The sequence below is a fragment of the Chryseobacterium sp. JV558 genome, assembly GCF_033712365.1.
In the GTDB taxonomy this organism is placed as follows: domain Bacteria; phylum Bacteroidota; class Bacteroidia; order Flavobacteriales; family Weeksellaceae; genus Chryseobacterium.
Map to the genome: position 1 here is coordinate 1 of NZ_WJHU01000001.1, position 115,343 is coordinate 115,343.

A 115,343-nucleotide genomic window follows, 5' to 3' on the forward strand; every position below is an offset into this window, starting at 1 on the left:
CCGCATTCAATTACTACAAAGACCTTCAGGAGAAAGGTTACTATAACAGAATCATTTCCGGTAATATCCAGCAGAGAATTGAGGTAGACAGTGTCGTTGCCAACTTTGATAGTTACCCTTATGACGTAAAGACTTACGCAAGACAGTTCATTATCAGATCCAGTAACCTTACCATCAGAAATTTAATCACCAACTGTTCATTGGTTAATTCTGTACGGTCTGACAGCAATCCGCAGGGATTTACCGTTGAAAAATTTAACGTGCTTGAAAATAGAGATGTCGAAACTATTGAACGCTAATAATACCGATATGAAAAAACTAAGAGATAAAATCGACAATTATGTTTTAAAGGGTGAGAAAAATTGGAAAGCTCTTCCTGTAGAGCGACAAAAATTCCTGACCAAGGTTTTCTTTGGCAGTTATGTTTTGCTGACAATTATTGTCATTATCAGTGTCTTCATTTCTACAAGTCAAAGAAGTAATACAATGTCTATCAATCATATTGATGGTATTTCTAAGAAATCTATTGAAAAAGATTCTGGACAGAATGATACAGTGGAATCACTCATTAAAAAATAGAATATGAAAGATTCAGAGAAAATTAAAGTGACAGAAAATGATCTCTCACAAAATTCCAACGTAGTGAGTGACCATCCCAAAGCTCAATGGGAGAGACTGAAAAAGCCTATCATCTATCTTTTGATGGCTGCCGTATGTGCAATTTGCTTATATCTTATTTTTAAACCAAAATCTAATAATACCATTGCTGAAGAGGCAGGATTTAATGCGGACATTCCGCAAGCAAAAGATGGACATCTGCAGTCGGACAAACAAAAGGCTTACGAACAGCAGCTTTTGGAACAAAAAAATGAAGAGAAAAGAAATGCGGTAATGGACTTATCAGACTATTGGAATGACCAGAACACTCTACATTCTACTAGTAATCCTTCCGCTTCAATGTCTAATACGAGTACTCTTCAGCAATCCGATCAGAATGCCGTGAACAGTTACCGCAATGCACAGCAGACTTTGGGTTCATTCTATAGCAAGGACGATTCTGAAGTCAATAACCTGAGGAAAGAAATTTCAAGACTAAAGAATGAAGCGATGCAAAACAATTCTGTTCCCGTAGGCCTTGGTATGAATGACCAGTTAGAACTGATGGAAAAATCATATCAGATGGCTGCTAAATATCTTCCAACAGCTCCAAAGCAGAAAGAGTCTGAATCAAAAGAAGATGTTGAAAAGCCTGTTGAGAAGAACATTACACTGACATCGGTAAAACCGGGGCATTCCAGTGTTGTTTCCTCGCTATACAGAGAGCCGTCTGACAGTGCTTTTATTACAGGTTTGAATAAGAACAGGTTTTATAACGCTCAAAATGAAAAAACGATTTTAGGCCAATCTAAAAATGCAATTAGAGGTATGGTCTATGAGACTAAGAGATTGGTTAATGAAAGTACATTATCTATAAGGCTTTCAGAAGCGATGCAGCTCGGAAGTATTGAAATTCCTCCAGGCACTATGCTGGTTGCAGCAGTTAAATTTCAGGCTGGAAGACTTCAGTTAAAAATCTCTTCCATCCAATCTCAAGGTAATGTCTATCCTGTGGAAATCAATATTCATGATAATGATGGACAATTGGGATTATACGTTCCGTATTCACCGGAGCGGAATGCAATAGGTGATATTGTTGCCAACATGAGCCAGACTTCAGGCACCAATATTATGATGACCCAATCGGCAGGACAACAGGTTGCAGCTGATCTGAGCAGGGGAGTAGTGCAAGGATTGTCGGGTTATTTTCAAAAAAGAGTGAGACAATTAAAAATCACTGTAAAAGCTGGCCATCAGGTTTTACTCGTGCCCAAAAATAACTAATAAAAAAATTAAAGAATGAATACGCAAAAGAGCCATTATATTCTCATAATACTATTGCTTCTATTGGCAAGCAAGGTATTGGGTCAGGATTCCGTGATGACTTATGTTTCATTGGAACAGGCTAAGCTGGAACCTTTCAGGTTGCAGGTTACTTACAGTAAAACGACCCATCTGGTATTTCCTTCATCTATACGGTATGTTGATCTTGGAAGCGATCTGTTGGTTGCCAATAAGGCAGAGCCTATCGGCAATGTTCTCAGAGTCAAATCTGCAGTCAGAGATTTTGAAGAGGAAACCAATTTTTCGGTTATTACTGAAGATGGAAAATTTTACAGTTTCGATGTTTTTTACAGTGCATCTCCTGATATCCTCAGTTACGATCTTGTAAAGATGGAGAGAAACACTGAAAATTCAACCGATGTACTTTTTGAAGATCTCAAAGGAAGCTCTTCATCTTTCACAGAATTGATTATGGAAAACCTGTATCGTAAGAGCAAAAAAGAAATAAAGCATATTGCAGCAAAGAGCTTCGGTATTCAGTTTTCTGTTCGTGCATTACATGTCAATGACAATAAATTCTACTTTACCCTGCAAGTTGATAACAAAAGCAATATAGAGTATGATATTGAATTAATCAATTTTAAAATTGTAGATAAGAAGAATTTAAAGAGAACTGTTATTCAGGATAAGCTGTTACAACCAACCAGGATTTATTCGCCGGTGATGACCTCAAAACATAATTCGAGTGTAACAGTTGTTTATTTACTGGAGCAGTTTACCCTGTTAAAGGATCAGGTGTTAGAAATTGAAGTTCTGGAAAGAAATGGAGGGCGGCATCAAAAAGTTCAACTTGAGAATAAGGAGCTGATCAATGCAAGACTGATCAATAGTTTAAATTTTAAAACCAATTGAGATGAACAAATTATTGATAGCAATACTTTTCATAAGTACAATGAATGTAAAATCATTTGCCCAGCAGATGATTCCCGGACAAACCGGTGTTGAAATTTCCTATTCAGTATTTCCAAAATCTCCTAAAAAGCAAAATTATATAGTAAGTATGGGGTTTGTTTCTTACGTAAAGAATGGGAATTACTTTTTTGGTCTGGCAGAATATAGCAGGAAAAATTATAAATACACCAACTATGCTATTCCGATAGATACATTTCTGCTGGGCGGTGGCTACAGCTTTTATGTATGGGGAGATTTCATGAGAAATGTCAATCTTAATCTAGGAATTGGAGCACTGGTTGGTTATGAGCAGGTTAATGGAGGTAATGAATTAATTTACGATGGCTCAATGCTTAGCTCTGCAGATCAACTTATTTATGGTGTGGGTGGTAAGTTGTTGCTTGAAAGCTATCTGACGGAACATTGGGTATTTCTTGTGAACGGGCAGCTGCGCTTTTTAAAAAATAGTCAAATGGCACAGTTTCACCCTCTGTTGGGTTTTGGAATAAGATATAATTTTTAAAAATAATATAAAATGAAAAATATAATTAGTAATAAAATTAAAACACTATTCAAGTTTTCTTTAATACTGTACATTATCGGATTACTTGTTCAATCTTGCCAGAAAGATGATTTAGAAATTCAGCAGAATTTTTCTTTTGAAGTGTCTGTTATGCCGGTTCCTAAGGACATAGCTAAAGATGATTATGTTGAGATACGTATTACAATACTTCCTGAAGGTAATTTTTCTGACACGAAATATTATCTGAGGTATTTTCAGTTTGAAGGAACAGGAAAGCTGCAGTATTATAATACAAAGCCCTATTTTCCTAATGATAGCTATCCTCTTTATGAGAAAGAGTTCAGATTGTATTATACTTCAACCTCGGAAGTTTCACAATCATTTACGGTATGGATCTCTGATAGTTTTGGAAATGAGAAGAAAATTGAATTTCAGTTTAACAACAAAAAAATAGAATAACAAATCAAGTGTCTTTAGCTGATAAATTTTTGATAAAAGGGGAGAATTAGAATTATGTTTTAATGCTTGCGAAAAGATGGTTGACCATTGAAGGGCAATCACCTTTTCGCGACGTCACAAGAATCCAGGCCGATTATTGGCTCTGGATTCTTTATTTTTCAAAAGGTTAAGATTCTTATAATATACCTTCATCTGCGAAAGAGAAGGAGTCCATAGAGGTTATTATACAATGATCCAATAAATTAATATTTAATAGTTGTCCTGCTTCCTTTATTTTCTGTGTAATGTTTATGTCCTCACGGGAAGGTGCCAGGTTACCGGAAGGGTGGTTATGAGCTATAATAAATGACACGGCATTGCATAATAAAGCTCCCTGCATAATAATTCTTATATCAACCAGAGAAGAGGTAATCCCGGATTCTGATATTTTTTGTATTCCTAAAACCTTATTGGCCTGATTCATATACATTGAATAAAATGACTCTCTGTAATCGATCTGATCTGCATCAAAATGTTCCCGGAAAATATCTGTAGCATCCTGTGAGTTCAGTACTTTTTTTTCGGTATTTCCTTTTCTTGTATAGATTAATTTGATCTCATTCACTATATTATATTTCATAGTTATTGCTCTGAGCACGGCAGAGCCTTGTATTTCCCGTACTTAAGTTAAACAGCATTTATTTAAAATATGATTGAACTGCTCCGTACCTGTTTTATTAGGTCAAAAGCTTTTCAATCTTCTCTCCTTCCTTTTCTCTCCAAGCCTTGTCAGGCTTTAATCAATGTTTTTCAAAAGAAAACCGGAAAAAAGAAAGCAGATATGAAGTGTTGACAATGAAAAAAGTCAAAAGGAAACGGAATAATTGGAGGGTACCTTTAGGGAGGAAACCATTTATGCCGTAGTCTTTTGAGGGCACAAGCGATGGCTGGCAACAATACCTTAGCTGCCTTTTTACCGATTTTTTATGAAAAAAAATAAAAATTATGCTATCCATTCCTGTAAAGAACAATTATGAAAACTGTTGATAATCTGAGTTAGGATATGATTTCGTACTGTCGGACACCTTATTTAAATATATTATTAGATTATAAAACTTGCCTTTATCGGCAAAAATCCATAAATTTTCTTTCGTTTAATTATCAATTTTTGCCGATAAAGGCATTGTAAAATATTTAAGAAGACTATTTTTCGTGTTGCTACTAGAATCCATTTTAATTATTTGCTCCAATCCTTTTTTAAATAACAGTGATCAAGCAAATTAATATTTGTTCTTGCATATCTTACAAAAATTAGATGTTTTTGATGGAAAAAAGCTATGGTTAATTAACTTCAACAGAACGCCATCATATCCATTCTGAAGACATTTCAAGACCTCCCAGGATTGATGATCCATATTAATGATGATTTATAATCATTAAGCCAATCATCATGAAAAAACATAAAGAACATAGTAAGGGATCATATTCGGGCGTCAAAAAATATATTCCATCTATTGAATTAAAGAGAATTCCTCCTGATAAAGCCTTGTCAGCTCTGAGAAAGTCGGGTTATGATGTAAACGAGGAACAATCAGAAGAAATAATGGAGTTTTTATATATTGTTGTAAAACTTACCCTTAAAGAATTTTTTACATCTGACTGATTATTTGTATTTTAGTGACATATTAGAATGATGAATTTCTACGGTGACTTTTTTTTCAGTGTTACCACCTAAAATTTTTTTTAATGAAATCATCAACACTATGAATATAGCAGATCTATACATCCGAGTCTCCACTGATGAACAGGCTGAAAAAGGCTATTCCCAGAGAGATCAGAACGAGAGACTACGTAAATATTGTGAAAACAACAATATATTAATCAACAAGGTCATTTACGAAGATCATTCAGCCAAGAGCTTTGAACGCCCTGAATGGAAAAAATATCTGATTGAAATCAAAAAGAGAAGTCATAAAAGCAGTCTTGTTCTGTTTACGAAATGGGACCGGTTTAGCCGTAATACAGGAGATGCTTATCAAATGATCAGCCTTCTCCAGAAAAACCACATCATTCCTCAAGCCATTGAACAACCGTTGGATATGTCAGTTCCTGAAAATAAGTTGATGTTGGCAATTTATTTATCAACCCCTGAAGTTGAAAATGATAGAAGAGCCTTGAATACATTCCATGGAATGAGAAGAGCAAAAAAGGAGGGGCGATTGATGGGAATAGCTCCTTACGGATATGTTAACAGAAGTCACGAAGATGGTAAAAAGTATATTGCCATAAAAGAACCGGAGGCTTCAAATATTATATGGGCATTTAATGAGATTTCGAAAGGGCATATTCCTGCTGACCATGTGAGATTGCAAATGAATAAAAGAGAGGGTGTTTCTATGTCGAGAAGCGCATTTGCCAAAGCCATGAGAAATCCGGTGTATTGCGGTAAGATTTATATAGAAGATTATAAGCAGGAAGAAGCTTATTATATTGATGGAAAACACGAAGCGTTAATTAGCGAAAGACTGTTTTATCAAGCGCAGCAGATCATGGACAAAAAAAGAAGAGTAGAAGGTCCGGGAGGACGTGTATTTGGAAATGACCGTTTTCCGCTTCGAGGTCTTTTGATCTGTCCGAGATGTGGAAAGAATCTTACTGCAAGTGGTGCCAAAGGTAAATCTAAAACCTATTATTACTATCACTGCCATTATAAGTGCGGGTTTAGATTTAACTCCGAAAGATTAAATGAACTGTTTGAAAATGAAATTTCAAAATTGGAATATAATCCAATGATCAAAGACCTGATGAAAGAGATCCTTTTAGACAATTATAAGCAGTTCACTTACGATATAGATGTGAAAAGAAAATCTATTTCAAAAGAGATCAGTTTGCTCAATGAAAAAATTTTTAATGCGAGGGATAAATATCTCGCCGATAAGTTAGATGAAGATGATTATAAAGAGATAAAAATGCTCACAAAAACCCAAATCGAACAGCTAGAATTGGAACTTCAGCACATTGTCTCAGAAAGTAAAGAACTTGACATCAAGACAAAAATAGAAAACGCTCTAGATTCAATGGAAAACCTTTCAAACCTTTACCAGCAGGGTGATCTGCTTACAAAAAGAACGATAGGGTGTTTAATATTTCCTCAAAAAGTCGAATTTGACGGAAAAAGTTTTCAAACACCTAAAATGAATATTGTTGCTCAATGTATCTACCAGTATAACAGTGGATTAGGAAATAAAAAAAACCGACATAAGAGAGTGAAAACTTCTAATGTCGGTCTAGTGACCTCGACAGGATTCAAACCTGTAACCTTCTGAGCCGTAATCAGATGCGCTATTCAGTTGCGCCACGAGGCCTTGTGTTACCTTATCGTTTAAAGGTTTGCAAATATAGCACTTTTTTCCGTTCTTTGAAAGATGAAACAAAGAATTTTACTTTTATTGACGGTTTTTGCGCTAACAGCTTGTAAAAGAGAATCAAAAATTTCGTCCTCAGATTGGACCAATATCTCTGCCCGTACTCAGTTTAAGGAACATGATGGTACCTTGGAGCTAAAATCAGGGAATTTTACATATAATTTTAAACAAAATCAAACTCCATTTAAGAAAATCATTTTGTTGAATGCGAGTATGGCAGGATATATTTCAGAGCTTGGAGCAGAAAATTTAATCATAGGAGTTTCCAGTCCGGAATATATTTATTCAGAAAAAATCCAGAATCTACTTAAAGAAGGGAAAATCCAGAACGTAGGAAGCGAGCAGAAATATGATGTGGAAAAGATTATCTCCATGAAACCGGATGCTATTTTTACTAACCATATTGCCAGTTTTGACAATACTTACGAACTGTTGAAAAATAATGGCATTCAAGTGGTATTTCTGGATGAATACATGGAGCAGAAGCCTTTGGAAAAAACGGCTTATATCAAACTTTTTGGAGAATTTTTAGGAAAAGAAAAAGAAGCGGAAACAAAATATCAGGAAGTTGAAAAAAATTATAATGATCTGAAACAGCTTGCATCAAAGGCTAAAGAAAAACCTGTGGTACTTGCGAATGAAATGTATGGGGATGTCTGGTATCTTCCAGGTGGAAATACCTCTGTTGCCCATTATATTTCGGATGCCAATGCCAATTATATCATGAAGGACAATAAGGATGAGAAAGCATTGACAATGAGTTTTGAAGAAGTATATGCTAAAGCAGGAGGCGTTCAGTATTGGGTGAATGCAGGAAGTCATGTTTCAAAAAAAGAAATGCTGAGTATGAATCCTTTCTATGGGAAACTGGATGTATTCAATAAAGGGAAAATTTATACCATAGCAGGAAAAGAAAAACTGAAAGCCAATGATTTCTTTGAAAGTGGTGTGGTAAGAGCAGATTTGATCCTTAAAGATTATATTAAGATCTTTCATCCTGAACTTTTACCGGATTATCAGCTTACTTACATGAAAGAATTGCAGTAACTCGTACTATTTCCTTATTTTTGCCTTTCCTTTTTATAAAATTATGTGGAAAAAAATTAAACAGCTTATCTTCATCATTCTTGTTCTGAATGTAGTTTTTATTATCTGGGGCAGATTCTTTAATCCGCCCATTACCCTTACCCAGATAGGAGGTCTTTTTGAATACGGAAAACTGCACAGGGATTATATTTCCTATGACGAAATGGGAAACAATGTGAAAAAAGCCGTAATAGCTTCAGAAGATCAAAAATTCTTTGATCATGATGGTTTCGATTATACAGCGATCGAAAAAGCGATGAAATATAATGAGAAAGGTAAAAAAGTAAGAGGAGGAAGTACCATTTCCCAACAGACCGCAAAAAATGTTTTTCTTTGGCAGGGAAGAAGCTGGGTGAGAAAAGGGCTGGAAGCTGTGTATACTTTTATCATCGAAAAAGTGTGGAGTAAAGATATTATCCTTGAAAGATACCTGAATTCTATTGAAATGGGGCAAGGCGTATTTGGAGTAGAAGCGGCAGCGCAGTATTATTTTGGAAAGTCATCTAAAGATCTAAGTGCTTCAGATGCAGCCTGGATTGCCGCGGTATTACCCAATCCAAAAAAATATGACCCTAAAAGCCCATCTCCCTATTTAAGAAAGAAACATAATTGGATCATGAGACAGATGAGGAATGTGAGTTTGAAATAGTATCTTTGTACTAATGAAATTCTTTAATTCCAGCACAAACTTTGAGTCAGTTCTTAAAAAATATTTTTCTTTTAAGAATGAAACCCTTTCTTTAGAACCCTTTGCAGAGTTTTTAGAGAGTATCAAAGAAGCAGACTTTACAGATGTGCTCAATTTTTTCAGAAGCAATCCTAATTTTGCTGAGAACTTTAAACATTACATTCACAATATTTTTAAAGGGAGACCTTTCAATCTTTCACTGACAGAAGCTAATATTCTTTCAGAAAATGCCTTCTTTCCTGAGCTTAAAAAAAGAATCCTGAATAAGGTTTTACCACCCGTTGAAAATGAAAAGACGGTATGGTATATGATCGACAATGTGAGTCTCAGACCAAAGAAGGATTTGAAATATCTGCATAATCTCCCTGAAAATGAGATTGATGAATTTTTAAACATGCTGGGAGCTTCAGATTTTATTCTGAAACCCAATGTGAAAAAAGAACTCATTTTCTCTATGAATATTCTTTCCTGGAGGGTTACGGGGATGGCTATGGAGGTAGAAGTGGTGAGAATGGCTCCACAGTACAGAAATTTGGACAATCCGTTTCTTGCCCTTCAGAATGAGCTGGAAACATTAGCTGAAGACCTGATAAAAGATCCTCAGTTACAGCTGCATTCCAAAGACAGCAGATATAAGCAGATTAAAATCTATGCAGAACAATGCTTGGAATTTGTGAATATTGCTTTTAAAAATTCTGCCAAATATGGTATTTCCGGAAAGATTAACCAATCCCTGCTTAAGATCCGTCAGCAGACTGACCGAATTTATGATATCGTACAATTGTTGGTCATTGATACTGATGAAGATGTCCTGATAAAATCTAAGCAGTTGATCTTTAATATTCTGAGCTATAAATCTCATAAAAATAATATTTCTGATCTCATTAACGATAGTACAAGGCTGATTTCTCACCTTATTACCAATCATACCGCAGAAGCGGGGGCTCATTATATCACTTCTACCCGGAAGGAATATATGACAATGTTTTACAAGGCGAGTGGCGGAGGGATTATTGTAGGAGCCCTTTGTGTTCTGAAAATGCTGTACGGATATATCCCGGGAAGTGATTTTTCACACGCTTTTCTATACTCAATGAACTATGCAATGGGATTTGTGATGATCTATCTGATGGGCTTTACCCTTGCTACAAAACAGCCGGCTATGACTGCTGCTACCATGACGAAAGTATTGTCTGAAGAAGGAAATGCCCAAAGAAATAATACTGAGTTTGCCCATTTGGTATCCAAATTATTCCGAAGTCAGTTCATTGCCTTTGTAGGAAATGTATTGCTTGCCTTTCCGATAGCGCTTGCTATTATTTACGGGCTGGATGTATTTTTCTCACAAAATCTGGCGGTAGACAGATCGGATAAATTATTAAAAGATCTTGATCCTTTTAAATCAAAAGCAATTCTGCATGCAAGTATTGCTGGGTTTTATCTTTTTATTTCAGGGATTATTTCAGGAAATATCGGAAACAATTCCGTGTTTTACCAGATTCCGGAAAGAATTGCCAAAAACCTTTCAATCAGAAGCTTTTTCGGAAAGAAATTTGCAAAAGGACTTTCAAAATATTACGCTAAAAACTGGCCTGGGATTGTTTCCAACTTCTGGTTCGGTGTATTTCTTGGGGCGACAGCTCCGGTAGGGATGTTTTTTGGCCTCGATTTAGATATCAGACACATCACCTTTGCAGCTGGTAACTTTGCATTAGGGCTATATGGAAAAGATTTTTCAGTAGATTCCTATACCTTCTGGATGTCTTTTGTAACAGTTTTCCTGATCGGTTTCTTCAACTTCCTGGTAAGTTTCAGCTTATCCATGTTCCTGGCATTCCGATCCAGAAAGATGAATTTCGGACAGGTAAGTGAGATCTATAAAGAAATTTTCAGATACTTTATGAAGCATCCACTGAAATTCTTCCTACCATTAAGCTCCAGGCTGGATAAAAAGGCAGATGATCTTATGAGCAGTACCATTTCTAATAAATCTGAAGAACATTAATTAAAATAAAAAATGCTACCCGAGGGTAGCATTTTTATATAGGTACGCATTTTCTGCCTTTATAATATCTGAAGGTCATGAAATTTATCTTCTCCAAATTTATCCTGAAACTTTTTGAGATAAAAGCTTTTACGCATTTTAAAATCATGTTTCAGTAAGGGGGAATCAATTTTAATAATAATACATTGGTTTTCTATATTGACACTTCTTATTTCCTTGAAAAGACTTTCGTCAAGATACTCTTCAAGGAAGTCTTTAATATCAAAAGCTACAAGTTTATGTTCAAAACCATAAATTCTGGCAAAAGATTTTACCAGTTCAGAGGATTGATATTCACGTTTTTTCTTCTTCATTGTCGTGGTGCGGGGTTGGATGCGTGATTCGGGTTTTAGAGTTCCGTGATTTGGGAATGATAAGTTAAGATAAAAAATACTATAGAAAGAGAATCAAATTCAAATGTTTCTTTTTTTGATTCAAAATTCGGAGTTTACCTATCTTAAGTGGTTAAACTTCAAAAATTATACTTTCTTCATTGATTTTCTTAACCACGCTTTCAGTACGTTCTCGATGAGTATCTGTAATGAATATCTGTCCAAAGCTTTCTTTGTTGACCAGTTCAATCAGCTGCGAAACTCTAGTGTCATCAAGCTTATCAAAAATATCATCAAGCAGAAGAATAGGCGTCTTTTTGGTAAGTTCTTTTACAAGACTCATCTGAGCCAGTTTTAGAGAAATAAGAAATGACTTTTGCTGACCCTGAGATCCTATTTTCTTGATTAAAACATAGTCCATTTCAAAAAGAAGATCATCTTTATGAATTCCTTTTGAAGTATAAGTAAGCATACGGTCTCTTTCAATACTCTCTTTTAAAAGGTTTTCAAAAGAATTTTCCAGCAGATGAGATTCATAAATAACAGATACCGTTTCTTTTCCGCCGGAAATAATCTCATAGAAATTCTGAACAATAGGGTTGAGCTGTTCTACAAATTCTTTTCTTTTATTAAAAATTTTAGTTCCGGATCGGGTAATCGGGTCATCATAGATTTCCAGCGAATCTTTATCCCATGTTCTGTTCTTGGCAAAATATTTCAGTAAAGCATTTCGTTGTTGAATCGTCTTCTGATACTGAATCAGATCAAAAAGATATTCAGAATCCGTCTGGCAGATCATAGCATCCAAAAATTTACGTCTGCTTTCCCCGGAGTCTGAAATAAGATTAGAATCATAAGGGGAAATCATAACACTTGGAAGATAACCAATATGATCTGCAAGTCTGTCGTAGCTTTTATCATTTTTCTTGATCACTTTTTTAGCTTCCTTCGGCTGGGTAACTCTGATGATATCTTCACTGTCCTCATTCTGAACTTCAGCATCAATGGTAAAAAAATCTTCCTCTATTTTAATATTGTTAAGATCAGTATTCCCTAAAAAACTTTTCCCTACGGATAAATAATGCAGAGCATCCAGAATATTGGTCTTTCCCACACCGTTATTGCCCACAAAACAGTTGATTTGCGGGGAGAATTCAAATTTTTTCTCAGAGTGGTTTTTGAAATTGTAGAGGGAAAGCTTTTTGATAATCATTCGTCAAAAATACTCCATTATTAGTAAAAATAAAAAGGGAAGTGCAGAACAAGTTTCCACCCCGAATGAAAAATAGGTGTCATCTCTTTTATTTTCAGAGAAATAAATAAAAATATAAGTTATAATGCTTGCCATAAAAAAAGCCAGAGCATATTGTAAATCGAGATAAAATATTCCGATGAAATTGCTGATGAAAACAAGTGTATAGGCAATATATTTGGTATTTTGTACCCCTATCAGCATAGGAAAGGTCTTTACGGTATCACTGTTCATATCCCGGATATCAAAAGGAAGCACAAGCGCAGTGATAAAGAAAAAGCTGATCAGAAAAATGGGAATACTGAATTCCGGAAGGGTGAGCCAGCAGTTGACCAAGGCCCAAACTAATCCAACATAGAAAACTTTTAGCAGGGGGATTTTCCGGATATAAACATCAAGAAAAAAGCTGTTATAAAGCAATCCCAATACTACAATAATGAACCATTTTAAAAGCCTTATTTCATTATGATTGTGGATGATTAAAAAGGCACATACAATTCCGGCTATTGCATTTACAATGACTATTTTAAAAAAATATTTTGTGTATTGATATTTAGTATACAGATAACCACTGAAATAAGTGATGAAAATAAACAGAACCGTAGGTAAACGGAATGTGTTTTGCTCTTTCATGAAAAATACTGCAAAAAGAGTTCCCATAAGAGAGACATAAAGCTGGCTGTCTATGACAGTTTTTTTCAGTATTTTTAAAATGTTCATTTATCAAAATTAATATATATGAAAAGATTTTCCAAGATTTTTATGCTTTTGCTTCTAATGCTAAGCTTTTCAACGGTATCCGCACAGAAATATTACGATACCCAATGGAAAAAAATTGCTGACAACAGTACCAAAGGAGCTTATAAATCTAATCTTCCCATTATTTTAGACATACAAAAACAAGCCATGAAAGAAAATAATGCCTTCGAACTGATCCGTTCTCTGAAAGCGGAGTTCAGTATTGTAAACCAAACGGTGGACGATGACCAGAACGATTCCGCTTCTCAATTTTTTAAAAAACTTAAAGATGCAGAAGGCAAACTGAGTGGGGAAGGAAAATTGGTATACAAAGTTTTACTGAATGGCTTTTTTATGGATCATTACAGCCAGAACTCATGGAAAATAAACGGAAGAACCAATATCAACTCTCAGGATGTTGCACAGATTGAAACCTGGAGTAAGCTTGATTTTAAAAACTATTTGACAAAAAGTTACCAGGAACTTGATCAGGAAAAACCTGAAATGAAAAAGATTTCCCTGGAAAAGTATAAAAATATATTTTCCGGAGCGAGTGATATCGCCTATTTTCCAACATTGGCTGATTGGTATGCAGTGAAGAAAGTAGAATTTTTATCTGAAAACAATATTTTTACAAAAAATGAACTGACAGCAAATCGTACTGCAATTAATGCCATTTATGATGAATTAATTGCTCAGAATACCGGAAATGCTAAGCTGTATTTCATGAAAGAAAAGATTACAGAGAACTGTAACTTCAATCACTGTAAAGATAAACTTCAACAGCTTCAGAATTTGTTGAAATCTGATGTAGAAGGAGATTATAAAGTGATGATCATGGGAGATATCATGGATGAACTGACTGGCCAGAAGAAATCTAAAGAAGCTATTGCAGTAGCCGTCCAGGCTAAAAGTGAATATCCGAAATCTCTATTCATTGAGAATATCAAAAGTAAAGAAGCGCAGATTATAAATCCATATCTGACTTTAAAATATGAAGCTCAGACTCAGAATAACCTTCCGATTCATTTTGTTGCCCAATATCAGAACGTGTCAGAATTTACCCTGAATATTTATGAAGTAAAAGATGATTTTACTTCACTGCTTCAATATGTTCAGAACTCTTATTCTAATACTTTCGGAAAACTAAAAAAGAATCTGGTAAGAAAAGAAATATTTCAGCTTCCTGACCCTAAGGATTATCAGAACCATAGCACTTCAGTGGAAGTGAAACCGCTTCCTTCAGGAGTATATGTAGCAGAATTTACGGTTGCAGGAGCTGACATGAAAGATTCAGACTCCAGACAGAATTTTTACTTTCTGGTGTCCGGAAACAGAATTATTTATCAGTCTAAAACAGACAGAAAGCCCCTTTCTGATGAGTTGAAGCTGGTGAACAGTGAAAACGGTAAACCTGTGACGAATGAAGGACTTAGATTTTATGAATTTGTTTCCAATAAAACTTTAAATAAAATTGAAGGAACAACCAATGGAAACGGAGTATTTAAATTTCCTGCTACAGAAAGCAAAGATTATTACAGAACCTTTCTGATTCAACAGCCTAAGACGAACGATTTCCAGATTATGCAGGTCTATGGAAACAGAGGATCTGCTGAAGATTATAATCCTAACAAACAAACCCGTTCAACAGCTCAGATTTTCATTGACAGAGGAATTTACCGTCCCGGACAGACTGTTTATTTTAAGGTTATTAATACGAATCTCAATAAAGAAGTTGAATCTGTTCTTTCAGGATTAAAACAAAAAATAACTTTACTGAATGCCAATAGTGAGGAGGTTTCTTCTCAGGAATTGACCACCAATGAGTTTGGTTCCTATCATGGCAGCTTTATCCTTCCGAAAGGAAAACTGAACGGTAATTTTTACCTGAGAATAGACGGAGAAAGCCAGGGATATAAAAATTTCAGAGTAGAAGAATACAAAAGACCAAAGTTTGAAGTAACGTTCGATCCTGTAAAAGATGAATACAAATACGGACAAACCATAGAACTGAAAGGAAAAGCAGTAATGTTTTCCGGTGTTGCACTGAACAATACCACAGTAAACTATGAAATTAAGAAACAGAATATCAGATGGAGATATTTCAGCTGGTATCCACAGGACAATGATAATGAAAATTCAATGCTTGGCGAAGCAAAGACCAATGACAAAGGGGAGTTTACCATTCGCCTGGAGCTTAAAAAAGATGAAAAACTGGAAGGAATACAAATTGATAACTATGCCATCAACGCATCTGTTACAGACATCAACGGGGAAACGCAGACCGCGAATACCCAATTGAAAGTAGCTTCAGTTTCTCATTACATTCAGGCAGAAAATATCAGCAACACGTTTGCAGATGAAAATGTAAAAGTAAAGGTAGAAACCAAAAATTATAATGAACAGAATCTTAAAAAGGCCTATCAGGTTAAGTTATCAAAACTGACCGCTCCTGATAGAGTTTTCAGAGATAATTTCAAATCTGATGTACAGAACCTTCCGAAATATTCGAAAGAAGAGTTCATTAGCAAGTTTCCACATGATCTGTTTGATAAAAACGATGAAATCAAAAATTGGAAAACGGAAAAAATATTGGTTGAAAGACAGCAGCAGCCGTCCTCTGACAATTCTCAGCTCGCGACCAATCTTGATTTAGGAAAACTGGAAGCTGGTGATTATCAGCTGGAACTTTTCAATATCGAAGGGAAAGACACGATAAAAAGTGCCCAGTATTTCAGTGTTTGGGATAAAACTTCTTTAAAACCTTCTCAAAAAACTTTTCTGACGATTATTGCTCCTAAAGAAGAATTATCAAGAGGCGAAAAAGCTAAAGTATATGTTTTCTCAGCAATTCCTGATGCATTGGTTAATGTTTTTGTGCAGGATGGATCTGGAAAAACGGTTTCAGAAGTTCATCAGATCAAAAAAGGGATATTGGAATATACCACTGAAATTCCTAAAGATAAAAGTGTATCAGATCTGAACCTTCAGTTTCAGCTGGTAGCATTCAATGATGTGAATACAGAATCTGTTTCTTTAAAAATAAAAGACACAGAAAAACCTTTAAAAATTGAAACGGTAACTTTCAGAGATAAACTGGAACCGAATTCTAAGGAAAAATGGACGGTAAAAGTAACCGGAAATGATAATGAAAAGATCAATGCTGAGGTATTGGCCAATATGTATGATATGTCTCTGGATCAGTTTGCTGCAAATAGCTTTAGTTGGAGAAAATTGTACACACCATTTGTGATCGTTACTTCTTATGGCATTAACAATTACCTGCAACAGCAAAACTACCAGAAGAAACTGAGATATTTTGAAGACAGAAATGTGCAGGTTCCACAGTTCAACTGGTTTGATGGTGACTTTAACTATTATTCGATTTCAAGAGAAACAGTTGTTGGAATTAGTAATCAGGAAGGAGTGAAATCTCCTGCTTATGCACCACCGCCATCACCCATTGCAGGAGCGAAATTTAAAACAGCAAGAGCTTCCGTTGCAGAAGATAAAATTGAGGTTATGCAGAATGTTGTTCCTGAGCCTTTAAAAGCTCCAAAAATGGATGCAGCAAATGAGGAAGTTTTGGATAAAGTAGCTGTACGTAAAAATCTGAACGAAACTGCATTCTTCTATCCGGATCTGAAAACTGATGCTGCAGGAAATGTAAACTTCGAATTCACTTCTCCGGAAGCGTTGACAAAATGGAAACTGATGTTCCTTGCCCACACCAAAGATGCAAGAGCGGCTACATTGGAAAAAGAAGTGGTAACGCAGAAAGAATTCTCTGTGACTCCAAACTATCCGAGATTCCTGAGAGAAGGGGATGAACTTAATCTGCAGTCAAAACTTTCAAACCTTACTGATAAAAAACTGAATGGTTCTGCCGAGCTACAAATTCTGGATGCCTTTACCAATGAGAATATTTCTTCAAAATTTGGAATGAGTTCAGGAGTACAAAACTTCAGTTTAAATGAAAACGGAAACAGTGCATTAGCATGGAAATTGAAAGTTCCGGACAATGTTTCCTCTGTTATTTTCAAAGTGGTTGCTAAGGCTGGTCAATATTCTGACGGTGAGCAGCAGGCTGTAGCTGTATTGCCTAACAGAATGTTAGTGACGGATGCCATTCCAGTATTTGTGAAAGAAGGAGAAACTAAAACATTTGTATTGGATAATCTTAAAAACAATACATCCACAACAGCTTCTAATGTTTCCAACACGTTAGAATTGACAACCAATCCGATCTGGGAGATCATGTTTGCCCTTCCAAGTTTGAAAAATGATCAGAATAACTCAGCAGATGTAATCTTCAATAAATGGTTTGCGGATGTGCTGGCTTCAGAAATATTCAAAGCTAATCCGAAAATGAAAACGGTTTTTGAAGAATATCAGAACAAAGGATTATTACATTCAAATCTTGAAAAAAATCAGGAGCTGAAACAACTGTTGCTGGAAGAAACACCTTGGGTACTGGAAAGTAAAAATGAAGCGGAACAGATGCAGAAACTGGCATTATTATTCGATGTCAATACGATGAAAAATTCGATTAATCAAGATTGGGATGATTTCAAAAAACTGCAAAACCCTGATGGTGGATTCTCATGGTATCCCGGTTATCCAAGTTCTTACGGTACTTCATTGTACATCCTTAAAAACTTAGGAAAAATCAATTCATGGTTAAAAGATAATGTGAAAGATTACCAAAGTGCTGACCAGAATGCTATTACAGCTAAATTGATTCAGTATGTAGATAATGAGGTGAATAAATATTTTGATGCGAAAAAAGGCAATGTATGGAACAACTGGACGATGGATTATCTTGATACCAGAAACTATTGGGAAAAGCAATATCCTTTAAAAGGAAAAGGGGCTGCTTTGAAAACATTAGTAAAACAAAAAGCAAAAACAGCGAAGATCACAGATTTCACATTCTTCGGACTTCACCGTGCAGCCTTATTAATGAATGATTATGGTCTGAAAGAGGTGTCTGATAAATTGATGACCTATCTTAAAGAAACGTCTACAGATACAAAAACACAAGGGGTTTACTGGAAGCAAAACCTGAATGACTGGGGATGGTTTGGTTCTAAAGTCGTTAATCATGCCGGAGCATTAGAAGCGTTCAATAAGTTGAAGTCTAATGACCAAAATTTTATTGAGGATATGAAAATCTGGCTGGTAACACAGAAAGAAGTCAACTCTTGGGGAAGTTCAAGAGGAACTGCAGAAGTGATCTTTACTATTTTAAATTCAGGGAAATCATGGACTGGAGCAGAAAGTGATAAAGCTACCATCGTTTGGGGCGGAAAAGAACTCGTTCCTCAGACTCAGGCTACAGGATATGTGAAGTCGGCAGTAACAACAGATGCTGTAGATAAAAACTTAGCAACAGTAACCGTTACAAAACCTGGTCCCGGAATTGTTCAGGGAGGATTGTTCTGGCAGTATTACGAAGATCTCGATAAAATCAAATCTTCTGAAAACTATATTTCTGTGACGAAAGAACTGTACAAAAAAGTAAAAACCGTAAACGGAGAAGAACTTCAGAAAATCTCTTCTGAAACGCCGTTGAAAGTAGGAGATAAAGTAACGGTAAGAATGATTCTGAACACAGACAGAGCCATGGAATTTATCCATATTAAAGATATGCGTGCTGCTGGATTTGAACCTACAGATGTATTGTCCGGATATCAATGGAAAAATAATCTTGGATATTATCAGTCAACCAAAGATGCTTCTACCAACTTCTATATTCAGTACATGCCAAAAGGAAAATATGTTTTTGAATATGACGTTGTTGCCAATGCATCAGGAAAATTCTCCAACGGAATTACAACGATGCAGAATTACTACGCACCACAGATGAATGTGCATACAAAAGGAAGTAATGTAACAATTTCAGAATAATTTATAAAAACTGCAGTAGAACTTACTGCAGTTTTTTGTTGACAGATTTCAAATAAAAATAGAATTAAATCGAAAAATCAAACAATTGTTTAATCTTGGAATGGTTTTTGAAATTAGGTTAGTATAAATTAAAAAATTATAAAGATGAAATTTTCTAAAACTTTAATTACAGGATTGGTATTGATGGCTGGAGTAAATGCTTTCGCACAAAAGAAAGCAGAAAAGTTTGAAAAACTAGAGATTGAAATGTTCCCAAAAGCTAAAGAAGGATATAAACAAGTCTATATTCAGCTTCCCGTAGCAAAAAACGAAAACGATTTAAAAGTTGAGCTTTTTGTAGGTGCTGAAAAAATGTTAGATTGTAACAACTATTTCCTGATGGGTGAAATGAAAACTCAGGATCTTCAGGGATGGGGATACAACTATTATGAAGTAGAGTCTAAAGGAGAAACTGCCGGAACCCTGATGGGCTGCATGGATAAAAAAACTACTAAAAAGTTTGTTACCCTAAAACCTGAAACAGTAAGATACAACAGTAAACTTCCATTGGTATTCTATGTACCAAAAGACATCGAAGTACGTTACAGAATTTTACGTCCGGATGCTGCCATGAAAAAAGCAGTTCAAAAGTAAATCAGCTTATTATAATTATACAAAAAACTCCTCACAGCAATGTGGGGAGTTTTCGTTTTTCTTTGGAATACCCATAATTACAGGAAAATACAACGTCATGTTTGTCATTCCGTAGGAATCCAGACTTCAAAATTCAGAATCACCTTATTATTAATTCTGTTTCCATTACCCTTAAGTTTTGTTTAAAACCAATTTATATTGAATGATTTCAAGTAGATGTTTCCTCATTATTTTCGCTGAGTAAAACGCCCCTGCGAACGAAAAAACAATTCATAATGCTTTTGTGAACATCGCGTTTATAGGTTTTGGCTGAAGCCAATTGAAATTTTGTTTTTATTAAATGGGCTAAAGCCCGTCTCCATTGAATAGGTCACTTCACGTAAATGATGTTCCATCCAATATATTTGATAAGTAGAACACTCTTGCGAACTTAGCGTTGTAATATAATTTCTTTTAAGCTAATTTCTTTTGATTATTATTTCTCGTAGATTTCTGATTATTATTCAGCAAGTCTATCCACCCACTTTGTCATTCCGTAGGAATCTAGCTTACAATATTCATAATCAGAATAAAAAGTTAAGGGTGGTTTTTAGATTGAACATCTTTTTATTCCTTTGTTATCCGATAAAAAACATAACAAAAATGAAGCACGAAAGTAGAGTTAAGTTTTTTTTTAAGTTTTTAATTAACATTTAAACGCTTTGCCCAAAACTTTATTTTGTAGAGCTTTAAACTTAAACATATTTTAAACATACTTTAAATTCACCGTATTGTAGAATTATCTTAAAGGATTTTACTTTTTTTTGCATTATATTTGTTGTAAACATAAACCATGAAAAACAATTTATTGATTTTTACGTTTAGTTTTTTTGCGTTCCCCGCTTTTGGCTGGGCACAGTCTGCGCCGGATTTTAAAGAACTTCTGGATAGTGCTATGGTTCGGGACTCGAATCTCAAAATGCAGGTTACCCAAAACAAACTTACCGATCTTGACGAACACAAACTGAAAGACATCTTTCTTCCTACCCTGGAATTGAGTGGTAAAGTCGGGTATCTCAACGGAACAGCAAGACTGACGTCACCGGAACTCAATCTCGCTCCCTTTATCAATATTCCGGAAGGAGCGTTTAATAATAATTTCAATGTATCAGGATTTTCAGGTATTGCCAAGGCAGATGCCAAAATGCTTCTGTATTCAGGAGGGAAGGTGAAGTACATGAAGAAGGTTGTTGAAGAAAAGAAGAAATCTGAAGATATTCTGCTGGAGAAAACAAAAGATGAGGTGATTGCCAGTATTTCCAGAGCATATGATCAGCTAGCCCTGATTCATCAGTCTAAAAAAGTGCTTGATGAAAGCAAAAAAAGACTTGATATCAACAGGAAAACGGCAGATAAAGCGCTCGGTTACGGTTTGATTACTCCTTATGATCATAAGAAAATAGAACTGGCTCAGGCCACCTTAGATGCCAAAATGGTAGAATATGAAGGAAAAAAAGAACTGCTTCTCACCCAGCTTTATATTTTAACAGGAATCAGGAGAGACAGACTCAGAATGATTGATCCGATATTGTCTCCGGTAGAATTGCTTGCCGCAGAAAGAGGAATAGAGCAAAGAGCTGAAATCCGTGCACTGGAACATGGGATTAGTGCTGCAGATTATAAAATAAAAGCGGAAAGGACATGGATGATTCCTAAAGTACAATTGATGGCTTCCGCCTATTATATCGGCTTGTATGGAAACAGAATCAAATCTTCAGAAAATGTAATCCCAGCCGTTCCAATACTTGGATACGAGGGCAAAAAACTAGACTGGAGACCCAATAATATTAACATATTTCCCTTGATTACAGCGGGTGTAGGATTTAAATGGGAAATTTTTGACGGAAAAGAAGGAAAGCACGCTGAAGAAACAGCCAAAGTCGGAAAAGAAGTATTACAGAACCAGAAAGAAGACGCATTGAAAAAACTGACTTTGAATCTGGCTAATAATCAGACCAATTATGATATCGCTTCCGCCCAGATCACCTTAAAAGCCAAAGAAAAAGAATTGGCGAAAAGCGCACTCGTACAGGCCGAAAAAGAATTCAGATATGGAATGAGCAAATCTTCACAGCTTATTGATGCAGAAAATGATCTTGAAGCTTCTGAACTGGAATATCAGAATGCCATTTTCAACCAGAGAAGAGCGGGAATAGAACTGATGAGGTCTACCCAGGAACTGGATATCACCAAATTTTATTTAATCCCTTAAAAATTTAAATGATGCATAAAAATATATCTATACTCTTCGCTGCTCTGTTTTTCTTGGGGAGCTGTGACAAAAAAAATGAAAAAATCAAAGAACCCGAAGGAAAAACTAAAAAGGATGTGATCTCTTTTGCTCCTAAAGTAACCGGAAGGATTGTAAAAATATATGTTTCCGAAGGACAGACTGTGAAAAAAGGTGATACTCTGGCGCAGCTTGACGTACCGGAGGTTTCTGCTAAAATAGCACAGGCCCAGGGTGCGGTAAGTGCGGCCACAGCTCAGGAACAAATGGCTAAAAATGGAGCTACAGCCGATCAGCTGAGGCAGCTTCAGGCCAAATATAAAGGTTTAAAAGAACAATATGAATTTGCCCAGAAATCTTACAAAAGAGCAAACAATATGTTCCGCGATAGTTTAATGTCCCCGCAGGTTAATGACGAAATCTACGCAAAATTGCAAGGTGCAAAAGCTCAATATGATGCTGTAGTCGCAGAATTGGATGATGTAAACAGAGGAACCCGCTTCGAAAAAATAGAAATGGCTGCAGGACAGGCATCACAGGCTAAAGGTGCTTTACAGGAAGCTAATGTAGCGTATTCCGAAAGATATATCATTGCCACCAATGATATGGAAATAGAAACGATCAGCCTAAACACTGGTGAACTGGCAACAGCTGGTTTTGCATTGTTCAACGGATATATTCCGGAAAGTACGTATTTCAGATTTACCATCCCGGAAAGTGCTATTTCAAAATATAAAAAAGGGCAGGATGTTTCTATGCAGATCGTTTACAATAAAGAAAATCTTACTGGAAATATTGTATACATCAAACAGTTGACAAAGTATGCGGATATTACAACGGCTTATCCGGATTATCAGCTGCAGGATGCGATCTATGAGATCAAAGTAAAACCTAAAGATATGAACAAAGCCAAAAGTATTTTAGTCAATGCCAATGTCATTCTGAAATAAACTGAAACAGAGTCTGAACGTGTAAGTTTCATGTTCCTCTTCAAAATATAAAAATATACAGATGAAAGAATTTTTCCGTCTTTTAAAACGTGAGTTCAAACTTTTTATCGGCAATTCTACCTTAAGGACGGTGTTCTTTTTGGCACCGGTCTTCTATGCCACCTTGCTGGGGTTTGTCTACAAAAGCGGAAAAGTTGAAAATACTCCTGTATTGGTCGTAGACAGGGACAATACTCCTTTGTCTAACCAATTGACGGAAATGCTGGATGATAATAAAAGCATCAAAATTATCAGATACCTGCAGGAACCTCTGAGCATCAAAGATGAGGTAATCAGGCATGAAGCAGCAGCTGTAGTGATTATTCCCTCAAGATTTGAAGGAGATATGCTTCAGAAAAAATATCCTGAACTGAATGTTTATATCAATACGGGAAACGTCTTAACGGCTAATTTTGCCTCTAAAGCCCTTCAGCTGACTATAGGAACCTTCTCTGCCGGAGCTTCCATCAAAGCCCTTCAGAAAGCAGGAATGCCTGCTGCAAAGGCAGCTACGCAATATGAACCTTTCAAAGCCAATTATATAACCCTTTTCAATACTACCGGAAACTATCTTATCTTTATGTGGCCGGCAATGCTGGCGGTAGTACTGCAGCAGGTAATCCTGCTGGCGATGGCCGTAAGTTTTGCTGCTGAATTTGAAAGAGGATCTTTTGTGAAAGAATATCTGAAAATGAAAAAATGGGCCTTCCCAACTATGCTGATAAAAGTGATTCCTATCTGGGTATTTTCTATTCTCATTGTAGGTATTTATTACTTTATGCACATGATTTTCCACGTTCCGATGCCGGAAGGAATACTCAACTTTATTCTTTTGACAGCAGTTTTTGTAGGGTCAGCTTCATTTTTGGGAGTATTCATTAGTATCCTGATTCCTGATGCGCTGAAGGCTACACAAATCCTTATGGTTATTGCTTCACCGGCTTTCATCATCAGTGGTTTTACATGGCCTTTGAATGCAATGCCTGCTTTCGTTCAGTTTATTGCCAATATTATTCCGTTAACTCCTTTTTTACAGGCTTTCAAAATCTTATTAATTCAAAAAGGTTCGGTAGAACTTACATTCCCTTATCTGAAACATTTAAGTATTCTTTTGGTTGTGTATGCTGTTATAGGCTGGATTGCTTTAAAGATCAAACTTTGGTTTATTTTCAAAAAAGCTGCGCCACAGGAAATAGCAATTGAGAATACTTCTCTGGAGGAGAGCGAGTAGTTTTTGGTTTGTTTAGTTGCTTGTTAATTTGTTTGCTAGTTGCTAGTTGCTAGTTGCTAGTTGCTAGTTGGCTGGATGCTTATTGATGATATATTGGGTTGTTGATTTCAGCATTTGTGGTAAACAATTCAAAATAGTATTGAAGAAATAATCCGTATTACCTAAACTCTACCTATCATAACTCCACAACTAGCAATTCGTAACCCGCAACTCATAACACCAAAACCCTGCAATTCGAATTCCGCAATTATCTCCCCTCAATTTTTTCAACGGACTATAAAATCAAACAAAAAAACTGATATATTTGTCCATAGTAAAATAGAAATTATATGGAAAATGTATTTGATGCAAAAGATGCTCAAAACTATATTGATAGAATAAATAAATTGGTGGAAGACACCCATGGTTTGTGGGGAAAAATGACGGTAGATCAAATGCTGGCACACTGCTCTATAACTTATGAAATGATTTATGAGCCGGAAAAACATAAAAAACCGGGATCTATTGCAAAATTTATATTAAAAACCTTCGTGAAACCTAAAGTTGTAGGAGAGAAAGCATATCCGAGAGATTCCCCTACGGCTCCACAGTTTTTGATTACCACCAGAAAGAATTTTTACGAAGAAAAAACAAGACTGATTGGTTTTATTCAGAAGACACAGCAATTGGGGGCAGAGGCTTTTGATGGGAAAGAATCTTTTTCTTTCGGAAAATTAAAAGCTCAGGAATGGAACAATATGTTTGCTAAACATCTGAACCACCATCTCTCACAATTTGGCGTTTAAAAATCACTGCATGAAAAAACTTTTATTACTCTTCATCCTGGCGGCCAATTTTGTATTGGGGCAGATGCCGGATATATCAAATACCTGGCTGAACAATAGTAAACCTTATCTGGGAACTATCGGAAACAAAGGACAGGAACTGAAACTGAAGATCAATATTTCTGAACAGAATAAAAAAAATGATCAGGAGTATTTTGTTTCAGGATATTCCCTTGTGGATACCAACTACGTAAAATTTGAAGGTAAGATTACCATTTCAAAATATAAAGACTCAAAAAAGCAGGGAACGGTGTTTGGAGAATATGAACTGGCAGAAGAGAATAAAGGAAAACATTCAGGACTTTTTAAGGGAAGATTTGTCTATAATTTCAAATGGGATAAGAAAACAGAAAAAATTGACGGACAATATATTGAGCTTATAGGAGACTGGAAAAGTTATGATGGAACGATAGCGTTTAAAACCCATTTAAAAAACCAATAACCATGCTGAGAAGGATATTAGCCGTGTTGGTGGGACTTATTGTGGGTTCTGTCTGCATTACAGTTGTAGAAAAAATAGGACATTATGTGTATCCTCCTCCTGCAGAAGCTGCTGCCGGAGATATGGAGGCGTTGAAGATGTATATTAATGAAGCTCCGTTTATGGCTCTGTTTTTTATCATTATTGCTTATGCTTTAGCAGCGGTTGCCTCCGGATTTACAGCCTCAAAAATTTCAAATAACGGAAAATCTACAGCAGCTATAATCTGTGGAATCATTTTTTTACTCATAACCATTTATATGATGGTGTCTTTGCCTACTCCAATCTGGTTCTGGATTTTAGGAATCCTTGTTTGGGGTCTGGTTTTCGTAGGACATAAACTTGCTTTAAAAACAAAAAAAATATGAAATTAGGAGCATTTTCAATCAGCTTAAGTGTAAAAGACCTTCAGAAATCCAGGGACTTTTATGAGAAACTGGGCTTTACAACGATGGCAGGAACTGCAGAGAGTAACTATCTGATCATGAAAAACGGTTCTACACTCATAGGCCTTTTCCAGGCTATGTTTGATGGGAATATGCTTACTTTCAATCCGGGATGGGACGAAAATGCACAGAATCTTGAATCTTTTGAAGATGTGCGCGAAATCCAGAAAAGATTAAAAGAAAGTGGAGTCGAAATCGGAAAAGAAGCTGATGAAACAACCTCAGGACCTGAACACATCTATCTGAAAGATCCGGATGGGAATATGATTCTAATAGATCAGCACAGATAACCATCTGGAAAACGTACAAAACTACTTAAAACAAACTTAACTAATAAAAAAACAACTATGGCATCAGTAAACGTTTATTTAACATTCAACGGAAATTGCAGAGAAGCATTCGATTTCTATAAGTCGGTTTTCGGGGGAGAATATCCTTATATCGGAACATTCGGAGAAATGCCTCCAATGGAAGGGAAAGAAACTCCGGAGGAAGATAAAAACAAAATTATGCACGTTACCCTTCCTATTTCTAAGGAAACTATGTTGATGGGAAGTGATACAGGAGGAGAGTGGTCTTCCAATTTCAAGGCAGGAAACAATTTCTCTATTTCTGTAAACGCAGAATCCAAAGACGAGGCAGATAAATTATTTGGTGGTCTTTCTGCGGGCGGACAAGTGACAATGCCAATGGCAGATACTTTCTGGGGTGCTTATTTTGGAATGTTTACCGATAAGTTCGGGATCAACTGGATGGTAAACTATGATGATCCTGCTAAAATGCAGCAGCATCCATAAGATTAATATTTTGTATTTAAAATATAGTTAGAACTTACCGGTAATCACATTGCCGGTTTTTTATTTGCTCTATATTTGCATCCCAAAATTTTTTAAATTTGATAAAAAAGGATCTTCAGAATAATAAAATGATGGAAGACTTTACATTTAACACAAAAATATAAAACGATGAAATTTACAATTGAAAACATTAAAACCGAACATCAGAAAGTGAAAAGCGGAGCGGATTTTCCGGCTTATATCCAGGCTGTAAAAAAGTTAGGAGTTTCTCATTATACAACATACGTTTCTGATGGAAATACAGAATATTTTGACCAGGAAAATCAATCTGTCCAGACAGGAAGTAAGTATAATTCCCTTACAGTTTCGGAAAATCTAACCCTTGAAAATTTTAAACTGAGACTCAAACTTCACCAGCAGGGAGGTACAGATTATATGACTTTCTGTAATGACTGTGCAGAAAATGGAGTTAAAGGCTGGAAGATGGATCTCCACGCGATGACCTGTACTTATTTTGACCAAAATGAAGCTGATGTACTGACAGAAAAGGTTCCGGGATAATCTTTTAAAGAAAATCTGATGAAAATTATAGTATCCGGTTTTCTTTCAATCATGTTGTAAAATAGTATTTGCTATTATTGATTTAAAATATTAATTTTGTTAAAAACGATAGATAATAGTAATTAACAGGCATGAGAAAGGTTTTTACGAAGTTGGCATTCACAGTATTAAGTTTGGGGTCCATATTGACATTTGCTCAAAAAAGTGATCTGGGAGCATGGTATATGTATTTTGGAAATAACAAAATCAGTAAGAAACTGAACTGGCATAATGAGATTCAGTACCGTAATTTTGATGCGGTGGGAGATCTGGAGCAGTTGTTGGTCCGTACAGGGATTGGTTACGATCTTACAGAAAACAATAACAATGTTTTATTGGGATATGGTTTCATTCTGAGCCAGCCTTATGTAAACGGTGAGAAAAAAGAAAATATAGAACACCGAATTTTCCAGCAGTATATTACCAAACAAAAGTTCGGACGTTTTTACCTTCAGCATCGTTACCGTTTGGAAGAACGTTTTCTGGAAGATGATTTCAGGATGAGGTTCCGGTACATGTTGGGAGTTAATATTCCGATTACTCAAAAAGAAATGCTGCCGAAAACTCTTTATGCATCAGTATACAATGAGATTTTCCTGCACTTCAACAGTCCGGTTTTCGACAGAAACAGAGTCTATGGAGCTTTAGGATATGTCATCAATAAAAATATGAGGATTGAAGCAGGTTACATGAACCAGATTCAGGAAAACAGAAACCGCGGACAGATTCAGATTGGTTTTTACAATAATATTCCTTTTACCAAAAACTGATCGTAACCACTGCTGAATGCCTGATGAAGACCATTATTTGAAAAATAAAAAATAATAAACACAAAAATAAACACCTATGCATTCAGGAAAAAGATTTGGAGCCCGCGAGTTCATTATCTGGACCAGACGGAGTATTTATGCTCTGATCGTATTATCAGCTATTCCCACAGTTCTGTACTTTTTGGGTTGGACATTCCTTTCTGTTCCATGGCAGCCGATTGCCATTATGGGAACAGCAGTTGCTTTTATTGTTGGTTTTAAAAACAATGCCAGCTATAGCAGACTCTGGGAAGCAAGACAGATTTATGGAGCGATCATTAATGACAGCCGTAGTTTTGGATATATTCTGAGAGACGCATTGCTATCCAAAGATTCGGGTAAAGTAAAAGAGATGTTTTTTCGTCATTACGCATGGTTAACTGCATTGAGATTTCAGCTTCGTGAGCCAAGAGCATGGGAAAATATGGGGACAGTCCAGTTTGATGAATATGCCGGAAAATATGACATTCCGGAAAGACTTTCCAAGCTTGATGAGGAGTTGAAAAAATACTTGTCCGAACCCGAACTTCAGTATATTTTAAGCAAAAAGAACAGGGCAACACAATTGATGGCCAGCCAAAGTAAAGCACTGTCTGAAGCCTATGAAAAAGGAGAGTTGAATGATTTTCAATGGACACAGATCAATCAGCAACTGGTAAAGTTTACCGATAGTCAGGGAAAAGCTGAAAGAATTAAAAACTTTCCCTACCCGAGAAATTTTTCTTCCATTACCACTTATCTTTTGCTATTATTTATTGTCTTTGTGCCTTTCGGATTACTGAAAGAATTTGATAAATTAGGAGAAGGAACCATCGTTGAAGGATGGGCAATATGGTTTAATATTCCGTTTTCTTTACTGGTAACATGGTGCTTTCATACCTTAGACAGTGTAGGAGAAGCTTCCGTAAATCCATTTGAAGGAAGTCCTAACGATGTTCCAATCACTCAGATCAGCCGTACCATAGAAATCGATATGAGAGATATGCTGGATGAGTCTGATCTTCCGCCAGCGATCACACCGAAGAACAACATTGTACTCTAACTGAAATTAAAGATTACGATATTTTCTGTAAAAGCAGGAAGTTTTAATCAAAAAATAACACTTAAAAAACTTACTTAACATGATTCACAGCTATGTTATAATATCCATTGCAGTACTGCTGTCTGTGATGATATTGGTAATGATCGGCCAGAAATTAAAAGTTGCTTACCCCATTTTTCTTGTCATTGCAGGATTGCTGATAAGCTTTGTGCCGGGAATGCCGCGTATAGAAATAGAACCTGATCTTGTTTTCCTTATTTTCCTGCCGCCTATTTTGTTTGAAGCCGCATGGTTTACCTCATGGCAGGACTTTCATAAATGGAGAAAACAGATTTTTTCAATGGCTTTTGGTTTGGTGTTTTTAACATCCATCGTTGTAGCCTATCTTTCGTCTTCAATTATTCCAGGGCTTACAGTAGCAATGGGATTCTTACTGGGAGGTGTAAACTCTCCACCGGATGCGGTAGCAGCCACTTCAGTGCTGAAACATATGAAAATACCTAAAAAAATCACCAGTATTCTGGAAGGAGAGAGTCTCATCAACGATGCATCCAGTTTAATTGTATTTAAATTTGCCCTTGCAGCGGTTATTTCAGGGCAGTTTATCTGGAGAGATGCCGTTCAGGATTTCTTCACGATGGCGGTTGGTGGAATTGCTATGGGAGTAGCGGTAGGCTTTTTATTTGGGGCATTGCTTAGGATTATTCCTACCAATTCTAATATTGATACCATTATTACCCTTATTGTGCCATACATTATGTATGTGGGAGCAGAGCACTTCCATTTTTCAGGAGTGCTGGCAGTAGTGGCCGGAGGATTGCTGATGTCTTACAATTCACATTGTTACTTGAGTCACACCTCTAGAATACAGTCCGGGAACGTGTGGAGTGTATTGATATTCCTGATGAATACCATCATTTTTATCCTGATTGGCCTTGAACTTCCCATTGTAGTGGAGGGAATGAAAGAATACACCATTTCTGAGGGTATTTTCTATAGTGTAGTGATTGGTGGAGCGATCATCGGGACAAGAATCTTGTATAGCTATGCATTGATGTATTTCCCAAGAGTTTGTTCCAAAGAATTAAGATTAAAAGTTCCGAAACCAGATTGGAAGGAACCTTTCATTATCAGTTTTGCGGCCATGAGAGGAGTGGTTTCACTGGCTGCCGCATTGTCTATTCCTGCCTTTTTGCCAAACGGAGAGGCATTTCCGCATCGGAACATTATTTTATTCGTAACTTTCGTTATTATATTGATTACGCTGGTAGGACAAGGATTATTGCTGAGCCCAATCCTTAAATTATTGAATATTCAGGATTCCGGAAGTGAATTGCCGGAGGAAAAACAGGAAGTGATTTTGATGCGTAAGCTTAAAGAAACAGCATTGCACAAACTGGATAATGATTTTTCTGAACTGGCAGTGACAAACAGCTTAGTGCGTCATCAAAAACATAAGCTGGAAAACGAAATGATGCTGATGGCAGACAAAGCTCAATGTATGGCTTCTACGGGAGATTATGTATCGGCAGTCAATGAAAATAAAGATGTCTTGCGACAGATCATTCAGGCACAAAGAAATGAGCTGCACAGAATGAAAAGAGAAAAGATATTTGATGATCACGTGATGAGAGCTATTGAAATGCAGCTGGATTTTGATGAGGCGAAGATCACTGGTTTTTCACATGCGTAACTCAATAAAAATAAACCACAAAAGTCACAAAGGGTTTAAATCAGAATAAGCTTGAATTATAGAAAGGTCACAAAATGAAAGATCTAAGATTTTTCAAAACTTAAGTGTACTTTTCATTATTTAAAATTTAACTTTAAACAAATCCAGGTTAAAACTTTTGTGACTTTTGTGGTTAAATATTACAGACAAAATGTTTAAATTTAAACATATTAAACCCATAATATGAGCACACCCATCACTGTTCAATACACAATAAATGCTCCGGCTGAAAAGGTCTGGCAAGCATTAACCGATAAAAATGAAATGAAATCCTGGTATTTTGATATCCAGGATTTTGAATTAGAAATAGGTAAGCAATTCAATTTCTACGAACCTGGAGGGGAAAATAAATATCATCATCAGGGAGAGGTTTTAGAAATAATACCCAATCGGAAACTGAAATATACATGGTCATATCCTGATTTTTCAACACTTAAGACCGTTGTAACCTGGGAATTGCTTCCGGAAGACGGACAGACTCTGGTAAAGCTGACTCATGAGGAAATTGAAAACTTCAAGGATTTAGGAGAAGGTTTTTCAAGAAAAAACTTTACAGCAGGCTGGAATACGATTTTGGGACAGAGCTTAAAAAAATATTTAGAAAAGTAGACAATGATTACACTGCAACACTTTACGATTCAAGATGCACCGCTGCTGATATCAAAGATAGAAGATGAAAGAATACTTCTTCAGTTTGCCGGACCCGCATATCGTTTTCCACTCACAGCAGAACAATTGGAAACTGATTTATCCGATGAAAACAGAACGTTGTTTAAAATAATAGATCAGATCGGAAATATAATCGGGCATGCTCAGATTTTTGTAAAGGAAAAAACTTTTCTGCTGGGAAGAATTCTGATCTGGGATGAAAACAACAGAGGAAAAGGCTATGGGAAAAAGGTGATGCAGGAACTTCTGAAGTATGGATTCAGTCATTTTGATAAGGAAACTGCAGAACTGAATGTGTACGACTGGAATACCGGAGCTATTGAATGTTACCGGAAAGTAGGCTTTGCTTTTGATCCTGACGTTAAGAGCGAAGCGAAGATTGATACAGAAACCTGGATTTCCCTTAATATGAAAATCCATAGAAATACTTTTGAACTGCAGGAATCATGACACAGTTTAGTTCGCTTCGTCCTATTCTCTGGACAGAAAATCTTGATGAGACCATAGGGTTTTATATGCGTGTTCTCGGTTTTACCCTGATGGATAGGAATGATGATTGGCAATGGGCTTCCCTTCGTAAAGATGAAATATACATCATGCTTTCACAGTCCAATCAGCATGAAAATAATACTTCAATCGGGTTTTCCGGCTCATTTTATTTCAATGTAAATAAGGTGGATGAGCTTTGGGAAGACCTTAAAACAAAGGCCAAAGTCTGCTACGAGGTTGAATCTTTTGAGTGGGGAATGAGGGAGTTTGCAATCTATGACAACAATGGTTATATCCTGCAATTTGGTGAACCCATAGATAATATTGGCAATACGGAATAAAATTTGCTATTTTTGGGGAAATATTTAGAAATTCAATGAAAAAAAATATAATAGTAGGTTTCGCAGCGATTTTATTACTTGCATCTTGTAACAAGGATAAAGAAATTCTTGATACACTGAATACTTATAATAATTCAATGGAGGCGAAAGGGTACCATTTCGGAGATAAGCTTGAGCTTCCGAAAGAGGTAACGGAAAATGCAGAAAGCGTAACCATTAGCTTTGGAGATAAAGAAACAACAGATTTAACCGTTGATCCTAAATTTTTCACATTAGGTGATAATGCGGTTACCTTCAACGTCAAAACAAAAGGAGGAGAAGTGTTGAATCAGGATGCAACCATCAATGTATTTGCAAAAAATCCTGAAAAAAATATTCCTTACCAGATTGTAGCAGAATATCCTCACGATCCTAAAAACTTTGTACAGGGTTTCCAGGTGGAAGGAAATACCATTTATGAAAGTGATGGTCAGAACGGAGCTTCCCAGATTTTAAAATATACATTGGGAACTACCACTCCGCTTGCTTCTACCAAACAGGCTCAGGAAGATTTTTCTGAAGGAAGTACCATTGTAGGAGATAAAGTATATCAGCTGACGTGGCAGAGCAAAAAAGGATATATCTATGATAAAAGCTCTTTAAAACTGCTTTCAGAATTTGCTTATCCAAATGTATTGGGTGAAGGCTGGGGACTGACGTATGACGGGAAAAACCTGATTGCTTCTGACGGAAGTAAGCTTCTATATTTTCTGGATGTAAATAACCCTTCAAAACTGATAAAATATATCGCTGTGGCCGGTAGTGCTCAGGCTTATGATCAGTTGAACGAGCTGGAATACCACAACGGATTTATCTATGCCAATGTATGGCAGAAACCGATTATTTTGAAAATTAATCCGGCTAATGGTGAAGTAGTGGGAACTTTTGATTTCACAGAAATCGCAAAACAGAACACGAAAGGAAGTGATGACGTATTGAACGGAATTGCTTTCAAAGGCGAGAATATGTTGGTAACAGGGAAGAACTGGCCGAAGATTTATGAAGTTGTAATTAAATAACAAAAGTTTAATAACAATTTCTATCGGAATAAAATAAAGTATGTAAATTGGTAGCGTTCCATGAGGAGCGCTATCTTTAGTAAAAAAGAATTTTGAGATTACTATATCTGATATTGACTTTTGCTTTCTGCACATTTTCTGCGCAGAATATTCTCCCTTTAGATACTTTAAAATTGAAGGAAGCTAAGGATATGCTTGCCGATGACTACGGAAATCTGTATATCTATAAAAACAAAGATTTTAGTTTTACCAAATACGATTCCTTAGGGAAACAGATTGGAAAAATGATGCTTACCGTTCCTTACAAGGTGCAGAACGTGCAAAATCCTTTGAATGTACCTTTGTTTTCTGAAAATGCACAGGAAATGAAGTTTGTGGATCAGAATATGAATGAAATTCAAAGGCTTGATTTTAAGCAGAAGTTTGGTTTCATCAGAATGGCTTATGCCGAAGATCTGCAGCAGCTGTGGCTTTTGGATGACAGTACAAAACGATTGATACAGTATAATTTCAGAAATGATACCACAATCAATTCATACCCGTTTGATATCAGTTTTGAAGATATGATGGATATGCTGGTCTACGAAAATAAGGTCTATATTTTAACACAAAAACATATCAGGATTTACAGCCTGAAATTTGAAAAAATTTTTGAAGCCCCTTTAGAAAATGGAAAACGCTTTAGAAGAGAGAATGATGCAATTCTGGTTGTTGCCAATAATTTCATTTCACAATACGTTCCTGAAAAAGGGATGGTGACGGTTTTTGAAGATCTGGAGGCGCAGATTGTGGATAAAAACATCCTTTCTTATTTTGAAATCAAGGGGAACAAACTCTATCTTTACAGCCTTGAAAAAGTAAAGAAAGCCAAACAGCAGAAACAGCTTGAAGCTCAGCCGGAATCTCTACAGCAATCTACAGAAAAACCCGTAGAAAAGACTGAAGAAAGACCCAATGAGAATACAGAAGAGAAACCTTCAGACAATACACTGCAGAAATTGCTTGAAGACACTTCTAAAGTTCAGACTGAAGGGATAGAAAAGCTTATCAGTTAATCAGTAAATACAAGGAAAAAGAATATGCATATTGCAGTTACAGGAAACATTGGAGCAGGAAAAACAACTTTGACGACGATGCTTTCCAAGCATTACGGATGGGATGCACAATTTGAAGACGTAGATCATAATCCTTATTTGGAGGATTTTTATTCAGATATGAGTAAGTGGAGTTTCGCACTGCAGGTCTATTTCCTGGGAAGCAGATTCCGTCAGGTAAAGGAGATCAGAGAAAGTGGTAAGAACATTATTCAGGATCGTACCATTTACGAAGATGCTCATATTTTTGCAGAAAACTTAAATGATATGAATCTTCTTTCGGACAGAGATTTTAATAATTACTCATCGGTTTTCGATCTGATGAAGTCTTTTGTATCGGCTCCGGACTTGCTGATCTATCTGAAATCAGATGTTCCTAATCTGGTTAAAAAAATCTATAAAAGAGGTCGTGAATATGAAGCTTCAATCAGTATTGAATACCTTTCTAAACTGAATCAGAAATATGAAAAATGGATCTCCAACTATACAGAAGGAAAACTTCTGATTGTAGAAGTGGATGATCTTGATTTTGTTGAAAAACCGGAAGATTTCGGATTTATTCTGGAGAAAATTGAGGCTGAACTTAATGGATTGTTTTAACATACTTTTATTAGAATATTAAGACATACTCAGTGAGATTCTTCCTAAATTTGGTAAAGAGAATTTAATTTTTTTGAATAATTATATCATGGTAGTTAAAGTTTTACATAACGGGAACTGTTCAAAGTCAAATGCTGTATTGGAGTATCTTGATGAAAACGGAGTATCTTTTGAGATCATTAATATCATTGAAGATCCACTAAGTATTCTCGAAATCAGAACTGTGTTGAAAAAGCTTAATCAAAGTGTTTTTCATATCATCCGTAAAACAGATAAACTATATATTGAGAATTATGCAGATAAAAATTATTCAGAAGAAGAATGGTTGAAGATTCTCTCGGAAAACCCGTCTCTGATACAAAGACCAATTCTGGTAAAAGGTTCAGTCGCGATGCTGGGAAGGCCTATTGAAAATGTAAAGTTCTTTATTGAAAAATAAATAAAAAATCCGTTCTGTAAATAGAGCGGATTTTTGTTTTATTGGGTTTTCGTTTTCTCAGTCCCGTTGATCGCATTATATAAAGCTTCCAGTTCTTTTGGCGGATGCCCGGAATCAAAACTTGAAGAAGTATACTCTTTTCCGTTGGAGGTAATAATAATGGACGCAGCCATGGCACGGTCAGAATGTCTTCCTGTAGTAGGGGATTTCAGCTCTGATATCTTAGCTAGGTCAATAGTTTCAGCCAATTGGGAAACTGCTTTCCATTCAGCAGAAGATACTTTAGTATTTACGATGTCTTCGTTGGTATTTGTTGTTTTTGATGAAGGAGTAAAAACAATGCTTCTACTGAACCCTCTTGTTCTTTCTGCTAACTGAATCTGTTCAATCTTTTGCTGCTGCACTGTAGTGGTGATATTCGTTGTGGTATTTTCACTGTTATTTTTGTGAACACAGCTTGTTGCAGATGTGATTACAAGAATATTAAATAGGATCAATTGGATGTTCATAGTGTTTTTTTGTTTTTGAATAATAAAAAAACCGCTTCATTACTATGAAACGGTTTCTGTTTTTTACAATAGAATAACGCCTTCTATTTTTGCTACTTCTTTATAAATGTTCACAACCTGATTGGCATCCAAAACAAATGCATTGATGTTGCAGGCAGTGTATTTTCCATTTTTACTTTCTCTGTTTCCCAGTGTAAACTTGATGCCGTCAAAAACTCTATATATTTCAGTAAGCTTTGACTGGTCTGTAGGAATAATAAATTTAAATAAATAATCTTCCGGAAAATCATGCTGATCTTCCAGTTTATCCTTCAAAGACTTGTAAAAATCTTCAGGGCTTGCGTGTTGATTTCCTTGTAATATATCCATCTGCAATTATTAATATAATATAAATATAACGAAATTTCTCCTATTTTCCAAATGGTCCCAGGAGAGATTTGGAGTTCTGATGCTCGTAATCTTCAATGATATTGAATAGCCCGTTCACCAGTTGTTCAGAAGCCAGCTGGCTCAGTCCACCTGAATTGACCGTGTTTTTATTTCCTCCTAAAAGGCTGCCCAGAAAATTACTTCCTGACAACGCAGAGTTGATGGTTTTTACAATCCCGTATTCATTCAGTTTCTCATCCACTTTGGGAGCAATTGCAGCAATAAGCTGTTGGGATGTTTTTTCTTTCAGAACCTGTGTTGCAGTAGTTCCCTGCATAATTCTCGTTACATCCTGAGCATTCAGGCTGTTTACAGCACCTTCCAGAATAGGTTTTGAAGTATTTACCGTATAAGCTGCTGCCTGTGCAATAAAATCTCTTTCTTTAGCAACCAATGACGGAGCTATCTTTTCCAGCGTAGAATTGATGTCTCTCAGCTCTTTGGGAAGTGCTTTGTCTACCATATTATTCTGCAGAAAGGCTTCCTTGTTTCCGTAGATGCCCATTCCTTTATCAATACCATTAAGCAGAATTCTTTTAATAATAGAAAGCCCCATATCCGATGTGGCCAGGGTGGTACATGATTGTACACTGGTGGTAATAACAGCACCGGTTCCTATGATAAGAGCGGCTGCAATGATATATTTTTTCATTGATTTTTCTAATTTATTTCTAAATGCTTTTTTGTCAAAAACTGCACCAAAGGTAATTACTATTCTCTATTTAACAAAATATTAAATTCACAGCCTGATTTGGTGATTTTTTGTGTTAAAAATGTTAATTTATAATTAATAAAATGTTAGGTAATTGATAATAATTTTAAATAGAAAATTATAAAATTTAAATCTTTATCAGTTTTTGTACAATAAAACGTCATAATTTTTAAATGTTTAAGATAGTTTAACATTGTTCGATATTTTTTATATTTTTGGCTAATGTCTTTTTTTGAGATTTTAAATAACTCCACTATTTAGAGACAGGTACAAATTTGAATTTATTTGAATAAAATTGAAACTATATGAAACAAAGTAATTTAAAGTATTCATGTCTCATTGCCGTGTTGTATTTCGGAATGAACGTGAATGCACAGGTTACGCAGGATTCTGCTAAAGTCCAGAAGATTGATGAAGTCGTGATGATTGGATATGGTAGCCGTAAAAAAGTAGATAATACTACTTCTATCAGTTCTATCAGTGCGGAGGAAGTAACCAGAACCAAAGTATTGAATGCATCACAAGCTATTCAGGGAAAAGCAGCTGGAGTACAGGTAATTGCTTCCGATGCACCCGGATCTACTCCTACAGTAATGATCAGAGGACTTGGAACCGTACTAGGAGGAAGAACTCCTTTGTATGTAGTTGATGGAATGTTTACTGATAACATTAATAATATCAACTCTAATGATATCCTGACATATGATGTATTAAAAGATGCAGCAGCGTTGGCCATCTATGGTAACAGAGCTGCTAACGGGGTAATCATTATTACTACAAAATCAGGTAGAGGGAAGTTAAGCGTTTCCTATGATGGATTGGTTGGATTTAGAAGCCCTTTAAAAACCATCAAAATGGCTAACGGATCTGAATTTGCAAATTATAATAATGCTGGTAAAGCAAGCAATTATTTGAATCCTAATCAGCCATACAATACTGATTGGTTTAAAGAAATTACAAGAACAGGTGTTTACAATCAGCATAACCTATCAATTTCCGGATCTTCAGAAGTTGCAAAATACTTTTTAAGTTTGAGCAATTATGATGAACAGTCTATTCTTAAAGGAACTAATTATAACAGAACTACAGTAAGAACTAATAACGAGTTCAGAATTACCAAAGGAATAAGATTAGCCCAGACTTTAAGCGCAACATTTACTAATGATACTCCAAAATCCTATGGCGCTTTTACAAATGCTTATAAACAATCTCCATTAGTTCCAGTATATTACCCGAATGGAAAATATGGTCAGCCTATTTATAATAAGACTACTGGAAATATCGATTATGAAGGAGGAAGATTTAATAATGTAGGTAATCCTGTGATGCAACTTGCTTATGACAATCAAAGAGGTAGAAACTTTTTACTGCAAGGTGGGCTAAAATTAGATATAGATATCTATAAAGATTTAAAGTTCACCTCTCAGTTTAGTGGAGAGTATGGTAATTATAAATACTATAATTTTGTAAATTCTAAAGGTTTCTGGCTGGATAGTGATCCGATGAGAACCGATAACCAATACTCAACTACATCACCACTAACAAGATTGACGAATAAAAGCCAGAATTATTATAACTGGTTGCTTAATAATTATTTGACGTATACGAAGAAAGTTGGAAATCATGATATTGAAGTTGTTGTTGGTACAGAGGCTTCAGTGAAGAATGGTTTGGAGACTTTAATTATTAACAGAAAAGATGTTCCTGTTTCACAAGATTACTGGAACCTGAGTGGAGTTGATTACTACGGTAACTTATTTAGTGATAATGATACTAAAGCTCTTGAATCAATAAAAGGAAACAGAAATACCACAATTTCTTATTTCGGAAGATTCCAATATAAATTTATGAACCGTTATTTATTAAGCGGAACAATCAGAAGAGATGGTTCTTCTCAATTTGCTGCAGGTAATAAATGGGGAACATTCCCATCATTTGGTGCAGGTTGGATTATCTCTGAAGAAAACTTTATGAAAGATGGCTTCTTTGACTTGTTGAAACTAAGAGGAGGATGGGGTAAAATTGGTAACCAGAATGTTCCCCTGAATTATTTACCGCTATCAATGGGAGCCACTTACAATTATGCTTTTGGAAGTTCACCAGTAAGTAATGGAGTTACTGTTAATAAAGGTTATGATCCGGATTTAGGATGGGAAGTTACAGAAGAATCTTCTTTAGGATTAGATTTTGGTATCCTGGATAAAAGATTGACAGGTACTTTTGATATTTATAACAGAAAAACCAAAAATCTTATTTTGGGGGTTGTTCCATATATGGCAACCGGAATTTCTGACTTGAATTATTCTCATATGGGAAGTGTTGTTAATAAAGGTGCAGAGGTGAGTTTAAACTGGGCTGATAAAGTTGGTCAGGATTTTACCTATTCAATTGGTGCCAATTATTCTTATAATAAAAACAAGCTTGCCAGCATTGATCTTTCTAAGCCCGTTTCTCAAATTGTAGGAGGAAACCTTGGAAACGGGCAGGATACAAAACTTTTCAACGCTAACGCAGTTGGATATGCTTTAGGAAGTTTCTATTTATGGGAAGCAGATGGTTATGATGCCAACGGTAATATGAAATTTAAAGATCTAAATGGTAATGGTGTTACAGGAAGTGCAGACCCAGGAGACAGACGTTTCTTTGATTCTTACATACCAAAATCAACTTTAGGTGTGAATATCTCAATGTCTTATAAAAATTGGGATTTTGCCCTTAGTGGTTATGGAGCTTTTGGATTTAAAGTATACAATGGTAAAAAAGCACAAAGAAATGGAGGAGAAAATGTTGAAGCTTCTGTAGCGAATGATTTCTGGACACCTTCAAATACTAACGCTGCGAACCCTGTAAATCCAACAAATATTCCGATTGCGTCAACCTTCTATTTGGAAAGTGGAGATTATTTCAGAATCAATAATATTTCAGTAGGATATACATTTAAGAATTTAACGGATTACGTAAAATCAATTAAGCTTTATGTAAGTGCAATTAATCCTTTTGTATTCCAGAAATACTCAGGATACTCTTCAGAGTTATCAGGATATAATCCTACGGATTCTACTGCAGAAGGAGATCCATATAAACGTGCAGGAGTAGAATTGGATGCTTACCCTGCATTGAGATCTTTTGTATTTGGTGTTAACCTAAATTTTTAAAAAATGAATAAGAAATATATCATAGCAGCCACATTTTTAATTTTAGGAGCTGTTAACCAAAGTTGTAGTAATGATTTTATAGATGTATCACCTACAGAAGCAATTCCTGAATCTGCATTGGGTGAAATATACAATAATGATGCAGGGGCAAATAGTTTAGTTACGGCTATTTACGCTAAGTTTTTAGACTGGAACATGAGTACGTTTGCCTGGATAGGGGTTACATCAATTGTTTCTGATGATGCAGATAAAGGTTCAAGTGCGAGTGATTCAGGTTCGGATAAAGATATTTTAGATGCTTTGACATTTACACCTTCAACTCCATCATTTAAAGAATTGTTTTCGTCTAATTATCAGGGGATTAATAGGTGTAATCAGGCGTTGAAATATCTTCCCCAATTAGATAAAGCTGATCCGCAATTACGTGAAAGATTAGCTGCTGAAGCGAAGTTTTTAAGAGCATTCATGTATTTTACTTTAGTAAAATCTTTTGGAGGTGTTCCATTGGTTGATCACGTTCCTGTAACAGGAGTTGAAGCGGATAAACTGATGACGCTTACAAGAAAAAGTAAAGAAGAAATTTATGCATTTATAGAAAAAGATCTTAAAGATGCTGCTGCTGTTTTACCATCTGGAACCGGAGGACAAAGAGCAACAAAAGGAGCAGCTCATGCACTTTTAGCTAAGGTTTATTTATATCAGAAAAAATGGCAGTTGGCTGTAGATGAAACCAATTTGGTGACTGGCTATTCATTGACTCCTGTTTTTCAGGAAATTTATAAAGTTTCAGGAGAGAATAATGCTGAGTCTATCTTCGAAATTAATGGTAGTGGAGGTACAGCAGGAAGAGCAATTCAGCAGTACAGTCAGGTTCAGGGAGCGAGAGGTACTACAGGCTGGGGCTGGGGATTTGCTACACCTACTCAAAGTTTATATGATGCATACTCTGCAACAGATTCAAGAAGAGATGCTACAATTATCCATAGAGATATGACTCTATATGATGGATATTATGTAGGTCCAAATACAGAAAATAAATTCTATAATTACAAGGCTTATTCGTCAAACTATAGAGATCAGGCCTCAACAGATGTAAACATTCGTTATTTGAGATATGCTGAAGTATTGTTAATCAGAGCTGAGGCAATGAACGAATTAGGACAAACTTCTGCTGCTATTCCTTTCTTGAATCAGGTAAGAAATAGAGCAAACATCGGAAATACTCCTGCTTTTTCTCAGACAGATGTAAGATTAGATATCTGGAAGCAAAGAAGATTGGAGTTTGCTTTTGAGCATGATAGATGGTTTGACCTTGTAAGAACGGGACAAGCACAAGCTGCGATGGCTGCCGATGGTGGTAAGAATTTTATCATTGGAAAGCATGAGTTATTCCCACTTCCACAAGACTTTATTATGGAAGCAGGTGGATTGTCAGCTCAAAACCCTGGATACTAAAATAAATCATAAACATTAGAGGAGAATGAAAGTTCTCCTCTTCTTTTAGTTAGAAACCCTATAACAAGAGATCTCATGAAAAGGAACATATTATCAATGGCTGTCACCTCTTTATTCTTTGTGTATTCCTGCAAAAATGCTCCTGTAGCCAAACAGGAAGTTGGGAAAACGGAAGCTGTAAAAAGCAATATCACGGATGAGCAGCTGATGGATAGAGTACAGAAAGATGCCCTGAAATATTTCTGGGATTATGCAGAACCTAATTCAATGTTAGGAAGAGAGCGTTATCACGAAGATAATATCTATCCGGATAATGATAAACACGTTATAACAACAGGAGGTTCAGGTTTTGGACTGGCAACCATTCTGGTGGGAACAGAAAGAGGATTTGTTCCGAGAAAAGAAGCCGTAAAAAGGTTGACTCACATCATGGATTTTCTGGCTAAGGCAGATCGTCACAAAGGCGCCTGGCCGCATTGGATCAATGGGGAAACCGGAAAAACGGTTCCTTTTGGCAAAAAAGATAATGGCGGGGATCTTGTGGAAACCGCATTCCTTACTTCAGGAATACTGATGGTCCGTGAATACTTTAAAAACGGAAATGCAGAAGAAAAAGCACTCGCAGCAAAATGTGATGAGCTGTGGAAAGGAATTCAGTGGAACTGGTATACAAAAGGAGGCGAAAAAGTACTCTATTGGCATTGGTCACCAGAATACCAGTGGGAAATGAATTTTCCTCTGGAAGGATATAACGAATGTCTGATTACCTATATTCTGGCCGCATCTTCACCTACACATTCCATTGATGCTGAAACGTATTACAAAGGCTGGACGAGAAACGGAACCTACCTTACAGACAAAACAAAATACGGATTACCTCTGTATGTAAAACACAATTACGCTGAAGAATATGGCGGACCGCTTTTCTGGGCGCAATATTCATATATCGGATTGGATCCTACAGGATTATCTGATAAACTTGTCAAAAATTATTTTGATATCAATAAAAATCAAACCCTTATCGACTACAAATACTGTGTTGAAAACCCAAAACAATGGAAAGGCTACGGACCCAATTATTGGGGACTTACAGCCGGTTATACCAGAAATGAGGATGGAAGTACCGGTTATACAGCTCATATGCCGGGCAATAATGACAACGGGACAATAACGCCTACGGCAGCGCTGAGCAGTTTTCCTTATACTCCGAAAGAATCAATGGCTTTTCTGAGATTCATCTATACCCAAAAGCCTGAATTTATAGGATCTGCAGGGCCTTATGATGCTACGTCTATTAATTACAACAATTGGGTTACGCCAAGATATCTGGCTATAGACCAGGGAACAATAGCACCAATGATTGAAAACTACAGATCGGGATTCCTTTGGAAACTGTTTATGAATGCCCCTGAAATTCAGCAGGGATTGAAGAAGTTAGATTTTCATTCCAAAAAATATGGATGGTAGAAATATTATAATTTAGAATATGATACAGGTTTTTAGAAATACAACATTTCAGAGCATAATATTTTATATATTTTGTTACTTAACTGTGCTGATTCTAGATTATTTTTTTCCGGGTGGGCCTTGTACTCCGGGTTTTGGAATTCTCATTATTCCTTTAACCATGATTCTTGCCCTGATTTTTTCTTTACTATGCTTAGTAAAACTCTTAAAAGATAGTAAGAATTATATTTTACCTTTCATAATACATTCTTTAGTATTTATACTGATTTTCGGATTATTTGTAACATCAATTTAAGTTTAGTCATAGATAATTAATATACATTCATATCAAAATATTAAAAATGAATTTGAATTTAAATCATTTACTTTTTTTATTACTGCCATTTTCTTTAAGTCTCAATGCACAGGAGATAAAAGCAGAACTCAATAAAGAAATTAAAAGACAGGAGAAAATATCCTATATTCTGGATTATCCTCAGAATACAAAAGGAAACGTACCGTTAATAGTCTTTCTTCACGGTTCAGGAGAACGCGGGACTAATCTTGATTTAGTCAAAGCACACAGTCCGTTCACCTATAAAAAGCTGATCAAAGAACCAGTGGCTATGCTGGCACCTCAATGTCCGGAAGGAATGTGGTGGGATACGGTTACCATCTATAATCTGATCAAAGAAATTCAGAAAAAATATAAAATTGATGCTTCCCGTATCTACCTTACAGGACTTTCTATGGGTGGATGGGGAACTTTAAAGCTTGCCATGGAGCATCCGGAAATGTTTGCAGCAGTAGCTTCAGTTTGTGCTCCTACAGATCAGGTCATGACAGCGAATATTGATAAATTTAAAGATTTGAATATGAAAATATTTCATGGCGGAATGGATGATATTGTATTACCTGCCAATGCTTTTAATTTTTATCAAAAACTGCATCCGGTAAATCCATCCGCAGAATTGGTTATTTTCCCGAATGATAATCATAACTCATGGGATTCTGCCTATTCAAACCCACAGTTCTATGAATGGATGCTGTCTAAAAAGAAAGAAAAATAATCTGACACACAATGATCGAAAGATAAACCCATCGAATTAAAGCAAAAAAATATAAACAATAATTTAAGAAGATAGATTTATGAAAAAGTTAATTGTAATTGCCACTTTAGCATTGGCACCTGCGTTTTCCGCGCAGGAAATGGTAACGAAGCCCGTTCAGTCTTATCAGACGGCTCAATATCAGGCTAAGAAGAAATCTTTTGTAGATAATCTTTTATCTAAAATGACGTTGGATGAAAAGATTGGCCAGCTTAACTTACCCAGTTCAGGTGATTTTACTACAGGCTTGGCTAAAAGCTCAGACATCGGTAAAAAAGTGGAACAAGGTTTAGTAGGTGGACTATTCAATATAAAAGGAGCTGAGAAAATCAGAGCCGTTCAGAAAGTAGCAGTGGAAAACAGCCGTCTGAAAATACCTTTAATCTTCGGAATGGATGTAATCCACGGTTATGAAACTACTTTCCCTATTCCTTTGGGACTGGCCGCTTCTTGGGATATGAATCTTATCCAGCAGTCTGCCAAAGTAGCTGCCAGAGAAGCTGCTTCTGACGGAATCAACTGGACATTCTCTCCAATGGTAGATATTTCCCGTGAACCAAGATGGGGGAGAGTATCGGAAGGCTCGGGTGAAGATCCGTACTTGGGAAGTGAAATTTCCAAAAATATGGTCTATGGTTATCAGGGGAAAGACCTTGCAAACGGAACTAATATCTTAGCATGTGTAAAACACTTTGCATTATATGGAGCGGGAGAATCCGGAAGAGATTATAATACAGTTGACATGAGCCATGTAAGAATGTTCAATGAATATTTTCCTCCTTACAAAGCAGCGGTAGACGCTGGTGTAGCTTCTGTGATGGCTTCTTTCAATGAGGTGGATGGTGTTCCTGCGACAGGAAACAGATGGCTTCAGACTGAAGTATTGAGAAATCTATGGAAGTTCAAAGGCTTTGTTGTAACAGACTATACCGGAATCAACGAAATGGTGGACCACGGTATGGGAGATCTTCAGCAGGTTTCTGCTTTAGCTTTAAAAGCAGGTGTTGACATGGATATGGTTGGAGAAGGTTTTTTAACAACATTAAAAAAATCCTTAGCAGAAGGAAAGGTTACACAATCTGAAATTGATATGGCGGCAAGAAGAATTCTTGAAGCAAAATATGACCTTGGTTTATTTGATAACCCTTACAAACATGGAGATGCCAAATTAGCTACAAAAGAAGTCTATAATCTGGAAAACAGAAATATAGCAAGAAATACAGCTGCCCAATCAATGGTTTTGTTGAAAAATGAAAATCAGGTATTGCCTTTAAAAAAATCGGGAACGGTTGCGGTAATCGGACCATTGGTGAACAATTCACTTAATATGGCCGGAACATGGAGCGTTGCTGCAAAGCATGATAAAGCTGTAAATTTGATGCAGGGGCTTCAGGCCAACTATGGTAAAGAAGTGAAATTCCTTTCTGCTAAAGGAGCAAATATAGATTATGATGCTAAATTAGAAGATATCTATGCAGCTCATGGGAAGAAAACAGACCGGGACAACCGTTCCAAAGAAGAACTGTTAAAAGAAGCAGTAGATGTTGCCAGCAAGGCCGATGTTATTATTTTGGCGATCGGAGAATCTGCAGAAATGAGCGGAGAATCTTCTTCAAGAACAGAAATTACCATTCCTCAGTCTCAGGTTGATTTATTAAACGAATTAAAGAAAACCGGTAAGCCTATTGCAATGGTTCTTTTCACTGGCCGTCCATTGGCTTTAACCAACGTAAAAGATACTCCGGATTCTATTTTGAATGCATGGTTTGCAGGATCTGAAGCTGGAAATGCAATTGCAGATGTTCTATTTGGAAAAGTAAATCCATCAGGAAAGCTTCCAATGACTTTCCCAAGAAGTCTTGGACAGGTTCCAATCTATTACAATGCTAAAAATACTGGCCGTCCATTAAGTCAGGAACTTACAGATAAATGCGAGTACCAGAGATTCCGTTCAAATTATATGGATGAATGTAATACGCCATTGTATTCCTTCGGATATGGACTGAGCTATACGAAATTTAATTACTCTAATATTGCAGTATCCAATACCAATCCGAAAGGAGACCAGACTATTCAGGCATCCGTTACAGTAACCAATAATGGAAACTATGATGGTGCTGAAGTGGTTCAGTTGTATATCAGAGATATGGTGGGAAGTATTACAAGACCAGTAAAAGAATTGAAAGGCTTCCAGAAAATATTTTTGAAGAAAGGAGAATCTAAAAAGATTACTTTTGATATCAACCCGGAAAGCCTCAAGTTTTACAATGGAGATCTGAAATATGACTGGGAATCAGGTGACTTTGATATCATGATCGGAACCAGCTCAGACAACGTTCAGCATTCAAAAATTAACTGGACTAAATAACAAAAGAAAAGTTAATCACAGAAATGGGTGTTAAGGTTTATTTGGCATGATTTTTAATAATAACTCGATAACTATTATTATATAAAAAATCAAAAATGAAAAAAACAATTTTCCTTAGCGCAATGTTCCTGGGTTCTTTAATGTTTGCACAACAAGAACATATTAAGGGCGGAGACAGAGATGCACATGGATGTATTGGTTCGGCAGGATATACCTATTCCCAGATTAAAAAGGACTGTGTAAGAACTTTTGAACAAAAAATTAAGCTAACAGAAGTAACTCCGGAAAGTTATACTTCAATAGCTGCAGTTATTTTTAGCAAAGACATGAAAAAAGCTGAGGTTTTCATTAAAGATGCTGAAACAGGAAGTATTATCCTTACCAGAGCAGGAGGTAAAGCCAAGGCCTGGAAAAAGGATGGTTATGTATTGGTACCTTACAAAAAAAACGGATATCAGCTTAAAAAGGATAATATTGTAATCTATCAATAAGATCAGATTTCAAAAAATGAAAAGCCACTCGGAAGAGTGGTTTTTTTTGTACCTTAGAGGAATTAACTAATACTCTATTTAGGGATATAGTTCTACTAATCAGAAAACAAAAATTTTACATATGAAAAAAACGATTTTATTCAGTGCAATGTTCCTTGGTACTTTAATTTTTGCACAAAAAAAAACACCTGTTGTAGGAGGAGATAGAGATGTTCATGGCTGTATTGGCTCTGCAGGATATACCTATTCACAGATTAAAAATGACTGTGTAAGGGTTTTCGAACAGAAACTAAAACTGAAAGAAGTAAACTCAGATAAAAGTTATACCTCAATGACAGCAATAATTTTCACAAAAGACATGAAAAAAGCTGAAGTTTTCATCCCGGATGGAGTGGCAAAAAGTATTATCCTGAATAAAGAGGGGAAAGGGAAAATCTGGAAAAGCGGATCTTATATTAAAGACAGCTATGTTTTAACACCTTATAAAAAAAGCTACCAAATCAAAAAGAATGATGAAGTAATCTATCAGTAAAATAAAATTCAAAAAAATAGGAAGCCACTCGAAAGAGTGGCTTTTTCGTATAACATAAATTGATATGTTTAAAATGCTGTTATTTTATTTATGGAACTTATTTTTTCTGATATGTATATTTGTAATACGACAAGTTTTGTCGTTGTCCATAGATAATTTTGCATCAGGATAAGACACATAAAGATATTTATGATAATAATTTAATAATAAATAGTAAGATTTATGTTAAATCGCAACTTTGTGATTTTCATGTCTTAAAAAGTGTTAAATTCGCGCAGTTTTCAATAAACTAATTACTAACTCAGAAAACAACATTGGAATGAAAAAATTCTATATCAGTGCATTCACTTTATGCACGGTCTTGGGTATCTCTGCCCAGGAAGTGGTATGGCAGAAAGATATCAAATCCTCTACCCAGGATTTTCTTAGCCAGGTCACTACAACAATCGATCAGCAGTATCTTATTACAGGAAGCTCTATACAATCTAAAAGCCAGTCGCAAGCTGCCAATAGCCAAAAGCAGAATAACGGCTATGATTTCCACTTGGTAAAACTAAACCAGCAGGGAAATGAAGTCTGGGAGAAATACTTCTCTGGACAAAATCATGATTACTTATCAGCAACTGTTACTACACAAGATGGCGGATTTCTATTAGCCGGAACCTCTTACTCCGGAAAAGGATTGGATAAAAAAGAGGATTCCAAAGGAGGCTCAGATATCTGGCTGATCAGAATCAATGAATTTGGTGATGAATTGTGGCAGAAAACCTTAGGAAGTTCTTCAGACGAAGAGGCCAGAGCGGTTATTCAAACTACAGATTTGGGATTCTTTGTAGCAGGAAATGTACAGAATTCTTCAAAAGGTTACGGTTCGAAAGACGTCTTGATTACGAGGCTGGATAAAAATGGAAAAGAGCTCTCCCAATTAATCTTAGGCGGAAAAGGCTTAGACGAAGTGGAGAAGATGATCCCAACAAAAGATGGCGGAGCCTTACTGGGAATTTATTCCAGAAGCGGAGCTGTTAAAACAACTCATCAGCAATCAACGATCAATACCAATACTCCGTCTGACAGATCTGCAACCCATAACCTGCTCTCTGCAACCTCAAAGCAAAGTGACAATTTCGGTGAAGGCGACTACTGGATTGTCAAGTTAGACAAAAACGGAAAAGTAGAATGGGAAAAGAACTTTGGAGGTAAAGGAGATGATCATATCAGAACTCTGGCATTAACTTCAAATGGCTTTATCATTGGCGGAGAATCCAGATCAGAAAGATCAGGAAACAAAACGGTAGGGATTGAAGAAGGAACAGATCTTTGGCTGATTTCTTTAAATGAAAGAGGAGATGAACAATGGCAGAAATCCTACAATTTCAAAAACAGAGATATCCTAATGGGTATGAGCGTAATTCATTCCGCAGATGAAAAATCTTCCAAAGGAATTCTATTAGGTGGTTATACTCAGGCTGAAGGAAGAATACAAACTGATGATGAAACCTTCTGGATGCTGTATCTGGATCAGAATGGAAATGAGCAGTGGAGAAAACACGTAAAAGGAGAATCCAGACAAAAAGAAGAAAGACTTTCCGATTTAAAGTTAAACAGAGACGGTTCTATTGTTCTGGCTGGAACCAGTGCAGAAGAGCTGGGTAAAGAGAACTGGAAGATAGTAAAGCTGGGAGATAAACAGGTTGATCAGTTAATCGAAAAATACGATATCAAGATCTATCCAAATCCAGTATCTGACTATGCTTATGTAGAAATTGGTTTTGACTTCAAGGATGCAAACATTCTACTGTATGATATGAGTGGAAGACAACTTCAGAATCTTACAACTAAGAACAGAGTGACTAAAATTAATACCCAGACTTTGGTTCAGGGAGCGTATCTGATTACGATAAAAACGGATACGAACAAAACAGCTAATGCAAAAATTATTAAACAGTAAATTATGAAGATTTTTTTTCTATTTTGTATCATTTCAGTATCATTAATGAAAGGTCAGTTTAATGGTGAAGAGGGCTTTTATAGTCCTGAATTTTCTAAAAGTCCAAACTCAAGTGAATTTAAAGTATATGGAGGTACCGATTTAAATCATTCACTAGGTAAACCAGATATTAATATCAGTTTGCTTTCCTTAAAAATTGATTATAAAAACAAGTTTGATGTAAATCTTAATTATGATGTTGCTCTGAATAAGCCTGATACTTATCCTTCATGGATGGGTTTGGCATGGAATTTAAGTACTTCAGGAACCATTACAAGAAATTTGAATGGTGTAGCAGATGAGTCTGATCCAGAAGCTTATTATTATAAATATAACCTTTTGAATTCAGCTGATTGGAATTCGTTAGATAAGCTAAAGTCATATTCGGGTTTTTTTGAATATGAAAAAAATGAAAAAGCATTAACCCCTGATACTTTTAGCTTTAATGTAAATGGTATATCGGGTACTTTTATTAAAAATCATGAAGGAAAATGGATTGTAAACTCTGACACACCTAATTTATCGGTTACAAATACATTAAAAGATAATGAGTATGATATGGAGCATTTCATATATTCCTTTATTATCACCGACGGTTTGGGGAATAAGTATACTTTTGGAAATCAATATTCAGCAATTGAGATTTATCGAAGTAGAAAAAAGACTCAGAACCCAAAGCTCGGTGCGGAATATTATAAGTATGTAAAAAATTGGCATTTAACCAAAATTGAATTTTCAACTGGAAAAAATGTTGATTTTAGTTATAGTAAATCTGGAGAAGTTATCTATTTTAGAAGTACATATTCGGGGTACAAACGTTTTGCATATGGTGGTTATGGTTTAAGTGGGTGCGCAAAAGATATTGATAAGAATAACTGTTTTAATCTTTCAAGCTTTGAAGAAGGACAGTTTAGCTATTTGGATAAGGTTAATTTTGATAATGTTGAGATAAAATTTAATAAATCTTTGGCAAATAGTCTTGAATTTACCAACGAAAATGTATACCTAATTGATGGATTTGAAATTAAACCTCCTGATAATTACTATAATCTTAAACATTGGTACAAACTTGATAATATTTCTTATGCTGTAAATAATAAAAATGTAGAAAATATATACTTTGAGTATGACGAGAATCCTGCAAGGCGATTAAAATTAAAAAAAATAAAAATTGGCGAAGTAGAAAACAACAAATATGAATTTCAGTATAATAATAACTTATTTCCAAAATTTAATAACGGAAATACTGATCATTGGGGTTATTTCAACGATAAGATATTTAATTTTTATGCAGTAAATTCTACAGATATTAATGTTATTGCGGCGGCATATCGACAAGCAAAAGAACCAAATTTTAAATTAAACGAGATTTTAGAAAAAATCTTTTATCCAACGGGAGGAAGTACTCGTTTTTATTATGAACCTCATGAGTATACTAAAATGACTAATTATAACAATGACTTTTTCATCAGTCAGATTAGTCCAAGAAGGTTAGCGGGAGGCTTCAGAGTGAGCCATATTATCGATTATAATATTTCAAATGTGCCTTCCCAGAGAAAGTTTTATTACTGTAAAGATTTTATTAATAGTGATTTAAGTTCTAGCGGTGTTTTGTCAAATACTACAGATTACAATCATGACCAATACACTTACAGGGAAATTTCACCTTTAAGCTGGCCATTAAATTATACTAATGGGTCACATATTGTATATTCAAAAGTTTATGAAGAAAAAAGCAATGGAGGAATAAGTGAATATGCTTTCAGTAATCAAGATAATGGCTTTATTGATCAAAAACCTGATAACTCACTAATGACTAAAGTAGAAAGAGAAAGGACCACATTAGGAACTAATAATTATATATGGTCCAGTGCACTAATTAAACATGATGAAAATGCTGGTACTAGAATAAATTCTTTTAACTCTCTCCAAAAAGAAAGAATGAAGATATTGTTTAAAAAAGAGTATACAAACACTAAGCAATTATTAGCTGAAACAATTTATAATTATAATAATAAACCTGTAAGATTTTCGCAACATGCTAGGATAGTTGAAATTGATGGACGCCCTTTTGGTCCTGTTCCAATGGGTTGGAATGGACAAGGTCAAGCTCTGGACAAAACCTGTGACGTCATTAATGTTTCAGCTTATAAACTTTATTTTTACAATCATTATTTAGACTCTGAGACGAGAAAAGATTATTTCAATAATGGAAATGTTACCACTACTACAAAGTACTTTTATGATGACTCTGATGATGACCTTCTAAAGAAAGAAGAAACGACCTATCCGGACAATAAAGTAATTTCTAAAACATACCACTATGCAAATGATATTACTATAAATAATCAATACTTGATTGGAAAGAATATGGTAGGGATTCCATTGGTTACAGAGACCTCGAAAATAGACAATCCTACAAATAAAAGTCTAGCTAAGTGGGAAACAGTTTATCCTACTTCTCAAGCAGATGCAAATATGTATACTAGTGGTTTGCCTCAACCTAAATCAGTATTATCATATAATCTTAAAGATTTGAATAGTACTGCTCCTGTCCCAACTATAGAAATCACTTATGACCTATATGATCCCAAAGGTAATATTCTACAATATACCAGTAAAGATGGGAAACCAACCACGATCATTTGGGGATATGGTCAAACTTTACCTATTGCTAAAATAGAAGGAGGAACATATAGCAACATCATGTCTGTTTTAGGTGTAAGCAGTTCTCCTTCAGGATATACAACTCTTCCTATTTACCTGAAATCTAATGCAGATATAGACGCATCTTCTGAGCAATTGCTAATAGAAGCTCTGGATAACTTTAGAAAAAACCCTGCTCTTACCAACTACAATATAACAACCTACACTTATAATCCACTGATCGGGGTGACAAGCATTACTCCTTCAAGTGGAATAAGAGAAACTTACACCTATGATTTGGCCAATCGATTAGAGAAGGTTGTGGATAATAATGGGAAAGTGCTTAAAGAATATAAATATAATAATGCACCAACAGCATATTATAATGTTATGAAAAGCCAGTCATTTACAAAAAATAATTGTACTTCAGGTATGGTATCCAATTCGATAACATATACAGTTCCTGAAGGTAGGCATTTTTCCATCATCAGTCAGGCAGATGCTGATCAAAAAGCTTTAGATGATATTAATAGTAATGGGCAGAATTATGCCAATTCAAATTTAACTTGTTATTACCCTTATTGTACATTTAATGCTATGGCCTCCAGTCAATATATTATGATACAATATGCACCTTTTCAAAAAGTAAATAACGTTGTTAATGCTCAATTAAATTTTATGGTTACTTCAAACCAAGGTGTGAATTGGTGGGATTCAGTACAATTAGGAAATATACCTGGACCATGTTGGCCAACTACCACAGTTACTAAATCCTCAGGAAATTGGCAGGTAACTCTCTATCCAGGTTCAGGACAGACTGTTTTAAGATGGCTAGGAAGCGGAAGTCCTTCTACAGGTACCCCTTACAATATTAGCTTTAGTTATGATGTAAATTAAAAACAAATCCATGAAAAAGATATTAATTCCAATAGGAATTCTCATAATAGGAACTACCCAAGGGCAGCTTACCAATACAGAAAACTATGTGTATTCAAAAACTTATCTGTCAGATCCTACGCTTGCTAATGTTAAAATCTCTGAAACTGTTCAGTATTTTGATGGTTTGGGAAGACCCAAACAAATCGTTAACGTAAAAGAATCCCCATTGGGAAAAGATGTTGTTACTCCCATTAAGTATGATGCGTTTGGAAGACAGGTTCAGGACTACCTACCCATTCCTCAGGGAGGAACTCTCAACGGGGCCATTACTCTTGATCCGTTATCAAATGTAAGCAGTACCCCTTATGGAACAGAGAAAATCTATTCAGAGAAAATTCTTGAGAATTCACCCTTAGATCGTATTTTAAGCCAGAAACAAGTTGGAACTGCATGGGACAACAAGCCTGTACAGTTTGGATATGATGCCAATGCAGATGGCGAGGTTAAAAAATTTACCGCTACTTTTACCTATACCAATTTTGAATCAAAACTAATATTATCAGGCTCCTATGGAATAGGGCAGTTGTATAAAAATACGGTTACCGATGAAGACGGCAACTCAACCATTGAGTTCAAAAACGGACAGGGACAGGTTGTATTAGTCAGAAAAGTAATCAGTGCTACAGAAAATGCCGATACCTATTACGTTTACAATGATTATAACCAATTGGCTTATGTGATTTCTCCTAAAGCTTCTGTAGAAGCAGATCCCAACACTGTATTGAATGATTTATGTTATCAGTATAAATATGACGGCAGAAACCGCCTGGTAGAGAAAAAACTCCCCGGCAAAGGCTGGGAATATATGGTGTATGACAAACAGGACAGGCTGATTATGGTTCAGGATGCTGTCATGGGAGCTCTAAAGCAGTGGCTTTTTACCAAATACGATCAGTTTGGAAGAGCTGCCTACACAGGCCTATATACCAGTACCCAGGCCTATGGTACGGCAGGAAGAGCAGCGGAGCAAGTATCAGCAGATGCTAAAGGGAGTAATAATGTAGCCAGATCCTCTACCATAGGGTTCACCAACAACGGAGTAGGAGTATATTATGATAATGGTTCTGCTAGTTATCCGGGTTCTGTCACTACGCTGTTAACGGTTAATTATTATGATACTTATCCGACAGGCTCCCCTGCGGTAACCAATGTCTTTACCCAGCCTCTTCTTACGGATAATCCTGCTAATGCACAAACTACCAAAGGACTCCTTACTGCTTCTTATGTAAAAAATATAGAAGATGACAATTGGACAAGGAATTTCCTGTGGTATGATACCAAGGGAAGAAATATCGGATCAAGAAGTCGTAATTATCTTGGAGGCTATACTGTAATTAATAATAAGCTTGACTATACCGGGGTTATCCTTCAGGCCAATACCTACCATAGAAGGCTTGGTACAGACCCTGAAAAAATCATTGTAGAAAAATTCACCTATGATTCCCAGAACAGGCTTCTGACCCAGACTCATCAGATAGGAAGCAATCCTGTTGAATACCTGTCTCAGAATAAATATAATGAGCTTTCCCAGCTGGAATCTAAGAAAGTAGGCGGAACAGCTGCAGTGTCCCCATTGCAGACCATTGCTTATCAATACAATATCAGAGGCTGGATGACCAAGGTGAATGATCCTGCCAATTTGAATGGGAAATTATTCGGATATGAAATGAAGTATAACAATCCTGTTTATACCAACACTTCATCCGGAAGGTTTAATGGAAACATCGCTGAGATCGATTGGAATATTTCCAGTGCAGAAGGGTTGAAAAGATACAATTATCAGTATGATTCTTTAAACAGGATGTTGAAAGGAGCTTATTCCCAGCCCAATTCTTCTGTCGCTCAAAATGATTATTTTAATGAAGAGCTGAGCTATGATCTCAACGGGAATATTAAAACCTTAAAAAGATTTTCATGGCCTGCTGCCGGAGGGACGACAGCAGAGAAAATTGATGATCTGATCTATAATTATCAGAATGGAGATAAAAGTAATGTACTGGACAGAATTACCCTTCCTCCAGGAGTTATTAACAACCGTTCAGGATATGATGCATTACAGGGAACCATGGCCTATAATCCCAACGGGAATATGACCGATCATCCTGACAGAAAAATGAAGATCATCTACAATTACCTGAATCTCCCCAATTATATTTCAGTTAACGAAGGGTTGATAGGTATTTCCAACACCAGCTACACCTACAGGGCAGATGGAACCAAAATATCTAAAACATACAGTATGAACGGGTCCATAGAAACCAATTATCTAGACGGTTTCCAGTATGATAACAGACATGCCTATGATACTTCAGCATCTCTTTACACCGTTCCGGTATTGAAATTTGTACCTACCTCAGAAGGGTATTATGATTTTACTGAAAATAAGTATATTTACAATTACACAGATCATTTAGGAAACGTAAGAGTGAGTTACAGAAGTAATGGCAGTGGAGGGACTGAAGTCATTGATGCCAATAACTATTATCCTTTTGGATTAAAACATCAGGAGAGCCCTATTACACTAGCTCCTTTTGGAGGAGTGCCGTATAATTACAAATATAACGGAAAGGAATTGCAGGAAAGTGGAATGTATGATTACGGAGCCAGAATGTATATGCCTGATATTGGAAAATGGGGTGTGGTGGATCCGCTGGCGGAAACGTCTCGTCGTTGGTCACCGTACACTTATGCCTTTAATAATCCTATAAGGTTTATTGACCCTGATGGAAGACAAGCAACGGATATATACAAAATGGATAAAAGTGGCAATCTTACATGGATGGCTGAATCTAAAACGGATGTGATTTATACTGAAAAGAATTTTGATAGTAGTGGAAATCTAAAGACTGAAAATGATGGTGGATTTGAAGTTGGTGAAAAAGGCTTTATCAAAGAGAATACTCATCAATATTCAACAACTGGAGAGACATATTTGGACTTTAAAGGAGATGAAGCAAAAGGTATGGATTATCTTAATCAAGTAGGCGATTGGATGAAGTCGGGAGAAGTAAATGTGGAATTTGGGATACAGACAGCTGAAGTAAATGGTAAAGATAATACTGTTGTATATACATCTAATCAGCAAACGTCTACAAGTCCCGTTTATGAGGGAAGTAATGTTAAATTACAAGGACATTTGCATCCTGGGACATGGAGTCCTGATCAAATTTCAGGTCCTTTAAACCCTAGTGGATTTCGGATGTCACAGTTTCCGTTTAAGGCGAATGGTTATACTTCTAAGGTTTTAAGTAAAAAGAATAGTGGAGATAGAGTTTCTGCAGAAACTATGCCTAATGCAGTTAACTTTATTTATGCGCCAGCACACAATACAACCATTATATATAATAGCACACAAATAATTAAAGCTTATGAAGGAAAATTTAAAAAAGATTAAATTAGTTATCTTATTATATATTCTTTTATTGAATTTTGGATGTTCTGCTCAGGCCCACCAAAAGAAGGAATTTTATAATTATGTAGAAAAAATAATTGCTGAAAAAGAGTTCGCTTTTTTTGAAATAAGCTTAATTAAAAAATGTAACAATCAATACCTGTTCGGTCTTGCAAAAATGAATTACAATGATAATCTCTCTAACAGAATTAAGACTTATCATTATAAAGGTTCTTTAATAATCTATGATTTGGGTGAAGAAAAAGATAAGCAAATTATTAACTTTTTCGATTCTTTTTTTGAAAAGACAAATCAAGATATCTCTAATCTAAAGAAAGGTAGGCAATCAACAATTGATGAAAGAATACTCTACTTCGTAGATAAAAAATTCATTCCAGATTTTAATAAAGCTCATATTTTTATGGAGAGCGACTGTAGTAAAAGCGAATAAGGGATTTTTCTCGCTTCCTTGCTACCGCACGATTTTATCTACCGCTCGCTCTGCGAAGTTTGTAACTTCGTAGCAGATAAATAAAAAACCCATCGCAATTGCGAGGGTTTTTGTTTTATAAAGCAGCTGCGTTTTTAGCAAAAAAATCTTTAAATTTTTTATTGGTAAGCTACCCGCTGGCGCGAGCGTCTCGCTCGTGTCCACAAGTAGAACAAAACCACTGTGTAAAGCAGTGGCTTTTTATGTTATAAACTGTCTCATTCGATTATACTTTCATCCAAAATAATTATCTAAATTTACCAGGAAAGATTACCCAAAAGTTCCAAAATAACAGATTATATTTACAGAGCAGACGGGGTGAAGGCAAGAAAGGTTTTCGGGACAGAAACAACTGATTATCTGGAAAGCTTCCAGTATACAGATTCAGTTTTAAAATTCCTTAATAAGAATGGAGCAGGATTAAAAGAAATTGGAACAGGAGTCTTCTATAAACGATCTAAAACATCCGTATGGGATTTTTAAAAAGAAATATTAACAAAATTATTTTATTATTCTTCGGAATTATGTTTTGTGGGATAATTATAAAAAAAGTATTTGATCCTAACTTATCTAAATATAAATATTTTAATCAGCACTGTAATGGACGAGTTATTTCAAACTCATATGACCTTATGACTCATTTTAATATTGTCAAATCATCGGATGGTAATAAAATGTATTTGGACGATTTAAAAATAATTGGATTAATTAAAATAGGAGACTCTATAATAAAGAATAAAGACGTTACCTACTTTACTGTTTATAAAAAAGATAAGACTAAAATCATTTATGATATGTACAGTAAAGAGTTAAAGGCAGTAAAATGAAACATCTTATATTAAGATTTCTCTCCGCTGGCACGAGCGTCTCGCTCGTATCCACAAATAAAACAAAACCACTGTAACCACAGTGGTTTTTAGTATCTTGGTCAACAAAAAAAGAAAAAATGATAAAATATCTGTTCATTCTTTTTCTATGTGCTGCTGCTTGTGTTCAGGGGCAGGAGAATGCTCCAACAATTGCTAAAAATCAGGATAGTTCTTATGATATTCAGGATAGTGTGATGGTGAAAACCAGAGATGGAGCCATGATTTCTGCGATGGTAGTAAGAAAAAAAGATGAAAAGGGACCTCTTCCGGTGGTTTTTCAGTTTACCATTTATGTTAGGGATACGGGACGGGATCTTCAGAGTTTAAAGAATGCTGCGGATAAAGGATATATAGGTGTTATGGCCTATGCCAGAGGTAAAAGATTAAGTCCGGGTGATATTAATCCGTATGAATTTGAAGCTACTGATACCTATGATGTGATTGATTGGATTAGTAAACAGAAATGGTGTAACGGAAATATAGGAATGTATGGGGGCAGCTATAATGGTTTCAGCCAGTGGGCAGCCTGTAAAACGATACATCCTGCATTGAAAACAATAGTACCTTATGTGGCAAATCGCCCAGGAATGGGACTTCCCATGGAAAATAATATATTCATTAACCCCAACTATGAATGGGCATTTTACGTAGGTAATAATAAATATCTGGACAATGAAACAGGAAATGACAGAAAGCGTTTCAGAGGAATGATGTTTAGTTGGTGGGATAAAGGGGAAGCATATAATAAAATGGACAGTATTGACGGAACTCCCAACAGATGGTTTCAACGATGGATAAACCATCCGGATTTTGATGAATACTGGCAAAAAATGGCTCCTTATAAAGAAGATTTTAAAAAAATCAATATTCCGGTTCTTGCTTTCGACGGATATTATAACGACTCTCAAAATTCCAGTATTTATTATCTTAAAGAATTACAGAAGTATAGCCCCAATACTCCATTTTATCTGATCATTGGTCCATACGGCCACTTTGGTACTCAGCAGGGAGGTGAGAAAGAAGTGAATGAATATAAAGTAGACGAGGTTGCCCTTTTTGATATCAATAAAATCACTTACGAATGGTTGGATCATATCCTGAAAAACGGACCAAAACCATCAGTTCTTAAAGACAAAATCAATTATGAAGTAATGGGAGCCAATGAATGGCGCAGCGCTTCCTCCTTTGAAAAAATGAACAATAATGTTCTGAAATTCTACCTTTCCAATCAAAAAAAGAGTGGAACGTATTTTCTGGATTCGAAAACGTCCAATAGAAATACATTCCTTTCTCAAACAGTTGATTTTAAAGATCGAAAATTGACTGGTAACAGCGATTATTACCCGTCACCAATAGAGAAAAGTGAGCTGGATAAAAGTTCAGGTTTCATTTTTACCAGTAATCCGTTGGAAAAATCAATGATTGTTAACGGCTCTTTTGTAGGTGGGCTTCATATTTCTATTAATAAAAAAGATGTGGATTTGGGAGTGACTTTATATGAATTGACTCCCGAAGGAAAATATTTCCATTTGTCATATTATATTGGAAGAGCCAGCTATGCAAAAGATATTACCAAAAGAAATCTCCTGAAGCCTGGAGACAAAACCTGGATAGAATTTACCAATAGCCATTTTGTAAGCAAAAAATTTCAGAAAGGAAGCCGAATTGTAGTGACAATTGATGTTAATAAAAATCCGTTTTCCCAATTGAATTATGGAACAGGGAAGGACGTAAGCACAGAAACTATAAAAGATGCTTCCATTCCACTGCAGATCAAATGGTACAATGACAGTTATATAAAAATCCCAGTATTAAATGACTAAACAGAACAAATAGTATAAAATTTATATTTTTGAGCCTAATTTTAAATTCATTTAATTAAATAATCAGTTAAGCTAATGATATCATTCAATATTCATCTTAATCCAAAACTGGTGGGTAGATTTTTGTTTCATACATTGATAATTTTCAGCATAAATCTTTTATATTTTTTAATAGTATATTATAATGTTTTTAAACTGGACAGATTTATAAAAGTGTCTAAAGTTAAAGATAGTGTTACCATGATGGAGAATATGATGATTATTGTATATTTTGTTCCTGTTTTGCTTTCCTATATGTACTATGCTATTTTTATTTATTGGAAAGAGAACTTATTTTTTAAGATTAGTTTTTTTGTTTTGGCATTTGCATTGTCTCAACAGCCTTATTCTTATTGGATAAAAAATGTGTTAGGTAAATAATTAGTCAACGAAAAACAGGATTAAAAATATTACAACTTATATGTCTTATTTGTATTTTATTATTTGGACTATATTTATTAATGGCATTAGGTAGTGGTCATGATATTCCATTTCAAGCCTATTCCGAGATAGGAATCTTAATAGTATTGTTGATTGTATTCTATTTCTTGATTGGATTTATTAAAAGAAGAAAAACCTTTAATTAATAAAAAAAAACTATAATTTTTTTGTTTATAATGTTGACAAAATCTGAAATACACATTTATGGAAAGTATTTTTGAATTGGATAAATCCAGTAAAAAGCCATTGATTATTTTTGGTTTAATATTCGGATCAATTGTGTTTCTTATAATTTTTTATTTGAATTATAATTCTGATAATCAGACAAAGCAGCGGATATTAGAAATTAATAGACACGAAAAAGTTATTGATATTTATAGGGATAAGAATGAACATAATTTTTTATTTGTAAAATATTCTAATGGATATGTAGAGTTGTTAGATTATCCATACAAAATTGGCGATTCTATTTCAAAAAATAGAGGTGATTCAATTGAATATATTTTTAGAAACGATAGTGTTTTAAAAAATAATTTAATTCAACAAATTAGAAAATATAATTCAATCAATTAAATGGAAAGTACCGTAGGATTAGACTAATATGAAATTAAAAAAAAGAAATATAATTATTGTTATTATAATTATTTGTATAAGTGTATTATTTGTGTTTTTCTGGAACGTTAATAAGAACAATAAATTTTATACTTTGAGGCTAAATGGTATAATTAAAGATATAAAATCCAATAGAAAGTTTGAAAACTCTAAGGTTGCAAAATTTGTTGGAGATTCTGATTTTAATTACAGTTTTTGGATTTATGCCCCTGATGAGAGTGATTTAAAAATAGGAGATTCAATTTATAAGGCAAAAGACTCTGAAAACTATCAAATCTATCGGATTGATAGTTCAGGAGATTATAAGTTTTATAAAACATTAAAGAATGTGCCTTAACAAAAGCTCTTCGATGGAACAAGGCATTCGAGCATTTTACTATTTTTTACGCTATTATTAGCTATTATTACAGTTTTTTTGTTGCCAAGTATAATCAAACGAAGAAAACATATTCTGGTGAACTACGTGGGAAAGTTGAATCTTTGAGATATATAGGACGAGGAGATGGTTATCTACAAGTGAAGTTTGTAAGAGAAAAAGAATTTAATTCTTTATGTATCATATACGTAGGTAGTGAGAATAAGGATGACCTAAAAGTGAATGATTCAATCTATAAAGTGAAAAATTCTGAGAATTACCAGATTTACAGAAAAGACAATTCTGGAAATTATAGTTTTTATAAAACGTTAAAAAATAAGCCATAATAAAAATTTCTACTTTAAAATGTTAATTTTATTAGTTGCAGCTTATAATATCTGAATTTAGATAGTTATGAAAATGAAAAGCTATTATCGCTTCATTCCTATTTTGTTAGGATTGCTAGCATTTATATATTTTTATCTATACAGAATAGTATTCCTAAATAACAATTATTTCTATAAAAATAATGTACAGGCAAAAATTATCAGAGTTTATAATTATGAAAACAAATCATTACAATTTTATTATAGTAACGATTATTGTATAACCATAGCTGATACTAAAAATGATACCTTACAGTTTGGTGATTCTATCTCTAAAAAGGCCAATACGGGTAAATTTACTGTTTACAGGAAGAATAATGAGGGCAAATATGAGTTTTATAAAAGCTATAAAAAATAATAAATCCGCTGCTGCAAAGTCTCCAGACGTTGAGTCCCATACATAAGTTTAAAGAACTTATATTGTATATGGATGCCCATCATTTAATGATAATAAACGCTTGTTGTTAGTGTAAGTTGTATAAAATGAATAAGTTATATTTTGTATCCGAAAAATATGTATATTGGTATTACCAAATTAAAGCGTAATCCGAAAAGCATATAGAGTAGGAGAAAAATCAAAAATTAAGACTATGAAAAATCTAAGAAAACTTTCAAAAAGAGAATTAAAAACAGTTCAAGGGGGTATCCCAATGTGTCTGCCAGGATACTTCTGGTGCTCATTTGTGAAAAAATGTATTTCTGTAGGATCACCATGCGGACTTATTGATTAATTTGATTCATGAAAATAATGTAAAGAACAGGCTGTCTCAGAAATGGGATAGCCTTTTTATGTACTGTTTATCAATCGACTTAGGAATCAGGAGCGTTAAGAAAATTTGAATGTAATCCGTTAAGAAATTTCCACTGTCTGAGCATGGGTAATAATATTAGAACCGAAGCAGAATCGGTTGATTCATGCGGGTTTGGAAATTTTAGGAGTACATTTCAATTTTTAGCGGATGATTCCCGTCTTGAACTTTTGTATACTTTTGTTTCAAGACAAAAGTATAAATGAAAATCTTTTATTTGATTCGCAATATGGTTGAAAAATCATAAAAGCAGGATTTTTATCTCTCACTGAAAAACCGTATTTTTGTACATCTAAAAAGTAAAAGAACGAATGAATTCCTACAAAAATCCATTGGAAGAGCGCTACTCCAGTGAAGAAATGTTATTTAACTTCTCACACAATAACAAATTCCAGAATTGGAGAAAACTTTGGATAGCTCTTGCTGAAATCGAAAAAGACCTTGGACTTGAAATTACAGACGAGCAGATCGCTGAGTTAAAAGCTAATGCTGAAAATATCGATTATGAGAAAGCAGCAGAGTATGAAAAGAAATTCCGTCATGATGTAATGGCTCACGTTCACGCTTATGGTGATGTGGCGCCTTCAGCAAAAGGAATTATCCACCTGGGAGCAACTTCAGCTTTTGTAGGAGACAATACAGACTTAATTCAGATCCGTGACGGACTTTTAATCTTAAAGAAAAAGTTGGTTAACGTAATGAAGAACTTAGCAGACTTTGCTATTCAGTATAAAGACCTTCCCACTTTAGGATTCACACACTTCCAGCCAGCTCAGTTAACAACGGTTGGGAAAAGAGCTACACTTTGGTTACAGAGTTTGGTTCTTGACATCGAAGAATTGGACTTCTTCCTTGAAACACTTCGTTTCAGAGGAGTAAAAGGAACTACAGGAACAGCTGCAAGTTTCCTTGAGCTTTTCAACGGAGATTATTCTAAAGTAAAACACTTAGATAAAGAACTTTCAAAAAGATTCGGTTTCGATAAAGTTTTCGGCGTTTCCGGACAGACTTACGATAGAAAAATTGATGCTAAAGTAGTTGCTTTATTAGGAAATATTGCACAATCTGCTCACAAATTCACAAACGACTTACGTTTACTTCAGAACCTTAAGGAAATTGAAGAACCATTCGAGAAAAACCAGATCGGTTCATCTGCAATGGCTTACAAACGTAACCCGATGAGAAGCGAAAGAATCGGAGCATTGGCAAAATACGTAATGTCTTTGACAACAAGTTCTGCAATGGTAGCTTCTACACAATGGTTTGAAAGAACATTGGATGACTCTGCCAACAAGAGATTAACAATTCCTCAGGCATTTTTAGCAGTTGATGCTATTCTATTGATCTGGAACAACATCATGAACGGAATTGTAGTATATCCGAACAGAATCAACAAGCATATTATGGAAGAACTTCCTTTCATGGCGACAGAATATATCATCATGGAAGAAGTAAAAGCTGGTGGTGACCGTCAGGAAATCCACGAAGTAATCAGAGTTCACTCTATGGAAGCTTCCAAGAAAGTGAAAGAAGAAGGAAAAGAAAACGACCTTATCGAAAGAATCTTAAACGATGATTCTTTAAAACTAGACAAATCAAAACTGAAAGAAGTTTTAGATCCTAAAAACTTTATTGGTTTCGCGCCGATCCAGACGGAGGAATTCGTCAAAAACGAGGTACAGCCGATTATAGACCAAAACAAAGACTTAATAGGATTGGAAGCTGATCTTAAAGTATAAAACAATATGCAGTCTTTTGGGCTGCATATTTTATTTCCAACCTTAATTAATATGAAAAAACTACTGGTAACCATTGTATTAATACCAATGCTTTCTTTTTCTCAGGGAAAAGAAGCTTTATATTATTTCAAATCCAAAGACTCTCTGGTTGGAGTAAAAAATAAAGCCGGAAAAATAATTGTTCCTGCAGAGTTCAAAGTCTTTTCATATCTTAAAGATGGAGATCCGGTAGAAGGAGAAACTATTCTTTTTGATGGCAGTAAAGAGGGCGAAAAACCAGAGAAAAATGCATGGGGATATGTCTATGATAAAAATGGAAAATTCCTGTATCAACCTTTTCTTTATGACAATGGTGCAGATTACTTCTCAGAAGGAGTGAGGAGATTGGTTAAAAATGGGAAAGTAGGATTTGCAGACCGTAACGGTAAGATCATTATTGAAGCTGAACACGATTTTGCATCACCCTTTAATTATGGATATGCTGCATTTTGTGACGGCTGTGATTGGGAAAAAAACAATGATGAGCACAGATCTATTGTAGGTGGAAAGTGGGGAGTGATGAATACCAAAGGACAAACCGTTCAGCCAGTTGCAAAACAATCAGGTGATGAAGTTGAAGTAGATGGGAAATTTTATCCAAATCCATTTCAGTACAATGAAAAAGAGAAGAATATTCTTCAGTTCTTTGAAAAGCAGAAGAAAAAGCTTTCAGACCTTTACTATGTAAATTTTTATGATAAGTTATCTGAAAAGGAAAAGAATCTGTTTTTTGAAATTGTAGAAAGACCAAAAGAAAACTTTTCCTATTATCAGGTGAATACTTATAATGACAGGAAGAAAGACTTGGATATGCTTTATCGTTTCAAATTCCTGGTTTCAGAAGATGGTAAAACATTTTACGCCATTGAGGATTTTAATGAAAAGAAAGTTCCTTTTGAAAACTGGCTGAAAAAAGAAATTAAAAATGCAGAGGACTATCAGAAAGAACATAAGGATAATCCGAATAAATTTAGAAACAATAAATAAAATTGGAAATTCCAGGGCTCAAATTTGAAGAAGATAAACTTATTCCTTTAAATTTGTATGGAATAATGGTTGAAGGGAAAATCTCTTTCAAAAATATCCAATATAGAAGGATTTAAAGAAAGAAACTTTAAGTTCAGAAAAAGTAAAAGAAAAATAAATCTAATATTAAAAATCTGACATCTAATGTCTAATAACAAAAGAATTTTCGTAGAAAAAAGAGGAATTTTCGATGTTGAAAGTCCAAAAATTTTTGATGAAGTAAAAGCGGTTGTCCCGGGAGTTCAAAGCGTGAAAGTATACAATGTATATGATATTTTCAATTTGAATGACGGAGAATTTGAAAAAGTAGTAAACAATACTTTCGTAGACCCTGTTACTGATATTTTACATACAGAAAACCCGGCAAAAACTATTCATTTCGGAATGGAGTTTTTACCTGGTCAGTATGATCAGAGAGCAGATTCTGCACAGCAGTGTATCGCTTTGCTGACAGAAAATGAAAAATCAAAAGTAAGAAGTGGAAAACTGATCGAATTTGAAGGAGTATCTGAAGCCGATTTGGTGAAAATCAAAGACCTTTTGATCAACAAAGTAGAATCTCAGGAAAAAGACTTATCAATTCTGGATATTCCTGCAGATGAAACGCCATCAAAAGTTTTAATCCACGAAAACTTTATCAATTTCAATGATGCAGAACTTGAAAACTTCTACAACAATCACGGTTTTGCATTAGGATTAGACGACTTGAAATTCATTCAGGAATACTTCAAAACTGAAGAAAGAAATCCTACGGAAACAGAATTAAAAGTATTAGATACGTATTGGAGTGACCACTGCCGTCACACTACGTTCGAAACAGAATTGTCAGACATTCAGTTTGAAGGAGATTTTAAACATACATTGGAAACTATTTTCAATGATTATATCGAAAAAAGAAAATTCTTAGGCCGTGAGCTAAAGCCGATTTCCTTAATGGATCTGGCAACAGTATGCGGAAAATATTTTCACAAAACAGGGAATCTTGATAACCTTGTAATTTCTGACGAGATCAATGCTTGTACCATCCAGATCGAAGCAGAATACGATGGTAAAAAAGAACCTTGGTATTTATTATTCAAAAACGAAACACACAATCACCCTACGGAAATTGAACCTTTCGGAGGTGCTTCCACTTGTTTGGGAGGAGCGATCAGAGATCCATTATCCGGAAGATCGTTTGTATTCCAGGCGATGAGGTTAACAGGTGCTGCAGACGTTTTAGAACCGGTTGATAAGACATTACCAGGAAAATTACCTCAGAAAACCATTACAAAACAGGCTGCCAACGGATACTCATCTTATGGTAACCAGATTGGTCTTGCTACGACAATGGTTTCTGAAATCTATGACGAAGGGTATAAAGCGAAAAGAATGGAAGTTGGTTTCGTTACCGGAGCTGTTCCTGTAGGTTGGGTAAGACGTGAGAAACCTGCCAACGGTGATTCTATTATCATTTTAGGAGGAGCAACAGGTCGTGACGGAGTAGGAGGAGCAAGCGGAAGTTCAAAAGAACAGGACGAAACTTCTATCCATACGATGAGTTCAGAAGTGCAGAAAGGAAATGCGGTAGAAGAACGTAAAATTCAAAGACTATTCAGGAATCCTGAAGTAACGAAGCTGATCAAAAAATCAAATGACTTCGGAGCAGGAGGTGTTTCTGTGGCAATTGGAGAAATTGCAGACTCTTTAGAAGTAAACCTTGATGTATTACCATTAAAATATGAAGGATTAAACGGTACCGAACTGGCAATTTCTGAATCTCAGGAAAGAATGGCGGTAGTTGTAGATCCGAAAGATAAAGAACAGTTCATCAAATTCTGTGAAGCTGAAAACATTGTTGCCGTAGAAGTAGCAACAGTAACAGATTCAGGAAGAATGCAGATGTTCTGGAAAGGAGACAAAATTGTAGACCTTTCAAGAGCTTTCTTAGATACCAACGGATGTTCAAAATCTCAGGAAGTGAAAATCACTCACCTTGAAGAAGTAAAAGAAGAAACTAAAGCTTTCACAGCAGAAAACTTCCTGAACATCTTAAAAGACAAAAACGTAGCTTCCCAAAAAGGATTGTTGGAAATGTTCGACTCTTCAATTGGCGCAACTACAGTTGCTATGCCTTTAGGAGGAAAATATCAGCAAACCCTGATGGAAGGAAGTGTGCAGACACTCCCTATTTTAGGAGCAAAAGATATTAAAACTGTTTCTTTGGCAAGCTGGGGATTCGATGCTGAAATTTCAAAACAAAACTCACTGTTAGGATCATCTTATGCTGTAGTAGAGAGTGTTGCGAAGATTGTAGCGATGGGAGGTGATTATAAAAACATCAGACTAAGCTTCCAGGAATATTTTGAGAAATTAGGACAGAGTCCTGAAAAATGGGGTAAACCTTTAGCTTCTCTTTTAGGAGCTTATGATGCACAGATCAATTTAGGTCTTGCAGCAATCGGAGGGAAAGATTCCATGAGTGGAACATACCAGGATCTGAATGTTCCGCCAACTTTGATTTCTTTTGCATGTGCCAACGGAGATAAAGAAAACATCATCTCTCCTGAATTGAAAAATGCAGGAAACAAACTATATTTCTTCAATCACATTGCCCAGGAAAACGGGCTTCCAAACTACAATGCTTTAAAAGACGTTTTTGAATTCATTTTCGAAAATATCAAAGCAGGTAAAATTGTTTCTGTGAAAACAGTGAAAGAAGGAGGTCTTGCAGTAGCTTTAGCAAAAATGAGCTTCGGAAACAGATTAGGGGCTGAAATTAATGCTGATGAAAACATTTTATTGGCTAAAAATATTGGTAGCTTAATCATTGAAGCAAAAGAAGAATTAAGCTTAGCTGCTCTTCAGTTTATCGGAGAAGTAAAAGACTCAGGTATTGTAAAAATCAACGGTCTTGAATCCAATATCGTAGACCTTGTATCTGCCAATACAAATACATTCGAAAACCTTTTCCCAACAGTAGAAAAAGAAAAGATGACGGTTGAAATTGATAAACAGTCAAACTCAATCCACCCAAGAAATATTATCATTAAAAAACACGGAATTGCTCAACCGAAAGTTTTTGCTCCGGTATTCCCAGGAACCAACTGTGAGTATGACACGCTGAATGCATTCCAGAAAGAAGGTGCTGTAGTGAGCAGCCTGCCTTTGATCAATATCAATCACCAATTATTGGAAGAAAGTATTGATGCATGGGTAGAAGAAATCAGAACATCTCAGATTCTGGCATTCTCAGGTGGTTTCTCTGCAGGGGACGAGCCGGATGGTTCTGCAAAATTCATTGTTAACGTTCTGAAAAACGAGAAAATGAAAAACGCAGTTCATGAACTATTAGACAGAGATGGTATGATCATCGGTATCTGTAACGGATTCCAGGCGCTTGTGAAGTCAGGATTATTACCATACGGAAGAATCAAAGATCTGGATGAAAACTCTCCAACACTAGCACACAATGCCATCAGAAGACACATCTCTCAGATGGTAACGGTGAAAGTGGTGAACGACGAAAGCCCTTGGTTAAAAGGAATGAAAGGTCAGACTTTTACCATTCCGATTTCTCACGGAGAAGGACGTTTCATGGCTTCAGAAGAAGAAATCAAAAAGCTGTATGAAAACGGGCAGATTGCTACCCAATACATAGATTTTGATGGAAACATTGCTCATGGGATGCCTTTCAACCCGAATAACTCACTATTCGGAATCGAAGGAGTCACCAGCCCATGTGGAAAGATCTATGGAAGAATGGGACACCCGGAACGATTTGCTGAAGGTCTCATGAAAAATATACCAACCGCGAATTATCACAATATATTCAAAAACGGTGTTGAATACTTCAAATAAGAATACAAGAAAAATGATCGTCATCCATGGCGGTCATTTTTCGTCTTTAGCCGGTTTCTACGAAGAAGCTTCCAATGTTCTGATGAAAGAGACAGATTGGAAAGTAGGAACGCTGGACGGCTTTGATGATATTCTCTACGGCGGTTTCGGAGTATTTGAAAATAAAGAAGAAATTGAAATCATCTGGAAAGAATCACTGAAATCAAAAGAAGATTTGGGACTTCAGACAACTCAGGAATTTTACGAAAATAAGATCAGACAGGGAAAACCCTTCAATATAGAATTGATTCAGCAGAAATTAGATGATTTGACCGAAGGGAAAGGGCAGACTCTTTTTGATATCCTGGTGGAAATTATAGAATCACACAGCAATATTACATTGAGGCTGGAATGATAAGTAATTAGAAGAATCTTAAACCATTAAGAATAGTAAAGTTTTTAAGGTAAGTTAAGATTTATTACGATGAATAAGGCATTCTCCTTAATAGTGGCTTTAGCTTTTATTTTAATAATTCTTCACTTCTTATAAAATCTTAATGATTCAAATCACTTCGTGCAACAAGGGTAAAAATAAGTCTATTGCTGAGTGAAGCGCCTTTGCGAACGAAAACATAAGAATTAAATATAAATACTTAGCGCCTTTTGCGTTAAAAACTACGCAAGTTGAAAGATATTAATGATTTTTCTCACTATTTTTACTTTAACAAAAAGGAAACAATAAAAGTTGAATGAAGAAAATTATTTACGGGCTGTTCTTTGGTGACAGCATTACTTATGGAGAATATGACGGAATTTTTGGAGGCTGGGTAGATATTTTGAAAAGATATGCCTTACAGCAATTTCACGAAGGAAATGGAGATGAACTGATCTTATTCAATTTAGGAATCGGAGGAGAAACTACAGAAGGATTGCTGAAAAGAATTCCCCACGAGCTCAATGCAAGAAACTCAAATGATGGAAATATCGTTTTTTTAAGTTTTGGAGCCAATGATCTTGCCATAAAAGACGGAGTACAGATCGTAGATCCTGAAAAATTTAAAAACAATATGAGTACTGCCATAACGCATGCCAAGGAATTTTCCAATGAAATTTATCTTGTAAGCATTCTTCCTTTCTCTCAAAAAATAGATGGAGTGGTGGTAAGTTCCGGGAAAAAAAGAATCAACGGAGATGTTGTTGTCTATAATCAAATCCTTAAAGATCTTGCAGCAGAAAATGCACTGGGATATATTGATTTTTATTCTGCTTTCCTGGAAGACAAAGAGATTCTATTATCTGCAGACGGAGTACATCCCAACGAAAAAGGTTATGGAATGATGGCTGAAGTGGCAATTCCGATTATTGAAAAATATTTATAATGCCAAATTTATTTTCTTACGGAACCTTACAGAAAGAACAGGTTCAGATGGAAACCTTTGGAAGACTTTTACAAGGTGAAAAAGACATCTTATCAGGTTACAAATTGAACATGCTTGAAATTAAAGATCCTGAAGTATTGCGGAAAAGCAGTCAGAAATACCATCCGGTACTGGAATTTTCAGGGAATGATGAAGATCTGATAGAAGGTGTGCTTTTTCAAGTAACAGAAGTAGAAATCCTTCAGGCAGACGAATATGAAGTAGATGATTACAAAAGAATTGAAACCGTTTTTAAATCAGGAAAGAAAGGATTTATTTACGTCGGAAAATAGTCATTGTGAGTAAAGCGAAGTAATCTCAACAAACTTTACTATTCAAATTTACGAGACAAAATATTCAATAGAAGTGGGCTTTAGCCAAAACTTAAAAAAAACTACTGACATACCCTTGTCACAACCTGTCTCTATCTTTGTCACGCAACAAAAAATCAAGAAATGAATAACATGAAAGTAGAACCTTTTAAGGTCATCGGGATCACAGTAAGAACAACCAATGAAAATGGACAGGCAGCCAAAGACATTCCAGTCTTATGGGAAAAATTGATGAATGAAAATATTCTGAATATGATTCCAAATAAGATTGACAATACCATTTATTCCATCTATACAGATTACGAAAAAGACCACACTAAGCCTTATACAACAGTTCTTGGATGTAAAGTGGAAAACCTTGACAATATTCCTGAAGGAATGGCAGGTTATTCTTTTGACGGTGGAGATTACGTGAAATTTACCACAAAAGGAGACCTTTCAAAAGGTTTGGTCTTCAATGAATGGCTGAAAATCTGGGAAATGGATCTCGGAAGAATATTTACTGCCGATTTTGAAATCTATGGAGAAAAAGCACAGAATCCGTCAGATGCCAAAGTAGATATTTTAATCGCTGTAAAATAAGAAAAAAAGACTTCTCATCTTCACAGCTTTTGAACTGAAGACGTGAAATTCCCCTCCTCTGGAGGGGTGGCAAAAATTCAAAGAATTTTTGACGGGGTGGTTAAAATCCCCCATTAACATCCCCATTCGTTAGATCTTACCCGAAAACATATTTCCAATATACCAAGACCCCAACAATTACCGATGCAATGGCTGTCAGTATAACAGCTCCCGCAGCAATATCTTTAATAAAGCCAATTCTTTTGTCGAAATCAGGCTGAATGATATCACAGATCTTTTCAATAGCCGTATTGAAAATTTCGGCACTTAAAACGGCAAAAGAGGCCATAAGAACCAATGCTGCATCTGTGCTCGTTAGTTTAAAATAAAAAATAAAGAAGAGATTCACAAAGAAAGCCACAAGCTCGATCTGAAAATTTCTTTCTGTTTTTATCATCATGAAAACACCCCGGAAAGCATTGAGAAAACTTTTATGAATGGGAGGTTTTTGCATGATTTTGAACTTTTCATACAAAGATAGGCTTTGTATTTTGATTGCTATGGATTATCTTTTATATTCGAAATGTGGTATTATAAAAGAAAATGAACAGTATTTATTGTGTTTTGCCTCTAAAACTGGTGTTTTAAGAAGTTTTGAGGAAGAAAAGTATAAATGTAAATTGGAATAAAGTGAATATTTTAATGGAAATTATACGATCAAAAGAAATTTAAGCATAATATCAAGGTTCAAAACAGATTAAGGATATTTGTGAAAAACTACTCCATATTATTCTTTTCTTTATTGTATCTATTTATTATATTTGTAGAAACTTATTTTATAAATCTATGAAATTTATTATTTCAAGTGGTGAACTGCAGAAGGCGTTGCAAACTGTAAGTGGCGTAATATCAAGCTCTCAATCGAGACCGATTTTAGAAAACTATCTTTTTGAATTAGACGGAAATAATGTTACCATTACAGCATCTGACGGCGAGACAACTCTTGTTACTTCTCTGGAAGTAAAGTCTGATGATACAGGTAAATTTGCTGTTCCTGCTAAAATTTTTCAGGATTTTATCAAGACCTATGGTGAACAGCCTCTGACATTTGTTGTAAAAGACAATGCCGAAGGTACGGGAAGCCAGCTTGAGATTTTAGATGAAAAAGATAATTTCGCAGTAGCATTAGACAATGCTGATGACTATCCTGAATTACCGGAATTTGACGCTTCACAAAGTGTTACAATGCCGGCTGGAGTTTTGTCTGAAGCGTTGACAAACACCCTATTTGCGACAAGTAATGATTCTCTTCGTCCGGTAATGACAGGAGTTCTTTTCCAGTTTGGAGAAAATGAAACCAATTTCGTTTCTACAGACTCCCACAGATTGGTGGTGTACAAAAGAGCAGACCTTATGAATGCTGAGCCAATGGAGTTTATCATGCCTAAAAAACCTCTGAACATTTTCAAAAATATCCTGGCAAGTTCCAATGAAGACGTTAATATCGACTTCAATGAGAATATGGCTAAGTTTACTTTTGGTAAGCATATCTGGATCTGTAGACTGATTGACGGAAAATATCCAAACTATACAGCGGTAATTCCAAAGGAAAATCCAAATGTATTGACAATCAACAGAAACCTTTTATTAGGAGCGATCAAAAGAGCATCTATCATGTCTAACAAATCTACCAACCAGGTAAGATTCAAGCTTTCCGGAAATATTCTTCACCTTCATGCAGAAGATACTGAATATGCAAACAAAGCAGACATGCAGATTCCTTGTGACTACAATGGAGAAGATATCAATATCGGATTCAGTTCTAAATTTTTAACTGAAATGCTGACGATCTTAGGATCTGACGATATCACTATGAAAATGTCTCAACCTAACAGACCTGGGATCATTGAACCTCTTGATGGTCTTGAAGAAAACGAAAACATCTTAATGCTGTCAATGCCGGTAATCGGATTATAACATTAACATATACAAATAAAAAGAAGCTGGAATTTTTCCGGCTTTTTTTGTAATCTTGCTATCCGACTCATAGCTGTAAATAAATGGAATTGACTTAGGAATTAGGAGTACATTTCAATTTTTAGCGGATGATTACCGTCTTGAACTTTTGTATATTTTTGCTTCAAGGCAAAAGTATAGTAAGAAAACATTTTAATAAACATGAAAAAACTAACAATTCTCGGATCACTTATTTGCTCTCTATGGGCTTTTTCGCAAAAGAGTGCAAAAATGTATTATGAACATACGAAAGATATTATCACTTATTATGCTGATAATATTGAAATCTATCCAATTTCAATCACGTTCTCTGAACAGCCGGAAACAGAAAACCTGAAGAGCCCGGAAGCATTTAAAATGATCAGAGTACTGCCTCCCAAATCAATGAAAAACAGAATTGCTTATTTTGTTGTCAATGATAATAAAAAAGGGTGGAAAATCAAGAAAATGCCAGCTTATTATACATTGGCTGGAGATGCAACAATAAAGACTTATGATGCTGACTATAAATATGATCTTCCTTTTCAAAAAGGAAAATCCTTCAATGTTTATCAGGGATACAATGGAATATTTTCTCACCAGAATGAAAACTCTTTAGATTTCGTAATGCCTGAAGGAACAGAAATTACAGCAGCAAGAGAAGGTAAAGTGATTGATGCTGTTCAGAATAATAATACAGGATGTCCTACAGCAAGTTGTGCTAATCAGGCTAATTATATTTCAATTCTACATTCGGATGGAACCATTGCAGAGTATTTTCACCTGAAACAAAATGGAGTTAAAGTTAAAATCGGAGATGAGGTTAAAAAAGGTGATTTAATAGGATTGAGCGGCAACACAGGCTGGACCAACGGCCCGCATTTACATTTTCAATGCTTTCTTCCTGATCCTTCAAAACCTAAACAAAAGAATACCCTCAAAACCCTTTTCAGAACCGGTAACGGAACTAAAACCGAATATTTGACAGAGAAGAAAACCTATTCAAAAGAATATTAAACAGCATAGAAATCGTGTCATTTGTGAATTAGTTGAGTAATTCGTGTTTAAACAGTTTATCATGGAAATAAAAATACAGTCTTACCACACTTCAGATTTTCCATCAGAATTTACCACTGAAAACTACAGTGTTGTTCTGTGGAATGGGTCCGGTATTTTCTCTGTGGATGATATCAATTATTCTTACAGCGGATACAATATTCTGTTTCTTTCCCCTTATCAAAAACTGAAACTGGCTTCGGAATCTGATGAAAATATCCATATGCTTTTCTTCCATGGTGACTATTACTGTATAGAATATCATAAAGAAGAAGTGGCCTGCAACGGACTTCTTTTCAATAATATTTATCTGAATCCTGGTGTTGAATTGTCAGAAGAAAACTATAACTATATTCTTGAGCTTTTTAATCATATCAAAAGAGAAGAATCTGAAAAACATCATTTTTCAGAATCCATTATCAAAACCTATATACAGCTTATCCTTGCTATTGGCAGTAAACAGAAAAGCAGTATTGAAAACAGTATGTTCTCTAACGATAAACTGCCTAATAAAAATGCTGCAGAATTTCAGAAACTGCTTGAAGCGCATTTTAAAAGTGAAAAGGAGCTCTCATTTTACAGTGACAAGCTAAGTATAACCAATAATACATTAAGCAAAGCGGTAAAAAAAGAATTTGCAAAAACACCTACTCAGCTTATCAATGAAAGAATTATTCTGGAATCCAAGAAATTGCTGCATTTAACTTATAGATCGGTAAAAGAAATCGCTTCAGAACTGGGATTTGCCGATGAATTTTACTTCAGCAGGTATTTTAAAAAATCGGTGGGCTGCTCACCAAAAAATTACAGAGAGCAGGTAGGAATTTCCATAGTGGCGAAAATGTCCATGTAATGTCCTCAAATATCTATGTTGGCGCTGTAGGCATGTGAATACCTTTGTTAAAAAAATAAATCACATGCAAGACAACAGACTTTACCACCGTTTATTACAATTGGATACCTGGTTTTTCAATTTTCTCAGAATTTCAATTTTTATCGTTATGGCCTGGATTGGAGGCTTAAAGGCATTCCATTACGAAGCTGAAGGAATTGTACCCTTTGTAGCCAATAGTCCTTTCATGAGTTTTTTCTACAAAAATGCAGGGAATAAAGTTCTTAATGAAGACAAAAAGCTTGTTGCAGAATATACACTGTATAAAAACCCTGAAGGAAAGGTCATCCAGAAAAATATTGATTGGCATAAAGAAAACAGAACATACATATTTTCTTATGGTTTGGGAACAATGATCGTGATAATCGGGTTTTTGGTGTTGTTAGGAATCTGGTTTCCTAAAATCGGAGCAGTAGGAGGAGCTTTAACGTTTTTAATGTCATTGGTTACCCTGTCATTTTTAGGAACCACTCCCGAAGTATATGTACCGAATCTGGGTGGAGATTATGCCACACCACAGTTTGGATTTCCCTATCTGTCAGGAGCAGGGCGTTTGGTGTTGAAAGATATTATCATGATGGCCGGAGGATTGGTATTATTTTCTGATAGCCTGAAGAAAGTAGTGAGACCATCTGATCAATAGATTTCCCAATCAGAAGCAGAACTATTAATAAAAATTAATTATCTTAAAGTCGCTTCTAAATTTCTCTATTTCTCAAAAAAACACGACATTTGTAGCTCGAAAAATCACACTTGAATATGGTGTGGAATTTCAAATAAAAATTTCAAAATAGTGCAGATGAAACCGAAAGGCTCATTTGACGAATTAAATAAGTAGATAGATTAACAAATGAAAATATCAAACAACTGGCTGAAGGACTTTGTAAAAACGGAATCAAAAACTGAAAGAATCGGTGAATTCCTTACAGATATAGGTCTTGAGGTTGAAGGGATAGATAAATTTGAAAGCGTAAGAGGCAGCTTGGAAGGAATTGTTGTAGGTAAAGTATTAACCTGCGAAAAGCATCCGAATGCTGACAAACTGAAGAAGACAACAGTAGACGTAGGAAACGGAAAAATATTGAATATTGTTTGCGGAGCTCCTAACGTAGAAGCAGGACAGACGGTTCCTGTAGCCGTTGTTGGAACAAAAATCTATGACAAAACAGGAAACTTTTTTGAAATTAAAGAAGCAAAAATAAGAAGCGAGGTTTCTCAGGGAATGATCTGTGCCGAAGATGAATTGGGTCTTAGTGAAGATCACGGAGGAATCATGGTGCTGGATGAAACTAAATATGAAGTAGGGAAAAACTTTGCTGACTATTTTGAACTTACCAATGATGAGGTGTTTGAAATCGGGTTAACACCGAACAGAACAGATGCAATGTCTCACTATGGGGTTGCAAGAGATTTACATGCTTATCTTTCTACCAATCAACTGAAATCACAATTTAATAAAGTAGCTTCTGAAGCTTTGAATAATGAGGGAACTCATGATTTCACTCTGGAAATTGAAGATGCTGAATTGTGTCCAAGATACATTGGAGCAGTGATTGAAGATGTAAAAGTAGCAGAATCTCCATCTTGGTTAAAAGACAGACTAAAAGCGATCGGACTAAGCCCGATTAATAACGTTGTAGATATTACCAACTATATTCTTCACGGATACGGACAGCCGCTTCACGCATTTGATGCAGATAAAATTGCAGATAAGAAAGTGAAAGTAGGTGTCGTAAAACCGGGAACAAAATTTACCACTTTAGATGGAGTTGAAAGAACATTGAATGGTTCTGAAATCATGATCAAAGACGGTAAAGATAATCCAATGTGTATTGCCGGAGTATTCGGTGGTGCGAATTCCGGAGTATCAGAAACTACAAAAACGATATTCCTTGAAAGTGCTTATTTCAATCCGATTGCAGTAAGAAAAGGAGCAAAAGCCCACAGCTTGAATACAGATGCTTCTTTCAGATTTGAAAGAGGAGTAGACCCGAATCTTACAAGAACGGCAATTACTCACGCTATTAAAATGATTCAGGAAATTGCTGAAGGAAAATTAGTTGGAGACCTATTGGAAGAATATCCTAAGAAAATAGAAGACAACTATGTGATCATCAGATTTTCTAAAATTGAGCAGATTTTAGGAACAAAAATTCACAGAGAAAAAGTAAAGGAAATCTTAAAAGCTTTGGAAATCCAGGTTTTAAATGAAATCCCTAACGGTTTTGAAATCTCTGTTCCTGCTTACAGAGCAGATGTAACAAGAGAAATTGATGTTATTGAAGAGATCTTAAGAATCTACGGATACAACAAAATAGATGCTCCGCAGAAATTTTCGTTTACACCTGTTAAGCTTAGTGCTAACGATCAGGACGAACTTGAAAACAGCTGGGCAAGAACTTTACAGAGCATTGGCTTCAATGAAGTAATGAATAACTCATTGACTTCTGTAAAAGACGAAACTGATGCCGTGAAACTGTTAAATCCGTTAAGCGGAGATTTAGCATTCATGAGAAAGTCTTTATTGGAAGGACTTCTTCAGAATACAGTATATAACATCAACAGAAAGAATCAGGACATTAAATTCTTCGAACTAGGGAAAATTTATCACAAAAAAGATAAGTACGAAGAAAGAAAACAACTGGCTTTGTTGGTTTCCGGAAGAGATGTTGCAGAAAACTGGCTTCAGCCTAAATCTGCTGTAAGTTTCTATAACCTTAAAGCTTATGTAAAAGTTTTATTGGAAAGACTGGCTGTAGATTATAAAGAAGTTGCTCTGTCTGATGAAAGATTCTCTGATGCATTGGTATATGAAGCAAATGGCAAAGCACTGGTAAGAATCGGAAAAGTAGCTCCAGCTTTATTAAAAGACTTTGATATTGATCAGGATTGTTTCTATGCAGAAATTGAACTGGAATATGCTCAGGAACTACGTTCTAAAAACGAACTTAAATTCAAAGACATTCCGAAATTCAATAAAATCAGAAGAGACTTAGCTTTATTGATTGATAAAAATGTAAACTATCAGGATTTATATCAAACGGCTAAAAAGAATAAATCTCCATTCATTAAGAGTGTTAACCTATTCGACGTGTATGAAGGTAAAAATCTTCCTGAAGGTAAGAAGTCTTATGCAATGAGCTTCGAGTTGTTAAACGAAGAAAAAACATTGGAAGAAAAAGAGATTACAGAAGTAATGGATTCTCTGATCAAATCTTTCCAGAAAGAATTCAACGCTGAGTTGAGATCTTAATACTTGAAAATACATATTTCAATATAACAGAAACGGACTTTTTTCAAGTCCGTTTTTTGTTTTTAATCTTAAAAATATATCTGTATTAATAGGTTTCGGCTAAAGCCATTTGAATGTTAATTTTAAGTAAAAGGGATTCCTTCGACTATGCTTAGGATTACAACCCGTTCCTATTGAATTTTATTGCATATTTTCTTATGATTCGGTCTCTGGTCTATCCACAATCCTTGTCACTCCGTAGGAGTCTCAGAACTCTTTATAAGCTAATTGTAATAGAGATTCCTTCGGAATGACAAAGGCACCGTAAAATTTTATTGAAGATGACCTTAGCCCTTGAATAGTAATAAATTTGCGTCTTTTCGATTTCCAATTTACAGTAGCAATGATATCTTTTATTCTAAAAAACAACTAGAAAATTATTCAAAATATCAGGTGTTAAAGAATAATAAAATTCGCCGCAGCCCGTTTAAATAATATAATTTCCGTAAATTTGGATTAATTCAAAAAGAAAAAAATGAAAAATCTTTTTTTAAGTATATGTACAGCTGCAGTATTGGCTTCATGTGGAAGTATGACAAGTCCGTCTGCGTCTAAAGTAGGAAAGGCTCAGCCTGCTCTTGCCAACACAAAATGGACACTGGCTGAAACGGTAAAAGGAAAAGTTCCGACATTGAATATTGAAGGAGAGAAGATCACAGGGAATGCAGGATGTAATAATTATTTCGGAACAGCAACCGTAGATCCGTCTACAGGAGGATTTATAGCCGGACAGATGGGATCTACAAAAATGATGTGCAACAACATCGGAGTAGAGCAGAACTTTATGGATATGATGGGAAAAGCAAACAAATATGTGATTTCCGGGAATACTTTAGAATTGTATAAAGATAATCTCTTATTATTGAAATTTACAAAATCAGAATAAAAAACAAAAGGAACTCAATTGAGTTCCTTTTTTATGTTTAGAGTGTTATTAATCTTCCTCTTCTTCGTCGTACTTAGCCAACTCTTCGTCGCACCATTTAAACGCTGCTTCTACTACCTTAGTAGCTTCGTCTGCCATAGTTTCTTCATCATCACCTTCAAGATCATCTAACCACTCAACTTCTTCTTCCTCAACGTTTAAGATAAATCTTGGGTATTCTGTATGAACTACGAATAGATCTTCTGGAAACTCCGAATTATCTGCTAATAAAAACTTTGGTAATTTCATTTTTTTAATGTTTTAACTTTCTCAAAGATAAATAAAATTATTGACTTTAAAATTACTTCAAAAACATTTTTGAAACTTTTTCAGCTTTTTTGCTTTCAGAATAATCGTAGAATCCTTCCCCTGATTTTACACCCAGTTTCCCTGCTGTTACCATATTTACAAGCAATGGGTTAGGAGCATACTTAGGATTTTTGAAACCGTCATACATTACATTCAGAATTGCAAGACATACATCAAGACCAATGAAGTCTGCCAGCTGAAGCGGGCCCATTGGATGTGCCATTCCCAATTTCATTACCGTATCAATTTCTTCTACACCAGCCACTCCGTTATAAAGCGTTTCAATAGACTCATTGATCATTGGCATCAAAATTCTGTTAGCCACGAAACCTGGATAGTCATTCACTTCTACAGGAACTTTACCCAGAGTTTTGCTCATTTCATAGATCGCATCAAAAGTCTCTTTAGAAGTAGAATAGCCTTTGATGATTTCTACCAGTTTCATAATAGGAACCGGGTTCATGAAGTGCATTCCGATTACTTTATCAGCTCTTTTGGTAGCTGCAGCAATTTTTGTGATAGATATAGATGAAGTATTGGTTGCAAGGATACAGCCTTCAGGAGCCAGTTCATCCATTTGGCCAAAAATCTTCAGTTTAAGATCCATGTTTTCTGTAGCAGCTTCTACAATAAGATCTGCAGATCCTGCCGCATCGTTTAAAGCTGTAAAAGTAGTGATGTTTCCTAATGTTTCAGATTTTTGCTCCTCTGTAAGATTTCCTTTTGCAATGATTCTGTCAAGATTGGTAGTAATGGTTTTCAAACCTCTGTCCAGAGCTTCCTGAGATACATCTACAAGATTTACTTTAAAACCGCTTTGTGCGAAAGTATGTGCAATACCATTTCCCATGGTTCCCGCTCCGATAACTACAATGTTTTTGATCATTTTTCCTTTATTTTTTATAGATAGTTAAATTTTTTACGTCAATAAGATCCGATTGAGAAACAACCGTTGCCGAATCAAAGAAAACGTTTCCTGTGCTTTGGGTTTTCTTACTGTTGTTCTGGTTAGAAACAGTAGCTGTTAATCCTCTTATAAGACGGTCTTTTTGATTCTTTGTAAGATAGTCAGTACCAACATATAATGTGAATTCACCTTCTCTGCCTCTACCTTTTTGTTGTAGAATTTCTAGGCTTTTTACCCTGCTTTTATTCTTAAATTCCTTCAGAAAGCTAATGACAGGTTTATCAGATGGCGGGCCGCAGCATACACTTCCGTAGCTGATCTCTAAATAATTCTGATTCTTCTGCGAGTAAAAGAATGTGAAAGCCAGCAGAGCCGTTGTTACTATTATTTTTTTCATGTTAAAAATCGCTTTAAAAATAAGCTTAAAATTTTATTTATTAAAATATTCCCAGACCTCCTTAGAAATATCAGAAATCATTTTACAGTTTACCGCATCCGTTTCCATTGAATTACTGACAAATACAGCGAGTGTATAATGTGTTCCATTAGGTAAAGTAACGATGCCAATTTCATTTTCTGCGCCTGTTAAACCTTCCTTATTTTTTCCGGAAGCTCCCGTTTTTCTGGCTACAGGAGTATTTTTGGGAAGCTGTTCTACCATTTTGTTTAATCCTGTTGAAGTAGATAACATTACTTGCATCAGATAATCTGTGGATTTTTTCGATACTAATTTTCCGTCATAGAACTTTTTCAGGACATTAACTGCAGATTTTGTGGTGCTGTAGTTTTCATACTGAATCTTCCAGTCTTTATGCATAGCTTCTTCATTATATTTGATCTGAAAACCCTTTATCCCTTTGGAATCCATGAATCTCTGAACAGGCTGAGTTCCGCCCAATAGCTTGAGAAGAATATCGCAGCCATTATTATCACTTTTAGCAACAGTATATTCAATAACTTCACTTAACGGAATTTCAACATTCCCTCCCGGATATTTATCGCGAAGCGGAGACCATGTATCTTCAAGCAGGTTTGATTTGTTGAGTGCAATTTTCTGATCTAATGAAAGTTTTCCCTGATCTACAGCATTCAGAACAGCTGCTGCAATGTGAAATTTGAAGACACTTTGCATCGGAAGCTTTTTGTCTGAATTTTTATCATATTTAAAACTGTTCTCAAAGCCTAAGACAGAAACGCCAACGGTTGCTTTTTTGTTCTTAAGAATTGAGTTTATTTTTTGTTCCAATAGGGATGTCTGAGCAAATGTGAATGCAGAAATCAGAAGAAAAAGAAAGGCTGTTTTTTTCATAATACCGAAATTAAAAAGCTCTCCTTTGAAGACCAAAAGAGAGCTGCAATTTAAGATAATTATTACTATTTTACTTCAAAATAATTCAGATTGACACCATCATTTTCAAAGAATATTCTGATGCTGTTTTCCCCTTTCTGAAGGCTGATATTTTTGACAGAAACCGTTTTCCAGTTCTCATTTCCTCCACTGGGAGATAAAGATACCGTCGCTAAAACTTTTCCTGAAGCTGTTTCAATCCTTATTTTTGAGTCAGTAGTAGCCGCATAACGGATGTCAAACGTATAATTTTTGTCTCCTTTTGATTGTACAGTATACTGAAGCCATTCCCCGGATTCTGTTTTCCCTACATAATACTGATTGGTGACCTTATCATTACACTTATAAATATCTACACCATCATTTCTCATGTGCTGTCCGGAGTTCCATTCTGATCTTTTTGCAGGATCACTTACCCATAGATTAATGAAATCTTTATCCAGATAAGCAGCACCCATTTTTCCAAGATCATATTCTGAAGCAAATATCCTTCCCGGAACCTGATGATTTTTGAATGGCTTTGTTGAAGGATCCGTTGTCTGTCTGAACATTGCATCAATGACATCTTTTTTAACTTCCGTATTGCTCAGTTTATAGTTGTCAGCAATCTGCATCAAAGCTTTTTTTGCATACTCTTTTGAAGGTTTTTCACCACCATTTTTCCAGTAATCCAATAACTTTTCATATTCAGGAGTAATCTTGACATTGGTAATTCCTGCAATGTTATCAATCTTTTTCATCGGCCAGAATGCATACCCGATATTATGTTGATCCAAAAGCTGAATAAGCTCAGTAAACCATACATTGGAATTTTCACCCGTTTCGCCAAGCCAGATCGGTATGTTGTGCTTTTCTCTAAGGTCCAGTGCAAACTTCAGTGTCTGATCATCATTGTAATTCCAGTATTTATGGAAGCTGAAAGCCATATTGTTGTCCCAGATAGCAGGCAGCCCGTTATAATTATTTCCCCAGCCGTTTCCTTCAATAAAAATAATATGCTTCTTATCAACCTCTCTGATGGCGGCTGTGATATCCTTCTGAAGTTTCCAAAGCGGAGCATTAGACATTTCATCAGTACCATTTGGGTTTTTACCTGTGAAATTGATATTAGGCTCATTAATCAGGTCGTAGCCACCAATCCATGGACTGTCTTTATAGCGTTCAGCCAGTTTTTTCCAAAATGCTATAGTTTTTCTCTGATTCTCTTCATTGGCCCAAAGCGAAGGTTTAGACTTATCATTATCAGAAATATTGACATCATTTCCCTGTCCGCCCGGAGCAGCGTGAAGGTCAAGGATGAGGTAAATTTTATTAGCGGCACACCATTGAAGCAGATCATCCGTCATTTTAAAACCTTCTTCAAGCCATGTATCTTTTCCCTTTACAGGTTCTTTTTCAATAGGAAGTGTGTAAAGATTGTAATGCATGGGAAGTCGTATCGAATTGAATCCTGATTTGGCCAGAAAATCAATATCCTGTTTGGTGATTCCGTTTTTCAGATATGCCTTGTAAAACTCATTCATGCCATCTTCACCAATTAACTCAGCAATTTTTTCCTTGATTTTATACTGAGGGCCGGCAAAGTCAGCTGTTTTCAGCATATATCCTTCCTGAAGCATCCATCCGCCAGGGCCCAGCCCTCTCAATTGGATATTTTCACCTTTATCATTAACGATTTTTTGTCCGGAAGTCTTTAATAATTGTGATGTCCCAAATTGAGACAATAAAAGTGCGGATATTACAATAGCTCTTTTCATAATGGTTTCAATGGTTTAAAATAGTAGGGAATTAAAGATTATAATGAATGATGACAGGGAAAGATGATGCTGTGTTCAGATCATTTATAATGTCAGATATCCATATATGTAAAACAAAATCTTTCAATACTTTATTGAATTGTTCTTCAAATATATTGTTTTTTTATTTTGAAAAGGATTTTTTGTTGATAAATCAGTAATTTTTAACGAAAAGTTTTTATTGAATGTAAAGATCCTGATATCTGAAATAACATATGGAAACTAAAAATGCTACCTCATAATCATTCTTTCGATTATAAGATAGCACTGTATGTATTACTGTTATAAAAACAGTATGCTTTTATTTTTAGCTGATCAGCCTCATGATTTCCAAAGCCACTTTCAATGCTTCAGTTCCATCTTCAAGAGAAACCTCTACATTTTTATTGTCTGTGATGGCATCCGCGAAAGAGTTCAACTCATCCAAAATAGCATTGTTGGACTGAATATTCGGGTATTCAAACAGGATCTGATTCTTTTCTCCATCCGCATTTTCAATAATCATATCAAATGGAGTAGGGTTTTCAGGAGCATCTTTCATTCTGATCACTTCAGCCTTTTTCTCAAGGAAATCTACAGAAATATAAGCATCTTTCTGGAAGAATCTGCTTTTTCTCATGGCTTTCATAGAAATTCTGGAAGTGGTAAGGTTAGCCACACATCCGTTTTCAAATTCTATTCTCGCATTGGCAATATCCGGAGTTTTGCTTACCACACAAACACCGCTTGCATGGATGTTTTTAACCTTAGATTTAGCCATACTCAACAGAATATCCAGATCATGGATCATAAGGTCCAATACTACAGAAACGTCTGTCCCGCGAGGATTAAATTCTGCCAGTCTGTGGATTTCAATGAACATCGGATTGCTGATATATTCCTTAGTGGCAATAAAAGCCGGATTGTATCTCTCAACGTGTCCTACCTGTGCTTTAATCCCTTTTTCCTGGCATAAACGTAAAATTTCTTCTGCCTGCTCAAGAGTCTGGGTTACCGGTTTTTCAATAAAGAAATGAAGACCTTTTTCAATGGCTTTCAAAGCATAATCGTAATGATAAACTGTAGGAGTGACAATATCAAGCATGTCAATCTGCTCAAGCAATTCATCAAAATTTTCAAAATATTTATATCCGAATTCGGCTTCTAATTTCTTTCCGTTTTCAACATCTTTATCATGGAAACCTACAAATTCATATCTATCTGATTGATTAAGAAGTTTTAAATGTATTTTCCCCAAGTGTCCGGCACCTACCAAACCTGCTTTTAACATAGCTGTATTAAATTTTTGTAAATATAGTAAATGTACATTTATAAAATACATGACTTTTTACTTGGAGATATTTAAGATTGAGCGCATGTATTCATTAAAGAAATTACAGTAAATTCACGGTCAGAAAAATAACGATGAAAAGACTCATTTCAATAGTACTCATCTTTGGGTTATGTACTGCCGGATGTATAGGAGACAGTCCATATGACCCGCAGGCTAAATGTGGAACTCCAATAAATTTGAATTTTGTAAAAGGGAGTAACCTGCTTTCCTGGAATATGATTAGTCAGGGCGAAGGATATTATGAAATACAGTATGGAGAACCTGGTTTTTCTTTAGGAAAGGGAACCACAGTTGTAACCAATAAAAATTCGTATAACCTTCCACTATATAAGGATAATAAATATGACCTTTATGTAAGAAAAAATTGTGGAATAGACAATGGACGGAGCAACTGGGCAGGCCCCATTACTGTTTTGGCCAGTAATACAACTACTTGTGTAAAACCGGAGTATGCAACGTATTCAAAAACAACTTCTTCCACATATTCTTCTATTTTTGATGCTACAGTATCCTGGGAAAATGATGGGATTTCTGTGTATGAAACGGTCTTAACAACCAGTCCTGTACCACCTGCGAGTGGAGAATTAGTGATCACAGGTCAAAAAGCCATTTATACAGGATTAAGTAAAACAGTGAATTATAACTTTTTTGTAAGAAAAAGATGTGCAGATAATACCTTCAGCGATTTTTATGGACCTTATCCAATAAAATGGGATTGATAAATAAGAATAAAGCAGTCATTTTTTGATTGCTTTATTTTTGTGGATAATTCTTTGCTCCAATTTCTGAAATCTAAAATCTAATTTCTTATTTTTGTCAAATGCAGGATTCGTTTGTACATAAAGGAAAAAGAAAGATTTTAGTAGATTACCTTCGATACAGAATTGGAATTTCGGACGAAAATGTACTTTCGGCAATGAGTGAAGTTCCAAGACACCTTTTTATCGAAAGTATTTTTGAAGATTTTGCCTATGAAGACAGGGCATTTCCTATCTTGGCACATCAGACCATTTCCCATCCTTCAACGGTAGCAGAACAATCTGAACTGCTACAGGTAAAACCAGGCGAAAAAGTGCTGGAAATAGGTACAGGATGCGGATACCAGACGGCTGTTTTAATAGCAATGAAAGCTCATGTATATACGGTTGAAAGACAGAAAGACCTGTTTGATTTTTCCAAAAAGAAACTCAGAGAACTTCATCTGTTTCCAAAATTTCAAAGCTTTGGAGATGGCTTTGCGGGGCTTCCTACTTTTGCTCCTTTTGATAAAATCATTGTAACCTGCGGTGCTTCCAGTTTACCAACAGAGCTTTTAAAACAATTGAACATCGGAGGAATTATGGTGATTCCATTGGGACCTACTGACGAACAGGTTTTATACAGATTTACCAAAATAGGCCCTACAGAATTTGAAAAAGAAGAATTCGGGGCGTATAAATTTGTTCCGATGCTTGGGAATACCAACCAATAATTTTATTTATTAGAATTGTAAAAGAACTGGTCTCAAACACCAATGCTTTTGTTAATTAATAGAACTGGCTTTAATCCTTTTTTATTAATAAATATTCAACTGATTTTAGCTAAAATTTAAAATATTTTAACTCATTTCGGAATGAAAATTGGATTCATAAGAGAACCCAATCACTAAATCTATTATTATGGACACGAACAGATTCAAAGCGTCACATGATTTTAGTAATCTTCAGAAAAACCTGAATAATAATCCAGGATATAGCGTAGAAAGTTATTCCCAGCAGGTAAAAGATTACATTCATGACATGAAAAGCAGGAATCAGGAAGCAACCAAACAGGGATTTATGACACAAACTCAGAAATCTGCGAAAGAAGTTTGGACAGAGATTCAGGAAATTGCTTCTGAAGCCTGGGAGAAGAACAAAGACCATTCAGATGAGAAGAAATAATTTTTTAATATTAAAGTTCAGGAACCTTACTTTTTGCGAGTGAGGTTTTTTATTTATAATCATTAATCCATACCAATGAAAGTCTTTATCAATAAAAGAATTCCCGAAACAGGAATTAAAATGCTGGAGGAAGCAGGACTGGAAATTACAATTCCGGAAAAAGAAAACCTTTCTTATGAAGAATGGCTGAATTACTGTAAAAATACCGATACCATTTTAAGTATTGGAGCAGAATTTAAATATGGCAAAAACTTCTTTGAAGCCTGCCCGAATGTGAAAGCCATTGCTTTATATTCTGTAGGATTCGATCATGTAGATATCAAAGAAGCTACCCAAAGGAATATTCCGGTGGGTAATACACCTGATGTTTTGAGCAGAGCGACTTCAGATGTTGCTTTTTTACTCATGCAGTCGGTGGCAAGAAGAGCGAGTTACAACTTCGGGAAAGTGAAAGACGGAAGCTGGGGTGCATTTGATCCTTTGCATGCTTTGGGACAGGAACTTTATGGGAAAACCCTCGGTATTTTCGGACTGGGGCGTATCGGGTATGAAATGGCTGAAAAATCCAAGAAGGCTTTTGGAATGAATATCATTTATCACAACCGCCATCACAATGAAGAAGCAGAACAGGAATTGGGAGCAAAGTATGTTTCCTTTGGAGAGCTGATCAAAAACTCAGATGTATTGAGTGTTCACGCCAGTTTTACTCCTGAGCATAAAGAATTATTCAATGAGTCCATTTTTGAACAGATGAAGCCGGATGCTATTTTCATCAATACTGCCAGAGGTGGTTTCCACAATCAAAAAGATTTGTATCAGGCGTTGGTTGATCAAAAAATATGGGGTGCAGGTCTGGATGTTACCAATCCGGAACCTATGTCAGCAGATGATCCTATTCTTGAACTGTCAAGTGTCTGTATCCTGCCACACATTGGTTCTGCCACTATTGAAGCCCGAAATGGGATGGCCAGACTGGCTGCAGGAAATATCATCGCTTTTTCAAAAAATGAAAAAATGCCGCATTGTGCAAATCCTGACATTTATTCTGACCATTCATCATAACTTGGAATTATTTTTGTTCTGAATATATAAACCTAAAATCTTACCATTATGGCACCAGAGAAAAATATTAATCAACAGAACAAAAGGTTAGAACAGATGGATTATAACCCTAACGAAGATATATTTAAGAGAGAAAAACACATTTCGCTTGATGGAGACGGGAATCCTATTTTAGATGAAGATTTTGACGAGGATAAAATAGATAAAGGCTTAGATATTCCAGGAGCCGATGACGATGATGAAATGGAAGAAATAGGAGAAGAAGATGAAGAGAACAACTACTGGAGTCTCAGCGATAACGAAGATGATCATGAAGAAGAAAATGATGATGTTTTAACTTAAAACTTTGACGATAAACGAACCAACCTTGCTGAATTTCAGTGAGGTTTTTTGTTGGAATCGGAATGTGTTCTGAAATAAGTGTTTGCATTATAGAGGCAAAGTATGTTAATTAATATCAGTATTTTTGTTGAAAACTAATTTTAAACTTTATGATGATGAGTTTCTACACCAGAGCACTACTGGTTTCTTTACTTAGTGTTATTTTTTCTAATCTTTATTCTCAAGATAAGTATATAAAAGATCCCAATTTTAACGCAGCCTTTCAAACCAATAAATTCTTTATTGATGGAAAACAGGAAATCGATTTTAGTATTTCTCAGCCAGACGGGAAAATTCTTGTAGTATATAAAACATTCATACCTGTTCCGGGAGGAGATATTTACAATATGGTAAGGATTAATCCTGATAATTCCATTGATCCCACTTTTACGACTGCTGTTTTTAATAGGTTTGTGAAAAGTGTTGCTTTGCAAAGCGATGGTAAAATTCTTGTGGGAGGAGGTTTTACTTCACACAATAATGTGGTTTCAAAGTACATTGTAAGGCTTAATACTAATGGAACTAAAGACTCTACTTTCAATATTGGAAATTTTTCATTTCCCCAATTTACTGATGATCCTTCGGTAAACAAAGTAGCAGTGCTTCCGGGAGATAAGATTTTGCTTGGGGGGAATTTCATAACGTATAACGGAGCAACCAAGAAGTATGTTTTAAAATTGAATACAAACGGATCTATAGATTCTTCATTTGATTTCGATTATACCGGGTATGATTCTGATGTAAGTAATTTTGAACTTCAGCCAGATGGCAAAATTATAACGACTTACTATTTCAACCGTATTTTAAGGCATAATGTCAACGGATCTGCGGATACTACATTTACACAACCTGATTATTCCAATTTTAGTGGAGTGGGAATTAAAACGGTTGCAGTGAGAAATGACGGTAAAATTTATATTGGCGGGAAATTTATTTTTGGTGGAAATAATCAGTTTTTAATGCGTCTGAATGCAGATGGAACAAGAGATATGGGATTTGTAGTTAAAAGCTTTTATCAGAATTACCCATCGGGAACAGGTGTGGATGGTGTTTATTCAATTCTTATACAACCCGATGGAAAAGCATTGATAGGAGGAGGTTTTAAATCTTATGGTGGGCAGCCTGCAGCCGGAATTATGCGTTTAAATGATGATGGTTCACTGGATTCCACTTTTCAGGGAAAAGTAACACGCCTGATTAATGGGTATGCATTTACAGATTATATTAATAATCTTAGTTTTCATTCGAGCGGTAATGTTATTGCTTCTGGCTCAATGAAATATTATAATGATGACGTGGCGGGTAATATTGTGATGTTTTCTCTTTTAGCCGGAGATAGAATTTCTACTTTTCAAAATATTTGTAAAGGTTTTGACACTGCTCCTAATAAAATATTTATGCAGCCAGATGGGAAGATTATTCTGACGGGTAATTTTTATGCTTATAATGGACAGCCGAGAGATAGAATTGTACGCTTAAATGCAGATGGAAGTGTTGATAATAATTTTAAAGTATATTCACCATTATTATTTCATTCGTCTCAAGAACCTGCTGATATTAAATTCTTATCCAATGGTAAAATATTACTGGGAACAGAAGGAACGATAAATGGAGGTGAAAATGGAGGTGGACTTGTAAGGTTGAATTATGATGGAAGTTTAGATCCTACATTTTTTAGTTTGGTAGGCAATGATCGAGGATTATATGGATCCCTGAAATTTAAGAACTTTATCCTGCTTAATGATAATAAGGCAGTCGTTCCCGCCATGAACTACTATGTTAAGAATAATGTATCAGTTCCTATTGATAATAAATTTGTAGTCTTAGATCAGACCGGAAATATAGATACTGCTATAGATTATGCAGAGCCTTACAATTCGATTAACAGACTTAAATTGCTGTCTAATGGTAAGATTTTATTAACGGGTTATGATAGTAATTTGTCTAAGTTTTTAATGGCTAGACTTTTACCCAATGGACAAATAGATGGAGCATTTACAACGGTAACCTCTCAGCCAAATATTAATGATATGTATCCTGCGCCAGATGGAAAAATTTATGCTATTTCCAATCAGCTTGCAGGGCATAAGCTAATGCGGTTTAATGAAGACGGAACATTGGATAGCTCATTTACTTCACCATTTTATGATAATGGAATGCTTACCCGTGAGTTGCCATTCGAATTTGAAAATAACGGGAAATTTTTCACTGCTTTTTCCCCACTTTTCAATTATAAAGGTCTTGTAAGGCATAATGCCGATGGAACAGTGGATACTACTTTTGATATCGGAACAGGTTTTGTAACTACATATCCCAATAATTATACTGATGATGTAACATCCATTAAACAGCAGGGAAATGGTTTTCTTGTAGGTGGTGAGTTCAGGGAATTTGACGGGCAGCCTGTGAGAGGTCTTGTTAGATTAATTCCTCAAACAAGTTTGCATATCAAAGAGGAAAAATTGGTTAAAAATAATTTCATTTATCCCAATCCTACAACAGGTATTCTGAATGTAAAGACAGAAGGTTTCAATCAATATCAAATCGTAGATAATTTAGGAAGAGTAGTTATCAGGTCAACTGAATTAAAATCAACAATTGATGTTTCTCATCTTCCTGTAGGTATATATTATATTTATCTTAAAGGAAACAAAGAAAATTTTGTTGAAAAATTTATAAAAAAATAAGACAAAAAGTATCTTTAATCCATATTATACATCAAACCTTGCTGAATTTCAGCAAGGTTTTTTATGTTGAATAACAGCTAATACAATTAAAGCCAATTTTCCTCCACAGGAGGGAAATTCAGGTGTGTATTTTCAGATAGAGTATTTAATGTCAAACGATAGTTGATTCACAGCTTTCATAAATTTCCCCTAAACCCTAAACCCTAAACCCTAAACCATTCTTTCCTTCTCCTCTTGCCTATATTTCGTATTTTGAATATCTTTAAAACTTCAAACATTGTTTCAACATAGACCTTTAAATAGCAATATGACATTTCAAGAACAGATACAGCAGGGGATTCCTAATCAGCTGCCACAACCAAAACCATACGAGACCAATATCAACCATGCTCCGAAGCGTAAAGAAATTTTAGGAGAAGAAGAGAAAAAACTGGCATTGAAGAATGCATTACGTTACTTTGATCCTCAGTTTCACGCAGAACTGATTCCTGAATTTAAGCATGAACTGGAAGACTATGGAAGAATTTATATGTACCGTTTCCGCCCGGATTACGAAATGAAGGCGAGACCTATTACAGACTATCCCGGACAATCTGAGCAGGCGAAAGCCATTATGCTGATGATTCAGAATAATCTGGATTATGCAGTGGCACAGCATCCTCATGAACTGATTACTTATGGTGGAAACGGAGCTGTATTCTCCAACTGGGCGCAGTATCTGCTGACGATGAAATATCTGTCGGAAATGAGCAATGAGCAGACGTTGGTGATGTACTCAGGACACCCGATGGGATTGTTCCCGTCTCATAAAGATGCACCAAGAGTGGTTGTAACCAATGGAATGATGATCCCGAACTATTCAAAACCGGATGACTGGGAGAAATTCAATGCATTGGGGGTTACCCAGTACGGGCAGATGACAGCGGGAAGTTATATGTATATTGGTCCGCAGGGGATTGTTCACGGGACAACCATTACTGTTTTAAATGCTTTCAGAAAAATTAAAAAAGAACCGAAAGGAGGTCTTTTCGTAACTTCAGGATTAGGAGGAATGAGCGGGGCTCAGCCAAAAGCGGGTAATATCGCTGGCTGCGTTACTGTATGTGCAGAAGTGAACCCGAAAATCACCAAAATCCGTCACGATCAGAAGTGGGTGAATGAGATCTATGAAAATCTTGACGAGCTTGTAACAAGAGTAAGAGAAGCACAGGACAATAAAGAAACGGTGTCTTTGGCTTACCTTGGAAATATTGTTGAGGTTTGGGAAAAATTTGATCAGGCAGATTTAAGAATCGATATTGGTTCAGATCAGACGTCACTTCACAATCCTTGGGCTGGAGGGTATTATCCTGCAGGACAAACTTTTGAAGAATCTAATGCGATGATGGCTGAAAATCCTGAATTATTCAAAGAAAAAGTTCAGGAAACATTGAGAAGACATGCTGCAGCCATCAACAAACATACAGCGAAGGGAACGTATTTCTTCGACTACGGAAATGCCTTTTTATTGGAAGCTTCCAGAGCCGGAGCTGATGTAATGGCAGATAATCCTACATTGGGAAGAGAATTCAAATACCCTAGTTATGTACAGGATATCATGGGGCCTATGTGTTTCGATTACGGTTTTGGGCCGTTCCGTTGGGTATGTTCCAGTGGAAATCCGGAAGATCTTCAGAAAACGGATACTATTGCTTGTACCATATTAGAAGAAATGGTGAAAAACTCTCCTGAAGAGATCCAACAGCAGATGAAAGACAACATCCAGTGGATCAAGGGAGCACAGGAAAATAAGTTGGTAGTAGGTTCGCAGGCGAGAATCCTTTATGCAGATGCAGAAGGAAGAATGAAGATTGCAGAAGCCTTCAACAAAGCTATTAGAAACGGTGAGATTGGACCTGTAGTATTGGGTAGAGACCATCATGATGTTTCAGGGACAGATTCTCCGTACAGAGAAACTTCCAATATCTATGATGGATCAAGATTCACTGCCGATATGGCGATTCACAATGTGATTGGTGACAGTTTCCGTGGGGCTACCTGGGTTTCCATTCACAATGGTGGTGGAGTAGGCTGGGGAGAAGTGATCAACGGTGGTTTCGGAATGCTGTTGGATGGAAGCGATGATGCCGACAGAAGACTGAAATCTATGCTTTTCTGGGACGTAAATAACGGAATATCAAGAAGAAGCTGGGCAAGAAACGAAGGCGCTGTTTTCGCTATCAAAAGAGCTATGGAAGCAGAACCCAATCTGAAAGTAACCCTTCCGAATCTTGTAGATGAAAATTTACTGTAAAATATAATATTCAGCATTGGCAACGATCGACAAAAAACTGTTTTCACACCTCAATGTAGAGGACTGTGATCCTGTATGGGAGAAGTTTGCTGAGGTTGAATTTTCAAAAAAAACTCTGTTTACGAATAATAAAGCCTATCTTTTAGAAGATGGGCTTGTTCGTAAATATTATATCAACAGCACATCTGATATCGATACTGAAATCTGCGCAGAATTTCACTTTCCCGGAGATATTTTTACCGTTGACGAAAAAGAATCCGATGCCGTTTATGAATCTATCAACAGCGGGCGGGCATGGGAAATCACCCTTGATGAGGTGAAAGATATGTTTGTTTTAAATCCGCACTGCCGTTTCGTTCAGAATTATTATCTGAGCAGAAAGCTCAATGCTGCTATGAAAAGGGAAATGCTTTTGTTGAAAAATACCCCTCAGAATTTGTATGAATACCTTCTGAAGAACAAACCTCATTACATCAAGAATATTCCTTTGAAGTACCTTGCTTCTTATATTGGAGTTACACCTATCTCTTTAAGCAGAATCAGAAAGCGTATTCATTAGCATTGTTTTTTAACGCAATGTTCACAAAGATTTTAATTTTATTTTTATGGCTGCAAAGGTGCTATCGCTTAGCAATGGTTATATTCTTTGCTGAATGAAATGCCCTTGCGAGCGAAAAAATATCTTCATTATTAAATTCTTAGTGCTCCTTGCGTTTTAACTTCCACACACTGGAATTAATTATCTTTTGTTTATTGTCTTGCCTTCCGTAAGTTTTTTCCTTTGTTGAAAAAAGAATATGGAAATACAAAAATTGAACTGGGCAGGCATCCGTCTCACTTCTCACCACAAAACCATCTTAATAGACGCAGTAGAAGATTTCTCTTATTATAAACCTGTGTTGGGTGATGCTGTAGAGAATCTTTTAGAATTTTCAGACAATGTACAGGCAGATTATATCCTGTTTACCCATCTGCATCTCGATCATTTTGACAAAGGGGTAATCCGGAAATGCTTAAAGAAAGACGGAAAACTGATCGTCTACGCAGGACTTGAATCTGTGGCGAAAAAACTGATAGATGATGTAGAAATCATTGTTCTGGATCTTGATGAAATCTTTATAGAAAACAATATCACCTTCAAACCCGTATTTGCCATGGATGGAGTGGGAGAAATACAATCTTCATGGATCGTAGATGATGGAGAAATGAAAATCTTTCATGGCGGAGATACGATCTGGCACAACCAGTTTTGGAAGCTCGGAAAAGAAACCCCAAACATAGATTATGCTTTCTTACCCGTAAACGGAGTGGTAGTGAACTTCGAAATCATCGGATTGGAATACAGTCCTGTTCCCGCTTCGCTCAGTTTAAAAGAAGCTTTCGCAGCAGCACACCTTTTACATGCTAAAAAACTTGTGCCTATCCATTACGGATTATTTGCTCATGAGAAATTTTATATTCCTCAAGTGTTTGATGACAATGATATGAAGCGTATTTCAGAGGAAGTAGGACAGGAGTATGTGGTTTTGAAAGACGGAGCAGTATTAGTGAAATTTTAAATACTATTGGCAAGAGTTGCATTTAAAATTCAATAGGAACGGGCTTTAGCCCGTTTTTTTGGAATAATTTTCCGCATCCTCATTGTCATCTGCACCCAATTGTTATTCCATGTTCTTTTGTCATTCCGCAAGAATCTATACAGTAAAAGCTAGATTAATGAAAAAAATAAGAGTTTAGATTCCTCCGGAATGACAAGGTGAGCGCGTAGGAAGTCCATATGGATACTTATTCGCTTAGTCCTTAATACAAACTATTCATTTAGATTATCCATACAATTTGTCATTCCGTAGGAATCTCTGCTTTATCAATGAGTTTTAGATTCCACGCTTCACTTCGTTTCGCTCTGAATGACAAACATGGTGTATATTTCTCCACAAGAAATAAAATAGTCTACTTAAAAATGTAGCAAAGTTTTTATATTTTTAAGTTCAGAAAGAAAATATTCTCATTGTTTAAATAACATTTCCGATCCATGAATAAATATATAAAGATTCTACTGTTCTTCTGTGGACTCATTCTGGCAATACCAGTGGTGTGGTTTTTTCAAAATCAGAGAAGTCCATTTGCTTTCGGACCAGGAGTACAGGATTTCTCTAAAAATTTAACGGGAGGATATAAGCTTTATAGAAACTCAGCACATGAAATATTTGTAGCTCCTGCAGATGGATGGAATAGTGAAATAGCTATCATCCCCTCCAAGGTTATTAAAGTAAATGTATATGATGAATTCATTGTTGCAGAAAGACAAGGATTAAAAAGACGAAATCCTAATGATAGTTTAGATACCTATGAGGTTCCGGATGAGAATGTAAAAGACTTTTGGATTCTTAATACAGATAAAAATTATGCTTTGGGCAATCTAAACAGAACTGACTTTAAAAGGAAATTAGATTCTCTTCATATTCCAGTTACAATTGAATTGGTTGATATTTATAAATACTAAAATTTCACAACCCATTCCAACCTTTTTTATCATTCCAGCATCTTTATAATAAAAGCTTACTATGAAAATCACGATACCCAAACCTTGTCATGAAAACTGGAATGCGATGTCACCAGATGAAAAAGGAAGATTCTGCGCTGTTTGTTCCAAAACAGTGAGAGATTTTAGGAAAACTTCGGATGATGATATTATAGATGTTTTCTCTAAAACGTCGGAAGAGATCTGTGGAAATTTTAATCCATCACAGCTCAACAGAGATTTGCATTATTCCTACATCAATGCTCTTTTTGTGAAATTTGCGGTAGGTTGTATGCTGACAACAGGAGGAATCGTTGCCGTAAGTGCCCAGCAGAATACAATCAACGATACTTTAAAAGTTCAGGAAATCCGGGAAATTGATATTTCTCAATTCGGTAATCACAGGAAGTATGAATTGCTCGGATCTGTTTCAGTAGTACCCTCCAGTGCTTTACTAAACAGTAAAGAAAAAGAAAGAAAAGAAATCGTTACCAAATTATCAGATTTGCAGCTGCCCGAGACATCTGCAATGCGTATTGGCAAAGCATCTTCAGGTAGATCAGCTTCCTATATGCCGTTGTATATCGTAGATGGAAAGATAAGCGATTATGAAAAAGTAAAAGCGCTTGATCCTGATCAGATAAAAACAATGAATGTTCTGAAAGGAACTGCTGCCTCTGAAAAATTTGGAGAGAAAGCCAAAGGTGGAGTAGTGGTGATTATAACAAAAAAGAGAATGGGGAAATAAGATATAAGCAAGACAAAATTCAATATCACTTCCAATATTCCTGTTATTATTTTATATTAGTAAAAAAAATTCGATGAAACTTATTATACAAAACCCTTGTCATGAAAATTGGGAAGAAATGACAGGCGATGAAAAAGGGAAATTTTGTTCCGTTTGTTCTAAAAAAGTAACCGATTTTACAGACTTTTCAGATGAAGAACTTATCACGAGCTTTAAGTCGGATAAAAATGTATGCGGAAGATTTACTGAGGATCAGCTGGGACGGAATTTGAGTTTTTCATTAACCAGTAAAGTGGCTTTAGGATTACTAGCTGCAAGCGGAGTGGTTACCACAGCCAAAGCCCAGGAATTAAAAGATGAAGAAGTAAAAAAAGTTGATTTTAAAAAAGGAATTGGTGGCGTAGAAGTTATCAACAAAACTCTCAATAAAACCATGTGGCTGGGCATGCCTACCCAGGAACAGATTGAATCTACACAACCATTGATTCTTCTGGATAATAAAAAAATATCTGAAGAAAAGATGAAAAAAATAAACGGAGATAACGTGAAAAGTGTAAAAGTACTTTCCGGTGAAGGAGCCACTAAACTGTATGGAGATAAAGGAAAGTTTGGCGTTATCGTAATTGAAAGTAAGAAATAGAATATACTGGCAGAAAAAGATCTGATTGCAGATCGTAAAATAAATATTCCGGCGATCGCAGATCGCCGGAATATTTTATATCAAAGTAAATTACGTATTATTTCACCGCTGCAATAGCCGCTTCATAATTCGGTTCTTGGGAAATATCTGCTACCTGCTCTTCATAGATGATTTTTCCAGAAGGATCTATTACCACTACAGCTCTGCTCAGAAGACCTTTCATGGCAGAATCTACCAGTTCTACACCATAGTTCCATCCAAAATCTGAACGGAAATCCGAAAGCATCACTACATTTTTGATCCCTTCAGCACCGCAGAATCTTTTCTGTGCAAATGGTAAGTCTTTAGAAATACAAAGCACTACCGTATTGGGAAGGTTTCCTGCCTCTTCATTGAAATGATGTACAGAAGCTGAACACACGCCTGTATCTACACTAGGAAAGATATTTAAGATCACATTCTTCCCTTTGTAGGACTCCAACGTCTGATCATTCATATTCACATCTGTAAGGGTAAATTTAGGAGCTGGCTTATTCAGGGCCGGCAATTTGGCATAGGTATGTACTTCTTTTCCTCCCATTAAAACCGTGTTGGTTGCTTTAGATTTTTGTGCAAAGCCCATTGCGGAAAAGAATAATAGTGTACTGAAAACTAATTTTGAAAACATGAAATTTATTTTTAGGCTAAATTATTCTTTTTTCAGGAGCTGAGATTAATTTTAATTCAAATAGATCAAATCTATTGTCAGATTGTTTTTTTCAAAACATTTTACTTCTACCTTTATATTATTAAACGAGACTGTCTCAAAAGTCAAATAGTTTGGCTTTTGTCATTCTGACGAAGGAAGAATCTTATTAATGTCTGGATATATTAGATTCTTCACTACATTTCATTTCATTCAGAATGACACTTTTGAGATAATCTCAATCTTATCACATAAAAAAATAGAAAGATTTATGAGTTCAGAAAATACAGCATCATTCCATCACATTTTTAAGGGTGAAAACGAAATTCTGGAAGAGTATAAAGTTCCGGTCATCCATCAGAGAACTTATCTTTTGAATGGCGAACTGGTAGAGTGGACCGGAGATGTTACCGAAATCTATTCCCCGGTGTGCATTCCTACAGAAAACGGATTAGAAAGAAAACTTTTGGGAAGTATCCCGAATATTGGCCCGAACGAAGCCATGGAAGTCCTTGAAGCTTGCGTAAAAGCTTATGATAACGGTCTTGGCGAATGGCCTACCATGTCTGTGGAAGGACGTATCAAATGTATGCAGAAATTTGTGTACCTGATGATCCAGCAAAGAGACCTGATCATCAAGTTACTCATGTGGGAAATTGGAAAAACACTGGCTGATTCTACTAAAGAATTTGACCGTACCGTAGATTATATCAACCAGACTATTGATGCACTGAAAGATCTGGACAGAGAATCTTCCCGTTTTCAACAGGCTGAGGGAACTATTGCACAGATCAGAAGGGCTCCACTTGGAGTGGTTTTAAGTATGGGGCCATTCAACTATCCTCTGAATGAGATTTTCACCACATTGATTCCCGCTTTGATCATGGGAAATACCATTCTGTTTAAGCTTCCGAAACATGGTGTACTGGCACATTATCCTTTATTAAATGCCTTTAAAGAAGCATTCCCGAAAGGAACAGTAAATACATTATACGGAAAAGGATCAGAGATTATCACTCCGATCATGGAAAGCGGAAAAGTAAATGTTCTGGCCTTCATCGGTTCAAGTAAAGTAGCTAATGGCTTGAAAAAACTGCATCCGAAAGTGAATCGTTTAAGAGCTATTCTGAGTCTGGATGCCAAAAATGCAGCCATCGTGACTAAAAATGCCAATCTGGATGTGGCGGTGAGCGAATGTATTTTGGGTGCGCTTTCTTTCAACGGACAGCGATGTACAGCACTAAAGCTGATATTTGTTCAGAAAGAAATAGCTGAGGAGTTTACAAAAAAACTGAGTGAAGCGGTTTCTGCTTTGAAACCAGGATTGCCATGGGAAAAAGATGTAAAAGTAACTCCGCTTCCGGAAGTCAATAAACCTCCTTATTTGAAAGAATGTATTGACGATGCATTACAGAAAGGAGCAGCGGTTTTGAATAAAGACGGAGGCTATACGGATGAATCTTTTGTTTTTCCGGCAGTAGTATATCCGGTAAACAGTGATATGAAGCTGTATCATGAGGAGCAGTTTGGTCCGGTAATTCCAGTTGTTCCTTTTGAAGACATAGAAGAGCCTATAGAATATCAGGTGAATGCTTCACATGGGATGCAGGTAAGTATTTTCAGTGAAGATCCGCAGGAAGTAGCCAGACTGATTGATCCGTTTGTAAATCTCGTAAGCCGTGTCAATATCAACTGCCAGGCGCAAAGAGGCCCTGATGTCTTTCCTTTTACCGGAAGAAAAGACAGCGCGGAAGGAACGCTTTCTGTTTTTGATGCGCTCCGCTCATTCTCAATTCGGTCTCTGGTAGCAGCAAAACTTACAGATTCCAATAAAGAATTACTTAATACGATTGTCAGAGAACACGATTCCAACTTTTTAAGCACAGATTATATTTTCTGATCCTATTGTATTTAACATAAATAAAAATCCTCAATAAACTTCTTTGTTTGTTGAGGATTTTTTTATCTTAATGGCGGAAATAAAGTTTTGTGTTATAAATAAGATGACGTTTTTTATAAATGTCATCTAAGGATCAGTGTGTAAATCATGTCTTCACCAGAAAAAGAATTTTTAGAGAAAATAGAAAAGCACAAAGGTGTTGTTTTTAAGATCTCTAAAATGTATATGGATAATAAGGACGATCAGAATGACCTCTATCAGGAGATCATCTACCAGGCCTGGAAATCATACGGTGATTTTCAAAAGAGGAGTGATTTCTCTACTTGGCTGTACAGAACTGCACTAAACACAGCAATTGTTTTCCTGAGAAGTGAAAAAAAACGTAGTTTTATACAGAATCAGAATGTAGATGGGCTGAGTGCCCGGCAGGAACCTTATAATGATACGGATGATGTGAATATGAAGCTGATGTATGAAGCAATTCATAAGCTGAGCCCTATTGATAAAGCGCTTATATTTTTCTTTCTGGAGGGCTTTTCTGGAAAAGAAATAGCCGTTCAGCTGGGAATAACCGAAGTGAATACACGGGTAAAGCTGAAAAGGGCAAAAGAGAAGCTGAAAGACATCATTACCCAACAACGAACAGGTTCTTATTAAAAGATAAAAGGATGGAGCTAGACAATTTTAAAGAACTATGGAATAAAGATACGGGACAGGAATCTCCTGAAATTTCTCTGGAAAAACAGACGGAAATACACTCTCCGTTACAGATGCTGAAAGTAAATATGGAAACTGAGTTTTGGCTGATGATTGTAACGCTGCCTTTGCTTTTAACCAATTTCCCGTTTGCTTCTGCTGATTCTAATATTAAAATCATATCCACATTTGTCACCATCCTGACCGTTGTTATTATCGTCTATTTTTATTCCCGGTTTCTGAAATTGTATAAGCTGCTTCAAAAGAATAGTATCAATACAAATTATGATTTATTCAACCTCAAAACCCAGCTTCTCATATCGAAAGAAATTTACATTGCCTATTATATTTCCTATATTCCTCTTGGGTTTCTTCTCTCTCTGATCAAAATTAATTTTCATTTTGAGAGGGAATATAATCTGGCCATCTTCGGAATCAGTCTTCTGATTACACTGCTCCTGATTGCTTTTATCATAAAATACTGGATCTATTATATGTACGGAAGGTATATTGATGATGTAGTACGTTTGGTAGATGAACTCAATGAAATTGAAGTAAGCCCCAGACCAGCAAAGAAAAAAACTTGGTTTGAGCGGTCACAGAAATTTTTCATGAATAAAATGGGAATCAAAGGAAATATTCTGAATACGGTTATCTGGTTTGTATCCATGTATTTTTTTATCATTCTATTTCTAACAATTGTTCTTTTGATCATCATTATAGTGGGAGCAAAGCTAGATTTTCTTGATGTTGGATCTTTGCAGAGGGCTTTAAATAAACTGAATTAGAAATTATTTTATATTCCGCAAAATTTCTATCTTTAAAAAATTGAGTTATAAAAAAATATCAGATGGATGATTTTAAAAATCAAGTGTATTCTATAGAAGAATTCCTGGAGCTTGTAAAGAATAAACAGGATCGGAAAGCATCCTTTGACCCGGAATATAATTATGCAGTCTATTCTTCAAAAGACGAATTTGAACCCGAAATGAAAGTTTTTATTGGTGACCCTTTGGATATAGGAGGGAATGACAGCGAAATCTTACCTGATTTTGTTTATCATAATAAACTTAACTATATATGCTCTGATGAGAATATTCAGGATGTAGTGGATCTTGCTTTCAGGCAGCATGCCGATGTAACCTCTTTCCAGCTTATTGAAGCCCTGAATCACTATCTTGAAAAAGATGATTTCTTAGATTTTAAATAATTGTAGAATTATATATTTTAAATAAAGAACCTGATATAAACAAATATCAGGTTCTTTATTTTTATGCCTTGATGGACTATTAAAGATAAAATTCGACAAAAATGATTTTGAGTAAAATATTATCTTAAGAAAATAATAAATTTAAAAACATTTATAATAAGTGGCTGACGGTGTTTTTCTGTTGGTTTTTTTATTTCTTTTGTAAAAATACTGTAACAATTTTTTTAAATGAAAACTAACTCTATAGAGTAACAAATCATGACCTCATTAGAACAAGAGTTTATAAGTCAAATTGAAAAGCATAAGGGAATCCTATTTAAGATTTCTAAAATGTACATGACTGAAAAGGATGATCGGGATGATCTTTTTCAGGAGATTACCTATCAGCTCTGGAAAGCATTTCCTGGTTTCAGAGGTGAAAGCGAATTTTCAACATGGCTGTACAGAATCGCTTTGAATACGGCCATTATTTTCCTTAAATCAGAAAAAAGAAGAAGCTTTATTGCCCATGAAGATTTTTCTAATCAGATTATTGTACAGGAAGACTATGATTACCGGAAAGAAGAGCGCCTGGCTGAAATGTATAAGGCTATTCATCAACTCAATTCCATTGATAAAGCCTTTATATTCTATTATCTGGAAGATTTTTCAGGTAAGCAGATTGCGGAACAGATGGGAATTTCTGAAGGAAATGTAAGAGTGAAAATGAACCGCGCAAAAAATAAACTTAAAGATATCTTAAGCCAAATAAAAACCAACAAACATTAAAATCAGTAATCCAATGAATATCGATGAATTGAAAAATACCTGGAATGAAGATATTATGGAGGAAACTCCTGAAATAAGTATTGAACAAAGAAATAAACTGAATCTTCCCCTTGAAAAAATACGTAAAAACATGCGTGTGGAATTCTGGTGGGTGATAGGAATTTTTGTTTTTGCATTTTTAGTTTGCTCAGTCTGCAGACCTTTTAAATTGCAATTGTATATAACGGTTTTAATTGCTTCCATGCTTATTGTTACCGTTTTCTTTTTCAGTAAGTTCTTTAAACTGTATAACGAAATCAGTAACCCTGCACCTAAGACCTACGATTCTCTGAAAGATCTTGTAATGCAGCTGAATCTGAATAAACAATATTATCTGTCATACTATATCAGTTTTGCACCGTTTCTGGTATGTGAGATCCTTATTGTTCTGGAATTTATCCCATGGCCAAAGCCTTTGAGTGAACTGAAAATTGCAGTGATCTTAATAGGTTCTGTGATTGGAGGATTATTTTTGCTCTATCTGGCCGGAAAATTCTGGTTTCACCGTTATTACGGAAGATATATGCAGCATATTGAAAATCTTTTAGAAGAATTGAAAAAATAAAAATGAGTTCGGCGGGCTGAAAGCCCGCCGAACCTTTATAAATTATTGTCCTTTATTATCTTTTTCCTTAGCAATTTCATTTTTTATCCAATCCAGCTGTGGGTCTTTCTTATCAATGATATCCTGCATGCTTTCAGTAACCACTACATCAGGAATCACCCCTTTCCGTGAATCTGAGAAATTGATATTAGGCTGTACCAGAAGTAATCCGATAGGAAACCTGATTGCAGAATTAGGAAGCTTCTGGTAAGAATAAAAGCCTGCTACTGTTCCGTCATTGGCACCACCGGTTTCTTCACCTACAAGAGTTGCTCTTTTATCATTCTTAAGCTTGGCTGTAATAATAGAAGATGCTGAGAAGCTTCCTCCATTGATCAATACAAAAACTTTTCCGTGGTAAGCTTGCTTATTGGGTTTTGTGGGTTTATCAGCTTTCATTTTATAGAAAACCTTTCCGTCTTTTTTATAGGTGCTGAAAGTCTGAGCGAAAAAATAACTAGGGTAAGCAATGCTTTTAAGAGCATATTCTAGAGGGTTGCTTTTTCTGAAATAATTGGTAAGCAGTGGAGTATTTCTCGATGTTACCTGAGAAGGTTTGATCAAAGTAAAAGGTGCATCTGCTAAATAAGAATACAGGTTATTGATCTCATAAAGAGAACCTCCATAATTATTTCGGACATCTATGATGAGGTAGGGAGATTTGGCACCATTAATCTTGGCAAAGGTCTTTTTATAAAATTCATCAGAATAATCTCTGGAGAAACTCTGTACCTTTATGTACGCAATAGTGCTGTCTTTATCCAGAAATTTAAAACTTCTGTTATAGGAATTACTTGAAGCTACATAATCATTCAGTTTCTTTTCCAATGTCTTTTTCTGCATTTCCTTATCCTTCTCAAGATCAGAGTCAGATTTTGTCTCTCTGCTTAAAGTGTACGTTCGTTTTTCTCCCTGATAAAGAGTTTCAAGGGTGGCTTTACTTCCAAAACCGTTTTCTGCAGTATAAAAATTAAAAAAAAGATCTTTTAAAAAATAAGGATAGAAAGTTGTATTGTCACCATCACTGCTGATCAGACTTCTGTATTTCTTTATATAATCCGAAACAGGAACATTGTTTATTGATATAATCTCAGTTCCGGGTTTTATATTTTCAATAGAATCTCTGTTTTGAATGATATACATCTGATCACCTGATATATAATATTCGAAACGGCTGAACATTCCTTTCTGATTCTCCAGTCTTTTAAACTCTCTTTTGGTAAATTTCTTTCTGGGAATTCTCAAGGAAAGATGTCCTTCACGGATTCCTGCAATAACAGGCTGAAGTTTAAAATAAAACTGAAGAGGAGTAAGAGATTCATTGAGAGTCTGCTTAAGACTGTCAAATTTATGGTCCAATTCCTTCTTGGGAATATACCAGTATAATTGAGGATGCATTTGCTGTAATTTTGAATAAGCAAAATCCACATCCTCTTTGAGTTGCTCCGGTGGAATACATGAAGCCCGCTGTTCGTTGTGTTTTCTTATAGAAGCACAAGACGAAAGTATTGCGAGAAGAAATATTACCGAATAATTTTTCAATAGATCTGAGTTTTTTAGGGTGCTAAAATAGAAAGTTTAAAATTAACCATGACTTAAATGAATAATAAATTTTCCAAAATACATGATAAATTTAGTTAAAAAATGCAGTGAAACTGAATATATTTTCATTTAAAGTCAAAAGTCTATACATTTGATATTTATTTTCTACAGATGATTTATTGGATTATTACGACAGTAGCTGTGCTTACAGTTACCTTTTTTATAGTGATTAATATGAGGGCGTTTGGCGGGGTGTCAAAAGGAAAGAGGCTGAAACGCATCAAGCAGTCAAAACTCTATAAAAATAGACAGTTTCAGAATATCAGTCATACACCCTCTATTACAGAAGGCTACAAAATGTCGAAAGTGACTTATGATTTCTTTTTAGGGAAAAAAGATCCACTCTTGAAGCCTTTAAAGGAAATTCCATCTCTTCGTACCGATTTAAAAAATATAGACAAAAATCAGGATGTATTTATCTGGCTGGGACATTCATCTTATTATCTGCAGACAGATGGTGTTTCTTTCTTGATTGATCCTGTATTGAGTTTGTATGGTTCTCCTTTTAAATATTTCAATAAGGCGTTCAAAGGATCAGATATTTTTAAACCTGAAGATCTTCCGAATGTTGATTATCTTGTAATAACCCACGATCATTTTGACCATTTGGATTACCCTACGGTAAAATCTATCAAAGACAGAACAGGAATGGCCATTTTACCTTTGGGAGTAGGAGCGCATCTGGAAAGATGGGGATATGCTGAAAATGCATTGATTGAAGAAGAATGGGGAACAGAAGTACACCTGAAGAATGATATAAAAATTTTTTTTACTCCTGCGCGACATTTTTCCGGAAGGAGAATCAGGCAGAATGATACCCTGTGGAGTTCCTATGTTCTGATAACGCCTACAAAGAGAATTTTCTTAGGAGGCGACAGCGGTTATGATACCCACTTTAAAACAATTGGCGAGCAATATGGTCCTTTTGATTATGCGATTCTTGAGAACGGACAATATGGGGAAGCATGGAGGTATATCCATACAATGCCGGAAGATGTTATTCAGACTGCTATTGATCTCAATGCTGAGCGCATCATCCCTGTTCACGCAGCAAAATTTGCACTCGCTCTTCACCCATGGAATGAACCTTTACAAAAGATAACTGCCCTCGGAAAAGAAAACGGGTTGAATATCCTCACTCCAATGATTGGAGAGGTAGTAGATCTGAATCAGGATGAACAGCAATTTACAGCCTGGTGGGAAAACTGATCAGGCATGCCAGATATCTTTATATCTTACGGGATGATTTTCAAACTGTTGTCGTACAAAATCACATTCCGGGTCTACAAGCAGATCTTTTTCTTCTGCATAGCGTACCAATTCATCCAGCAATAGCTTAGCGTATCCTTTTCCTTCACGTTCTTCATCAAGCTTCGTATAATACACGATAAGCAGTCTTCCGTCAACCTCTATAGACATATAACCTGCCTTTTCTCCATCAATAAGGAGCTGTAATTCATCCTGATATGGCGATACCTGAAACTTTATATTTTCCATGATAATGTAAGATTTGGTTGATTAAAAATAATTTTGAGAACTTCCCAAAAACATTCTTTCCATTAAAATTACGAAATTAAATAATATGAAATAATAGTTTTCAGGAATCTTAACGAAATTTATAATATAAAAAGGTAAAAGATGAAAGATGAAAGATGAAAGATGAAAGATCTTGTCGTTAAAATTCAATAGAGGTGCGTTTTGACCCTTCTAACAATAAAGTGTTTAATGAAATTAATCGTATTCTGATTGTAATTTCAAGATGATTAACATGTAATAATTTCATGAAAATATAGGAAATATTTCAAAGATAATCAGTTGTTTATGATTTTTCTTAACAAAAATTATTATTTGCAATTAAAACTTGGCACTTTAATTGAGCGTGTCATCATGTTTAATTTTTAAAGGGGAACGAAATGAAAAAGTTACTATTAACAGCATTTTTGGTTGGGACATTCAGTTTGAGTTATGCCCAGTCAGATTATTATAATGATTACAGAAGGAGTATTTCGGATGTTAACTGGCAAAGAGTTGTTGCTGATCTGGTACTTTCTACAACGCAGGCAAATCAGATCTACGTTTTAAATGACCGATATCGTGATTATGATAATTGGAACAGGGTATATGTAGTAGAGCCGGGAAGATGGAGAAACGACCGATATTCTGAGCTGGAAAGAATCATGGGTAGAGAAAAGTATATTGTCTTTAAAAAGAGATATTATAGAGGTCAAAATCCTGTGATTGTTTATGGCAGAAATAAGAACGATTATAAAAAATACCGTAAACAACAGGAGAAATATTATAAAAACCAGGAAAAATACTATAAAAAACAGTCTAAACATCACGGCCGTGGTCATGGTCACGATGATGATTGGGATTAAACTATTATCAACGGTATATTCACTTTTAAATGGCTGGCATCTTTGTCAGTCATTTTATTTTTTTTAAATCAGGATTATTTTTTTTAATTAATTTGTTTGAATTTTATAATTTTGATCTATGGAATCACACGAATCAGTCAAAGGTTTTTATGAAAGGAATGCTCTCAATCTGGCATCACACTGTCTTGGGGTTAACAGAATGGGGCACTTCAATGTTTTTTCACGGGAATATTGTTCTCCGCTGACTCCCTACAGCAGGAGAGATTATTATAAGATTTCACTGATCATAGGAAAAGGGAAACTCCATTATGCCGATAAATGGATTAAAGTAGACCGTCCGGCATTACTATTTTCAAACCCCATTATTCCTTATTCCTGGGAGGCCGATGATGAAGACCAGAAAGGCTGGTTTTGTCTGTTTACCGATCAGTTTCTGCATAATGGAAGCCGTATGGGAAATCTTCAGGATTCCCCGCTTTTCAAGATTGGAGGAACTCCGGTTTTCTTTGTGGATGATGAGCAGCAGCAGATACTTTCTGATATTTATATGAAGATGATGACGGAGATTCAGTCGGATTATATTCACAAATATGATATGCTGAGAGCTTATCTTCACCTGATGATTCATGAAACCATGAGAATGCAGCCGGCAGAAAGTTTTGAACCTTATCAGAATGCTTCACAAAGGGTTGCTTCCTTATTTATGGAATTGCTGGAAAGACAATTTCCCATTGACAGCCCCGAAGCCTTTTTAAAATTAAAAACACCCAATGATTACGCTCAGAGCCTTTCCATCCATGTGAATTCTTTAAACCGTTCTGTAAAAGAGATCACTGGAAAAACCACCAGCCAGCAGATTACAGGAAGAATTATTCAGGAAGCTAATGCTTTATTGAAACATACAGATTGGAATGTAGCTGAAATCGCTTATGGACTGGGCTTCGAAGAACCCGCTTATTTTACCAATTACTTTAAAAAACAAACCGGAATTACGCCTAATGCCTTAAGAATGGACATTGTTTGAATTTTATAATTCTTAGTTTGAATTCTATATCGGAATTGGCCTTTTCATGTTCTAATTTTGTCTTATAAAATTAAATCATACTTATCATGAAATTTAAAAAATTAGGAAACACAGACGAACAGTTATCATCAATCGGCTTAGGATGTATGGGAATGAGCTTTGCTTATGGCCCGGCAGATGAACAGGAAAGTATCAATACTTTACACAGAGCATTAGATTTAGGCGTTAATTTTTGGGATACTGCAGATATGTATGCCAACGGAGAAAACGAAAAACTAATCTCTAAGGTTTTAGTTCCGAACAGGGACAAGATTTTTATCGCAACCAAATTCGGATTCAGGTTTAAAGACGATAAGGCAAGCCACAGCGGAGCTCCGGGAACTTATTTTGACGGTTCTCCTGAATGGATCAGAAAGGCAGTAGATCTAAGTCTTCAAAGATTAAAAATAGATACTATTGACCTGTATTATGCTCACAGAGTGGATCCTAATATTCCTGTAGAGGAAACAGTAGGAGCAATGGCAGAGTTGGTAAAAGAAGGAAAAGTAAAATATATCGGATTATCTGAAGCTTCAGCTGAGTCTATCAGAAAAGCTAATAAAATTCACCCAATCGCAGCTTTGCAATCAGAATATTCTATCCTTACGAAAGATATTGAAAAAGAAATTTTACCAACTATCAGAGAACTGGGAATTTCTTTAGTACCATATTCACCGCTGGCAAGAGGTCTTTTTACCAATATTTATGATGTACAGAACCTTGGTGATGATGACTTCAGAAAATCACTGCCGCGTTATCAGCAGGAATACCTTGAAAATAATACCAAGCTGGCCAACGAGATTAATGAATTTGCAGCTTCCAAAGGCGTAAAAGGAACCCAGCTCGCCCTGGCTTGGGTATTGAACCAGGGAGATGACATCATCCCGATTCCGGGTACCAAACGAATTAAATATCTGGAAGAAAATATTGCAGCTGTCAATATAGATCTATCCCAATCAGATCTGGATACCATTGATGCTATTCTGAAAAAATACCCGAATGTAGGGGAAAGATACACCGAAGGCTCAATGAAACTGGTGAACAACTAAAGACTATTATAAAAACTGAGCTTCTGCTATGATGGGAGCTCAGTTTTTTGTTATTATTCTCACCAAGGAATATATTAATATGAAAAAACTAAATTATGAACAGAAGAGAACTATTAAAGAATGGTTTATTGGCAGGAACATTAAGCATGATTCCTTTTTCTAATATACTGGCAGAAAGCCCAAAAATCACTGAACAAACGGGTGATGATCTTTCCGGTTTTAAAAAACTGAAACTTGGTGAATTGGAGCTGTTTGTTCTTACAGACGGATATATTCATGAAGAAAACTTCAATGCATTTGCTCCCAGAGGAACTGTTTCTGAGCTGAAATCAATTCTTAAAAATAATTTCAGACCGGAGAATTATATTGATATGGCCATGAATATTCTATTGGTGAAAACAAATAATAAACTCATCCTGTTAGATACCGGAATGGGCATTTTTGCTGATGAAAGAACCGGATTCTTATTAAAAAGTCTCCAAAAAGCAGGCTTTTCACCAAAAGATATTACCGATGTTTTTATCTCTCATGCACATCCTGATCATATTGGCGGAGTAGTTGATAAAAAACAGAATCTGGTTTTTCCGAACGCCAATATTTTCATTTCAGAAACTGAACATGACTTTTGGATGAATGCTACTATTAAAGATTTTAATAACAGTGGCTTGAAAAAGCAGCCTGAATTACTCAATCAGATTATTCCTGCTGTTCAAAATATTCTAAAAACGATTCAGCCGAAACTTAAGTTTTATGATCTTAATAATCCACTCTATGACAATTTCGGTTTTCAGCTGGCTCCCGGTCATACTCCCGGTTTAACGGTGACAACTATTTCTTCAGGAAATGAAAAGCTGATCTACATTGCAGATTTGATTCATTCCGATGTAATTCTTTTCCAACATCCTGAATGGGGTTACTTCGGTGATACCGATCTGGATATTGCAACCGATTCAAGGAAAAAACTTCTTCAGCAGCTGGCTGATACCAAAGCCAGAGCATTTGCTTATCATTTGCCATGGCCTGGTCTGGGCTTTACAAAAATAAAATCCGGAGCATTTGAATGGTTCCCGGAAAGTTTTATGAATTAGGTGGCAGGTAATAGGTAATAGGTAATAGGTAATAGGTTGCAGGGATTAGGGGTGACAAATAGAAATTGAAAACAATAACCAATAGTAATAAGGTACTTGGCATTCCCCTCCTTCGGAGGGGTGGCAAAAATTCAAAGAATTTTTGACGGGGTGGTTAATTATAAGAGGTAATTCAATCACTAGAACCGGACTTTAGTTCACTTTTTCAATAAATATTTATTCATTCGGCTTTAGCCAAAACTTATTAATCATCAATATATACAACAAATCCTCCCGGGCAACGAGAGGATCTGTTTTTTATACATAAGAAAAAATTAGAGTTTATAATCATTAAGCTTCTTCAAATATCAGTTTGGTAGAATACAGCTTTCTGAACATAAGATAAGTCATAGTAAGTACAGAGAAAGCAACTATTGCGTCTGTTGTAGATGAAAAACCAAGTACCACGATTTTTGAAAAGAAAGCAAAAAGGATATCGAAAAACATTCCTGCAAATACCCATTCTTTCAACCTCAGTAATTTGTTGGGAAGGAGAAGAACGAGAGTACCTGATATTTTAAAAACCCCCAGTATATAAATGAAATGAGTTGGATAGCCTAGCTGCTGCGTAATGTCCCATACAACCGGATTCTTTGTGAGTTCAAAGAAACCGCTGGCTCCGAACCATAATGACATAAAAATTGCTCCTGTCCAATAGATGATTTTTGTTGTTTTTGTTTTCATTGTAGTATTATTTTTAGTTATTATTTTAAAAGTTATTTGAAAGCTGTTTTTGCTGATCCAGATATTTCTCCTGTTTTTGGGTTTTGAATAAAAGCTATGACTTCCCAGTTTTCAGGAGAAAAATCATCCGGAAGTTTAAATGTTGTTGTTCCTTCCTGTTGCTTATTCAGTGAGATATGATTTTGTTTGTGAACAATCTGCCAGTGATGGAGATGACGCCCTTCATTTTCACCTTTTCCTACCTGAGTGGAAGAATGTCTTTCAACCAGATTAATGAGAAGCATATTCTTAGGATCGGTGGTAGAAGTTTTATATTGTACATTGATCTCCTTCTGAGAAACATTTGCAGAGAGTTCTACATTTGTTTTTTTAGAATTAAACAAGGTTTCCTGGATTGCATTTTTGATAGAATGTTCATCAGACCCTACAAATTCCGTTTTTCCATTGACAACTAATTGAGGGGTATAAACCTGTGAATTCAAAATACGGCTGTATTGCTGTTGGCGCTGTGAGTTCTCAGCAGTACTGAATCGGTCTTTCCACCCAAGGCGGTTCCAGTAATCAACGTGGTAGGAGAGTAGATAAACCGGTTCGCCCTTATATTCTTTCCCTATTTTGCCCATTAATTCATCTGCCGGAGGACAGCTGGAGCAGCCTTCTGAAGTGAAAAGTTCCAAAACGGCAAAACCGTTTTCCGTGGTTGTATTTTGTGCCGTCTTTTGTACTTTATCTTGATGAATAAATGCTGAAGTAGCAAATAATAATGCGGTGAAAGCGCTTACTGTGATTAAGTTTTTTAGTATCATGTCTTTTAATTTGATTCAAAAGTAGATACTCTGGAAAGGTGAAAGAATACAAAAATGGTTCAACCGGACAAATCAAAAGGTGAATCTGGAAATTGGCCGGGGTAATGTTTTTTGAGAAGTGAAGAAATTAAGTTGGAGCCCGGAAGACCTCAAGGTTTTGGAGACTAATGATGTGCTCAGACAAAATCAAATAAAGAACCCTGATCATCACAATCAGGGGTATAATTTATTTTTAAAAGTTTTATATATTAGAATGGCTTCAGGTACTTCAAGCTTTCTTCCTATCTATCTTCCAGCCATGTAAAAAAGTTATGGGTCTTCTCTTTGTTAATGAGAAGTTTTTCCGGAGTTTCTACAGTAAGTTTCACCAATATTTTGCGCTGAAAATAATGTTCCATCTCCTTAATGGCTTTGAAGTTCACCAGATATTGCCTGTTAACCCTGAAGAATTGTTTATCAGAAACCTGTTCCGCAACCTGTCCCAAAGGCTGAGTAAGAGGAAACTGCTCTTTTCCAAATGTTACCAGATGGGTTATTTCATTATGGATATAAAAATAAGCAATGTCTTCCGTAAGAACTGTAGTGTATTTTTGATTTTTAAAAACCAGAAAACTACTCTTGCCAGCAGGCGCAGGCTGGTTGATTTTTTGTATCAGCAATTCCAGATCAGGAAGATCATTCTTCTGAAAGAATTTTTTCAGTTCATCAACCTTTCTCAGAGCTTCAGCAATATCTTCTTTGGAAAACGGTTTTAAAACATAATCAACCCCTTTGCTCTTAAAAGCATCCAGCATATATTGATCAAAGGCCGTACAGAAAACCACAGGACAGGTAATGTCCACGGATTTAAAAATCTCAAATGAAAGCCCGTCCGAAAGCTGGATATCCATAAAAATAAGATCTGGTTTCACATCCTTCAAGCCTTCAATACTTGTTTCAATACTGTCATAAACACCCAGTATCTTTGAGTCTGGTTTTAAATCTGAAATTAAATTCTGAAGGGATTTTGCAGCCCTGAATTCGTCTTCAATAATGATGATATTCATGGATTAATGGTAGTTTTATTTGAAAGTTTTTTTCGTCTGAATTAATAGTAATTTCCTTTTCCAGCAAGTGTTTGTAACGCATTTTGATATTGTCAAGTCCAACTCCCAGGGAATCTTCAGTGTTCATCTTTCGCTGTATAGGATTTTCAATCACAATTTGAGCATCAGCGGTGTATATTTTAATGTGTAAAGGCTTACTTTGCGAAACAATATTGTGCTTGATACAGTTTTCCACCAAAAGCTGAAGCGTAAAAGGAGGAATAAGGGTTTGGCCTGTTTCTTTTCCAAGCTCGTTGGTAAATTTAATTCCTTCACCAAAACGTGCTTTCTGAAGAAAAAGATAAGCGTCTACTATTTTCATTTCTTCCTGAACACTGATCAGGTCCAGTTTTCTGCTTTCGAGTGTAAACCGGTAAAAATCAGAAAGTTTCACAATGAAATCAACCGTTTCTTCGTCATGCGTTTCCGCCATTAATTTTAACGTATTCAGGCTGTTAAAAAGGAAATGTGGGTTGATCTGTTGTTTCAGTAATTCATACTGCGCCCCTAAATTGTCACTTTTAACCTTCTCCAGTTCAAGCTGTATCTGCTGGCCTGTATAATTATTCTGAAGCAAATTCAGGAACATATAGCACACCAGATTGATTAAGATTCCTCGTACTTCAATCATTAGCATAACCGGTCCGAAATTGATATGAGATAAAATAAGCTGCTGAACCCAGGCAAGTCCAAACATAATCACCATCCCGAAAGCCAGTACCACCATCAATCTTGAGTAGGAGATATGCTGTCTTCGTTTTGCGGTACGGTTCAGAATATAAATGTTGACATACCACATGATGACAGAAAATGCAGCTGTAATGGCTGAGTTGACTATCGCTTCTTTCCAGTTGAATTCATGAGAAGCAAGCTGAGGTACGGAAGATAAAATACCCAGAAAAATGGAGCTTATCCAGATAATGGCTTGTGAAATTTTTATTTTTTGCTGTTGCATGAAATCTACTGATTTGAAAAAGTTAAATTAATGCTTTTTATTGAAAATATTATGATAAATAGTGAAACGGGAGTTTTATTTTCATTCTGTATTTATCGGTTTTGTGAGATTGAATATTTATAAAAAGGAATCCAGAGTTTACTTTTAAGGTCTGCTGACAGGACGGTAGCTCATAAAATATTGTATTCTTTCTTCTTTGTTGGGAGAAATGGTCTTTCCAAGGTCATTTTTAATATCATAAGAAATATTTCCCAGCTGATCGGCCTGTACTGTTTCTATACTTACCAATTCCCCGGTGATTGTTCCACCTATATATTGAGGATTGTCATGATATTTCCAGGTAACCAGTTTCATCATTGAACCAGCTTCTGGTGTCTGATTTTCCTTTGATAAAGATTCTAAAGCTTTTTCATTGCCGTATAAAGCGGACATCGTTTCTTTCTTAGGATTCAAAGAATTGGAGATGAATTTTAAAGGTCCCGGGTCAAAAACAACCCTTGAAAGTCCATTATCTTTCTCATTATTTTCTTTGCTGCAGGCGGTAAGAGCAACAAGGCTTACCATTAAGATCAGTATTGTATTTTTCATTTTTTCTGTAGATTTTGAATTAATCTTTGGGTATTTACTTTCATGGGAACATCAAAAAGATAGTCTGTTTTCTCTGCTAATTGTCTGTGGCAGGCAATGCATGATTCTTTAGCAAATGATGCCGTTTTTCCGGTAGGGTGAAGGTCATCTCCTGAGAATTTTGCAAATCCCCAGCCTTCAGTATCTTGATATTGCTTGGAATCTTTTACCATAAACTGAGCATTGATAAATTTTCCGGGTCTGATCTCTCCGTCAGGTA

General features: G+C 35.6%; 108 protein-coding genes and 1 tRNA gene (1 of these 109 running past the window's edge). 85 read left to right on the forward strand and 24 right to left on the reverse strand.

The features are described 5' to 3' along the window. The 6 genes from traK to GFU89_RS00030 all read left to right on the forward strand — a co-directional run. Positions 1 to 299: conjugative transposon protein TraK (traK, locus tag GFU89_RS00005; protein ID WP_318845174.1), on the forward strand; the 299-nt coding region annotated here is incomplete at its 5' end. 10 nt (positions 300 to 309) lie between these two features. Beyond that, positions 310 to 579, forward strand: coding sequence for a hypothetical protein (locus GFU89_RS00010; RefSeq protein WP_318845175.1), 270 nt, complete (start codon positions 310 to 312; stop codon positions 577 to 579). A 3-nt stretch (positions 580 to 582) separates the two neighbouring features. Continuing rightward, positions 583 to 1,881 carry a conjugative transposon protein TraM gene (gene traM, locus GFU89_RS00015; RefSeq protein WP_318845176.1) on the forward strand — a complete coding sequence of 433 codons (1,299 nt, stop codon included), beginning with the start codon at positions 583 to 585 and terminating at the stop codon, positions 1,879 to 1,881. Between the two features lie 15 nt (positions 1,882 to 1,896). Then, the gene (gene traN / locus GFU89_RS00020) at positions 1,897 to 2,793 is read left to right on the forward strand and encodes a conjugative transposon protein TraN (RefSeq protein ID WP_318845177.1); all 897 of its coding nucleotides are present in this window, start codon (positions 1,897 to 1,899) and stop codon (positions 2,791 to 2,793) included. 1 nt (position 2,794) lies between these two features. Beyond that, positions 2,795 to 3,355 carry a conjugal transfer protein TraO gene (locus GFU89_RS00025; protein ID WP_230036150.1) on the forward strand — a complete coding sequence of 187 codons (561 nt, stop codon included), beginning with the start codon at positions 2,795 to 2,797 and terminating at the stop codon, positions 3,353 to 3,355. A 12-nt stretch (positions 3,356 to 3,367) separates the two neighbouring features. After that, a complete protein-coding gene (locus GFU89_RS00030; protein ID WP_318845178.1) occupies positions 3,368 to 3,814 on the forward strand; it encodes a DUF3872 domain-containing protein in 447 nt (148 codons plus the stop codon). A 175-nt stretch (positions 3,815 to 3,989) separates the two neighbouring features. Here GFU89_RS00030 and GFU89_RS00035 read toward each other — a convergent pair whose 3' ends face one another. Continuing rightward, positions 3,990 to 4,433 (reverse strand): JAB domain-containing protein, encoded by a 444-nt coding sequence (locus GFU89_RS00035; protein ID WP_230036154.1) that lies wholly within the window; start codon positions 4,431 to 4,433, stop codon positions 3,990 to 3,992. A gap of 810 nt (positions 4,434 to 5,243) precedes the next feature. On the opposite strand from GFU89_RS00035, the gene GFU89_RS00040 reads away from it, so the two are divergent. Then, on the forward strand, positions 5,244 to 5,456 hold the full coding sequence (locus tag GFU89_RS00040; RefSeq protein WP_318845179.1) for a hypothetical protein: 213 nt from the start codon (positions 5,244 to 5,246) through the stop codon (positions 5,454 to 5,456). A 100-nt stretch (positions 5,457 to 5,556) separates the two neighbouring features. Continuing rightward, complete coding sequence (locus GFU89_RS00045) at positions 5,557 to 7,119, forward strand: recombinase family protein (protein WP_230036158.1); 1,563 nt, start codon at positions 5,557 to 5,559, stop codon at positions 7,117 to 7,119. Here the strand turns inward: GFU89_RS00045 and GFU89_RS00050 are convergent. Further along, positions 7,085 to 7,158, reverse strand: a tRNA-Arg gene (locus tag GFU89_RS00050). The genes GFU89_RS00045 and GFU89_RS00050 overlap by 35 nt on opposite strands. A gap of 60 nt (positions 7,159 to 7,218) precedes the next feature. On the opposite strand from GFU89_RS00050, the gene GFU89_RS00055 reads away from it, so the two are divergent. Genes GFU89_RS00055 through GFU89_RS00065 form a run of 3 tightly spaced genes read left to right on the forward strand, consistent with a single transcriptional unit; the run spans position 7,219 to position 10,997 of the window. Further along, positions 7,219 to 8,265: an ABC transporter substrate-binding protein gene (locus GFU89_RS00055; RefSeq protein ID WP_318845180.1), complete on the forward strand. Its 1,047-nt coding sequence runs from the start codon at positions 7,219 to 7,221 to the stop codon at positions 8,263 to 8,265. A gap of 43 nt (positions 8,266 to 8,308) precedes the next feature. Further along, positions 8,309 to 8,953 (forward strand): monofunctional biosynthetic peptidoglycan transglycosylase, encoded by a 645-nt coding sequence (mtgA, locus tag GFU89_RS00060; RefSeq protein WP_318845181.1) that lies wholly within the window; start codon positions 8,309 to 8,311, stop codon positions 8,951 to 8,953. A 13-nt stretch (positions 8,954 to 8,966) separates the two neighbouring features. Continuing rightward, positions 8,967 to 10,997: a recombinase gene (locus GFU89_RS00065; protein WP_318845182.1), complete on the forward strand. Its 2,031-nt coding sequence runs from the start codon at positions 8,967 to 8,969 to the stop codon at positions 10,995 to 10,997. A 59-nt stretch (positions 10,998 to 11,056) separates the two neighbouring features. Here GFU89_RS00065 and GFU89_RS00070 read toward each other — a convergent pair whose 3' ends face one another. The 3 genes from GFU89_RS00070 to GFU89_RS00080 all read right to left on the reverse strand — a co-directional run bounded on the left by GFU89_RS00070 (position 11,057) and on the right by GFU89_RS00080 (position 13,340). Beyond that, complete coding sequence (locus GFU89_RS00070; protein ID WP_318845183.1) at positions 11,057 to 11,350, reverse strand: hypothetical protein; 294 nt, start codon at positions 11,348 to 11,350, stop codon at positions 11,057 to 11,059. Positions 11,351 to 11,501: 151 nt separating this feature from the next. Further along, entirely contained in the window at positions 11,502 to 12,581 is a 1,080-nt protein-coding gene (gene recF, locus GFU89_RS00075) for a DNA replication/repair protein RecF (RefSeq protein WP_318845184.1), read from the reverse strand. 3 nt (positions 12,582 to 12,584) lie between these two features. Continuing rightward, positions 12,585 to 13,340, reverse strand: coding sequence for a hypothetical protein (locus GFU89_RS00080; protein ID WP_318845185.1), 756 nt, complete (start codon positions 13,338 to 13,340; stop codon positions 12,585 to 12,587). A gap of 18 nt (positions 13,341 to 13,358) precedes the next feature. Between GFU89_RS00080 and GFU89_RS00085 the strand changes: the two genes are divergently transcribed. The 21 genes from GFU89_RS00085 to GFU89_RS00185 all read left to right on the forward strand — a co-directional run bounded on the left by GFU89_RS00085 (position 13,359) and on the right by GFU89_RS00185 (position 35,811). After that, a complete protein-coding gene (locus GFU89_RS00085; protein ID WP_318845186.1) occupies positions 13,359 to 19,268 on the forward strand; it encodes an alpha-2-macroglobulin family protein in 5,910 nt (1,969 codons plus the stop codon). A gap of 144 nt (positions 19,269 to 19,412) precedes the next feature. Next, the gene (eco, locus tag GFU89_RS00090; protein WP_318845187.1) at positions 19,413 to 19,901 is read left to right on the forward strand and encodes a serine protease inhibitor ecotin; all 489 of its coding nucleotides are present in this window, start codon (positions 19,413 to 19,415) and stop codon (positions 19,899 to 19,901) included. 832 nt (positions 19,902 to 20,733) lie between these two features. Then, entirely contained in the window at positions 20,734 to 22,152 is a 1,419-nt protein-coding gene (locus tag GFU89_RS00095; RefSeq protein WP_318845188.1) for a TolC family protein, read from the forward strand. An 11-nt stretch (positions 22,153 to 22,163) separates the two neighbouring features. Continuing rightward, entirely contained in the window at positions 22,164 to 23,120 is a 957-nt protein-coding gene (locus GFU89_RS00100) for an HlyD family secretion protein (protein ID WP_318846243.1), read from the forward strand. 61 nt (positions 23,121 to 23,181) lie between these two features. After that, on the forward strand, positions 23,182 to 24,390 hold the full coding sequence (locus tag GFU89_RS00105; protein WP_318845189.1) for an ABC transporter permease: 1,209 nt from the start codon (positions 23,182 to 23,184) through the stop codon (positions 24,388 to 24,390). A 329-nt stretch (positions 24,391 to 24,719) separates the two neighbouring features. Then, a complete protein-coding gene (locus GFU89_RS00110; RefSeq protein WP_318845190.1) occupies positions 24,720 to 25,175 on the forward strand; it encodes a DUF1569 domain-containing protein in 456 nt (151 codons plus the stop codon). 10 nt (positions 25,176 to 25,185) lie between these two features. After that, on the forward strand, positions 25,186 to 25,656 hold the full coding sequence (locus GFU89_RS00115) for a hypothetical protein (RefSeq protein WP_318845191.1): 471 nt from the start codon (positions 25,186 to 25,188) through the stop codon (positions 25,654 to 25,656). Positions 25,657 to 25,658: 2 nt separating this feature from the next. Beyond that, positions 25,659 to 26,063, forward strand: a complete 405-nt coding sequence (locus GFU89_RS00120) for a hypothetical protein (protein WP_318845192.1) — start codon at positions 25,659 to 25,661, stop codon at positions 26,061 to 26,063. Further along, on the forward strand, positions 26,060 to 26,431 hold the full coding sequence (locus GFU89_RS00125; RefSeq protein ID WP_184555178.1) for a VOC family protein: 372 nt from the start codon (positions 26,060 to 26,062) through the stop codon (positions 26,429 to 26,431). The genes GFU89_RS00120 and GFU89_RS00125 overlap by 4 nt, the downstream gene beginning before the upstream one ends. 57 nt (positions 26,432 to 26,488) lie before the next feature. Further along, entirely contained in the window at positions 26,489 to 26,938 is a 450-nt protein-coding gene (locus GFU89_RS00130; protein ID WP_318845193.1) for a VOC family protein, read from the forward strand. A gap of 168 nt (positions 26,939 to 27,106) precedes the next feature. After that, complete coding sequence (locus GFU89_RS00135; RefSeq protein WP_318845194.1) at positions 27,107 to 27,499, forward strand: DUF1398 domain-containing protein; 393 nt, start codon at positions 27,107 to 27,109, stop codon at positions 27,497 to 27,499. Between the two features lie 131 nt (positions 27,500 to 27,630). Beyond that, the gene (locus tag GFU89_RS00140) at positions 27,631 to 28,308 is read left to right on the forward strand and encodes a DUF2490 domain-containing protein (RefSeq protein ID WP_318845195.1); all 678 of its coding nucleotides are present in this window, start codon (positions 27,631 to 27,633) and stop codon (positions 28,306 to 28,308) included. Between the two features lie 76 nt (positions 28,309 to 28,384). Further along, positions 28,385 to 29,389, forward strand: coding sequence for a bestrophin family protein (locus tag GFU89_RS00145; protein ID WP_318845196.1), 1,005 nt, complete (start codon positions 28,385 to 28,387; stop codon positions 29,387 to 29,389). Between the two features lie 79 nt (positions 29,390 to 29,468). Further along, positions 29,469 to 31,082: a Na+/H+ antiporter gene (locus GFU89_RS00150; RefSeq protein ID WP_318845197.1), complete on the forward strand. Its 1,614-nt coding sequence runs from the start codon at positions 29,469 to 29,471 to the stop codon at positions 31,080 to 31,082. Between the two features lie 222 nt (positions 31,083 to 31,304). Then, entirely contained in the window at positions 31,305 to 31,730 is a 426-nt protein-coding gene (locus GFU89_RS00155; RefSeq protein WP_318845198.1) for an SRPBCC domain-containing protein, read from the forward strand. A 3-nt stretch (positions 31,731 to 31,733) separates the two neighbouring features. Next, positions 31,734 to 32,240, forward strand: coding sequence for a GNAT family protein (locus tag GFU89_RS00160; protein WP_318845199.1), 507 nt, complete (start codon positions 31,734 to 31,736; stop codon positions 32,238 to 32,240). Beyond that, positions 32,237 to 32,620 (forward strand): VOC family protein, encoded by a 384-nt coding sequence (locus tag GFU89_RS00165; RefSeq protein WP_318845200.1) that lies wholly within the window; start codon positions 32,237 to 32,239, stop codon positions 32,618 to 32,620. The genes GFU89_RS00160 and GFU89_RS00165 overlap by 4 nt, the downstream gene beginning before the upstream one ends. Positions 32,621 to 32,655: 35 nt before the next feature. Further along, positions 32,656 to 33,678 (forward strand): glutaminyl-peptide cyclotransferase, encoded by a 1,023-nt coding sequence (locus tag GFU89_RS00170; protein ID WP_318845201.1) that lies wholly within the window; start codon positions 32,656 to 32,658, stop codon positions 33,676 to 33,678. Between the two features lie 92 nt (positions 33,679 to 33,770). Then, the gene (locus GFU89_RS00175; RefSeq protein WP_318845202.1) at positions 33,771 to 34,733 is read left to right on the forward strand and encodes a hypothetical protein; all 963 of its coding nucleotides are present in this window, start codon (positions 33,771 to 33,773) and stop codon (positions 34,731 to 34,733) included. A 24-nt stretch (positions 34,734 to 34,757) separates the two neighbouring features. Then, positions 34,758 to 35,372 (forward strand): deoxynucleoside kinase, encoded by a 615-nt coding sequence (locus tag GFU89_RS00180; RefSeq protein ID WP_318845203.1) that lies wholly within the window; start codon positions 34,758 to 34,760, stop codon positions 35,370 to 35,372. 88 nt (positions 35,373 to 35,460) lie between these two features. Next, complete coding sequence (locus tag GFU89_RS00185) at positions 35,461 to 35,811, forward strand: ArsC/Spx/MgsR family protein (RefSeq protein WP_318845204.1); 351 nt, start codon at positions 35,461 to 35,463, stop codon at positions 35,809 to 35,811. 38 nt (positions 35,812 to 35,849) lie between these two features. Here the strand turns inward: GFU89_RS00185 and GFU89_RS00190 are convergent, their stop codons facing one another. The 3 genes from GFU89_RS00190 to GFU89_RS00200 all read right to left on the reverse strand — a co-directional run bounded on the left by GFU89_RS00190 (position 35,850) and on the right by GFU89_RS00200 (position 37,401). Continuing rightward, on the reverse strand, positions 35,850 to 36,320 hold the full coding sequence (locus GFU89_RS00190; protein ID WP_318845205.1) for a hypothetical protein: 471 nt from the start codon (positions 36,318 to 36,320) through the stop codon (positions 35,850 to 35,852). A 63-nt stretch (positions 36,321 to 36,383) separates the two neighbouring features. Continuing rightward, a complete protein-coding gene (locus tag GFU89_RS00195; RefSeq protein ID WP_318845206.1) occupies positions 36,384 to 36,689 on the reverse strand; it encodes a DUF493 family protein in 306 nt (101 codons plus the stop codon). Between the two features lie 40 nt (positions 36,690 to 36,729). Continuing rightward, positions 36,730 to 37,401, reverse strand: a complete 672-nt coding sequence (locus tag GFU89_RS00200; protein WP_318845207.1) for a DUF4197 family protein — start codon at positions 37,399 to 37,401, stop codon at positions 36,730 to 36,732. 365 nt (positions 37,402 to 37,766) lie between these two features. On the opposite strand from GFU89_RS00200, the gene GFU89_RS00205 reads away from it, so the two are divergent. The 24 genes from GFU89_RS00205 to GFU89_RS00320 all read left to right on the forward strand — a co-directional run bounded on the left by GFU89_RS00205 (position 37,767) and on the right by GFU89_RS00320 (position 71,759). Continuing rightward, positions 37,767 to 40,616, forward strand: a complete 2,850-nt coding sequence (locus GFU89_RS00205; RefSeq protein WP_318845208.1) for a SusC/RagA family TonB-linked outer membrane protein — start codon at positions 37,767 to 37,769, stop codon at positions 40,614 to 40,616. A gap of 3 nt (positions 40,617 to 40,619) precedes the next feature. Further along, positions 40,620 to 42,071 carry a RagB/SusD family nutrient uptake outer membrane protein gene (locus GFU89_RS00210; RefSeq protein WP_318845209.1) on the forward strand — a complete coding sequence of 484 codons (1,452 nt, stop codon included), beginning with the start codon at positions 40,620 to 40,622 and terminating at the stop codon, positions 42,069 to 42,071. 75 nt (positions 42,072 to 42,146) lie between these two features. Further along, positions 42,147 to 43,538: a glucoamylase family protein gene (locus tag GFU89_RS00215; RefSeq protein ID WP_318845210.1), complete on the forward strand. Its 1,392-nt coding sequence runs from the start codon at positions 42,147 to 42,149 to the stop codon at positions 43,536 to 43,538. A gap of 341 nt (positions 43,539 to 43,879) precedes the next feature. Next, positions 43,880 to 44,587, forward strand: a complete 708-nt coding sequence (locus tag GFU89_RS00220) for a prolyl oligopeptidase family serine peptidase (RefSeq protein WP_318845211.1) — start codon at positions 43,880 to 43,882, stop codon at positions 44,585 to 44,587. A gap of 79 nt (positions 44,588 to 44,666) precedes the next feature. After that, positions 44,667 to 46,994, forward strand: a complete 2,328-nt coding sequence (bglX, locus tag GFU89_RS00225) for a beta-glucosidase BglX (RefSeq protein WP_318845212.1) — start codon at positions 44,667 to 44,669, stop codon at positions 46,992 to 46,994. Between the two features lie 95 nt (positions 46,995 to 47,089). Next, positions 47,090 to 47,485 carry a hypothetical protein gene (locus tag GFU89_RS00230; protein WP_318845213.1) on the forward strand — a complete coding sequence of 132 codons (396 nt, stop codon included), beginning with the start codon at positions 47,090 to 47,092 and terminating at the stop codon, positions 47,483 to 47,485. A gap of 121 nt (positions 47,486 to 47,606) precedes the next feature. Next, positions 47,607 to 48,017, forward strand: a complete 411-nt coding sequence (locus tag GFU89_RS00235; RefSeq protein ID WP_318845214.1) for a hypothetical protein — start codon at positions 47,607 to 47,609, stop codon at positions 48,015 to 48,017. Positions 48,018 to 48,336: 319 nt separating this feature from the next. After that, a complete protein-coding gene (locus GFU89_RS00240; protein WP_318845215.1) occupies positions 48,337 to 49,965 on the forward strand; it encodes a T9SS type A sorting domain-containing protein in 1,629 nt (542 codons plus the stop codon). 3 nt (positions 49,966 to 49,968) lie between these two features. After that, on the forward strand, positions 49,969 to 53,547 hold the full coding sequence (locus tag GFU89_RS00245; RefSeq protein WP_318845216.1) for a DUF5977 domain-containing protein: 3,579 nt from the start codon (positions 49,969 to 49,971) through the stop codon (positions 53,545 to 53,547). Positions 53,548 to 53,557: 10 nt separating this feature from the next. Continuing rightward, positions 53,558 to 56,983 carry a DUF6443 domain-containing protein gene (locus tag GFU89_RS00250; protein WP_318845217.1) on the forward strand — a complete coding sequence of 1,142 codons (3,426 nt, stop codon included), beginning with the start codon at positions 53,558 to 53,560 and terminating at the stop codon, positions 56,981 to 56,983. Next, positions 56,958 to 57,431, forward strand: coding sequence for a hypothetical protein (locus GFU89_RS00255; protein WP_318845218.1), 474 nt, complete (start codon positions 56,958 to 56,960; stop codon positions 57,429 to 57,431). Before GFU89_RS00250 ends, GFU89_RS00255 begins: the two co-directional genes overlap by 26 nt. A gap of 357 nt (positions 57,432 to 57,788) precedes the next feature. Then, entirely contained in the window at positions 57,789 to 57,953 is a 165-nt protein-coding gene (locus tag GFU89_RS00260) for a hypothetical protein (RefSeq protein ID WP_318845219.1), read from the forward strand. Then, on the forward strand, positions 57,941 to 58,297 hold the full coding sequence (locus tag GFU89_RS00265; protein WP_318845220.1) for a hypothetical protein: 357 nt from the start codon (positions 57,941 to 57,943) through the stop codon (positions 58,295 to 58,297). Before GFU89_RS00260 ends, GFU89_RS00265 begins: the two co-directional genes overlap by 13 nt. A gap of 119 nt (positions 58,298 to 58,416) precedes the next feature. Beyond that, positions 58,417 to 60,162: a CocE/NonD family hydrolase gene (locus tag GFU89_RS00270; protein ID WP_318845221.1), complete on the forward strand. Its 1,746-nt coding sequence runs from the start codon at positions 58,417 to 58,419 to the stop codon at positions 60,160 to 60,162. 684 nt (positions 60,163 to 60,846) lie between these two features. Then, positions 60,847 to 61,215 carry a hypothetical protein gene (locus GFU89_RS00275; protein ID WP_318845222.1) on the forward strand — a complete coding sequence of 123 codons (369 nt, stop codon included), beginning with the start codon at positions 60,847 to 60,849 and terminating at the stop codon, positions 61,213 to 61,215. 28 nt (positions 61,216 to 61,243) lie between these two features. Further along, positions 61,244 to 61,591, forward strand: a complete 348-nt coding sequence (locus GFU89_RS00280; RefSeq protein ID WP_318845223.1) for a hypothetical protein — start codon at positions 61,244 to 61,246, stop codon at positions 61,589 to 61,591. A 994-nt stretch (positions 61,592 to 62,585) separates the two neighbouring features. After that, a complete protein-coding gene (locus tag GFU89_RS00285; RefSeq protein ID WP_153816321.1) occupies positions 62,586 to 62,726 on the forward strand; it encodes a bacteriocin-like protein in 141 nt (46 codons plus the stop codon). A 389-nt stretch (positions 62,727 to 63,115) separates the two neighbouring features. Continuing rightward, complete coding sequence (gene purB, locus GFU89_RS00290) at positions 63,116 to 64,543, forward strand: adenylosuccinate lyase (RefSeq protein WP_047377647.1); 1,428 nt, start codon at positions 63,116 to 63,118, stop codon at positions 64,541 to 64,543. A gap of 51 nt (positions 64,544 to 64,594) precedes the next feature. Beyond that, a complete protein-coding gene (locus GFU89_RS00295; protein WP_318845224.1) occupies positions 64,595 to 65,569 on the forward strand; it encodes a WG repeat-containing protein in 975 nt (324 codons plus the stop codon). 183 nt (positions 65,570 to 65,752) lie between these two features. Next, on the forward strand, positions 65,753 to 69,448 hold the full coding sequence (locus GFU89_RS00300) for a phosphoribosylformylglycinamidine synthase (RefSeq protein WP_318845225.1): 3,696 nt from the start codon (positions 65,753 to 65,755) through the stop codon (positions 69,446 to 69,448). Further along, a complete protein-coding gene (locus tag GFU89_RS00305; RefSeq protein WP_318845226.1) occupies positions 69,429 to 69,842 on the forward strand; it encodes a ribonuclease inhibitor in 414 nt (137 codons plus the stop codon). The genes GFU89_RS00300 and GFU89_RS00305 overlap by 20 nt, the downstream gene beginning before the upstream one ends. Before the next feature lie 334 nt (positions 69,843 to 70,176). Further along, a complete protein-coding gene (locus GFU89_RS00310; protein WP_318845227.1) occupies positions 70,177 to 70,806 on the forward strand; it encodes an SGNH/GDSL hydrolase family protein in 630 nt (209 codons plus the stop codon). Next, positions 70,806 to 71,138, forward strand: a complete 333-nt coding sequence (locus tag GFU89_RS00315) for a gamma-glutamylcyclotransferase family protein (RefSeq protein WP_318845228.1) — start codon at positions 70,806 to 70,808, stop codon at positions 71,136 to 71,138. The genes GFU89_RS00310 and GFU89_RS00315 overlap by 1 nt, the downstream gene beginning before the upstream one ends. A 162-nt stretch (positions 71,139 to 71,300) precedes the next feature. After that, the gene (locus tag GFU89_RS00320) at positions 71,301 to 71,759 is read left to right on the forward strand and encodes a GyrI-like domain-containing protein (RefSeq protein ID WP_318845229.1); all 459 of its coding nucleotides are present in this window, start codon (positions 71,301 to 71,303) and stop codon (positions 71,757 to 71,759) included. Between the two features lie 136 nt (positions 71,760 to 71,895). On the opposite strand, the gene GFU89_RS00325 is transcribed toward GFU89_RS00320, so the two are convergent. Next, the gene (locus GFU89_RS00325) at positions 71,896 to 72,252 is read right to left on the reverse strand and encodes a diacylglycerol kinase family protein (RefSeq protein WP_318845230.1); all 357 of its coding nucleotides are present in this window, start codon (positions 72,250 to 72,252) and stop codon (positions 71,896 to 71,898) included. Positions 72,253 to 72,584: 332 nt separating this feature from the next. On the opposite strand from GFU89_RS00325, the gene dnaN reads away from it, so the two are divergent. The 6 genes from dnaN to GFU89_RS00355 all read left to right on the forward strand — a co-directional run bounded on the left by dnaN (position 72,585) and on the right by GFU89_RS00355 (position 79,859). Beyond that, positions 72,585 to 73,715, forward strand: a complete 1,131-nt coding sequence (gene dnaN / locus GFU89_RS00330) for a DNA polymerase III subunit beta (RefSeq protein WP_318845231.1) — start codon at positions 72,585 to 72,587, stop codon at positions 73,713 to 73,715. A gap of 201 nt (positions 73,716 to 73,916) precedes the next feature. Next, entirely contained in the window at positions 73,917 to 74,750 is an 834-nt protein-coding gene (locus GFU89_RS00335; RefSeq protein ID WP_318845232.1) for a M23 family metallopeptidase, read from the forward strand. A gap of 61 nt (positions 74,751 to 74,811) precedes the next feature. Continuing rightward, on the forward strand, positions 74,812 to 75,642 hold the full coding sequence (locus GFU89_RS00340; RefSeq protein ID WP_318845233.1) for a helix-turn-helix domain-containing protein: 831 nt from the start codon (positions 74,812 to 74,814) through the stop codon (positions 75,640 to 75,642). Positions 75,643 to 75,706: 64 nt separating this feature from the next. Continuing rightward, on the forward strand, positions 75,707 to 76,324 hold the full coding sequence (locus tag GFU89_RS00345) for a DUF417 family protein (RefSeq protein WP_318845234.1): 618 nt from the start codon (positions 75,707 to 75,709) through the stop codon (positions 76,322 to 76,324). 207 nt (positions 76,325 to 76,531) lie between these two features. Next, positions 76,532 to 78,934, forward strand: coding sequence for a phenylalanine--tRNA ligase subunit beta (gene pheT / locus GFU89_RS00350; RefSeq protein WP_318845235.1), 2,403 nt, complete (start codon positions 76,532 to 76,534; stop codon positions 78,932 to 78,934). A gap of 514 nt (positions 78,935 to 79,448) precedes the next feature. Beyond that, complete coding sequence (locus tag GFU89_RS00355) at positions 79,449 to 79,859, forward strand: META domain-containing protein (protein ID WP_318845236.1); 411 nt, start codon at positions 79,449 to 79,451, stop codon at positions 79,857 to 79,859. Between the two features lie 48 nt (positions 79,860 to 79,907). Here GFU89_RS00355 and GFU89_RS00360 read toward each other — a convergent pair whose 3' ends face one another. From GFU89_RS00360 to GFU89_RS00385, 6 genes are all read right to left on the reverse strand, one after another. After that, positions 79,908 to 80,147 carry a hypothetical protein gene (locus tag GFU89_RS00360; protein ID WP_002977986.1) on the reverse strand — a complete coding sequence of 80 codons (240 nt, stop codon included), beginning with the start codon at positions 80,145 to 80,147 and terminating at the stop codon, positions 79,908 to 79,910. A 52-nt stretch (positions 80,148 to 80,199) separates the two neighbouring features. Further along, a complete protein-coding gene (locus tag GFU89_RS00365) occupies positions 80,200 to 81,090 on the reverse strand; it encodes a 3-hydroxybutyryl-CoA dehydrogenase (RefSeq protein WP_318846244.1) in 891 nt (296 codons plus the stop codon). A 10-nt stretch (positions 81,091 to 81,100) separates the two neighbouring features. Next, positions 81,101 to 81,511 (reverse strand): hypothetical protein, encoded by a 411-nt coding sequence (locus tag GFU89_RS00370; RefSeq protein ID WP_318845237.1) that lies wholly within the window; start codon positions 81,509 to 81,511, stop codon positions 81,101 to 81,103. A gap of 33 nt (positions 81,512 to 81,544) precedes the next feature. After that, positions 81,545 to 82,423: a CGA/CIA family class A beta-lactamase gene (gene bla-A, locus GFU89_RS00375; protein ID WP_318845238.1), complete on the reverse strand. Its 879-nt coding sequence runs from the start codon at positions 82,421 to 82,423 to the stop codon at positions 81,545 to 81,547. A gap of 65 nt (positions 82,424 to 82,488) precedes the next feature. Next, positions 82,489 to 84,219 carry a cellulase family glycosylhydrolase gene (locus tag GFU89_RS00380; RefSeq protein ID WP_318845239.1) on the reverse strand — a complete coding sequence of 577 codons (1,731 nt, stop codon included), beginning with the start codon at positions 84,217 to 84,219 and terminating at the stop codon, positions 82,489 to 82,491. A 346-nt stretch (positions 84,220 to 84,565) separates the two neighbouring features. Further along, the gene (locus GFU89_RS00385) at positions 84,566 to 85,528 is read right to left on the reverse strand and encodes a Gfo/Idh/MocA family oxidoreductase (RefSeq protein ID WP_309433504.1); all 963 of its coding nucleotides are present in this window, start codon (positions 85,526 to 85,528) and stop codon (positions 84,566 to 84,568) included. A gap of 134 nt (positions 85,529 to 85,662) precedes the next feature. Here GFU89_RS00385 and GFU89_RS00390 point away from each other — a divergent pair, with 134 nt between their 5' ends. The 12 genes from GFU89_RS00390 to GFU89_RS00445 all read left to right on the forward strand — a co-directional run bounded on the left by GFU89_RS00390 (position 85,663) and on the right by GFU89_RS00445 (position 97,845). Then, complete coding sequence (locus tag GFU89_RS00390) at positions 85,663 to 86,310, forward strand: hypothetical protein (protein ID WP_318845240.1); 648 nt, start codon at positions 85,663 to 85,665, stop codon at positions 86,308 to 86,310. A gap of 101 nt (positions 86,311 to 86,411) precedes the next feature. Beyond that, a complete protein-coding gene (locus GFU89_RS00395; RefSeq protein WP_318845241.1) occupies positions 86,412 to 87,062 on the forward strand; it encodes a protein-L-isoaspartate(D-aspartate) O-methyltransferase in 651 nt (216 codons plus the stop codon). A gap of 187 nt (positions 87,063 to 87,249) precedes the next feature. Beyond that, positions 87,250 to 87,513 (forward strand): prevent-host-death protein, encoded by a 264-nt coding sequence (locus GFU89_RS00400; protein ID WP_318845242.1) that lies wholly within the window; start codon positions 87,250 to 87,252, stop codon positions 87,511 to 87,513. A 75-nt stretch (positions 87,514 to 87,588) separates the two neighbouring features. Next, a complete protein-coding gene (locus tag GFU89_RS00405) occupies positions 87,589 to 88,575 on the forward strand; it encodes a D-glycerate dehydrogenase (RefSeq protein ID WP_318845243.1) in 987 nt (328 codons plus the stop codon). Between the two features lie 48 nt (positions 88,576 to 88,623). Next, positions 88,624 to 88,917 carry a hypothetical protein gene (locus tag GFU89_RS00410; RefSeq protein WP_077416437.1) on the forward strand — a complete coding sequence of 98 codons (294 nt, stop codon included), beginning with the start codon at positions 88,624 to 88,626 and terminating at the stop codon, positions 88,915 to 88,917. 149 nt (positions 88,918 to 89,066) lie between these two features. After that, positions 89,067 to 91,643, forward strand: a complete 2,577-nt coding sequence (locus GFU89_RS00415; protein WP_318845244.1) for a T9SS type A sorting domain-containing protein — start codon at positions 89,067 to 89,069, stop codon at positions 91,641 to 91,643. A 307-nt stretch (positions 91,644 to 91,950) separates the two neighbouring features. Further along, positions 91,951 to 93,936, forward strand: coding sequence for a urocanate hydratase (locus GFU89_RS00420; RefSeq protein ID WP_318845245.1), 1,986 nt, complete (start codon positions 91,951 to 91,953; stop codon positions 93,934 to 93,936). Between the two features lie 16 nt (positions 93,937 to 93,952). Next, on the forward strand, positions 93,953 to 94,495 hold the full coding sequence (locus GFU89_RS00425) for a hypothetical protein (protein WP_318845246.1): 543 nt from the start codon (positions 93,953 to 93,955) through the stop codon (positions 94,493 to 94,495). Positions 94,496 to 94,733: 238 nt separating this feature from the next. Beyond that, a complete protein-coding gene (locus GFU89_RS00430) occupies positions 94,734 to 95,495 on the forward strand; it encodes an MBL fold metallo-hydrolase (RefSeq protein ID WP_318845247.1) in 762 nt (253 codons plus the stop codon). A gap of 473 nt (positions 95,496 to 95,968) precedes the next feature. Beyond that, a complete protein-coding gene (locus tag GFU89_RS00435) occupies positions 95,969 to 96,439 on the forward strand; it encodes a DUF3997 domain-containing protein (RefSeq protein WP_318845248.1) in 471 nt (156 codons plus the stop codon). 61 nt (positions 96,440 to 96,500) lie between these two features. After that, positions 96,501 to 97,205, forward strand: coding sequence for a hypothetical protein (locus tag GFU89_RS00440; RefSeq protein ID WP_318845249.1), 705 nt, complete (start codon positions 96,501 to 96,503; stop codon positions 97,203 to 97,205). Positions 97,206 to 97,278: 73 nt separating this feature from the next. Then, positions 97,279 to 97,845 (forward strand): hypothetical protein, encoded by a 567-nt coding sequence (locus GFU89_RS00445; RefSeq protein WP_318845250.1) that lies wholly within the window; start codon positions 97,279 to 97,281, stop codon positions 97,843 to 97,845. A 97-nt stretch (positions 97,846 to 97,942) separates the two neighbouring features. Here the strand turns inward: GFU89_RS00445 and tpx are convergent, their stop codons facing one another. Next, a complete protein-coding gene (tpx, locus tag GFU89_RS00450; protein ID WP_318845251.1) occupies positions 97,943 to 98,512 on the reverse strand; it encodes a thiol peroxidase in 570 nt (189 codons plus the stop codon). A 289-nt stretch (positions 98,513 to 98,801) separates the two neighbouring features. Between tpx and GFU89_RS00455 the strand changes: the two genes are divergently transcribed. From GFU89_RS00455 to GFU89_RS00480, 6 genes are all read left to right on the forward strand, one after another. Next, on the forward strand, positions 98,802 to 100,430 hold the full coding sequence (locus tag GFU89_RS00455; protein ID WP_318845252.1) for an NADP-dependent glyceraldehyde-3-phosphate dehydrogenase: 1,629 nt from the start codon (positions 98,802 to 98,804) through the stop codon (positions 100,428 to 100,430). A 147-nt stretch (positions 100,431 to 100,577) separates the two neighbouring features. Further along, positions 100,578 to 101,087: a sigma-70 family RNA polymerase sigma factor gene (locus tag GFU89_RS00460; RefSeq protein WP_318845253.1), complete on the forward strand. Its 510-nt coding sequence runs from the start codon at positions 100,578 to 100,580 to the stop codon at positions 101,085 to 101,087. 11 nt (positions 101,088 to 101,098) lie between these two features. Further along, positions 101,099 to 101,914, forward strand: a complete 816-nt coding sequence (locus tag GFU89_RS00465) for a hypothetical protein (RefSeq protein ID WP_318845254.1) — start codon at positions 101,099 to 101,101, stop codon at positions 101,912 to 101,914. A 62-nt stretch (positions 101,915 to 101,976) separates the two neighbouring features. Continuing rightward, complete coding sequence (locus GFU89_RS00470; RefSeq protein ID WP_318845255.1) at positions 101,977 to 102,336, forward strand: hypothetical protein; 360 nt, start codon at positions 101,977 to 101,979, stop codon at positions 102,334 to 102,336. A 258-nt stretch (positions 102,337 to 102,594) separates the two neighbouring features. Beyond that, a complete protein-coding gene (locus GFU89_RS00475) occupies positions 102,595 to 103,104 on the forward strand; it encodes an RNA polymerase sigma factor (RefSeq protein WP_318845256.1) in 510 nt (169 codons plus the stop codon). Positions 103,105 to 103,117: 13 nt separating this feature from the next. Then, positions 103,118 to 103,708: a hypothetical protein gene (locus tag GFU89_RS00480; protein ID WP_318845257.1), complete on the forward strand. Its 591-nt coding sequence runs from the start codon at positions 103,118 to 103,120 to the stop codon at positions 103,706 to 103,708. A 42-nt stretch (positions 103,709 to 103,750) separates the two neighbouring features. On the opposite strand, the gene GFU89_RS00485 is transcribed toward GFU89_RS00480, so the two are convergent. After that, positions 103,751 to 105,289, reverse strand: coding sequence for a S41 family peptidase (locus GFU89_RS00485; RefSeq protein ID WP_318845258.1), 1,539 nt, complete (start codon positions 105,287 to 105,289; stop codon positions 103,751 to 103,753). A gap of 171 nt (positions 105,290 to 105,460) precedes the next feature. Between GFU89_RS00485 and GFU89_RS00490 the strand changes: the two genes are divergently transcribed. Then, positions 105,461 to 106,558, forward strand: a complete 1,098-nt coding sequence (locus GFU89_RS00490; protein WP_318845259.1) for an MBL fold metallo-hydrolase — start codon at positions 105,461 to 105,463, stop codon at positions 106,556 to 106,558. On the opposite strand, the gene GFU89_RS00495 is transcribed toward GFU89_RS00490, so the two are convergent. Further along, positions 106,559 to 106,846 (reverse strand): GNAT family N-acetyltransferase, encoded by a 288-nt coding sequence (locus GFU89_RS00495; RefSeq protein WP_318845260.1) that lies wholly within the window; start codon positions 106,844 to 106,846, stop codon positions 106,559 to 106,561. It lies immediately after the preceding gene. Between the two features lie 416 nt (positions 106,847 to 107,262). Here GFU89_RS00495 and GFU89_RS00500 point away from each other — a divergent pair, with 416 nt between their 5' ends. The 4 genes from GFU89_RS00500 (at position 107,263) to GFU89_RS00515 (ending at position 110,927) form a co-directional block, all read left to right on the forward strand. Next, positions 107,263 to 107,727 carry a hypothetical protein gene (locus GFU89_RS00500; RefSeq protein ID WP_318845261.1) on the forward strand — a complete coding sequence of 155 codons (465 nt, stop codon included), beginning with the start codon at positions 107,263 to 107,265 and terminating at the stop codon, positions 107,725 to 107,727. A gap of 118 nt (positions 107,728 to 107,845) precedes the next feature. Next, positions 107,846 to 108,751, forward strand: coding sequence for a helix-turn-helix transcriptional regulator (locus tag GFU89_RS00505; protein ID WP_318845262.1), 906 nt, complete (start codon positions 107,846 to 107,848; stop codon positions 108,749 to 108,751). An 86-nt stretch (positions 108,752 to 108,837) separates the two neighbouring features. Next, on the forward strand, positions 108,838 to 109,839 hold the full coding sequence (locus GFU89_RS00510) for an aldo/keto reductase (protein WP_318845263.1): 1,002 nt from the start codon (positions 108,838 to 108,840) through the stop codon (positions 109,837 to 109,839). A 95-nt stretch (positions 109,840 to 109,934) separates the two neighbouring features. Further along, complete coding sequence (locus GFU89_RS00515; RefSeq protein WP_318845264.1) at positions 109,935 to 110,927, forward strand: MBL fold metallo-hydrolase; 993 nt, start codon at positions 109,935 to 109,937, stop codon at positions 110,925 to 110,927. Between the two features lie 330 nt (positions 110,928 to 111,257). Here GFU89_RS00515 and GFU89_RS00520 read toward each other — a convergent pair whose 3' ends face one another. From GFU89_RS00520 to GFU89_RS00545, 6 genes are all read right to left on the reverse strand, one after another. Then, a complete protein-coding gene (locus GFU89_RS00520) occupies positions 111,258 to 111,650 on the reverse strand; it encodes a DoxX family protein (protein ID WP_318845265.1) in 393 nt (130 codons plus the stop codon). 32 nt (positions 111,651 to 111,682) lie between these two features. Next, positions 111,683 to 112,456 carry a DUF1223 domain-containing protein gene (locus GFU89_RS00525; RefSeq protein WP_318845266.1) on the reverse strand — a complete coding sequence of 258 codons (774 nt, stop codon included), beginning with the start codon at positions 112,454 to 112,456 and terminating at the stop codon, positions 111,683 to 111,685. Between the two features lie 281 nt (positions 112,457 to 112,737). Beyond that, the gene (locus GFU89_RS00530) at positions 112,738 to 113,502 is read right to left on the reverse strand and encodes a LytTR family DNA-binding domain-containing protein (protein WP_318845267.1); all 765 of its coding nucleotides are present in this window, start codon (positions 113,500 to 113,502) and stop codon (positions 112,738 to 112,740) included. Further along, positions 113,483 to 114,496: a sensor histidine kinase gene (locus GFU89_RS00535; RefSeq protein ID WP_318845268.1), complete on the reverse strand. Its 1,014-nt coding sequence runs from the start codon at positions 114,494 to 114,496 to the stop codon at positions 113,483 to 113,485. Before GFU89_RS00535 ends, GFU89_RS00530 begins: the two co-directional genes overlap by 20 nt. Positions 114,497 to 114,640: 144 nt before the next feature. Beyond that, positions 114,641 to 115,084 (reverse strand): hypothetical protein, encoded by a 444-nt coding sequence (locus tag GFU89_RS00540; RefSeq protein WP_318845269.1) that lies wholly within the window; start codon positions 115,082 to 115,084, stop codon positions 114,641 to 114,643. After that, positions 115,081 to 115,343 carry the 3' end of a heme-binding domain-containing protein gene (locus GFU89_RS00545; RefSeq protein ID WP_318845270.1) on the reverse strand. It continues 718 nt past the right edge of the window, so only the last 263 of its 981 coding nucleotides appear in the window; its start codon lies off the right edge, out of view — the gene reads right to left on this strand; its stop codon occupies positions 115,081 to 115,083. Before GFU89_RS00545 ends, GFU89_RS00540 begins: the two co-directional genes overlap by 4 nt.

Excerpts from the sequence above, each read along its gene's own strand:
- GFU89_RS00495 (WP_318845260.1), bottom strand. The coding sequence starts at position 106,846 with ATGGAAAATATAAAGTTTCAGGTATCGCCATATCAGGATGAATTACAG.
- GFU89_RS00250 (WP_318845217.1), top strand. The coding sequence starts at position 53,558 with ATGAAAAAGATATTAATTCCAATAGGAATTCTCATAATAGGAACTACC.
- GFU89_RS00535 (WP_318845268.1), bottom strand. The coding sequence starts at position 114,496 with ATGCAACAGCAAAAAATAAAAATTTCACAAGCCATTATCTGGATAAGC.
- traM (WP_318845176.1), top strand. The coding sequence starts at position 583 with ATGAAAGATTCAGAGAAAATTAAAGTGACAGAAAATGATCTCTCACAA.
- GFU89_RS00405 (WP_318845243.1), top strand. The coding sequence starts at position 87,589 with ATGAAAGTCTTTATCAATAAAAGAATTCCCGAAACAGGAATTAAAATG.
- GFU89_RS00180 (WP_318845203.1), top strand. The coding sequence starts at position 34,758 with ATGCATATTGCAGTTACAGGAAACATTGGAGCAGGAAAAACAACTTTG.
- GFU89_RS00360 (WP_002977986.1), bottom strand. The coding sequence starts at position 80,147 with ATGAAATTACCAAAGTTTTTATTAGCAGATAATTCGGAGTTTCCAGAA.
- GFU89_RS00120 (WP_318845192.1), top strand. The coding sequence starts at position 25,659 with ATGCTGAGAAGGATATTAGCCGTGTTGGTGGGACTTATTGTGGGTTCT.
- GFU89_RS00080 (WP_318845185.1), bottom strand. The coding sequence starts at position 13,340 with ATGAACATTTTAAAAATACTGAAAAAAACTGTCATAGACAGCCAGCTT.
- GFU89_RS00455 (WP_318845252.1), top strand. The coding sequence starts at position 98,802 with ATGAGTTCAGAAAATACAGCATCATTCCATCACATTTTTAAGGGTGAA.
- GFU89_RS00035 (WP_230036154.1), bottom strand. The coding sequence starts at position 4,433 with ATGAAATATAATATAGTGAATGAGATCAAATTAATCTATACAAGAAAA.
- GFU89_RS00205 (WP_318845208.1), top strand. The coding sequence starts at position 37,767 with ATGAAACAAAGTAATTTAAAGTATTCATGTCTCATTGCCGTGTTGTAT.
- GFU89_RS00370 (WP_318845237.1), bottom strand. The coding sequence starts at position 81,511 with ATGAAAAAAATAATAGTAACAACGGCTCTGCTGGCTTTCACATTCTTT.
- GFU89_RS00190 (WP_318845205.1), bottom strand. The coding sequence starts at position 36,320 with ATGAACATCCAATTGATCCTATTTAATATTCTTGTAATCACATCTGCA.
- GFU89_RS00380 (WP_318845239.1), bottom strand. The coding sequence starts at position 84,219 with ATGAAAAGAGCTATTGTAATATCCGCACTTTTATTGTCTCAATTTGGG.
- GFU89_RS00465 (WP_318845254.1), top strand. The coding sequence starts at position 101,099 with ATGGAGCTAGACAATTTTAAAGAACTATGGAATAAAGATACGGGACAG.
- GFU89_RS00255 (WP_318845218.1), top strand. The coding sequence starts at position 56,958 with ATGAAGGAAAATTTAAAAAAGATTAAATTAGTTATCTTATTATATATT.
- eco (WP_318845187.1), top strand. The coding sequence starts at position 19,413 with ATGAAATTTTCTAAAACTTTAATTACAGGATTGGTATTGATGGCTGGA.
- GFU89_RS00285 (WP_153816321.1), top strand. The coding sequence starts at position 62,586 with ATGAAAAATCTAAGAAAACTTTCAAAAAGAGAATTAAAAACAGTTCAA.
- GFU89_RS00340 (WP_318845233.1), top strand. The coding sequence starts at position 74,812 with ATGGAAATAAAAATACAGTCTTACCACACTTCAGATTTTCCATCAGAA.
- GFU89_RS00125 (WP_184555178.1), top strand. The coding sequence starts at position 26,060 with ATGAAATTAGGAGCATTTTCAATCAGCTTAAGTGTAAAAGACCTTCAG.
- GFU89_RS00160 (WP_318845199.1), top strand. The coding sequence starts at position 31,734 with ATGATTACACTGCAACACTTTACGATTCAAGATGCACCGCTGCTGATA.
- GFU89_RS00165 (WP_318845200.1), top strand. The coding sequence starts at position 32,237 with ATGACACAGTTTAGTTCGCTTCGTCCTATTCTCTGGACAGAAAATCTT.
- traN (WP_318845177.1), top strand. The coding sequence starts at position 1,897 with ATGAATACGCAAAAGAGCCATTATATTCTCATAATACTATTGCTTCTA.
- GFU89_RS00540 (WP_318845269.1), bottom strand. The coding sequence starts at position 115,084 with ATGAAAAATACAATACTGATCTTAATGGTAAGCCTTGTTGCTCTTACC.
- tpx (WP_318845251.1), bottom strand. The coding sequence starts at position 98,512 with ATGTTTTCAAAATTAGTTTTCAGTACACTATTATTCTTTTCCGCAATG.
- GFU89_RS00270 (WP_318845221.1), top strand. The coding sequence starts at position 58,417 with ATGATAAAATATCTGTTCATTCTTTTTCTATGTGCTGCTGCTTGTGTT.
- GFU89_RS00390 (WP_318845240.1), top strand. The coding sequence starts at position 85,663 with ATGAAAAGACTCATTTCAATAGTACTCATCTTTGGGTTATGTACTGCC.
- GFU89_RS00210 (WP_318845209.1), top strand. The coding sequence starts at position 40,620 with ATGAATAAGAAATATATCATAGCAGCCACATTTTTAATTTTAGGAGCT.
- GFU89_RS00345 (WP_318845234.1), top strand. The coding sequence starts at position 75,707 with ATGCAAGACAACAGACTTTACCACCGTTTATTACAATTGGATACCTGG.
- GFU89_RS00025 (WP_230036150.1), top strand. The coding sequence starts at position 2,795 with ATGAACAAATTATTGATAGCAATACTTTTCATAAGTACAATGAATGTA.
- GFU89_RS00150 (WP_318845197.1), top strand. The coding sequence starts at position 29,469 with ATGATTCACAGCTATGTTATAATATCCATTGCAGTACTGCTGTCTGTG.
- GFU89_RS00155 (WP_318845198.1), top strand. The coding sequence starts at position 31,305 with ATGAGCACACCCATCACTGTTCAATACACAATAAATGCTCCGGCTGAA.
- GFU89_RS00415 (WP_318845244.1), top strand. The coding sequence starts at position 89,067 with ATGATGATGAGTTTCTACACCAGAGCACTACTGGTTTCTTTACTTAGT.
- bla-A (WP_318845238.1), bottom strand. The coding sequence starts at position 82,423 with ATGAAAAAAACAGCCTTTCTTTTTCTTCTGATTTCTGCATTCACATTT.
- GFU89_RS00095 (WP_318845188.1), top strand. The coding sequence starts at position 20,734 with ATGAAAAACAATTTATTGATTTTTACGTTTAGTTTTTTTGCGTTCCCC.
- GFU89_RS00480 (WP_318845257.1), top strand. The coding sequence starts at position 103,118 with ATGAATATCGATGAATTGAAAAATACCTGGAATGAAGATATTATGGAG.
- GFU89_RS00525 (WP_318845266.1), bottom strand. The coding sequence starts at position 112,456 with ATGATACTAAAAAACTTAATCACAGTAAGCGCTTTCACCGCATTATTA.
- GFU89_RS00040 (WP_318845179.1), top strand. The coding sequence starts at position 5,244 with ATGAAAAAACATAAAGAACATAGTAAGGGATCATATTCGGGCGTCAAA.
- GFU89_RS00220 (WP_318845211.1), top strand. The coding sequence starts at position 43,880 with ATGAATTTGAATTTAAATCATTTACTTTTTTTATTACTGCCATTTTCT.
- GFU89_RS00295 (WP_318845224.1), top strand. The coding sequence starts at position 64,595 with ATGAAAAAACTACTGGTAACCATTGTATTAATACCAATGCTTTCTTTT.
- GFU89_RS00505 (WP_318845262.1), top strand. The coding sequence starts at position 107,846 with ATGGAATCACACGAATCAGTCAAAGGTTTTTATGAAAGGAATGCTCTC.
- GFU89_RS00395 (WP_318845241.1), top strand. The coding sequence starts at position 86,412 with ATGCAGGATTCGTTTGTACATAAAGGAAAAAGAAAGATTTTAGTAGAT.
- GFU89_RS00185 (WP_318845204.1), top strand. The coding sequence starts at position 35,461 with ATGGTAGTTAAAGTTTTACATAACGGGAACTGTTCAAAGTCAAATGCT.
- GFU89_RS00110 (WP_318845190.1), top strand. The coding sequence starts at position 24,720 with ATGGAAAATGTATTTGATGCAAAAGATGCTCAAAACTATATTGATAGA.
- GFU89_RS00445 (WP_318845250.1), top strand. The coding sequence starts at position 97,279 with ATGAAACTTATTATACAAAACCCTTGTCATGAAAATTGGGAAGAAATG.
- GFU89_RS00300 (WP_318845225.1), top strand. The coding sequence starts at position 65,753 with ATGTCTAATAACAAAAGAATTTTCGTAGAAAAAAGAGGAATTTTCGAT.
- GFU89_RS00435 (WP_318845248.1), top strand. The coding sequence starts at position 95,969 with ATGAATAAATATATAAAGATTCTACTGTTCTTCTGTGGACTCATTCTG.
- GFU89_RS00335 (WP_318845232.1), top strand. The coding sequence starts at position 73,917 with ATGAAAAAACTAACAATTCTCGGATCACTTATTTGCTCTCTATGGGCT.
- GFU89_RS00055 (WP_318845180.1), top strand. The coding sequence starts at position 7,219 with ATGAAACAAAGAATTTTACTTTTATTGACGGTTTTTGCGCTAACAGCT.
- GFU89_RS00145 (WP_318845196.1), top strand. The coding sequence starts at position 28,385 with ATGCATTCAGGAAAAAGATTTGGAGCCCGCGAGTTCATTATCTGGACC.
- GFU89_RS00440 (WP_318845249.1), top strand. The coding sequence starts at position 96,501 with ATGAAAATCACGATACCCAAACCTTGTCATGAAAACTGGAATGCGATG.
- GFU89_RS00085 (WP_318845186.1), top strand. The coding sequence starts at position 13,359 with ATGAAAAGATTTTCCAAGATTTTTATGCTTTTGCTTCTAATGCTAAGC.
- GFU89_RS00030 (WP_318845178.1), top strand. The coding sequence starts at position 3,368 with ATGAAAAATATAATTAGTAATAAAATTAAAACACTATTCAAGTTTTCT.
- purB (WP_047377647.1), top strand. The coding sequence starts at position 63,116 with ATGAATTCCTACAAAAATCCATTGGAAGAGCGCTACTCCAGTGAAGAA.
- GFU89_RS00385 (WP_309433504.1), bottom strand. The coding sequence starts at position 85,528 with ATGTTAAAAGCAGGTTTGGTAGGTGCCGGACACTTGGGGAAAATACAT.
- GFU89_RS00070 (WP_318845183.1), bottom strand. The coding sequence starts at position 11,350 with ATGAAGAAGAAAAAACGTGAATATCAATCCTCTGAACTGGTAAAATCT.
- GFU89_RS00045 (WP_230036158.1), top strand. The coding sequence starts at position 5,557 with ATGAATATAGCAGATCTATACATCCGAGTCTCCACTGATGAACAGGCT.
- GFU89_RS00200 (WP_318845207.1), bottom strand. The coding sequence starts at position 37,401 with ATGAAAAAATATATCATTGCAGCCGCTCTTATCATAGGAACCGGTGCT.
- GFU89_RS00135 (WP_318845194.1), top strand. The coding sequence starts at position 27,107 with ATGAAATTTACAATTGAAAACATTAAAACCGAACATCAGAAAGTGAAA.
- GFU89_RS00400 (WP_318845242.1), top strand. The coding sequence starts at position 87,250 with ATGGACACGAACAGATTCAAAGCGTCACATGATTTTAGTAATCTTCAG.
- GFU89_RS00100 (WP_318846243.1), top strand. The coding sequence starts at position 22,164 with ATGCATAAAAATATATCTATACTCTTCGCTGCTCTGTTTTTCTTGGGG.
- GFU89_RS00170 (WP_318845201.1), top strand. The coding sequence starts at position 32,656 with ATGAAAAAAAATATAATAGTAGGTTTCGCAGCGATTTTATTACTTGCA.
- GFU89_RS00310 (WP_318845227.1), top strand. The coding sequence starts at position 70,177 with ATGAAGAAAATTATTTACGGGCTGTTCTTTGGTGACAGCATTACTTAT.
- GFU89_RS00515 (WP_318845264.1), top strand. The coding sequence starts at position 109,935 with ATGAACAGAAGAGAACTATTAAAGAATGGTTTATTGGCAGGAACATTA.
- GFU89_RS00520 (WP_318845265.1), bottom strand. The coding sequence starts at position 111,650 with ATGAAAACAAAAACAACAAAAATCATCTATTGGACAGGAGCAATTTTT.
- GFU89_RS00410 (WP_077416437.1), top strand. The coding sequence starts at position 88,624 with ATGGCACCAGAGAAAAATATTAATCAACAGAACAAAAGGTTAGAACAG.
- GFU89_RS00530 (WP_318845267.1), bottom strand. The coding sequence starts at position 113,502 with ATGAATATCATCATTATTGAAGACGAATTCAGGGCTGCAAAATCCCTT.
- GFU89_RS00430 (WP_318845247.1), top strand. The coding sequence starts at position 94,734 with ATGGAAATACAAAAATTGAACTGGGCAGGCATCCGTCTCACTTCTCAC.
- mtgA (WP_318845181.1), top strand. The coding sequence starts at position 8,309 with ATGTGGAAAAAAATTAAACAGCTTATCTTCATCATTCTTGTTCTGAAT.
- bglX (WP_318845212.1), top strand. The coding sequence starts at position 44,667 with ATGAAAAAGTTAATTGTAATTGCCACTTTAGCATTGGCACCTGCGTTT.
- GFU89_RS00510 (WP_318845263.1), top strand. The coding sequence starts at position 108,838 with ATGAAATTTAAAAAATTAGGAAACACAGACGAACAGTTATCATCAATC.
- GFU89_RS00115 (WP_318845191.1), top strand. The coding sequence starts at position 25,186 with ATGAAAAAACTTTTATTACTCTTCATCCTGGCGGCCAATTTTGTATTG.
- GFU89_RS00130 (WP_318845193.1), top strand. The coding sequence starts at position 26,489 with ATGGCATCAGTAAACGTTTATTTAACATTCAACGGAAATTGCAGAGAA.
- GFU89_RS00315 (WP_318845228.1), top strand. The coding sequence starts at position 70,806 with ATGCCAAATTTATTTTCTTACGGAACCTTACAGAAAGAACAGGTTCAG.
- GFU89_RS00065 (WP_318845182.1), top strand. The coding sequence starts at position 8,967 with ATGAAATTCTTTAATTCCAGCACAAACTTTGAGTCAGTTCTTAAAAAA.
- dnaN (WP_318845231.1), top strand. The coding sequence starts at position 72,585 with ATGAAATTTATTATTTCAAGTGGTGAACTGCAGAAGGCGTTGCAAACT.
- GFU89_RS00265 (WP_318845220.1), top strand. The coding sequence starts at position 57,941 with ATGGGATTTTTAAAAAGAAATATTAACAAAATTATTTTATTATTCTTC.
- GFU89_RS00230 (WP_318845213.1), top strand. The coding sequence starts at position 47,090 with ATGAAAAAAACAATTTTCCTTAGCGCAATGTTCCTGGGTTCTTTAATG.
- GFU89_RS00475 (WP_318845256.1), top strand. The coding sequence starts at position 102,595 with ATGACCTCATTAGAACAAGAGTTTATAAGTCAAATTGAAAAGCATAAG.
- GFU89_RS00195 (WP_318845206.1), bottom strand. The coding sequence starts at position 36,689 with ATGGATATATTACAAGGAAATCAACACGCAAGCCCTGAAGATTTTTAC.
- GFU89_RS00105 (WP_318845189.1), top strand. The coding sequence starts at position 23,182 with ATGAAAGAATTTTTCCGTCTTTTAAAACGTGAGTTCAAACTTTTTATC.
- GFU89_RS00245 (WP_318845216.1), top strand. The coding sequence starts at position 49,969 with ATGAAGATTTTTTTTCTATTTTGTATCATTTCAGTATCATTAATGAAA.
- GFU89_RS00240 (WP_318845215.1), top strand. The coding sequence starts at position 48,337 with ATGAAAAAATTCTATATCAGTGCATTCACTTTATGCACGGTCTTGGGT.
- GFU89_RS00215 (WP_318845210.1), top strand. The coding sequence starts at position 42,147 with ATGAAAAGGAACATATTATCAATGGCTGTCACCTCTTTATTCTTTGTG.
- GFU89_RS00010 (WP_318845175.1), top strand. The coding sequence starts at position 310 with ATGAAAAAACTAAGAGATAAAATCGACAATTATGTTTTAAAGGGTGAG.
- GFU89_RS00275 (WP_318845222.1), top strand. The coding sequence starts at position 60,847 with ATGGAAAGTATTTTTGAATTGGATAAATCCAGTAAAAAGCCATTGATT.
- GFU89_RS00490 (WP_318845259.1), top strand. The coding sequence starts at position 105,461 with ATGATTTATTGGATTATTACGACAGTAGCTGTGCTTACAGTTACCTTT.
- recF (WP_318845184.1), bottom strand. The coding sequence starts at position 12,581 with ATGATTATCAAAAAGCTTTCCCTCTACAATTTCAAAAACCACTCTGAG.
- GFU89_RS00420 (WP_318845245.1), top strand. The coding sequence starts at position 91,951 with ATGACATTTCAAGAACAGATACAGCAGGGGATTCCTAATCAGCTGCCA.
- GFU89_RS00325 (WP_318845230.1), bottom strand. The coding sequence starts at position 72,252 with ATGCAAAAACCTCCCATTCATAAAAGTTTTCTCAATGCTTTCCGGGGT.
- GFU89_RS00140 (WP_318845195.1), top strand. The coding sequence starts at position 27,631 with ATGAGAAAGGTTTTTACGAAGTTGGCATTCACAGTATTAAGTTTGGGG.
- GFU89_RS00235 (WP_318845214.1), top strand. The coding sequence starts at position 47,607 with ATGAAAAAAACGATTTTATTCAGTGCAATGTTCCTTGGTACTTTAATT.
- GFU89_RS00460 (WP_318845253.1), top strand. The coding sequence starts at position 100,578 with ATGTCTTCACCAGAAAAAGAATTTTTAGAGAAAATAGAAAAGCACAAA.
- GFU89_RS00320 (WP_318845229.1), top strand. The coding sequence starts at position 71,301 with ATGAATAACATGAAAGTAGAACCTTTTAAGGTCATCGGGATCACAGTA.
- GFU89_RS00500 (WP_318845261.1), top strand. The coding sequence starts at position 107,263 with ATGAAAAAGTTACTATTAACAGCATTTTTGGTTGGGACATTCAGTTTG.
- GFU89_RS00470 (WP_318845255.1), top strand. The coding sequence starts at position 101,977 with ATGGATGATTTTAAAAATCAAGTGTATTCTATAGAAGAATTCCTGGAG.
- GFU89_RS00280 (WP_318845223.1), top strand. The coding sequence starts at position 61,244 with ATGAAATTAAAAAAAAGAAATATAATTATTGTTATTATAATTATTTGT.
- GFU89_RS00355 (WP_318845236.1), top strand. The coding sequence starts at position 79,449 with ATGAAAAATCTTTTTTTAAGTATATGTACAGCTGCAGTATTGGCTTCA.
- pheT (WP_318845235.1), top strand. The coding sequence starts at position 76,532 with ATGAAAATATCAAACAACTGGCTGAAGGACTTTGTAAAAACGGAATCA.